Raw genomic sequence first — 105,212 nt, forward strand, 5'->3', positions numbered from 1 at the left:
CGCTCGGCGTCCGCCGAGTCGGTGGTGATCGTTTCGGTGTCCACCGAGCCGACGCTAGCGGCGTCTGCCGTTGACCCGCTGGGCGATGCGGTGTTGTCACTGGTTCCCATGACTACCTCTCGTGCGATGTTGAACAGAGCGCTCTGGTCGTCCCGGAGGAGACCGGCGCGGTTGGCGTGGAAGATCGTGTGGTGGGCGATGACGGCCCGCAGGCCACGGGTGAGAACGCCGTGACCCGCGAGGCCGGCGAGGGCCACTCCCGCCTGCTCGAAGGCGGTGACCCATGCGTCGTGCCCGTGGAGCGTGCCGCCCGGGTGACAGAGGTCATGGGCCTCGGCGGTCATCAGCTTCCGCATAGCAGGAGCCAGCGTGGCGGCTCGTCCGGGCGGCAGCGGATCGGTAGTCGGCCGGAGTGCGGCCACCTGCGCCCAGACGTCACCCTGCTCGAACCAGTCGAGTCCGGCACCGCGAATCATGGCGCTGACCAGCAGGACGACGGTCTCCCGGCGCCCCAGGTGCCCCGGGCCGGGCTGGTAGGCCAGCAGATGGCGGCAGTCGTCGGCGAACAGTTGGTGGGCGGTCTCCATGGCCGTCGGTCCGCCGAACGCGTCGACCTCGGGTTCGTATATGCCGGGCCGCCAGGACGCGGCTGAGCGCTCGCCGACAAGGTCGTCCAGCAGTGACTGGATGACCGGGGACGGTTCGTCGGCGCGATACCGCAGGGGCCAGGGCTGTTTGTTCATGAACCACCAGCCGGTGAGCTGCCCGGCCGCCTCGGCGGTGGTCAGGGCAGGGGCGAGACATTCGGCGATGACGCGTTGGGCGCCTGATCGGTCGGCGAAGGTGATGTTGTGTTGCTGCCAGCGGTCGGAGGGCATGGAGGGGGTCCTTCGGTCGGTGGATCAGGCGACGAGCAGGCAGGCGTCCCAGGCGGAACGGGGTGGGACGGCAGTGCTGGGTGGGATGAGTGCCAGGGCTGTGCCGGCGGCGCCGTCGAGCAGGCCAGGATCTCCGCTGAATGCGGTGTCCGCCGAATGAATCGCCTCCAGGAGGGCGGGGATCGAGGCGCGGATGCGGCTTGCGGTCGAAGTGTTAGCGTCGTCGGCTGCCCGAGTGGCAACGTGGACAAGGCCCGCGAACCCATGACACAAACCCTTGTCCGTCGTGGCCTTGAGCTGGTCGACGTCGGTGAGGGCAGCGACGAGGGCGTTCTCCGCCTCGGTCTGGCGGTCGATGTCGCCGAGGATGATCGTGGCGAGCTGCTGGGCGCGGGCAAGGCCGGCGGTGCCGTAGCACCAAGAGGGTCGCTGGACTGGAGATGGGGCGCCGCAGCCGGTCCGCAGCTCGTCCCGGGTGATCCAGTACGGCCAAGCCTGACCGGCTTTCCAACGGTCCAGCCAGGTCAGGATGGTGCCCATCGCCGCGTGGTGCCCGTGGACGACGGTGCCGTGCCGGGCAGCCAGGGCCAAGAGGGCGAGCACTCCGCCGATGCCGTGGGCCATGCCGTTGTTGGCGTGTCCGCCGGGGAAGTGGTCGTCCGGGTTGCCCGAGGGCCCGGTGCCGGTCCACCAGCCGGGCAGGGTCTCGTCCTGGACCAGCGGTTCGGTGAGGCGTACGACGTAGTCGAGCACAGCACGCGTCGTGGCGCCGTCGGGAGCACGGCGCAGCAGGTAGGCGCCGTATCCCGTCAGCCCCCGGATCGCGTCGAACTCGGCGAGCTGCGGCAGACGCCCGGCGTCGATACGGCGGTGGGCAGCATCCAACCGGCGTCCGACGTCGATCGCGATCTGGTCGTCCATCGTGTTCAGCGCGCGTTGGTACGAGCAGGGAAGGTGGTCAGCCGCGCAGGCCAGCGCGTGGGCAAGGGCAGGCGTCCCGTAGAAGGGGTGGCTGTCGGGACCGCTGGTGAGCGGCTGGCGGGAGGCGGCGGCGAGCCAGTCATGAGCGCGCTGCCACGGCCCGAGGCCGCGTGCGGCTCGTTCGATGTGCAGGAGAGCGATGCCAGGAGGTCCGTAGGCCAGGTGCTGCCGGTACGAGGGGGAGAACCGCTGTACCTCGGGATCGGCGAGCCGGGACGCGACGGCGTCGACCAGGCCGAGAGCTGGGTGGGTGGTCATGCCGGCCTCCTCTCGGCACGCGCGGTCCAGGCAAGAGCGGCGGCGCGTGCCAGATAGAGGCACACCTCCTCCTCGGGGAAGTTCACCGCGATGTGCCGTACGAAGTGGACGTGCAGGAGTGACGTCAGGACATCGTCGATGGCGATTCCTTGGGTGTCCGGACCGGGCAGGTGCGGGCGGTAGGCGGCGAGTGCCGCGTCCCGGTCTGCCCATCCCGACACGATGGCCTCCCCGCCCGGCACTCCAAGCAATGCGGACCAGTCGTCGCGGGGATCGGCGATTCGTACGGCCTCGGTGAACACTGCGCGGGGCACTGGTGCGGGTGCCGTCGGCGGGATGTGGTCGATCAGCCACCGCATCCCGGCTTCGGTGCCGCCAAGGAAAGCGGAGGCGATGGAGACGGTGTGCGCCGCCACCAGGGCGCGTTGGCCGGGGCGCTGCCGCTGCGCGAGCTGCGCCACCACGGCGCGCGAGTCGGCGCGGAACACCTCCTCGGCGGCCTCCCACGCCGCCCCGGAACCCCAGCGGCCCATCTCTCGGTACGAGGTGGGGTATCGGAGGTCCGCCAGCAGTCCGGCGCGGCGCATCTCGTCGCCCCACTCGCTCACCGCACGGGCGGTCTCGGCAAAGGCTTCCGGATGGGGGAGGGCGATACGTACGCGGAGGTGCTGGGCCGGGTCACGGAAGCGGATGAACCACCAGGGTGGGTTGCCGAGCCACTTCAGTAGTCCGGGCAGGTACTGGGCGAGCAGGGTGTCCTGGCGGCGGGCGTCTCCGTACAGGGCAGCCAGGAGTACGGATGAGAAGGCAGGAGTCTGCATCTGCGCTGGTGAGAGGGCGCGAGCCGCGGTGGGAGCGGGCAGGGTCGGCCAGGCTGTCGGCCGTACCGCCTTGAGGAGCACCACGATCTCGTGAGCGCGCCCGTCGCACCAGCCGTACTCCTCCGGGGCTTCGATGAGTACGGCCGTGTGCACACGGTCGAGGTGCCGGCGGAGCAGCACACGGTGGCCGGCCTCGTCGAGGTCGAGGAAGAGGTGTCGGTCGCCTTCCACGAGGTACACCTGCCGCGGTAACCGCCGCCGGACCCGCCAATCGGTCAGAGCTGTATCCCACCGGGCGAAGCCGGACAGCTCCGACGCCTCCAACCGCCAGCGTGCCGGGGCCAGCACCGTACGTCCGTAGCGGAGTCGCGGCAGGAACGGCATCGCCGCAGCGGCACCCCAGTCAAAGACGGTGACCTGTGCGTACTGGGCGCGGGACAGCTCGGTGAGAAACCGCGCCAGCGGCGGGGTGTGCGTATACAGGTTGAGGGCGTTCATCCCGACGGCTTCGACCCGGTGGCCTCGCGCGGGGGCTGCCAGGTACATGCGGCGTCCGTCGCACGCGACCGCCAGGTCTTCGGGGGTGATTACACCGACGCCTGGGGCGCGGTGCTCCTGGAGGCTGATGACGGTGGGCAGGACCTGGGGTGCCCGGGTGACGTGAGCGCTTTCGGGGAGGAGCGGCGGGAAGGTGAGCTGCGCGGGCACGGTGTCGCTGTCCGCGGTGGGCAGATCGGCCAGTTCCGCGCTCAGCGCCTCGCGGTCTGCGGGCTCCAGCACGCTGAGGAAACGGCCCGTGGAGACGCCCGCGCCGCGTGCCACGCTCACGATCTCCAGCCGGAAGCGCCCGCGCCGCAGCTCCTCCAGGCCAGCCGAGTGCACCCGTACGCCCATCTCCAGATGCGGAGGCATCCGTGGCTCGTCCGGCCCCACATCAAGAGCGGCGATCAGTTCCTCGGTGAGGACGACTTCCTCGTGCCCTTCCAGCGCGGCCGTCTGCGCCAGGCGTACGAGGACGTCGTCCCGCGCGGAGATCCGAGGCCGACGCGCACCGCCCGGCGTGCCCGGGTAGCCGTCGGGGTAACTGACGCCGCTGTCCGCCACGACCTCCTTGAGCGGCACCATTGTGCCGATGCCGTACCGCTCGTAGAAACGCTGGTGGTACTCGCCCCACGCGACTGTTCCGTACGGCCGTGCACTCAACCGGGTCAGGACGAGCGCGGCCTGTTCTACCTCCCGGGCCACTGCCTCCGGCAGTACGAGCCGGGCGTTCAGCCGCAGGTCGAACGCGATGGGGTGGCGCTTCCCGCCCGGTACGAGCTCCCGCATCCGCACGGCGACTCTGTCCCGCTCATCCCGTGTGGCGCACTTCTCCAGGCCAGCCCTGATCGCGTGCAGCTCGGTCACCGTTTTCGAGATCGGAGCCACGGTTTCGGCGTGAACCGCGTCAAGCTGTTCGACGAGGTACTTGAGGGCGTCGGGCTCGGTGCTCGGCGCGTGGATGCTGGTGATCAGGATTTGCCGTCGGATCAGCTCTTCCAACAGTCGGTGAGTCTTCTCCGGTCCGGCCTCGGGGAACTCCGTCCGCAACTTGCTCAGGAGCGCTCTGGCCCTGATCGGAGCCTTGGCCGCGGCGAGTGCCACACGCACAGGTGCGGTGAGGGTGAGTGTCGCCTCGACCGCCCGGGTCCCGTCGCCTCGGTCATCGGACTGAAACGGCACGACGAGCCGGTCCCCACGTACGAATGCGGTGTTGTTGGCGATGACCGATAGCCGTTCGAGGAGTTCCGGGCACGACTCCAGCCGCTGTACGACGGCGGCCAACCATTCCGCTCCGGCCCGGCCGACGAGGACATGCCCCTCGGCCCAATCCGCGCGCGGCTGCGATTTCCACGTCGCGGTGGCCACCCCGGCGAACAGACCGAACGGAGTCGCCCGGTGCTGGACCCGCAGCAGATAGCGGACCACGGATTGAGCCGTGCGCCGAAGGTCCCGCGGAGCGGGACGCCGACTCGTGCACACTTCCTGCACCTGCGCGGCCAGGGACGGGCTGGAGTGCCGCAAGGACTCGGCGAAGTCCTCGTCTGCCCAGACCGCGCGAAGCCAGGCCACCTGGGTTGTCGCGCTACCGGGCTCGTCAAGCTCAGGGCATGGTGGAACCGACAACGACGGGCGGGAGACGGCGCGCACGAGGGCGGTTGCCCCGGCGCGGTACGCCGCGGTCGGGATGGCCATCGACTCCTCCACGGGTTGCGGAACGGGCGGCTGGTGCCGCCGCACGGAGGCGGCGGCACCAGGAGGGACCACAGGCAGGTCAGGCGACGTTGGTGGTGCAGGCGCCGCAGGTGGTGCCGCAGTTGTCGTCGGTCAGGTTGACCAGCCCCGCCGGGTCGGCGATCTCGACGAGGGAGACGTCCAGGTCGAAGCCGTCCGACGCTTCCGGCGCCTGGGGGCGGACCTGGGTGAGACTGGGGATGACGGTGTTGCGCGTCATGGTGAGTACCTCCTTGTTTCGTGGGTTCAGTGATGAATGCGACCGACGGGTCTTCGATCCGTCGGCCGTGAGCTGAAGCTCGGCCCAGACCTCCTTGCCCCATGGGCACCCGGATATTCAGTTCTTTGAATGCGTCGGCGACGATATCGGCGTTGCGCGCACCAGCGTTGAGCCCCTGCTGAATGAGGCCCATCGCTTGCTTTCCGTCGACCCCCAGGTCACGGAATTGAGTGCCGTATTCGCCGAAGACGTCGAGCAGGTCCTCGGCCTTGTTCGCGCCGTTCTGTGTTCCCTTGACGAGAATGTCGAACGCTTCCTCGGCGTTCGCCGCCATTCCCGTTTTGAGCATCTGGCCGACGGCGGCCGAGGTCGGGGCCGACTTCCTCGCCCATGATCTGTGCGACCTGGGAGAGGCGCCCGCCTACCTTTTCGAGTTCCTTCTGTGTGGCGTCGGCCGGTACGAGGCCCTGCTGCCAAAGGCTCTTGAGTGCCTCGTTCGCGTCGGCGACCGAGTCCGTGTACCCCTGGCTGTAGAGGTTGCCCGCGGCCTTGCCGAGCCGCTTTGCCTGCTCGGGGGAGGTGCCGAGTTGAGCGGCAAGAAGGCTGTTGTCCTTCTGCTGCTGCATGGCCTCGCCGATACCGGCGACCACTGCGGCGCCGACGCCGGCGCCGACTGCGGCCCACCCGAACGAGGTGAGCGTGTCGCGCAGCCGGCCGCCGGCGTCCTGCGCGCCGTCCTCGGCTCCGTCGGCGACGCCGTCGCCGAGCCGCTGCCCGGCGGACTCACCCGCGCGGGCGGCCTCGGCGGTGATCTCCTCCGCGGCGGCGACGACGCTCGCCTGCATCCGGGCGAGGCCGGACTCGGCGGCGGAGTCGTCGACGTCGATCGTGGCGAGCAACTCGGCGACGGTGAGCGCCACAGGCGATCACCCCCCCGGCGGTGCTCTAACCGGCAGGCTGACCGGTGATGGCGGCGATCTCGGCGGGGTCGGTGACCTCGCGGGGGGTGCGCGACCACGCGCGGGTGAACCGGGCCTCGGCCGACAGACCGGCGACGAGGGCGAGGAACCGGCGGGTCGACAGGGCGGCGAGCTGCTCGGCGGTGAGGTGGTACTCGCGGGCGAGATCGGCCTCAAGGGCGTTCCAGTGAGTTAGGACCGCGCGCCAGAACGCGCCGGCCTCTTCCCCCTCTTCTTCGTGTTCTTCGTGCTCGCCCGGCGCTCCGCCCTGTTGGCCGGGGCTTTTCCCGCCTTGCCGGCCTCGCCCTGGTCGTAGAGTTCGGCCGCGCGCCGCATGCTGACGCTGCCGGGCTTGCGGATGTTGGCGGCGGACCAGATCAGCACGACCCCGAGCTGCCGGTCGGTCATGCCCTGCTTGGCCCACTCGTCGAGGGTGCCCTCACCGAACAGCGTCGCGAGCATGGCGCGGACGTCGTCGGGGTCCGAGCTGTGCTGTACGCGCTCCATTTGGAGTGTGAAGAGCAGCGGCAGGGAGTCGGGCAGCATGTGCTCGCGCCCGTACAGGGTGAGCGCGGCGCGCGGCTGGTCGGGGACCTGCTCGGCGAAGAACGCGTCAAAGTCGGCGGTCTCGACGAGTGGCTGCTCGGTGGCCTCGCTCACGCGTCACCCCCCGACTTGCCCGACGTCGCGGCGAGGGCGTTACCGCCGGCGACCGCGGCCGAGGTGGGCGCCCCGCACCGCGTGATCGTCGCCGACCACGAGGTCTTGTCGTTGGTCTCGCCGCCCTGCTCGCCAGGGGTGACCGTGGAATCCCAGACGACCCATGTCGTCTGCGACTTGTGGCGCAAGCGCACGGCGTTGCGCGAGTCGATGCCGAGCCGGTACGCCCATACGGTGTCGACGTACGCCTGCCCGACGTCCTGCTTGCCGGTGGCCTTGTCGATGCGGTACTGCCCCTCGATCGCGAGCGTGGCGCCCCGCTGCATGACGTCCTGTTCGAAATAGCCGTCGCTGTCGAACGCGACGGTCTCGGCGGTCTCTTCGTTCTCGCCGGGGTTGTGGGTGAAGCTCGTCAGACCGGCGATGGGCAGCCATGTCTCGGTTGCCGCGGTGGTGTCGCGGACCTCGAACAGCCACCCTCGGGCGTCGATAGGCCGGGAGGTCGCGGCCATGGTGAACCCTCCTATTCGGGTCGGTGAGTGGTGGGGTTGGCCACGTCGAGGCGGACGTTCACCGTGTGCTCGTGCCGGCCCGAGGCGTCGGTGCCGATCGGCGCGGGGGCCTGCGCGACCGCGAGCACCAGCCATGTGCCGTCGGGCAGTTCGAGGCCGGCGAGTCCGTGCAGCGCGCCGTGCAGGGCCTCGGTGCGGCGGCGGGAGACGCACGGGTCTGCCGTGCCACGCACGCGTACCTGTAGCGAGCGGGTGTCGTAGCCGTTGCGTGCGTCTTGGTCGCCCGAGCCGTACAGCCACAGCCCGACTGCTTCGCCCGGCTCCGGGGGCAGGGTCTCGATGAACGTGTCGCCGGTCGTGCCGGTCGGGTCGTAGGCGAGCAGGTCGAGGTCGTCGAGGTAGCGGGCGACGCCGTCGAGCAGGTCAGCCACGAAGCGCCCGCCGGACCTGTGCGGCGATCAACGCGCCGATGGTGCCGGCCTCGCGGTTGGCCGGGTCTTCGAGGAACTTCGCCTTCCTCCCGGGGCTGTGCCGGGCGGTGAGGTCCTCGTGCACGCGTGCGGCGTACGGGGTGTCGTAGGTGACGCCGGCGACGAGGTCCTGCTCGTCGACGGTGGCGGCGCCGGAGCGTTCGAGGGTGCCCTCGGCGATCGGGACCTCTTTGCGGGACTCGGCGAGCAGGTGCTCAGCGCCGAGCAGCAGTCCGCGCACGGCGCCCGCCCGCGCGCGGCCGAGGACCTGCTCGCCGTTCCAGCGGACGCGGGCTCGGGGGCGGAGACTCATTCGCAACTCACCTCCGTACAGGCCGGGACCGGCAGACCAGGGGCGGTGTGGCGGGCGACGGTGAGCGCGGTCGCGGTGCGTCCGTCGGGCAGGGTGACGCGTGAGCCGGGCGGACAGTCGAGGTCGGGGGCGGCGATGAACGTCGCTGCGGCGCTGACCTCGCGTCCGTCCGGGGCACGCACCAGGCGCGGGGTGGCGTCCACCAGGGCGGGGACGTCCTCGGCCGCGGGGCCGTACCGCGGGCCGTACGCGGAGTCTGCGAGGTAGGGCTCGATACGGATGCGGTGGCGCAGCAGGACCGAGGGAACGCGGCTCACCATGGCATCACGCATCCAGGGGTGAGTCCGGCGCGGCGCAGGATGCGGTCGGCGCGCGGGGCGAGTTCGACGCCGGTCGTCGCCGAGGTGCGCGAGCTGCGGCCGGACAGGGAGACGGGGCCGATCGAGACCGAGTCCCACTGTCCGGCTGCGCCGGTCCCGTCGTCGCCGGCGGCGAGTTGGTACTCGACCTGTGCACAGGTGGCGTCGCGCAACGCCGCCTGAATCTCGGTGTCGAGCGGGTCGCCATCATCGTCGACCGGGTAGACGGCGGTGAGCAGGGCGGAGTCGATGTCCTCGCCGGCCCGCGCGAGCAGCCGCTCGGCGTCGGCGGGGGCCGGCTGGCCGGTCCATGCGGCGAGCTACTCGGGGGTCGCGTAGGGCAGCCGCGCCACGATCACCCCCTCGGCTTACCGCGGGCAGCGGAACGGCCCGCCGAAGTGGTGTCCGGCGGGCCGTTCTGGTCGGCGGCGGGGTTGTCACCCGGCGGCGGTTCGTCGTCGAGCGGCTCGACGGTGTAGCCGGCCCCCTGGCAGTACCCGACGATCGCCGGGTCGCTGGTGGTGGCGGTGCCGTCGACGAGCGGGATGCCGCCGGGGCCGGGGCCGGTGTAGTCGTCGCGGGGTGCGGTGATGCGGTACGTGGTCGTCATGGGTGCCTCACACGCTCTTGATGTTGCGGAAGACGGCGGCGGCCTTGGTCGCCTTCAACACGGGAGCGACCGGCCCGAGTTCGATCTCGCCGAGCTTGACGGCGCCGGCGGTGCTGAAGTCGGGGAGGTAGGTGTTCACCAGCGGGGCGCCACCGCCGACGCTCGCCCCGTGGAATCCGTCGAGGCCGTAGCGGACGGCGTACAGGTCACCGAGGCCGGTGATGTTGCCGCCGCTGCCGGCGCCGTCCGTGTCGCGGGTGACAAGGCCGATGACGTCGGCGTTGCTGCCGGCCTTGGCCTTGAGGTCGACGAGCGGGATGCCGTTGTACGCCACGACCGGGCGGCCGAACGCGTCCGTGGTCTTGTCGATCTGGTCCGTCCACGCGGCGATCGTCTTGAACAGCGCGAGCGTCTTGCGGTTGCCGTAGATGACATCCGGGGTGTCGTCGAGCAGGGCGAGCCAACTGTCGATGTGCCGCTGTGCGGCGAGCGCGGTCGCCTTGTCGTTGATCGCCGTCCAGTCGACGTAACCGGCCGCAACGCCGTTGGCGAGCGGCAGGTACTCGGTCGAGGTGCCGGTGAGGATCTTGGACAGGCCGTCGAATCCGGTGCTGTCGACGGCGGTGTCACCGTTGATCACGGCGTCGGCGAACTTCGCGCGTGCGGCCTTGATCTTCTGCGTCATGTTCAGCGTGACGGCGCCGGACGCGGCCGGACCGACACGGGCGATGACGCGGTCGACCCGGAAGCTACCGCCGAGCGGGACGAGGTCGACGGTGTAGCGCTGGGTCGTGACCTCGGCCGGGGTGTACTCGGTGTTGAGCTGACGGAACGAGGCGTCGGCCTGCGTGATCAGGCGCCGGTACCCGTAGGTGAGAGTGTCGCCGCCGGTGGGCGACACGACGTTGTCGAACGTCATCCGGTTGAGGATGTCCGAGGACTTGGCGAACTCGTCGATCACGTTGACGTCGACGTCGTCCTGCGCGTTGTTCTTCGCCTCGGCAAGGGTGGTGGGCAAAGGGTTCTCCTGGGGGTCAGGCGCCGCTCAGTCGGGCGGCGACGGCGTCGTGCAGGGTGGCCGCGCGCCGCTCGCCAGCCGGGGCGCCGTTGAACTCTCCGCCCCCGCGCGCGGGGCCCGCGGGCGTGGCGCGGTACAGGTCGGGGTCGGCCTCTACGGCGGACTTGATCGCGGCGACAAGCTGCTCGCCGAACTTGGCGTCGGCGGGGTCGAGTTGCGCGAGCGCGTCGGCGAATGCACGGCTGTTCAGCAGCCGGTCGGCGCGGGCGCCCTGCTCGCCGGCCGCCTTGTAGGCGGCGAGTTCGACGCGGGCCGCGCGCAGTTCGGTGGCGACCTGGTCGAGCTGCTTGTCGCGGTCGGCGACGGCGGCGGCGAGTTTGCTCGGGTCCTGCTCGGCCTCGGCGTCGGGGTTGAGTGCCTTGTTCACGGAGTCGAGCGCGGCGCGCAGCTCGTCGCGTTCGGTGGCGGCCTGCTCGGCTCGGGTCGTGCCCTCGGCAAGCTGCTGCGCGGTGCCCGGGTCCGGGGTGGCCGGGGCGACGGCCGGGTCGCCAGCTGGCGGGGTGACCGGGTCTCCGGCCGGGGCCGGGTCGCCGCCCTCGCCCGAGCCGCCCTTGATGGGCCAGATCGGGCGTCCGTCACGGCGGAAGCCGAGGGCAGCGTCCCCTGTGTGTGGGTGCAGAGGAAGAGTGGAGATGCTCATCTAGTCAGCTCCTGTCAGAGGGGCGAGGTACGTTCGGCCCGTGCGAGACGCATTGGGGCAAGAGGCAGAGGCCAACTGGCTGCGGTTCGAGAAGCGGATCGTTGAAGAAGCGCGCAGGATGTATCCGGGGGCGCAGGTACAGCACAACGCCCATGTCCGGGGGCGAATCAGCGGGAAGCTGCGGCAGATAGACGTACTGGTGACGGCTCGCGTCGGGCCGCACGAGATCATGGTCGTCATCGAGTGCAAGTGGCGTCGGCGCCCGGCGGATGTCGGTGTGGTCGACTCGCTCGTCGGCAAGCTGCAAGACGTTGGCGCAGACCGAGGTGTGCTATTCGCAAATCGCCTACCGACCGAGGCTGCCCTCAACCGGATGCGGAACGCGGTCCAACCGCGGCTTGACGGCTACGTCTTTGAACTCGAACCGCGTCTTTCATGGAACGAGGCACATGCGATTGTGAGCGAGCACGAATGGTTTGCCTTCGACGAGGAACCGCTCGACCCGAAGGCAGAGGCCCTGCTGAAGGAAGCCATGGAACGACTGCGACTTGGTTGATCTAGCTGCTGAGCTGACGCGCCCTTGCGTAACCCCGGACCCATGCCGAGCGGCGCAGGTCGCCGCGCGGGTAGGGGCACGAGGTCACGGGTGCGGCATTGCGGACGGCCTCGATTCCGGCGAGTAGCGCCCGGACGAGATCGCCTCGGATTCCCACGTGCACCCCCTAGAGCCGGTTGTTCTGGGTGTTGCGGGAGGCACGGGCGGTTTCGGCGGCGCTGCTGCGTACGCCGGTCACCATCTCCTCGTACTCCGCGAGCGTGATGCGGGGGTGGTCCTCCCACCAGCGTTTGAGGTCCTCAGACGCGCGGGCATAGGCCACGTGCGCGGGTCCGCTGAACAGGGAAATCGGATCGATGCCCGCAGCCTGCGCGGCTTTGGTAAGCATGTAGCCGTTCGTGGCGTCCTCGGCCGCGAGTCGTTGCGCCCACACGTGCTCGCGGTACATCTCGCGAATCTGCTCGCGGGTGTAGGCGGTGCGCATCTGCATGTCGGCGTACTCGCGCTCGGCGATCCACCGTTCGGTTGCGGACATGCCCGCGTACCAGTCCACGGAAAGGCCGTTCCACGCGTCCGCATCGGCTGCCGGGGCGAGGACCTCGTCGAGGGCGGCCCGGTCGGCGAGCTGCCCCTCGACGCTGAACGTCCCTTGTGCGTCCGGGAGTTCGACGGGCGGGTACCGGCTGTCGAGTTCGTCGGCGATGCGTACAGCGTCGTCGGGGACGGCGTAGCGCACGGCCCACCCGAGCACGTCGTCGCCGACGGCGGACAGGTCGCCGGCCAGGCGCCCGCCGGGGAACACCTCGGCGAGCAGCCGCCGCCGGTTCATCTCGGCGCCGATGGCGGGCCGGTCGTCGGGGACGTTGCGGGCGCGGTCGGCGAGTTCGTGCTCGGACATGCCGACGAGGTCACGCCGGGCGCCGGGCAGGGCTGCGTCGACGTCGCGGCGGTCCATCTCCGCCATGACACGCAGCATGTCGTCGTCGCCCAGGTGCAGGGAGACGCGGGCGAGTTCGTCCTCGCTGAACTCGGCGAGGCTGTCGGCGAGGCGCCCGTTCGGACGGATGCGGTCGAGCAGGTCCCGCTCGTCTCGCCGGTCGGCCTCGTCGGCGATCCGGCCGCGGTCGCGATCGTCGAGCACTCCGGGGCGGATGGCGGCGCCGAGCTGCTCGTCGCTCATCTCGGGCAGCGTCCGCTCGTCGCCCGCGCGGACGCGCGCGGCCTCGAACGGGTCCGTACCCGGACCGGTCGGGGTGCCGGCACGGCCGGCGGTGCCACCAGATGGGGGGAGGTTGCCGGCGCCGAGCTGCTCGCGCTCGCGCCGGCGGATGAGTTCGGGGTGCGCGGCGAGGTGGTCGCGCATCTTGCCCTGCCACTGCCGCACGCGGCCCTCGGCCGCGCGCTTGCCCTCGGGTGTCGGTGAGGCGGCGGCCCCCTTCTTCCACTGCCTGATACGGCGCTCGATCGCGCGCTGCCGTTGGGATGCCTCGTATCCGTCGGGGTCCTCGGACTGCTCGACCGGCGCCCGTGTTACGCCGGGCAGGTAAGCACTGAGGGAGTGGCGGCAGTTGGGGTGTTGGAAGCCCCGTTGCCGAGCCTCGTCGACGCTGCCGAAGACGTGCACGCGAACGGTCTCGCCGTCGGCGGTGGCGTGCTCGGCCTCGACCGTGCGCGCTCCGGCGGGTCCGTCGAGGGACAGCACCTTGCCCTCGAACGGGGCGCAGAGCGGGCACTCGTGCGGGGCGTTGGAGACGATCACGAGGTCGAGGCCGACAGCGCGCAGCCGGTCGCCGTGCGCATCGACCGCAGCTCGGCCGACCGCCGTCCTCGTCGCCATTTCGGCGTAAGAGGTCATCTGCCACGCTCGACCGCCATTGTCGACGAACGTCCGCAGCCCGCGGTCGGCGAACCGTTCCATGGCGCGCTGCGTCGCCTGTCGGCGGGTGTCGATGCCGAGCAGCGGCGTGCCGGCTACCTCGGCGATCACCTGCCGGTATCCGTCCTCAACCCCGCGCAGAATCCCGCGATGCGTCTGGGTGACGAGGTCGACGGTTTCGTCGGCGATCCGGTCGACCGCGCGCGTGCTCGGGGTCGACTCGGCGATGCGCCGTGCGTCGACGTCGTGCAGGGCGCCGAGTTCGGCGAGGCCAGCGCGGACGCCGACGTCGTACGCCTCGGCGACGGCGTCGAAGACTTGCAACTGCATGGCGGAGCCGAGCGCGTCGACGACAGCCTGCGCGGCGCGGCGCAGGGGCTGAATGTCGCGCAACTTGCTGACGGCCCACCCCGGAGCGTCGAACCCGTCGGCCAACTGCCGGGCGACGATGCCGAGCAGCCACTGCTCGGCATCGTCGTAGAGGTCGCGCACACCGGCGGACAGGTCCTCGACAAGGCCGGGATGGATAGGCATGGCGGCGACCTCGCACAGTGAGGTAATCTCTCAGAAGAGCCAGATTTGGAAATCTGAGGGATGGGTATGGCTATTCACATCCGCGTGGCCTTGTCCGACGTTCGGGTCGAGACACGAACTGTTGGCGAGGACGTGCACATCGACATCTCTCCGGCCGACGGTGAGGAATCGGCGATGGAGACGACGCCGGGGGGCCTTGCTCCCTTGATCCAGGCGGGCCGGTTGGAAGCAGGGGAAACGCTCTACTGGTCGCGCCCCCGGCTCGGAGTGCGCCACACGGCGACCGTGCTGGCGAACGGGTGGCTTCAGTTCGAGGGCAAGCCCTACCGCACGCCTTCCGGTGCGGCGGTCGCGGCGACAGGCGGATCGCAGGCTGATGGGTGGACGGCGTGGCGCCGAGAAAGGGACAAGGTGATCATCGGGTCACTTCGCTAGTGACGAACGGGTGGGGGGATGGTCCAGCCATCCCCCCACCCCCGTAGTGAGACCTAGGCCAGCGCGCCAGACTGAATGGGATCAGGCACCGCTTGGCCGGTCTCGGTGAGGATGCGGTCGACCTCGGCCTGCACTGCGGTGTCGTCCCAATCCGGGTGCAGCCAGCGCACCTTGGTGTCGGTACTGACTGCCTGCGCCTGCTGGAGCAGGGACAGCGTCTGTGCGGTGCTGGTCGGGTCCTCGCTCACGGCGTCGCCAAAAGTGATCCGGGGGCGCTCGGGTACAAGGCCGGGCGTGAACAGCACTCGGTCGAGCCGCAGCATGACGAACAGGATGTGCGTGAGCGCTGGTCGCCAGTAACGGGACTTCTTGTCACGGGTGATCATCGACCGGCGTTCGCGCGCGGTGACCTCCGTCGCGGTGGCGGCGGCCTGGTCGCCGAACCCGAACGTCTGCGCGGAGTAACCGGCGGAGCGCACAGCCTGCTGCACGATTGAGTCGGCCGTCGACTGGTGCTCGGCGACCCTGATAGCGAACTGCGACAGGGTGATGCCCGAGCCCTCGGTCGGCGGGATGTTCAGCGACTGCCAGACTTCCCGGTCGTCGTCGAACGAGGCGCCCCTGCCGGGGCCGTGGTCGCGCAGGTACCCGTCGGGGACGATCAGCCGCGCCCTGCCGAGGCGGATGTCGCGCAGCCAACTCGACCAAGTCTCGTCGAGTGCATCCATGAGGTCGTACAGCGGGGCGGCGTAGTCGGAGCGGCCGAACGGGCTGCCCCGGTGGCGCCGGTTGGGCTTGATGTTGGGGACGTAGGCGGCGGTCAGTTCGGTGATGCCGGTCTCGATCGCGTCGCCCTCGGGGCCGAGGGAGTCGGCGAGGGCGGCGACCTCGGGGTGCTCGGTGAGCGGCACGCGGGTGCCGAGCCGGTCCGTGCTCCCCTGGTAGAGACCGTGCAGGACACGCCCCGGCTCGTGTCGTTCGAGGTGGCGCCATACGGTGCCGCCGTCCGAGGCGAGTTCGCGCCAGAACGTGACGGCGGTGAGTTGTCCCCAACGGAAGTCCGGTACGGCGGCGTCGGCGTGCACGGCGGTGAGCAGCGGGCGCGGCGCAAGGGAGGTGTCCCACGTTGCCCGTAGGTACACCCCGCCCAGGGCGGCGGCGACCTCTGCCGCTTCGAGCAGGGTGTTCGCGATGCCGCCCGCCTCGGCGAGTTCGGCGAGCCGGTCCTGCGTGCCGGTGTCGTCGACGGTGAACGTCGGCGGCTCGGAGTACAGCAGGTCGGCGCTCGTGGTGGCGATGTCGCCGGCGAGCGGGATGTGCACCCGTCCGTCGTGCTTGCCGTCCTGCCGGTGCCGGGCACGCGCCCACAGTCGGCGCCGTCCGTCCTCCCGGCGCTGCTGGCCCCGGTAGACCTCGGCGAGCCGGTTTCGGTCGCCGGAGTACCACGCCGCATCGAGCCGCATCTCGCCATACATTTGCGCGAGTTGGCGCGGCGGCCACGGGGCGCCGTTGTCAGGCAGCGGCACAGCTCACCCCCCGTCGGCGTCGCGAGCGGGCGCGCGCCGCGGCCCGGCAAGTACGGCACTTGCGGGTGCCGTTGCGGGCTACGTAGGTGTTGGCCACGGTGAACCGGTGGCCACGCAGACAACGGATCTGCCGGGCACGGGCAGCGGCGAACGAAACGCCGCGCAGCACGTTGATTCGCTGCGTAACCGCTTCGAGGTGATCGGGGTTGACGCACCCGCGGTTGCGGCACAGGTGGTCGATCACGAGCCTGTCGGGAATCGGCCCGTGCACGGCCTCGTACGCGACCCGGTGCGCGTACCGGCGCTCGCCGGCCACGGAGAAACGGGCGTACCCGTTGGGCATGAGGTAGCCGGTCCACTGCCAGCAACCGCCGGGCGCGGCAGTGACGTAAGCGAGGAAACGGTCGGCCCACTCGCGCGGCATGGCACCCCCCTCGGAATGACAGAGCCCCGGGCGCCGAGCGGCGGCCGGGGCGGAGGGCGGACAGGGGTTATGCGGTGAGCGAGAGAAGGTGGTGCCACTCGTGGGTGGTGGAGTGCACGGCGTAGCGCAGCGCGTCGACCGAGTGATCGTTCGCCTTGACCGGCTGGTCTTCCCCGCGGGCTGCGGCCTCTTCCGACCATGCGTAGCCGGGCAGTTCGTCGAGCAGGCCGGCGCACGAGCGATGGATGCGCAGCAGGCCGGCGTCGAGCGCGTTCGAGACGGATCGGATGCCGTCGAGCACGGTGTTATCGGCCCGCGCGATGCCGGGGTGTCCGTCTGCCCAGAGCTGCGCCGAGTACGAGGCGGCGCTCGGGTCGATGAACGTCCACTCGGGCACGATGTCGAGGCCGGCGAGCCACTCGCGCACGGCGGCGCTGTACTGCGCGTCGGTCATCTGCCGACGCCGGGCGCGGGAGTCGTACCGCCACTCGGCCGCCGCGTACAGGCGGTCGTCGTCGCCGAGGCCGAGCAGCACCGCCGAGAACGGGTTCGTCGTGCCGTAGTCGATGCCGAGCCAGTACCGGCGCATCGCGGGCAGGTCGTCGACGACGTGCGCGGCCTCGTCGTACATGTCGAAGATCGCGCCCTCGGCGACCACCCAAGCGCCGTCGATCATCCGTCGGCGCCACAGGCCGGTGTACTCCGCTGACAGGGCGGCGACGTACGCCGGCGCCAAGCTCGGGTTATCGGCGAGGCGGAAGTGCCAGGCAGCGAGGTCGAGGTCGCCCGACCGGTCGAGATACTGCTGCTTGAGCCAGTGCCTAGGCGAGTCCGGGTTCGTGGTGCACAGCAGCCGCGCGCCGGGCACAGAGAGCCGTGCGAGCAACTGCACGAAGAACGCTTCCGGAACGAGCGTCGCCTCGTCGACGTACGCCAGGCACGCTGTCGCACCGCGCAGTCGGCCCTCGGCGCGCGCGTCGGCCGCGCCGATCAGGTGGACCGTACGGCCCAGGATGCTCGCCACGGTTGCGCCGCGGGTGTGCCGGACCTCGGCCGCGACGTCCGAGCCGAACAGCTCGGGGTCCTGCAACGGCTCGATGATGTTGCGCTCGATGGTCTGCAACGACCGGCCGCACAGCAGGATCAAGCCCGTTGCCGGGGCACGCCGAATCGACATCAGGAAGGCGAGCAGGCTCGCAATCGTCTTGCCCGACCGCACGCTGCCGTGCCACACGGAGATTCGGGCGGTGAACGACTCGCGCACCGATCGCAGTTGCTTGTCGGACAGGGGAGGGCTGCGGGCATCACTCTCCCTCGCGATCACCCCCGGCCGGTCCGAGCAGGGCGTCGGCGAGGCGGTCGAGCATCGAGCCCCCGGCGCTTCCGGTGCCGGTTTGACGGGCGAGTTCGGAGACCCGGGCGTGCACCTCGGTGAGCGCACGAGCAGCGGTGGCGTGGTCGCGGGCGTCGCGGGCGGACTCGGCGGCAGTGGTTTTGGTGACCTGCCCGAGGGCGCCGTCGAGGGCCTCGTCGGCGAGCAGCTCGCGGCGTGCGGCGGCGTCGGCCCGCCGTGCCTCGGTGGCCGCAGCGACTCGGGCGCCCCCGCTGAACGTGAGCCCCTCCAACCCTGCGATCTTGCTCACGGTGGCGGCGCTGCGCCCGATGGCGCGGGCGATGGCGTTGCGCGAATTGCCCTCGGAGTGCAGGCGACGAACCTGCTCGTGGTCCCGCTCGGTGATCGGCTCGGCCACGGCGTCACCTCCGGCAGGCATGTGAACGCCCCGCCGCTTGGGGAAACGGCGGGGCGTCGAGGCTGTTGGTCAGTCCACCTGTTGGGCGACGGCGCTCACGACCTTCTCGGCGAGGAGAGGGGGAACACAGTTGCCAAGCTGGGCTTGTACCGCGCTGCGCTTCCCTACGAACTGGAATTCATCAGGGAACGTGAACAGCCGCTTCATCTCAGGCACGCGAAGGCGTCGGTTTTCCCAGTGGAACGGGCCGATGTAGGGCCCCGGCTGTGCCTGGATTGTGGGGGAAGGGCGGTTGGGGTCGAGCTTGAGCAGGAAAGACCAGTATTTGGAACGCCACTTGAACTCGGGGTTCTTGTGGCCTCGCTCTTCCGTGTAATGCAGGTAGTTCTCTCCCGGGGGGATGTCCGGCAGCAGATGCCCGTACTTCCCTCCGACGACCTCACCGGGCTCGGGTTCGGTCACGAGTCCCTCAAGTGCCTGGCCCACATTTACATGAGGCTGCTCTTCGGTCCCTGTTGCCCGACGCTCCCACTTGCCCCCATGGGTCGCCTCCGGATGCAGTGGAACGGTCTTGCCCTTCGGCACCCCGATCACGAAGAGCCTCGGCCGGGACTGCGGAACGCCGTAGTCGGCGGCGTTCAGCACCTTCGTCTCGTAGACGTACCCTGCCTCTTCAATCTCCCGAAGCAGTCGTTCGTATGCAGGGCGCGATGCTTTGTTGTTAAACGTCAGTGCGTAGACATTCTCCAGCACAAAGGCGCGCGGCTTAGCTTCGCGAAGAACGCGAGTGTAGGACTGCAAAAGAGAGGCGCCGGGGTCGAGTCCCTTGCGCTTGTACTCCAGCCAGAAACCCGACTTCGAGAAGGGGGTGCAGGGAGGGCCGCCGACCAGCAAATCGGGCCGCTCGCTGCCCTTTAGTCCGGCTGCGCTCAGAAGGTCTTTGGTCGAAACCTCAAGAATGTCCTTCTGGATCACTTCGGATTGCAGGTGGGTGAAGTTCTTCTCCATCGTGGCCACGGCGTCGGCGTTGTGCTCAACGGCAGCACGTACCTCGTAGCCGGCTGCTTCGACACCGAGGTCGAGACCGCCGGCGCCGGAGAACAATGAGATTGCGATGCCATGACTTGTCACAGGGGACAGAGTGCCAGACGCGACTGACATCGCGGAATGAGACCCGCAAATGTAGACGGACTGTGGCGGGCTGCGGGCGCTGAGTACCGTCCTGGGGTCAGGTGTGCGAGCCTGGTCGCCATCAGGTTGGGACGATCACGGAGTGCGGAACAACATGGCGCAAGGCGGGGGCAAGAAGGTCCTGAGCGTTCACGCGGGCCAGGCTCAAGAGCGGTTCCTAGAGGCGCTCGCTCTGGCGCAGGGGGACGAGGAACTTCCTGGCGAGTGGATCACACGTACCCGCAAGGTCGGTCAGGGCAGCAGTGCCACCAACACGCCGTTGCTTGGGACTGCCCTCCTGGCGAAGGCAACTAACAAGGACGTCAACGCCCTTGCCCTTCAGACCAAGGTGCACCGCGGCTACTCGGCACGCGGCGTTGCCAAGAACGTTCTTGTACCCATGTGCGTCGAGCACGAGATCGACCTGCGGACCACCGGCGCCGAGCCGCTCAACAACCAGCCCTTCTTCGCCAAGCCCCAGGTCATAAAGGAGCTGATCCCTGAGAGCAAGCAGCCTGCCAGGGCGGAACTTGAGTACCTGATCGACTGCCTTGAGGCGGCGGACTACCTCGAAGGCGAGAGCGCGGTGCTCGCACTTGCTGCCTTCCTCCGGGTGCGGATCGAGGATGGGAACAAGGCCACCGTTCTTGAACTGGAGGCAGGGGCCTTGACGCTGCCTGTCCTGAGTGCGCTCGCGAGGGACTTCATCAACGTTAACCGCGAGGGAGGCCGACGAGGTCAGGCACTGGTTGCCGCGTGCCTCGATCTGGTGCACCCGGGCATGGTGTACGCCGACGCCATCAACGATCCGAGCCGGAAGGTTCCGGGGGATGTAGCCATCGAGGTCCCGAGTGAGGCGGACGGTCCGGTTCAGGAGAGCGTCCTCACAGAACTGGCGAAGCCGCTGTCTGCCGCGGACAGGACCGTCGTCCTCAGCGCCGAGGCAAAGCAGAAGGCAGTCACACAGAGCGAAATCCTTCAGTTCGTCGAGCGTCTGGCAGCGGCAGGCATCGGGAAGGGGCTGTACGTCGCAGTAGACCCCAGCCAAGCCGACCTCGGCGCCGACAAGCTCGCCCAGAAGGCACAGGAACGCAATGGTGTGCTCTTGGAGGTCGTCACGGACCCTGAGCGGCTCCTGACTAACGCCGTTCAGTGGTCCGCTCTGCCGCTTGACCAGTGCCTCAAGTCGTTTCCGCAGCTTCTCGTGCAGCGGCTGAGGGACTTCCACTGCGGCAAGGACAGCCAGCAGGAGTGGGCGGACATGCTCGCCGCGGCGACCGCTGGCCACGACGCAACCTGAGTCAGCCCGCTCGACACCTCTTGCACATCGAGACGTGCGTATGCCCCGCCGAGGGGGGAGTCGGCGGGGCGTACAAGTCAGGACGCTTCCGGGCACGCCGGAGGCGCCACCCACATTAGATCACGGAACGGTAACGGCGCAAGTGGCCCCCGCTGGGGGTGTGCAGGCGCAGACCTCTACGGGGCACGGCGGGATAACGTTGTTACCGCATCGCTTGTGATGCAACAACGCAAGCCTCAGAAGAGGCCGGCATGCCGCGCCGCCAGTAGTCCGGCGAGTGCCGCGGCGACCGTCAGGGCTGCGAACGTGAGCGCGCCCACCAGGACGACGAGGCGCAAAGTTCCGTCGCCGCTTTGAAGTGCTTCCCGAATTAGTCGAATCCAATTGCGGCGCATTTGCGGCCCACCTTTTCGTCTCAAAGTTTCACTGTGGAGTACAGATTAAAATTTTACTTAGCCAAACTAAATAAAATTTGGCCGTGCGACCCCAAATGCATGCTTGCGGACCCGGAACATGCCGAGTGGCCCCATACGTTCCCATAGGGGTTGGTTCGCCTCAAGTGTGCCCGCGTTCCACGGAGCTCGCTGCCCTCTCTTCGCCACGTTATGCAAATGTGACTGTGGCCCCGAGGTTTCCTCGGGGCCACAACCTGCCGTGGTGCCGCGCCAGTTACTGAGGCTTCGCAGTACCGAGTGCCATGACCAAGGCAGCGAGGTCGCCCCATCCCCATACGCGCCGCCCTCGCTCGTTGAGGGGCACGGGTGCGGCGCACTCCGAACCGACCGAGCACGTGACAGTCGGCGGCTCGTCTGGGGCGCTGTGCAGGGTGAGTTCGCCGCCGCACCACGGGCACCGTTGATCCGGTACGGGGGTGCTGCGCCGGTCGAGGCCGAGCGTCCGCAGCAGCCGGCCCTCGGCGACGCGCGCCGTGCGCCGGGCCTCGTGCAGCAGGTGCGGGGGCAGCGGTTCGAACGGCGGGGCGGTGGGGGTGCCGTCGAGCTGCTGCTCGGGCCCGGTGTCCTCGTCGAGCACGCGCCCCTCGATCCACACGGAAGCGAAGTGCAGCCCGTGCGCCCGCGATCCGGCCGTGCGCCGTGCGTCGGTCGCACCCGGCTGCTGGAACTCCCATCGGCGGGGGTCGCCGGTCTCGGCGCGCTGGACGGCCGCGGCGAGGGTGTCGGCGAGGTCGAACAGCATCCGCTCGACGGCGAGGCCGGTGTCGAGCGCGGTCATGTTGAGCGGGGCGGGGTGCTCGCGCAGGACCAGGGGCGCGCGGTCGGCGACGAGCTGCTCGTCGTCCGCTGCGCGCAGGGTGTGCGCGAGCTGCCGGGGCGGCCACACGTCGGCGGGCGGGGTCTCGATGGCGAGCAGCAGCTCGCCCCACAACTCCCGTACGGTGCGCAGCGCGTCGACGGTCTCGCGTCGGGCAATGGCGTCGGACGTCATCTGTGGTGGTGCTCCCTCGGGGTGGTCAGTCGGTGGTGTCGTCGAGTGCCTGCTTGGGCGTGATCCCGCCCTCGCACAGGCGCCGGATCGTGTCGGCGACGTGCCACCCGTCGCCCGGCAGGTAGTCGCCGAGGGCGCCGGCGAGCTTGGCCGCGGTGGCGAGCCGCTCGGCGAGGGCGTCGCGGTCGGCCTCGGTCTCGGTGATGCACGCCTCGGCGGCCTCGATCCGCTTGTGCAGCCGGAGCGCCGCCGCCTGCTGTCCGCCGGCGCTGCGCCGGTGGGTGTCGTTCTCGGCGACCTCGGCCTCGACGTCGGCGCGGAGCTGTGCGCAGTCCTCGGGCAGCAGCACGCCCCGGTCGGCGCGGGCGAGGACGAGGCGGAAGCGGTCGCGGCGGGCGTCGCGCTCGGTCTCGCGTGCCTGGCTGCGGCCTCGGCGGGAGTCGGTACGGGTACGGGTGTTCATCGTGCGGTCTCTCCGTTCGGACGTGCGCGGCGGGGAAGCAGGCGGGCGACGAGGCGCCGAGCGCGCCGGGCCTCCCGCGCGCGAGGCGCGACCGGTCGCGCGGCCGGGGTGGTGGTGATCTGCCATCCATCGGCGGCGAGGCGGTCGAGCAGCTCGGACGCTGTGAGCGTGGCGCGGTGCGGCGGCAGTTCGAGGGCGTCGGTCAGATGGGCGGCGATCGCGGCTCGGACGGCGGGCGGGGTCATGGGCGCACTCCTCCGGCGGTGTGTCGGGCGCGTGTCTCGCGCGGTGCGGGCGGGGTGGACATGAGGCGGGCGAGGCGGTCGTGCTCGTCGTCCTGGTCGGCTGCGAGAGCGGCCTCTGTCCGGCAGGGGTGCGGAGTCGAACGAGTGCCTCGGCCCTTGCCCCGTCGGCGGTAGCCGGTCCGGCACGGCTGGTCGGGCTCGGCTCCGCACCGCGTGCACTTGTGCCGGTAGGCGTCGGGCTGTCCGGCGGCGACGGCGGCCTCGCGGGCGGCGTGAGTCGGCCGGTACCCGGCGAGCTGCGCGGCGACCTCGGCTGGCATGTACCGGCGCGGGCCGTGGCCGACCCCGGAGACCAGGGCGGCGAGACGTTTCTGCCCAGCGGCGTCGATCTCGGCGCGGTACTGGGCGGGCGGGGTGTGGCCGGTGGCGACCGCAGCTCGGGTGCCGAGCAGTTCCTCGCGCCATGCCGCCGGGTCGTCGGGGTCGGCGGCCGGCACGGGGTCGGTGTGCCGGTTCATCAGCTCGGCGCGGTGCGGCGCTCATGCGGCGAGCACGCCGTGCGGCTCGACCGGGCGGAACTGCGCCGAGCGGTCGGCGCCCCGCTGCTCGTAGTATCGGCGTACGGCCTGCGAGGCGTCCCAACCGGTGTCCGGCAGGGTCGCCGGGACGTCGGCGAGGGCGGCAGTCCAGTCGGCAATGGTGCGGGCGGACTGCTGCGGGTCGGCGAGGGAACGGCGCACTCGGGAGTCGAGGCGGCCGGCGTAGGCGAGCAGGGCGGCGATGTGGTTGTCGATCACTGGGTGCCCTCCTTCTGGGCGTGCAGCAGGGCGAGGCCGGCGGCGAGGTTGTCCGTATACGCGGCGGGGGCCGCGGCCGGACCAAGGCGGGCGGCGGGGGAGCGGTCGAGGTCGCCCCACACGCGCAGCCAGTAGCGGGCGGACTTCGGCTCGGCGCCCGGATTCGTGCGGGCGGCGGCGCGCGCGACGAGGGACTCGATGCCGTGCGCCTGGACGAGGCGCCACACGTCGCGCTGCTCGCCGAGGCCGATCGACCAGCGGATCGGAACGCCGGCCGCGGCGAGCGCGTCGTCGAGCGGACGCAGCTCAGGTATCAGCGCGGACCGGGTCGCGCGCGACTGCTGCTGTTCTGCTTGGTGCTTGCGTTCATATGCGTTCTGGGGCCCGGATTCCGGACCGGTGGGGGTCCGGTTTCCGTACCCCTCCGGTCCGGTTTCCGTACCCCCAGGGGTCCGGTTCTCGGACCGGTCCGGATTGTGTACCGGTCCGGATTCCGGACCACCGAAACGGGTCTCTTCGGGCGTCGCGCGGACGTGTCCGACGGCGCGCGGGAGGTGGTAGACCGTCTCGCCCCGAGGTCCCTTGGAGCCCTCGACGACACGCAGTTCGTCGCCGTCGAGCAGCTTGTCGACTGCGGCCACGACGGACGAGCGGGCGGCGTTCGTCCGCTGCACGAGCATCGTCGTACCGGCGTAGGCGGTGCAGGCGTCATCGGGGCACTTGTCGGCGATGGCGAGCAACACCATGCGGGCGGTGCCCTTGGCCGTGGACCTGGTCCACACCCAATCCATGGCGTCGAGGCTCAACCGTCCTTCTCCTAAATGGTGTTGGTGATCCGGGTGGTTCAGGCCGTCCGGCGAGGGTGGCAGGAGTGTGGGAGGGGCACCGGAAGCCGGTCAGGTAGCGGCGCACGCCGTCGACGGCGCGGCAGTGCCGGCGCTCGGTGCCGATCCAGTGGCCGCAGATCACGCCGCCACAGGCAGGCTGTCGAGCCGGTCGAGCAGTAGCCGCAGCGCGGCCGCCGCCTGCTGCCAGACGACCCCGTTGCCGAGGGCCTTGAGCTGCGCGGCACGGGACAGACCGGGAACGCCGGTCACGTGGTGCTCGGGCAACCCCATGAGCCACTCGACGAATTGCGGGCTCAATCGGTCGTGTTCGTCCACAGGCTGTGGAGCCGGACGCGTCAGTGCCTCCCAACGCTCGACCGCTGCGGCGTACGGCCCCCAGTGAGTACGGCCGCGCTCCGGCCGCGGTTGGTTTGTGATGAGCGACGTCATGACGTTGGACAGGTACGCCTGATGACCGTCTGCGATCCGCTCCTCGGCTGTCGCGTAGTTGGAACCGTGATCACTGGCTGTCGGGGTCGGCAACAACCGTGCGGCGGCGTTCGCCAGGGTCGGACTGCCATCGCCGAACTTCTGATTCGGGCTCGCTTTTTCGCCGTCCGAGGCCCGCGGGGTCGGCAAGAGGGAGACCGCGGTGCGCAGGTCCGGGCCGCCTTCGCCGTGGGACCCCGAGCCGTTGGTGTCCGAGGTGCGCGGGGTCGGCAGCAGGCGGACAGCGAGGCCGAGCGGCATCCCCATGTCACCCATGCCGGGGTGGCGAGCCTTCATCCGCTCACGCCGTGCTCGCCACGCTGCGGGGTCGATCGCGTCCTGCACGAACGTCGCTGTCGGCGTCGGCAGCAGGACGCGCCGCGATGAACACCCGCTCACGGCGGTGGGCAGTGCCGACCTCCGACGCGCGTACGCAACACCATTCCGCGTCGTACCCGAGGCGGGCCAGGTCGCCGAGTACGGCACCGAGTGCTCGCAAAGGAGGCTCAGCGCTTCCGTCTCCCACACACCACGGGCAGGGTTCCACGCTGCTATGCGCCGTCGCCGAGAGGAGGCCGCGGACATTCTCGATCACCACCAATCGGGGTTGTAGGGCTTGGATCGCTCGGGCGACGTGCAGCCACAGGCCGGACCGGGTTCCCTCGGCGATGCCGGCGCGGCGGCCGGCGAGGCTGACGTCTTGGCAGGGGAATCCGGCTGTCAGGACGTCGACGGGCTCGACCTGGTCGAAGTCGACGGCGGACAGGTCGCCGAGGTTCGGTACGTCCGGCCAGTGATGGGCGAGGATCGCGGCGGCGTTCGGGTCGATCTCGCAGTGCCAGACCACCGAGCCGCCGAGCACTTCCCGCACGCCCAGGTCGAGACCGCCGTAGCCAGAGCACAGGGAACCGATCCGCGGTCCTTCCATCACTCGCCGCCTGTCGCGGGCGGCTCGGCAGCCTCGGGCCATCCGGCGAACTCCGTCGGCACGTCCTCGACCGTCGGCTGCTCGTCTGGCTGCGGTACGACCTCACCCGGGATGTAGTCGCCGGGCGTGTCTAGCCCCTCGGGCGAGGGGTCACGGCGCACCGTCTCGTCGTGCGCCACAGCGCGCGCGAGTTCGGCGGACTTCGGCAACAGCTTGAAGAGCTGCCGTACCGTCGTCTTGCGGGCCATGGCGTCGTGGTCCGTCGCCCACGGTCCGAAGTCCTTGGCCTTGCTGCGCTTGCGAATCGCCTCGACGTCGTCGACGTCCAGCACCACGAGCGCGTTGCCGCCGTTCGCGAGGCGGGCCACGGCGTAGTAGTGCGTCGGCGCTCCCTTGGTACTACCGCGGGTCGGCTTGTGCTTGAGGACGGGGGCGAGGCCGTACTCGTACTCGAACTCGTCGCCCTCGAACACCGTGTGCGTGTCGAGGCCGGCGGCGAGCGGGTGCTGCCAGAACAGTTTGATCATGCCCTGATAGCCGATGACGAGCTGTACCTCGTACGCCCGGACCTTCTTGTTCCAGAACGGCAGCAGGTACGCCTCGCCGGACACTCCGCCGGGTTCGAGGCCGAGCGCCGAGCAGGTCATCAGGGCGCCAGCGAACGACTCCTGCGTGCACTCGGCGAGGTGCTCGACGCGCCGCAGCTCGGTAAGCGCGATGCGGGCGATACGGTCGGCACCCCCGACATGGGCGGGCAGGGCGCGGTCGATCTCGGGGCGCAGTTGCTGCACGAACTGCACGAGGGTGGGCTGCTGTTGGGGGCGGTGGGCAGGGGCGGCACTACGACCGGCGCGCTTGCTGGCGACGCGCTCGGCGAGGTTGGTGCTCACGCTGCGGCAGGCTCCTTGGGTACAACGAGGCGTCGGGCACGATGGGCCCGGAACTCGTCGGGGTGCTCGGCGGCGAGGCGCTTCGTATCGAGCGCTTCGACGCGGTGCGTGTACTTCGTAGCGAGGTCGGGGTGCGCGACGGCGAACCGCTTCGTGGCGAGCGGGCCGTTCTGCTTCCAGGTGAACGCGACGGCGCCCTGCGTCTTGACGATCTCGGCCTCGCCGGCAACAGCCTTCAACCGGTTGTCGACGTCGCGCAGTTCGTCGGCGACGCGTTCCTCGCGCGCCTTGAGTTCGCGTCGACGTTCCAGCAGCGGCAGGACCTCGGCCGGGCCGGCGACCGTCACGGCGTCGGCCTTGACGTCTTAGAGGTGGCCGAGCAGTTCCTCGGTCGCCTCGGACCCGTCGACCGCGGGCGGCCGTCGGTCGAGCACGCCCTGCCAGAACTCCGCGAGCAGAGCGACGAGGTGCTCGACAAGGCCCTCGTCGCGCTCGACGCGGTGAATGATCAGCCGGTTACCGCCGAGCAGGGCGGCGACATGCGCGTGCTGGTAGCCGGTCACGGCGAGATACCAGTGCGTTTGCAGCGCCGGACCGTCCGGCACGCCGAGCAGCCACTCGTCGAGCTGGAAGGCGGACCGGGTCTTGATCTCCAGCAGGCTGGACGGCGTCAACTCGCCCTCGTCGAGCACGAACCGGTCAACGTTCGCGAGCATCCAACGGCGCTCGACGTGGGCGAGGGTGCCGGGACCCTCGACGACACGCAGCCCGGACCGCTCGGCGAAGACGCGGGCGATCGTCGGCTCGTGCGCCAGTCCCCAGAACGCGGCCTCTTCGAGGTCCGGGTTCCGCGGGCGGTCGAGCGGCAGCTCGCCGGTCTTGTCGAGGTAGACCTCAAGCGGGGATGTGTGCTTGTCCATCCCGAGGACGCCGGCGACTTCCGAGCCTCCGATGCCCGTACGACGAACCTTGAGCCACTGCTCGCGGTCGAGGCCGGGTGGAGCGACGACAACGCTCGTGGGCGTCACCGCCGTTGGCAGGGCGGCAGTCACTGCTTGCCCCCGACATAACGCGCGTAGACGCGGTGGACGACGTCGCCGTTCTTCTCTACGACCGTCCGGGCGACCGCCTCGAACGAACCGGCTGGCTCGTACGCCGGCAGGCGCGCGCTCCGGATGGCCTGAGCGGCTGACGCGGCGCGCATGGACGTGGTCGGCGTACGGACGACTCCCCACTCTTTGGGGTGCTGGCGCAGGCTGCTCGCGATTCGAGCGTGCTTGGTGTTGCGCTGCTTTGGCGGCGGGCCGACGAACTCGACAGGGCTCACGTGCTTATCTCTCCTCACACTGCGACTCGGCGCGCTCTGCGGCTGTGGGGCGAGGGCGTGTCGAACGGCGGCGGGCTGCCTGGAAACCGTCGACTCTGTGAAATCGCTGTGCGCGATCACTCTTCCCTCGTTGTCCCACATTTCGAACAGTCGGGGCCCTAGAGTGCCTGTGGCACTTGATCCCTGCTGTTGCAGTATTCGAACACTGCACCGTAAGAGTCTGGTGAGACGCACGTCAACGAACTTTGGCCACTGCGATTCCGTGTGATGGCTGCTTGGATGAGAACTGTTCGAATTCTGCAACGGAGTGGGAGTGAGAGCGTGTCGCAGACCGACACGGACGAGCGTTGGCCTTACGGCACCCCCTTCGGGGACCTCTTGCGCGCAGCCAAGGAGGAGGCGGGCCTCTCGTACCGCAAGCTCGCCGAGCGCGCCGTCGACCCGGCGACGCAGACAAGAGTCGGGTACAGCACCCTGCACCGAATCGCTCATGACCAGCCGATACACATGCTGCCGGGGGTTGCCGGCGCCATCTCAAGAGCCATAGGGGGTGACGAGCGCAAAGTGCGCCTTGCGGCGGCGATGCAGTATTGCGGGGCCGTGGCCGGTGACCCGCTCGGCGCGAGCGGCGACGAGGCGACCGTCGTCGTCGTTCCTGCGCCGGGCATGGGGGCTCAGGACATGCCCAGGGTCGAGGCCCTGCTCAGGAGGTACGCGGCCGGCGATCTCCCGCCGGAACTAACCGATGACGCTTAGGCGTTGACAAGTGTGTGGGTTCTCTGGTCACTCCGTGGAGTTTGTGCGTGACCTGCGGTGTACTGCGGAGTAGGCTGATCCGGGCTCTTGACTCGGGCATATGTTCGAGTCATGGGCTAGTGATGCCATGAGGGGGGCAACAGTTGATCCGCGTGACCCGCACTCAACTCGACACAGGGGCGATCGCAGTCGTTCGTGCGACCGGCGACGAGCTGACGATCGACATGGACCGACGCCAGATCACTCCCGCGGGTGCGGCCGGCCTCGAACAGGCTCTGAACGGACTTGCCGCCCCCCGTGCCGACGGTGACAACTCCGAGGACTAGAGCCAAAGCTGAACAGCGACGAGGGCCACGCGGCGGATGCTGCGCGGCCCTCTCTGTGTTCGATGGTGGCCCCACGGGAGCGGCCACACCTCAACCCCGGTTCGCATCCCTCGGCCAGCCACAAAAGGCGCTGACCGAGGGGCTGTTCGGTGTGGCCGATGTGTGGCCGGACTGCCTCGGACTTGCTGTCAGTGCCTGAACCTCACCGGAATGCCGTACCTCTCTGACCTGCACGTTTCGGCATTCCCTGACAGGTGCTGAACCCCCCTGTCAGGGCCGCTCTCGGGCTCGTAATGCGTAGGTCTCGGGTTCGAATCCCGAAGGCGGCTCCACTGAAACCCCAGGTCATGTATCCCTTGGCCTGGGGTTTTCTTCGTCAACGGGCGCATCCGCGCTCATGCCGTTGCAGCTCCCGAGGGCCTTCGCCCACGCTGGGGCGATGAGTGGAGAGATCACTTACGCATGGCGCGACCTCATCACCGACGAGGAGATGGTCGATCTCGTCCGGTCCCACGGCGGGCGGCCCGCGGTCGGGTGGTGGGACAAGATCCAGGAGTACAGCCTCGGTTGGGTCGGGGCGCGCGACGGGGGCGGGGAGCTCGTCGGGTTCGTGAATGTGGCGTGGGACGGGGGAGATCACGCGTTCTTGATCGATACGAAGACGCGGGGGACGTGCCAGCGGCGCGGTGTCGGGACCGCGGTCGTGCGGCTGGCGGCGGAGCGGGCGCGGGCGGCGGGGTGTGAGTGGCTGCACGTGGACTTCGATGAGGGGATGGGGGAGTTCTACTTCGACGCCTGTGGTTTCCGGTCGACGGAGGCGGGGCTGATTCATCTGCCTTCGTTGAGGTGAGCGCAGGGACGCGACGGGGGACTCGGTAGGGGCGGGTCGGCTGATCGGGTGGGGGATGGGGGTCGCCTGATTGGGCCCGGGGGTGCTGGGCCGCTGGGGTGAAGAACCCGATTTCGGGCGCTGTGTTCCCGGAAACGTGCCTGATCAGGCCGATCCAATACGCGGAGCATTCGCACGTTACCCACCTGGTCCGGCGGCGGGGAAAGGTTTCGGCCGGCTTCGTCCGGCTGGGCCCGGCCCTCGCCCGGCTGGGCACTCACGGAGCGAGGAGACCCCCGTCCATATGCTCAGGAGACCCTGGCTGACGGCGTTGGGCACCGCAGTAGCCCTCGTCACTTCAGCCTCTCCCGCCGCTGCCTCTTTCGCCGCGGCCCAGCCGCGGCAGTCGGCTCCGGCTCAGTCCGCGGGCCCGGGCGTCAGCGTCCGGGCTCCGTTGTCGTGTGCGGGCGACATCATGCTGTCCGCCGGGACCCCGACGACGCAGCTCTACCAGGGGGTGACGAGTCCGGGGGAGATCACGTTCATGCCCGTGGGCACCGCCTCCCAGGACTACAACGCCATCGGTGTCAACCCGGACGACAACTACATCTACGCGGTCCAGCGGGGGGACAACCCCAATCTGCTGCGGATCGACGACGACGGTGCGGCAACCATCCTCGGGACCACCGGACTGCCGACGGGCGCGGGGAACTACGCGGCGGGCGCGTTCGACGACGCGGGGAACTACTACGTCGCCAACGGCTACAACAACCTGCTCTACCGGGTCGACGTGACCGCGAGGACGGCGACCGAGGTCACCCTGAGCGAGACCCTGGGCGGGGTCATCGACTTCGCGTACAGCGAGGGCTACCTGTGGGGCGCCAACCGTCAGGGCGGGGTCTCCCGCATCGACCCGACGACCGGGACGGTCACCACCTACGCGGGCGTCCTGCCGGTGGCGGACTACGGCGGCACGTACACCTACGGCAACGGTGACCTGGGCTTCTTCAGCAATGCGGGCACCATCACCCGGCTCCAGATCGCCAACCCCGACGCCCCGACCTTCACCCAGCTCTCCACGCAGCAGGCGCCGGCCAGCTCCGTCTCCGTGGACGCCACCTCCTGTTTCCAGATGCCGGTGGACCTGGCGGTGACGAAGGAGGGGCCCGCGACGGTGTCCGCCGGCGGGAGCGTGTCGTACACGATCAGGCTCACGAACAACGGGCCCAACCCGTCGTCCGGCTGGACCCTGACGGACGACATCCCGGCCGGGTTGGAGAACGCGGCCACCACGACGGCCGGGTGCAGCATCACCAACGGCATGCTGTCCTGCACGGGCGGTGCGCTGGCGGTGGACGACAGCGTGGAGATCACCCTCACCGGCACGGCCGCGGTGGGCGCCACCTCCATCGAGAACACGGCGAAGGTGTTCGGCAACGACCCGGACCCCGACCCGGACAACAACGAGGACACGACCACCACGACCGTGGATCCGTCGGTGGACCTCGGGGTGACGAAGGAAGGGCCGGCGACCGCCGTCGCGGGCGAGGACGTCTCGTACACCATCACGGTGACGAACAACGGACCGTCGAACTCCACCGGTTGGACGGTGACGGACACGATCCCGGCCACGCTGCGGAACGCCGCGACGACCACTCCCGGGTGTTCCGTCAGCGGCGCCACCCTGACCTGTGAGGGCGGCGCGCTGGCCGTGGGCGACAGCGCCACCATCACGCTGACCGGTACGGCGGCGTCGAACGCGACGCGGATCGTGAATCCGGCGACGGTGGAGGGCAACGAGCCCGATCCGAACCCGGACAACAACGAGGACACGGTGACCACGACGCTGGAGCGTCGGGTCGACCTCGCGGTTACCAAGACGGGGCCGGCGACCGTGGCCGCGGGCGGGAACGTCTCGTACACCATCACGGTGACGAACAACGGGCCGTCGGACTCCACGGGGTGGGGGTTGAACGACCCGATTCCGGCCGGGTTGGAGAACGCGGCCACGACCACGCCCGGCTGCTCGATCGGCGGCGAGGGGCTCACCTGCATCGGCGGTCCGCTGGCGGTGGGCGACAGCGTGGAGATCACCCTCACGGGCACGGCCGCACCGGGTGCCACGAGCATCGTGAACACGGCCGTCGTGGAGGGCAACGACCCCGACCCGGTCCCGGACAACAACGAGGACACGACCACGACGACGGTGACCGCGTCCGTGGACCTGGCCCTCACCAAGACGGGGCCGGCGACCGTCACCGCGGGCGGGGACGTCTCGTACACGATCACCGTGACGAACAACGGTCCTTCGAACGCGACCGGTTGGACGGTGACGGACGCGATCCCGGCCGGGCTGGCGGACGCCGCGACGTCCACCGCCGGGTGTGCGATCGCGGGCGGGACGCTGACCTGCGAGGGCGGCGCGCTGGCCGTGGGCGACAGCGCCAGCATCGTGTTGACCGGTACGGCCGGGGCGAACGCGACGCGGATCGTGAACACCGCGGTCGTGGACGGCAACGAGCCCGACCCGGACCCGGACAACAACGAGGACACCACGACCACCACGGTGAATCCGTCGGTCGACCTCGCCGTGACGAAGGTCGGACCGGCGGAGGCGGCCCCCGGCGGACACGTCGCGTACCGGATCACGGTGACGAACAACGGGCCGGGCGACTCGTCCGGTTGGACGCTGACCGACACCGTGCCGGGCGGGCTGGAGGACGCCGCCACGACCACCGCCGGGTGCACGATCGCGAGCCGCACCCTCACCTGCGAGGGCGGGCCGCTCGCCGAGGGCGACAGCGCTGCCGTCGTGCTCACCGGGACGGCGGCCGAAGGCGCCACGACCATCGTCAACACGGTGACGGTGGAGGGCAACGAGCCCGACCCGGACCCGGACAACAACGAGGACACCACCACCACCGAGGTGACGGGCGAGCCCGGGCTGACCATCACGAAGGAGCAGAACGGGCCCGCGGTGGTGATGCCCGGCGACACGGTGGAGTACACCATCACCGTCACCAACACCGGTGACACCGCCTACACCGCCGCGAACCCGGCCACGCTCACCGACGACCTGACCGAACTCCTCGACGACGCCGCCTACAACGACGACGCCGAAGCCAGCCGGGGCACCGTCTCCTACGACGAACCCGACCTCACCTGGCGCGGCGCCCTCGAACCCGGGCAGTCCGCGACGATCACCTTCTCCGTCACCACGGACGTCCGGACCTTCGGCGACCTCAAGCTCCACAACACCGTCGTCTCCACCACCCCGGGCAACAACTGCGCCCGCGGCAGCGACGACAAGCGCTGCACCGCCGACGGCAAGATCACGCCCAAGGACAAGAAGTAAGGGCAAGAAGCAAGAACGAGAGACAGAAGGAGCAGGGGCGAGAAGCAGGGAGGAAAGCCACCCGACGTCGTCCCCAGCAGTGCCCGGCAGCCACCCAGGTGCCGGGCACTGGTCGTTCGGGCGTTGATCGCAGCGCCTTCGGTCAGCGCCTGCTGCCACATCACCGCGCGATAGGTGGACAGTACGGGCCGTGCAACGAGGTCCATGACTCAAACCTCCTGCCACAAAAGGGACTTGAGTCGCCTCCCGCCTCGCATGTGACCCCGGTCACACCGCGATCGCAAGGCCGATCACCCCGTTGTGAACACCCGGAGTGAATGGTCTACTCCAGTGCGCGTTCACGATGGGCGCGCCGACCCGGGTTCGCGAGAGCGCGCGGGGACTCGGGACGTGAAGAACCGACACGGTGCACGACCGACGAGAGAGGCGAACCCGTGAAGTTCCTGAACCGACTCGGTGACACCCTGCTGAGCCGACTGGTCCCCGAGACCGAGGCGTGGGCGGCCGAAGACCCGTGCTTCGGCCGCTGTTCCGGAGGATGCCAGACCTCCTACACGCAGTCCCAGTGCATAGCCAACCGGCTGCACAAGCGGTGCTGCTACGTGGGCGGCAGCGCTTGCCCCGCCCCGTACTGCGGCCCGTGGAAGAACTGTGGCGTCATGACCTGTTGATCGGCCCTCCCGCCCGTTGACTGACGTCTGAATGGAACGGAGGAGGGCCCGTGTTCCGCCTGATGCAGCGTCATCTGACGCGCCACTGGGCCCGGTCCGTGGCCCTCCTCGCCGGGATCCTGGTGGCGGTGTCGTCGTTCGTGGTGCTGACGGCGACCACGGAGTCCAGCCGGCTGACCGTCACCGGCATCATCGCCAAGAACCGCGGAGCCTACGACGTCCTCGTGCGGCCCGAGGGCGCGGTGCAGGAGTTGGAGAAGGGCGAGGGGTTGATCCGGCCCAACTCGCTGTCGGACGTGTACGGCGGGATCACCCTGGAGCAGGCCGCCGCCGTACGAAACGCGCCGGGGGTGGACGTCGCGGCGCCGCTCGCCGTGCTCGGGCACCAGGCGGACCGGAGCGGGGTGGTGATCGACCTCGCGGACCTCGTGCCGAAGGGGACCCGCGGGACGTTCGACCTGAACCGGGTCTGGCGGTACGACCGCGGGCTGTCGACCGTGCAGGAGAAGCCGACCACCGTCTTCATCACGCCGTACCCGCTGGAGGCCCGGCCGGGGCCGCAGGTGTCGCAGGGCACGTCGGGGGGCAACGCCACCGTGGTGCACACCGACCGCTACTTCGAGGTGCTGCCCTCGGGCGAACGCCGCGAGGTGTGCCGGGGCACCGTGCGTCAGACGGCGGGCGCCATCCGGTTCGTCGAGTCCGTCAAGTGCCTGACCTGGGCCGGGATCGTCGACATCGACCCGCCCGAAGGGATCGAGCCGGCGCCGTACGGGCCGTCGACGAAGGTGTACACCGACTTCCCCGTGTCGTACCTCGTCGCGGGCGTGGACCCGAAGGCGGAGGCCGCACTCTTCGGACTCGACGACGCGGTGACCGAAGGGCAGTACCTGACCTCGGAGAAGCCCGTCCGGCAGGCGACCAGCCGGGCCGACGGGCCGGCGTCGGTGATGCCGACGCTCCGCTCCGAACGCACCGTCGGCGACCTCAAGCTGGGGCTGACCCTCACCGCCCGCGGCGCGGACCGCCCCCTGCTGGACGAGGAGTACGACGCCGCGGCCCGCTACCAGCGCCATCCCGTCGGCGAGGTCAGCCAGAGCGGCTCCGGCTTCTTCGACGTCACCGGGCCCGTCACCCACGACCGGGCCGCCGACGGAACCCTGCGGCCCCGCACCGTCGAGCGCCCCGACAAGGTCAGCACGGTCCTGCCGCTCGACGGCCGGGACCTCTGGTTCCGCAAGCTCCGGCCGCAGGACACGGACGGGTGGACGGGGGAGGACGTCTTCCCCAAGGCCGTCGGCACCTTCGACCCCCGGCGGCTGCCCGAGTTCGACTCCGCCGCCCGACTGCCGCTCGGCACGTACGGGGAGCCGGCGCTGTCCGGCGCCGACGAGCGCTCCCGGAAGCTGCTGAAGGGCGGGGCGCTGCGGCCGGCGTCGTCGCCCACCGCGTACATCCAGCAACCCCCGCTCGTGCTCGTCTCGATGGAGTCGGTGCGCTGGCTCGCCGACCAGGGATACCTCTCCCACCAGCAGACCCTCGCGCCGGTCTCCGCGATCCGGGTGAAGGTCGCCGGGGTGACCGGCGCCGACGCGGTCTCCCGGGAGCGGGTGCGGGTGGCCGCCGAGGAGATCCGCAAGCGCACCGGGCTGCACGTGGACGTCGTCCTCGGCTCCTCGCCCGAGGCGCGCACCGTCGTGCTGCCCGCCGGTGGGAACGGGCGGCCCGAGCTGCGGCTCACCGAGTGGTGGAGCAAGAAGAACGTCGCCGCCCGGATCATCGAGGCGTCCGACGCCAAGTCCCTGCTCCTGCTGGTCCTGGTGCTGGTGGTGTGCACGCTGTTCGTCGCCAACGCGGCGGCGGCGTCGGTGCGTTCGCGTCGCGCGGAGTTGGGGCTGCTCGCCGCCGTGGGCTGGCGCCGGCGGCAGTTGTTCACCGTCGTCCTCGGGGAACTGCTGCTGCTGGGGACCGTCGCGGGGGTGCTCGGGACGGCCGTGGCCTGGGTGACGGGCCTCGCCCTCGACATCGACGTACCGGTGGTGCGGGCGCTGCTCGCCGTGCCGGTCGCCTTGGTCGTGGCGCTGGTCAGCGGGGCGGTGCCCGCCTGGCTCGCCGCGCGTGTCCAGCCCGTCACCGCGCTGCGGCCGGCCGTCACCACCGGGCGGCGGGCCCGGATGTTCGCCGGCGTGGCGGGCATGGCGCTGGCCGGTGCCGTACGCGCCCGGGGCCGTAGCCTGCTGGGCGCCGCGGCCGTCGCCACCGCAGCCGCCGCGACCCTGCTGCTGCTCGCCGCGACCTCCACCTTCCGCGGGACGCTCGCCGGCTCGCTGCTGGGGGAGACCGTCTCGGTGCAGGTGCGCTCCACCGACGTCGCCGCGGTCGTGACGATGGTGCTGCTGTCCGCGGTGGCCGTGGGCGACGTGATGTACCTCGGGGTGCAGGACCGCGCGTCCGAGTTCGCCCTGCTGCGGGCGGTCGGCTGGGGCGAGGGCGTGACGACCCGACTGGTGTTGTTGGAAGGGGCGTTCATCGGGCTGCTGGGCTCGACGGCCGGGGCAGTGCTCGGCGGGGCCGCCGCCTTGTGGCTGGCGCCGGCCGGCGGCGCGGGCGCGCTGCTCGTGCCGGCCGTCGGGGTCGTCGCCGCGGGCACGGCGCTGTCCGCGGCGGCCGGCCTGGTTCCCGTACTGGTGCAGCGGCGCAGGTCCACTGCGCGGCTGCTGGCGGAGGAGTGACGATCGTGACGTACGCGGTGCTCACGGCACGGCTCGCGCTCGCCGGGGTCCTCCTGGTGTCCGCGGTCGCCAAGGCGCGGTCCTTCCAGGAGAGCCGGGACATGCTGGACGGGCTCCTGCGGCGCGTCGGCCCCGACGCCCGTCGGCTGGCCCGGCCCGCGGCGCTCGCCCTGATCGCGGCGGAGGGCGTCACCGGGCTCGCGCTGCTCGGTCCCGTGCAGACGGTACGACCCGGGCTCGTCGCCGCCGCCGTGCTCACCGCGGGGTTCACCGCCGTCGCCGCCTGGGCCACCGTCTCCCGCACCGAGGTGTCGTGCGCCTGCTTCGGCCGCCCCACCGCACGGCTGGGCCGACGGCACGTCGTGCGCAACGCGCCCCTGCTGGGCCTTGCCGTCCTGGGGCTGGTGGGCGTCGGCGCGGCCTCGGACGCGTCGCCGGAGCTGCCCGCCGTCGTCCTGTGCGTCGTGACGGCGGCGGTGATCACCCTGGTGACCGCCTTCTTCGACGACGTCGTCGACCTCATGGTCGGCCCCTGACTCCCACCCCTGCCTCTCATCTGACGTCCGATCCCACCTCACGAAAGGGAAGTGGCATGGTCTATCTGTCCCTGGGACTGCTCCTGCTGGGAGTCGTCACCGCGCTGAACCTGGTGCTGGTCCTCGCCGTCATCCGCCGGCTGCGCCGCCACGAGGAGGAGCGCAAGATCCGGACCAGCAGGTACGAGAACCTGACGTCGGGCCCTCCGACGGGCGAACCGCTGCCCGCGTTCACCGCCGTCGCCGTCGACGGGACGCAGGTGACCTCGGACGGCCTCGCGGGCCGGGAAGCGGCGCTGACGTTCCTGTCCACCGACTGCGCCGTCTGCGTCACCGCGGCCGGTGACCTGCCCGAGTTCGCCCGGCGCACCGGGATGGACGCCGCGCAGATCGTCGTGGTGATCGCCGGCAGCGACGACGCGGTGGCCGTGGAGATGACCGCGCCGCTGGCGGGGGTCGCGACCGTGGTGCGGGAGGAGTCCGCAGGGCCGCTGTCCACGCGGTACGAGGTCCAGGGCACGCCCACCACGGTCCTGGTCGACCCGGACGGCACCGTCACCTACGCCGAGGCCGGCACCAACCCGGTGCTGGACCGCCTGCCGGCGTGAGCGGAAGCCGGGGGGAGGCCGGGGTGGACCGGCTCGGCGGCGTGCGCGGCTTCGCCACCGGCGCGGGCGCCGCGCTGGAGCTGACCTGGCGCGCCGGCCCGGTCACCTTCGTCTGCCAGGTCCTGCTGACCGTGGCGCAGGGGCTGCTGCCCGCCGCGGCGACGCTCCTGACGAAGTGGCTCTTCGACGCGCTCCAGTACGGCGAAGGCGCGACGGGCCCCTCCCCCATGGCGCTCGCGGCGGGCATCGGCACGGTCGCCGCGCTGACGGTCGTCCTGCCGTTCGTGTCGACGTACACCGAGGTCCGGCTGCAACGCGGCATCGGGCACCTTGCCCAACGGCGCCTGTACGGCAAGGTCAACGAGTTCGTCGGGATGGGGCGCTTCGAGGACCCCGCGTTCCTGGACCGGCTGCGGCTGGCCCAGGACTCGACGATGAGCGCGCCCGGTCAGATCACCACCGCCGTGTTCGGCCTGGTCCAACAGGCCATCACCATCACGGGGATGGTCGCGGTGCTCTCCGCGATCTCCCCGTGGCTGACGGTCGTGACGATCGCGGCGGCGGTGCCGGCGCTGCTGGTCCAGATCTCCCTCACCCGCAGGCAGGCCGCGCTGACGTGGGAGATCAGCCCGCGCAACCGGCGCCAGCTCTTCTACCAGGAGCTGATGTTGAACGTCTCCGCGGTCAAGGAGGTGCGGCTGTTCGGCGCCGGCGGGTTCCTGCTGGGGCGGATGGACGCCGAGACGCGGGACATCAACGCGGCGGAGGAGCGGCACGACCGACGGGTGCTCGCGCTCCAGTCGCCGCCCGCGGTGCTCGGCGCGCTCATCGCCGCGGGCGGGCTGGCGTGGACGGTCCACGGCGCGCTGGCGGGGCGGTTCGGCGTCGGGGACGTGTCGGCGTACCTCGCCGCGTCCGCCGGGGTGCAGGGGGCGCTGTCCGTCACCATCAGCCACGTCAGCGGCGGCTACCACAGTCTGTTGACGTTCCGGCACTACGTGGAGGTCAACCGGCTCCCCACGGACCTGCCGGTGCGCCCCGACCCGCTGCCCGTGGCGCCGCTCGCGGACCGCATCGAGTTCGACGACGTCTGGTTCCGCTACCGCGACGACGGGCCCTGGGTGCTGCGCGGGGTGAGCCTGACGATCGCGCGCGGCGAGTCCATCGCCCTCGTCGGACTCAACGGCGCCGGCAAGTCCACCCTGGTCAAACTCGCCTGCCGGCTGTACGACCCGACGCGGGGCACCGTGCGCTGGGACGGCACGGACGTCCGCGACCTGGACCCGGCGCAGCTGCGGGACCGGATCAGCGCGGTGTTCCAGGACCGGGTGGCGTACGACCTGTCGGCGACGGACAACATCGGCATCGGGGACCTGCGCCACCGCGACGACCCCGAGCGGATCGTCGACGCGGCCCGTCGCGCCGACGCCCACGGCTTCCTCAGCGAACTTCCCCGCGGCTACGACACGTTGCTGTCCCGCACCTTCCCCGAGCCGGACGACGAGGAGACCGGGAAGCCGTCGGCGGGGGTGGCCCTGTCCGGCGGGCAGTGGCAGCGGCTCGCCCTGGCCCGCGCGCTGCTGCGGGAGGGCCGGGACCTGCTCGTCCTCGACGAGCCGAGCGCGGGCCTCGACGCGGCGGCGGAGCAGCAGCTGCACGAGCGGCTGCGGGCGCACCGCGCGGGCACGACCAGTCTGCTGATCTCCCACCGGCTGGGCACCGTGCGCCGGGCCGATCGCATCGTGGTGCTCGCGGACGGGAAGATCGGCGAGTGCGGCAGCCACGGCGAACTCGTGGCCCTCGGCGGCGAGTACGCGCGGCTCTTCGCGCTCCAGGCATCGGGATACATCGAGGACGAGGAGGTGGCGGTGTGAGCGACCCCGAAGGCGGGGGAGGCCCCGCGGCGGAGGTGCCGGGCCCGTTGGTGGAGGTGCGCGGGCTGGTCAAGACGTACGCCGCCGAATCCGGCGCCCCCGTGCACGCCTGCGCCGACGTGGACCTGCGGATCGACGAGGGCGAGACGGTCGCCCTGACCGGCCCGTCGGGCTCCGGCAAGTCCACCCTGCTGTACCTGCTGGGGGCGCTGGAGCAGCCCGACGCGGGCACGATCGACGTGGCCGGGCAGCGCGTCACCGCGATGAAGCGCGCGGAGCTCGCCGCGTACCGGCGGCGGGTGGGCTTCGTCTTCCAACGCTTCCACCTGCTGCCGGCGCTCACCGCGCTGGACAACGTCATCGCGCCCGTGCTGCCGTACCGGGTCGACTTCGACCGCCGGGCCAAGGCGCGCGAACTGCTGGCCTCGGTGGGGCTCGCCGGCCGGGAGGAGTCCCTGCCCGCGAAGCTGTCCGGTGGGCAGCAGCAGCGGGTGGCCGTCGCCCGCGCGCTGATCGGCGACCCCCGGCTGATCCTCGCGGACGAGCCGACGGGCAACCTGGACTCCGCGTCCGGGACGGAGGTCCTCGAACTGCTCGTCGGGCTGCGGGACCGGCTCGGGACGACCGTGGTGCTGGCCACCCACGACCGGGACGTGGTCGCCCGCTGCGACCGGGTGGTCCAGCTGCGGGACGGGCGGGTCGTATGAGGCGCCCCGCGGTCCTCGGCCTGGCCCTGACGTGTACGGGCGTGGCGCTCGTCGCGTGGCGGGTGCGCCGGCGCTACGTCACGGTGACCGTGCGCGGCCCGAGCATGGAGCCCGCCCTGACCCACGGCGACCGGGTGCTGATCCGCCGCGGGGCGCGCGGGTTGCGCCGCGGCGACATCGTGGTGGTCGCCCAGCCCGACCTGGAGACCTCGTGGCGCCAGCGGCCCCCGGTGACCGGGGACCTGGCTGCCACGGAGTGGTTCATCAAACGGGCGGTGGCGCTCGCGGGCGACCCGTTCGAGGGCGCGCCGGTGCCGCCGGGCCATCTCGCGGCGGTCGGCGACGGCCCGTACAGCGACGACTCCCGCAACCACGGCCCGTGCCCGGTGCACCAGGTCCTGGGCGTGGTGGTCCGCCGGCTGGCGCGGTAGGGGCGCGGGCGGCCGGGGTGTGGGGGTGCGCCCCGTGCGACCACGGGTGCCACCCTGCGGCCCCAGGACCTCGCCGTCTTCCTGCGGGGGTCATGTCCACTGCGGCCTGGTGGTGGGCTTGTCGCGCAGTTCCTCCCCCTGTGCCCTGCGGGCACGGGGGCGCCCCCACCTACGCCCAGAGGGCGTGGGGGGACCCCCAGCGCCCCTGTTTCGCTTCCCCAGTCACTTGTCTGCGGGCTGGAGGCGGAGGTCTTCAGGGGCGCTGGGGAACTGCGCGACAAGCCACCACCGGGCTCCGGAGACCAATGCGCCCGCAGGGGCACGGCGGTGGTGTCCAGGGGGCGCGGGACTGCGCGAGCAACCGCAGGTGGGCTGGCAACGGCGCAGCCGGGAGGGGCGGCGTGCCCGGTCCGCACGCCGCCCCTTGGACCTCTAGCGGGTCACTTGCCGAGGTACGCGTCGTGGACGTCCACCGTCGAGCGGTTGCCCTGCTTGTCCACGATCACGGCGCGCAGCGCGATGCCCTTGCCCGCGTCCGGGGTGCGGACCATGGCCTTGCCCTGCTTCACGGGCAGCTTCTGCCAGCTCTGGCCGCCGTCGTACGAGGCGTACGCCGTCAGGGACTTGAGGTTCCCGCCGGCCGCGGCGCCCTGCACGGTCAGCGGGACCTGCTGGACCTGCCGCGCGGGGGCGGTGCCGTCGAGGGCGACGGTCGCGCCGAACCGTGCCGTGGAGGCCGGCAGTTGCGTCTCCGTCGCCGTCTGCTGCGAGCGGAACTCCCAGCTCGTGTCGATGCGCGTGGAGGTCTTCGACACGGCGGGGTCGCGCGTCACCGACGTCGACAGCTTGTACTTGGCGTCGTCGGCGGGCACGGCGAACGGGGCCCGGTCCAGTGCGTCGGTGTTCTCCCCGACCTGCACACCGTTGCGCAGGAGCGTGGTCCGCACCGACTTGTGGAGCGAGCGACCGGGGTGACCCTTGCCGTCGGAGAAGAGGCGTACGTCGCCGTAGATCTCGTTCCCCTTGCGGAACAGGCCGTACGGGGCGCCCAGCACGGGGCTGGTCACCGCGGTGTTGAACTCCTCGCGGTAGGTCTGCCCGCCGCGGTACTCCTTGGGCTCCTGGGGCGCGAACGAGGTTTCGGTGATCCAGCTCTCCGGGGTGGAGACGACCTGCTGGAAGCCCATGTCCCAGCGCGCCCGGTCCAGCGTCGACAGGTGCAGCGTCCGCTCCTCGGGCAGCGGCCGGGCCGGTGAGCCGTACGAGAAGGGCGACGACGGCACGCCGGGGAGGGTGGCCGTGGGGAAGAGCGCGCCGCTCTTGCCCGGGGCGGAGGCGCCGAGGCCGACCTTCACGGTGGCCAGGTCGCCCGCGGTGAGGTGCCGCACGTAGCCGGTGGGGAAGCGGTCCCCGCTGCTGCCCGTCGTCACGCCGTAGTCCGTCGCGCCGTTGGTCCACGTCCCCGACCACAGGTGGGAGGCGCGACCGGTGACCGGCGGGCCGATGTGCGCGAGGCGCAGGTCGGAGAAGGACTCCAGCCCGAAGAACGCCCTGCGGTCGTACTCGCCCTTCTGGTACGACAGGGTCGCGGAGACCCTGTCCAGCGTCGCGGCGGCGTCCGGCACGGTGATGTCCACCGGCTTCGCCGCCCGCGCGTCGAGGGTCACCGTCTGCGGGCCCGTGAGCTTCAGCTCCGGCTGGACCAGCAGGTTGCTCGCCCGGGACGGAGCGGAGTCGCCGATGAAGGCGCTGAGGTAGTACGTGCCCTTCGGCAGCCGGACCTTGTTCGTGGGCGAGGTCTCGTCGAGGTGCGCGCTCTTGTCCCACAGGCTCGGTTCGACGCCGTCCACGCTGGTCGAGTAGCCCGTGGCGGGCTGGCCGTCCCGGCCCGTGTGCTGGAACGTCACCTCGTACGACTCGACCTCGCGCTCGACCACGGCCGGGGTGCGCACGCTCTGTCCGTCGCCGGCTGCCAGGACCTGGACGGAGTACAGGCCGTCGAGGGTGCCGCCGGGCCGGGTGTCCGCGGTCAGGTCCACGGAGGCGGTGCCGCCCGCGGGGACGGTCACCTTGTCGGCGCCGAGGGCGAAGAACCCGGCCGGCGCGGGCTGGCCCTTGGGGTCGCGGGCGTCGAGCGTGAGGGCGAGCGTGACCGGTTTGTCGCCCGTGTTGCGGTAGGTGATCTTCTTCGTCTGGAGCGGATCGTCGGCGTGCGGCCACTGGGCCTTGGCGAAGCCGATGGCGGAGGGCTCGGAGAACACGCTCTGCTTCAGGGCCGCGTCGACCTGGATGCGGCCCGCGCCCCCCTCGAAGACGCCGTACGCGCCCTGCTTGGCGGAGCCGGTGAGGGCGCCCTTGAGTTCGGCGTACGTCCACCCCGGGTGCCGCTGCTTGAGGATGGCGGCGGCGCCGGCGACGTGCGGGGTCGCCATCGAGGTGCCGTCCATCGACATGTAGCCGTCGGGGTTCTGGCCGTACCGCTCGGCGAGGAGGCTGCCGGGGGCGGCGGCGGCGGTGGTGGCCACGCCGGGCGCGGTGACGTCGGGCTTGACGGCCCCGTCGCCGACGCGGGGACCGCGGCTGGAGAAGTCGGCCAGCGCGTCGGCGTCGTCGACCGCGCCGACGGTGAGCGCGGCGTCGGCACTGCCGGGGGAGCCCACCGAGGACGCCCGGGGGCCGCTGTTGCCCGCGGAGACGGCGAAGAGGACGCCCTTGCTGGCGGAGAGCGTGTTGACGGCCGCTTCCAGCGGGTCGATCCCGGGTGCGTCCTCGCTGCCGAGGCTGACGTTCACGACGTCGGCGCCCTGGGCGACGGCCCACTCCATGCCCGCCAGGACCTCGGAGTCGCTGCCCCAGCCGAAGTCGTCGAGCACCTTGCCGTTGAGCAGTTGGGCGCCGGGGGCGACGCCCTTGTGGGCGCCGCCGGACTTGGCGCCGCTGCCGGCGGCGGTGGAGGCGACGTGGGTGCCGTGCCCGTTGCGGTCCTTGGCGTCGGCGGTCTGCGTGAAGTTCTGCTCGGCCACCACCTTGCCCGCGAGGTCCGGGTGCGTGGTGTCGATGCCGGTGTCGAGCACGGCGATCTTGACGCCCTTGCCGTCGTGCCCGCCCGCCCACGCCTTGGGCGCGCCGACCTGCGGCACGCTCTTGTCCAGGCTCGCCTTGCGGCCGGCGTCCAGCCAGATGCGGCTGACGCCGGGGGAGGCGACGGTGGCGTCCCGGGAGGCGGTCGTGTCCCGGGAGTACGTCAGCGCGGACCACAGCGCCCCGGCGTCCTTCGCGGGGGTCTGGACGGCCTCCGCGTTCAGCGACCTGAGGGCCTTGCGGACGGTGCTGCCGTCCGCCGCGCGCACCTCCTTGCGGGCGGCTGCGGCGGCGCCGTCGTACTGGACGATCACCTTGACGCCGCCGCGCTGCGCGGCGACGGTCTCGGGCCGCGTCAGCTCGGTCAGGTCGAACAGCCGCCGGTCGAGCTTGCCGGTGGCGAGCAGGCGCTCCGCGTCGGCGGGCACCACGAGGGTGCGTCCGCCCGCGGTGCGCATCCGCACGGGGACGTTCTGACGGCCCCAACCGGGCTCGACGCGGACGGGCTTGCCCTTGGCGTCGAGGAGCACCCGGTCGCCGGTGATCAGCGTGACGTCCTTCAGGGGGCCGTCGGGCCTGCTCGCGTGGACGGCGTCGTCGCCGGGGGGCGCGGCGCCGGCCGGGGCGGCCACGCCGGTGGCGAGGGCCGCGACCGCGGTGGCGAGGGCGAGGGCCGCCGTACGGCGGTGGTGCGGCCGTGCGGACGGATCACGATTCGTCCGTGCGGACGGTCGGGGGGATCTGTACAAAGGTCTTCTCCTGGTAGAGAGCCGTGCGCTGGCCCGGGCCGCCACGTCCTTGCGGACCAGGGGTTGTGGCTGCCGCTCCCGGGCTCACCAAAGCTGAGGAACGGTGCCCGGGCCGACGCTCGTACCGCATTGCTGCGGTGCTTGCGATCAGCAGTCCACCGGCCCGCGAGTTGTTCAGCAGCCCCGTTCCGTACGGCTAAACAACGGCCATCGGTGTGTCTGGTGGGGCTCTTGTGGTGATGGGAGGTGGCTTTCTAGCGTGGACGGTGCCTTGATCACAGAAACGGGGGCGGTGTGGGGAGACCGGAGAAGGCGCTCGACCCGGAGGCGGGACCGGTGGCGCGCTTCGCCCACGGACTGCGGGCGCTGCGCCAGGAGGCCGGCGGACTCTCGTACCGGGAACTGGCCCGGCGCACCGGCTACTCGGTGACGGCGCTCTCCCAGGCCGCCGCCGGGGAGAAGTTGCCGACGCTGCCCGTCGCGCTGGCGTACGTCGACGCGTGCGGCGGCGACGCGCAGGAGTGGGAGGACCGCTGGCGCACCGCCGAGGAGGAACACCTCTCCTGCGGCGCGCGCGACGAGGGCGCCCCGCCGCCGTACCGGGGCCTCGCCCGGTTCGAACCCGAGGACGAAGCCCTCTTCTTCGGCCGCGGACGGCTCACCGACGAACTGGTGGAACTGGTCTCGGCGTACCGCTTCACCGTCGTCTTCGGCCCGTCCGGCAGCGGCAAGTCGTCCTTGCTGCGCGCCGGGTTGATCCCGCGGCTGCGCACCTCGTCCGCCGCCCCGGCCGCCCTGCGGATCTTCACGCCCGGCGAGCACCCGATGCGCACCCGCGGCGACCTGCTCGTGCCCGTGGCCGGGGAGGGCGAGACGTGGCTGGTCGTCGACCAGTTCGAGGAGGTGTTCACGCTCTGCTCGGACGCGGGGGAGCGGGCCGAGTTCCTCACCGCCCTGCTCGCGGCGCGGCTGGACGACAGCGGGCTGCGCGTGGTCCTGGGCGTACGCGCCGACTTCTACGGGCACTGCCTCGCACATCCCGAGCTGGCCGTCGCCGTCAAGGAAGCCGCCCTGCCCGTGGGCCCGTTGAACCCGGCGGAGCTGCGCGAGGCGGTCGTGAAGCCCGCTGCTGCCGCCGGGCTCGTCGTCGAACGCGCCCTGACCGCCCGCCTGGCGGAGGAGGTCGCCGGCGAGCCCGGCAGCCTGCCGCTGCTGTCGCACGCCCTGCTGGAGACCTGGCGCCGGCGGCGGGGCCGCACCCTGACCCTGGAGGGCCACCGCGCCGCGGGCGGGCTGCACGGCGCCATCGTGCAGACCGCCGAGGACCTGTACGCGCAGCTCACCCCCGACCAGGCCGACGAGGCCCGCCGCATCCTGCTCAGCCTGATCACCCCGGGCGACGGCGTCCCGGACACCCGCCGCCCCGTCGAACGCCCCGAACTCGTCCCCGACGGACCGGACTCCGATGCCCACACGGTCCTCGACCGGCTGGCCCGCGCCCGGCTCGTCACCCTCGACCGGGACACCGTCGACCTGGCCCACGAAGCGCTGATCACCGCCTGGCCGCGGCTGCGCGGCTGGATCGACGAGAGCCGCGAACGGCTGCGCCGTCACCGGCGCCTGGCGCAGGCGGCCCACAACTGGCGCGCTCGACAGCGCGACAGCGGAGCGCTGCTGCGCGGCGGCGAGTTGGCCGAGGCCAAGCTCACCTTCGCCGCGCCCCGGCATCGGCGGGAGCTGACCCAGCAGGAGCGGGAGTTCCTGCGGGCCAGCAGCACGGCCCGCACCCGGTCCCGATGGGCGCGCCGCGCGGTGTTCTCCACGCTGGCGGTGCTCGTCGTGCTCGCCGTGGTGGCGGTGGACACGGCCTGGCGCGAGGGGCGCACCAGCCAGCGCCAGCGCGAGGAGTCGGCCGCCCGGCGGCTGGCCTCGCTGGCGCAGGGCGTACGGGCGGCCGATCCGGTCCTGGCGATGCAACTGGGGCTGACCGCGTGGAACCTCAAGCAGACGACGGAGACCCGCTCCGCGCTGCTGGGCGCGGTCACGCAGCCGGAGACGGACACGTACGACGTGCCGGACGGGACCGAGGCGGTGACGATCGACCGCTCGCCGTCCCTCCGCCTCAGCACGGACGGGCGCACGGCCGTCATCACCGACGAATCCGGTGTACGGGCGTGGGACGTCACCACGCACAAGGCGCTCGGACCGCTGATCCCGCTCACCTCCTTCACCTGGATGGCGAGGAGCGCTCCGGACGGGCGAACGGCGGTCATGGGGAGCTGGGACGAGAAGGCGAGGAGGTTCGACGTCCGGACGTGGGACCTGATGACGGGCGAGGCGACCGGCGCGCCGCTGCGGACGGCCAGCTGGGGCGCCGACTACGCCCCCGACAGCCGCACCCTCGTGGAAGCGGAGGTCGTCGGCGGCGGGGGCAGATTCGGGCTCCGGGACCTGCGTACGGGGCGGACGCTGTTCGAGCGGTCGACGGGGACCGATCCGCAATGGGCCGTGAGCAGGGACGTCCGGTTCCTGGCGCTGTGCCCCGAGAGGGCCGACGGGGACAAGAGAGGGGAGAAGGCTCCCCTCGAAATCTGGGACGTCCGCGAACGCCGCAAGCTGCCCAGGACGTGGCGCGGCGCTTGCGCCGCGGAACCTCCCCAGTTCACCGGGGACGGCACGACGCTCATGCTGCGGACCCCCGACGGGCTGCGCTTGTGGGACCCGACCACCGGGCGGGAGGGCACCCGGATCCGGCACGCGGGCCTGACCGAGGCGGTGACGAGCCCCGACGGGCGGTTCGCCGTGGCCGCGGACAGCCGCGAGATCCTGCTCTGGCGGCTGTCGTCGCCCAAGAAGCCGGTGTTCCGCTTCCCGCTCGCCAACGAGCTCGTCAGCGAGTTGAGGGTCGACACGGCGGCCGGGGTGATCCGCTACGTGACCAAACGCCACCGCATGGACACCGTCGTGCGCACCGTCTCCTACGGGTCCGCGATGAGTTCCGCATGGAGCCGGGAGCCCACCGGCAAGGGCGTGTTCAGCCGGGACGGCCGCACGCTCGCGGTCGAACGCCGCCGGGGCAGCACGTCCCACTTCGAGGCGTACGGCGTCCCGGACGGCCGTCGGACGGCCCGCACCCCCGGGTTCCGGTGCGCGAAGGCCGAGCCCGCCCAGGACGACATGGACTGCCACACCCTGCTCGCGCTCAGCCCCGACGGCCGGACCCTCGTGCACGGCCGGACGACCCTGTACGGGAACGAGGAGCTCAAGGAGTACCGGAGCCCGCACCTCTGGGACGTACGGAACGACGCGCCCGCCCGTCCGCTGGTGGAGTCCCGACCGCCGCACTCGGCGTCGCTGCCCATGACCGGGCTCGGCTTCACCGCGGACGGACGGTCCCTGCTCGTCACCCGGTACGGCATGGACGCCGTCGACGTCTGGGACCTGGTCCGGCGCCAGCGCACCCGGCCCGAGACACAGTCCAAGTCCCGCGCCACGACGCCCGGCGCCTTCATCGAACACCCCAACAGGCTCGTGGCGCGCCCCGACGACCGCTTGGTCGTCACCCCCCGGGTCCTCTTCACCCTGCCGTCGGGCCTGAGGGCCGCGCGCAGCCCCAACCTGGACGACGTCAGCGCGTTCGCCTTCAGCCCCGCCGGGGACCGCCTGGCGGCCGGGGATAGTTCGGGCGGGGTGACCTTGTGGGACGGGGACGTCGCCAAGCGGCGCGGGGCCCTGGTCGGCACGCAGAACGCCGCGCGGCGGGGCACGGTCGAAGCCGTCACGGCGCTGGCCTTCTCGCCCGACGGCGGGACGTTGGCGGTCGCGGGCGACAGCGGCACGCTCCAGCTCTGGGACGTGGCGTCGGGTCAGCCGCTGGGTGCGCCGCTGCCGACGCCGGGCGACCGCGTCGTGGCGGTGGCCTTCGCCTCCGACGGCCGCACGGTGCACAGCGTGGGCGCGTACAGCGGCATCCAGTCCCACGCGATCGACCCCGGGCGCCTGACGGCGTCCGTGTGCCGGCGCGCGGGGGGCGGGCTGTCGCGGGACGACTGGCGGACGTACCTGCCCGACGTCCCGTACCGGCAGGTCTGTTGACCGCTCAGCTCAGCGGCACGGCCTTCGCCGGGTCCGTGTGCCAGCTGCTGACGAGCGGCTCGTTCACCTCGACGCCGTCGACGGGGAGGGAGACCGGGTTCGGGTCGCCCGTGGAGACGGAGACGATCATCGAGGAGAACTCGACGCCGTTGTTGGCGTTGACGGACTTCGGGGTGACGCCCGCGTACGCGGTCTTGGTGCCGCTCAGGGTGATCGGCCGGCCGGCCGACTGCTCGGCGGGGCCGGCCTCGATCCCACCGGAGCCGAAGGCGACGACCGGGATGCCCGCGGGCAGGACGCAGGTGATCCCGCTCTTGGCCCGGACGCTGATCTCGTCGTACCCGCCGGCCTGGGACTTCGGCGTGACCTTCCAGCTCAGGTCGTTGGTGCCGCACGCCTGGCCGTAGCCGTCCTTGCCGCCGGCGCCCTGCTGCGTCGCGCCGTCCTTGCCGTCGTCCTTGTTGCTGTCCTTGCCTCCCGCGTCCGACTGCGCGCCGCCGTCCTTGCCGCCGCCCTGGTCCGCGGCGGGCGCCGAGCCGGTGTCCCCGGCCTCCTGGGTCTTCTGCTGCGTGCCGGCGGCCTTGGGCGGGGTGGAGTCCGCGGAGTCGTCGCTCTGGCAGGCGGTGGTGAGCAGCCCGACGGTCAGGACGGAGGCGAGGGCGATGGCGCTGCGCAGGGACTTCTTCACGGGGAGGCACGTCCTTCTGACTCGTGGGTGGGATCTCGACGCGGTGCTCTCCCCGTAGCCCTGCGGGCACGGGTGGAGGTGTCCCCACGTGGAGCGGTGGGGGAGGACCCCCGGCGTTGTCGCCGTTGCCCTTGAGCATGCCGTCCCGATGCGCCGTGCGACCGGTATCGCACCTGGTCATGACGTGGCTGTGAAGCCGCTGTGACACGGTCACACGGTGTTCACAGGGCCGTCCTCGTCGTGGATGAGGGCCTTCGCCAGCGTCCGCCACTGCGCGGGGAGGGAGGCGTCGGGGCCCGCCGGCTGGACGACGAGGACGACCTGGTCGGCGCCCGCTTCCAGGTGGCGGCCCACGCGGGCGGCGACCGCGTCGACGTCGCCCCAGGCCACCAGCGCGTCCAGCATCCGGTCGCTCGTCGTGGCGACGTCCTCGTCGGTGAACCCCATCCGGCGCAGGTTCTGCGGGTAGCCGCCGACCTGGGTCAGGAAGCTGATCGGTTCACGGGCCGCCTGACGCGCCCGCTGCGGGTCCTCCTCCAGGACGACGTACTCCATGACGATCAGCTTCGCCCCCGCGCCGAGGACCTGTCGGGCCTGCGCGGTGTACTCCGGGGTGACCAGCAGCGGCAGCGCGCCGGCCGCGCGGTCGCGGGACAGCTCCAGCATGCGCGGGCCCAGGGCCGACAGCACGCGGGAGCCGGCCGGGACGGGCGGGTCGGCGGCGTCCAGGCTGTCGAGGTAGGCGTTCATCGTGTGCAGCGGACGGGCGCCGTGCGCGCCGCCGAGACCGGTGATCAACCGTCCGGGGTCGGTGGCCTCGACGTCGTGGCGCAGGGCGACGACGTCCTCGGGCGCGTACACCTGCGCGGGGACGATCGCGCTGCCCACGGGGACCGTCCTGGTCGCCCGGACGACGTCCCGCAGCGGGTCCAGGGTCGCCAACTGGCCGCCGGCGATCCAGAGCGCCGAGTAGCCGAGGTCCTCCAGCAGGGCGGCGTCGTCGAGATGGCTGCCGTCGGCCCGTACGTCCAGGGTCACGCCGATGGGGCCGAGGCCGTCCAGGGCGAGTGTCATGGGGGTGCCGCCTTCCGTTCCGCGAGGGGTCCGTGTCGTACGGCCGCGACGCTATTTCCTGAACCTGACTTGAGGTCAACGGCGGGCTGACGCGGTGCGGCGGTCTCCCGTAGGGGCGCCGCTGCGTGCCGTACACGGGCCACCCGATGCCCCGTTTCGGCCGGTGTGCGCTGTTACGATCCTGGGACCTCCCTCGCCCGTGGCGGGTCCGGCCCGCGGTCGGGGTCGCCGCCGATCCGGAGGGCCCGTGCCCCGCATCCGTCTGCCCCGCGTCCGCCGTCAGCGCTCGACCCGCTCCCCGGACACCGTCGAGCCGCCGGGCACCGGTGAACTGCTGGTCGGCGTGGTCGTGGTGACGCTGCTGGTGATGGCCCTCGGCTCGGTGGCCAACTCGGTGGTGTGGCTCGTCGGGTTCATGGTGTTCCTGCCGGGTGCGGCGTCGGCGCTGTGCACCGTCCGACAGACCGTCATGGTCTGCGTGTGGACCATGCTCGTGGTCGCCGCCGTGGCGGTCGTGTGGGCCGACGGCGCCGCGGCGGCGGTCGACCGCGCGCTGATCCTGGTGCTCACCGTGTGCCTGGGCGTGGCCTCCGTGTACGCCTGCCACCGGCGCATCCGGCGGGAGCACGAGATGCTGCGGCTGCGTTCGGTGGCCGGCGCGATGCAGCGGCAGATCCTGGCGCCCCTGCCGTTCGGCACCGCGGACGTGCTCGTCGACGGCGTGTACGAGCCCTTGCAGGAGGACCGGCTCGTCGGCGGCGACGTCTACGACGTCGTGGAGTCGCCCTGGGGGACCCGGGTGCTGATCGGCGACGTGCAGGGCAAGGGGCTGCCGGCGGTCGGGGCCGCGTTCGCCGTCATCGGCGCGTTTCGCGCGGCGGCGCGGCGGGAGCGGGAGCTGACCGCGGTCGTGGACTTCCTGGACGCCTCCGTCACCTGGCACAACGTCCGCGCCGAACGGGCCGGGGACGACGAGCGGTTCGTCACCGCGCTCGTCGTCGACATCGGCGCGCAGGGCGATGCGCGGGCCGTCAACTGCGGGCACGTGCCGCCGTACCTGCTGCACGGCGGCGCCGTGACCGAGCCGCGGCTCACCTCCGGCGTCCCGCTCGGGCTCACCGCGCTCACGGACGAGCCGGTGACGGTGGACTCGTTCGCCTTCCCGGCGGGTGCGGTGCTGTTGCTGAGCACCGACGGCCTCATGGAGACGCGCGCCGCGGACGGCACGTTCTACCCCGTCGAAGAGGACCTCGCCCGCCGGGTCCACCTGCCCCCCGACCTGCTGCCGCGCGCGCTGTGCGACGACGCGCGCGCGTTCGCGGGCGGCGGTGGCCAACAAGACGACGTAGCCGTGCTCACGGTCCACCGCGCGCCCCGCTCGGACTGACCACCCGCGCCGTTTCCCTGCGCGAACGACCCCGACCGGGCCGCAGGTAACGAGTTGAGGGAAGCGACGCAGGGGCGCTGGGGGTCCCCCCACGCCCTCCGGGCGTAGGGGGCGGAACTGCGCGACAAGCCCCCACCGGGCCGCGGAGGGCAACGCTGCCGCAGGGAAACGGCAGTGGTCCGCCGCGCGGGTCAGGTGCGTGGTGTCAGCGTCGACAGGGTCATCGCCGTCAGGTCCGCCTCCAGCGCCCCCGCGTCCGGCATCGCCAACGCCCGGAAGTTGCGCGTCGCCAGCAGCGACAGGAGCCACCACGCGGCCGAGTCCGCGTTGAGGCCGGGGCGGACGCCGCCCGCGTCCTGGCCCTCGCGCAGGACGCGGGACAGGTCGTCGGCAAAGCGGCGCAGCGAGCGCCGCGCGGCCTCGCCGACGTCCGGGTCCGCGGAGAGCGACGCGGCGTCGGCGAAGAGGAAGCCGAGGGACCCGGGGCGGTGGAAGCGCGCGACGTGCTCCGGGTCGAGGAACTGTGCCAGCGCCTTCGGCACGCTGCCGCCGTCCCGTACGGCCCGGGTCAGGTCGGCGCCGACGGTCGTCACGGCGTCCTCCAGCACCGCCGCGTACAACGCCGCCTTGCTCCCGAAGTGGTGGAAGACGACCGGTTCGCTGACTCCGCCGCGGGCGGCGACGGCGGACGTCCTGCCGCGCTGGTAGCCGGTCTCGGCGAACACCTCGGTCGCGGCGCGCAGGATCGACGCCCGTCGCTGGTCGGCGGTCAGACGCCTGCGCCGGGGCGCTTCGGGCGGGCCGGGCGCGGCGGACGGTGGTGTGCCGGAGTTCACGCGGCTCAGCGTAGCCGCGCCTTGCCCACCATTACTTAGTCGTGACTAAGATGGCTGTTCTTAGTCGCCACTAAGTTAGGGGATCCCGTGGTTCTCCAGCACCTCCTGCACGGCCGTCACGACCCCGCGGCACCCGGTGCGATCGGCCGGGCCCGCGCCTACGCCGCCCTGACCTCCGTCGCCTTCCTCGGACTCCGACGCCGTACGTACGGACGGCTGGTGCGCATCGGCGGGGCGCAGCCGGGGGACCGGGTGCTCGACGTCGGCTGCGGCACCGGATACCTCACCCGTCTGCTCGCCCGGGCCGTCGCCCCGGGCGGTACCGCCACCGGCCTCGACCCGGCGCCCGCGATGGTCGACTACGCGCGCCGACACGTCCGCGCGCCCGGCTGCACCTTCACCGAGGGCCTCGCGGAGGAGCTGCCGTACGAGGACGGCGCCTTCGACCTCGTCATCACCAGCCTCGCCTTCCACCACGTCCCCGAGGGCCGCCGGGAACGCGCGCTGACGGAGATGCACCGGGTCCTGCGGCCCGGCGGCCGGCTCGTGATCGCCGACTTCCGCCCGCCGCGCCGTGGCCCCGGCCGCCATCTGGTGGGCGCCACGGTCGGCGCCGTGATGCGGGACAACCGCGTCGACCTCCTCGCCGCCCTGATCCTCGCGGCGGGCTTCCACGACCAGGACGCGGGCCGGCTGCCCCCGCTGCTGCACTGGGAGAGCGCGACGAAGCCGGCCAGGGAAGCCCCGTGAAGCGCCGCCACCGGCACGCCGTCGCCCTGGCCCCGGTGGTCGTCGCCGGAATCGGCTGGCACCTGTGGCACGGCGGCGGCGACACCGGACTCGTCGTGGCCGCCGCGGTGCTCGGGGCCCACCTCGTCGCCGCGGCGCTCGGCTACTGGCTGCTGCGCCGCCGCAGGCCCGCGCCCCTGCGCGAGCACGCCGACGCCGTGCACCCCGTGCACGACAGGGCGGCCGAGCGCCCCGCGTACGAGGGGATGGCCGAACACCCCGAGGTCAGTCCGTGGCCTCCGCCGACCACGGACGGTCCAGGCAGCAGCGGACGAAGTCCTGCACGACGGGACCGCTGTCGCGGGCCCAGGCCACGCCGACCTGACTGGGACTGACGCCGGTGACGGGGCGGTAGACGACGCCGGGGCGGGCGTAGAAGCGGGCGGCGGACGCCGGCGCGAGGGCGACGCCGTACCCGTTGGCGATGGCGCTGAGCCAGGCGTCCGGCTGGTCGGTGACCGCGCCGATGCGGACCGGGCGGCCCTCGCGTTCGTCCGCGGCCAGCCAGAGGTCCCGCCACCAGTCGGTCTCCTGCGGTGCGGCCACGAACGGCTCGTCCCACAGGTCCCGGAAGCGGATCACGTCCCGCTCGGCCAGGGGGTGCCCTTCGGGGAGCGCCACCCAGCGGGGCTCGGTGAACAGCACCGCCGTCCGCAGGGCGTCCTGGCCGGGGAAGGGCAGTCGCAACAGGGCGACGTCGACGTCGCCTTCGGTGAGCCCCGCGCTCGGGTGCGACCAGGTGGCCTGCCGCATGTCCACCCGCCAGCCGGGCCGGCGCCGGGTGAACTCCGCGATGATCCGCGGGGTCGCCTCGTTGGCGGCGCTGGCCAGGAAGCCGACCCGCAGCACCCGGCCCGCCTCGCTGGCGGCGCCCTTCGTCTCCCGCGCCGCCCGGTCCCAGTCGGCCAGGAGGGCGGGCACCCGCTCGGCCAGGGCCCGGCCCGCTGCCGTCAGGGCCATGCCCGTACGGGACCGGGTGAACAGCCGCACCCCGAGCTGCGTCTCCAACTGTTTGACCTGCTTGGTGAGCGCCGGCTGGGAGACGAACAGCCGCTCCGCGGCGCGGGTGAGGGTGCCCTCCTCCGCCACGGCGACGAAGGAGCGCAGCAGCCGGGTGTCCACATCCATGCTTCCAGGTTATAGATGCAGGTATTGGACGCCACGGAAGCACTCGGGAAGCCTTGTCGACGAGAGCGCACCGGCCCTGCCGGACGCACGACGCGCTCGACCCGGAGCACATGGAGAGACGAGGCAGGCACATGTCCACCGCCTACGTGATCATCACCGTCATCACGGTCCTGGCCAACGTCGGAAACGTCGTCATGGACTTCGCCAACCCCAAGTCCGTCCAGGCCAACGCGGCCGAAGTGAGGGTCCCCGCGAACTGGATACCCTGGCTCGCCGCGCTCAAGGGCGCCGGAGCAGCCGGTCTCCTCGTCGGGCTCCTGGGCGCCCCGGCGGTCGGCCTCGCCGCCGCGACGGGACTCGTCCTGTTCTTCGTCGGTGCCGTCGCCGCGCACGTCCGGTTCGGCGTGTTCCACAACATCGCCTTCGCCGGCAGCTACCTCGCCCTGGCCGTCGCGACCCTCGCCCTCACCGTCGCGCGCTGAAAGCGAACTCCTCACAGGTTCCACTGGTCGAGGAGCACGTCCGCCAGGTCCGGACCGCCGGCGGGGGCGCCGGGGCCCTCCAGGGCCTGTTCCGTCCAGATGACCTTGCCCCAGCTCGTGTAGCGGGTGCCCCAGCGCACCGCGAGCTGGGCCACCAGGAACAGCCCGCGACCGCCCTCGTCGGTGATCGCCGCCCGCCGCATGTGCGGTGCCGTGTTGCTGCCGTCGAAGACCTCGCAGATCAGCGAGGAGCTGTGGATCATCCGCACGGTGATCGGCTGCGCCGCGTAGCGCACGGCGTTCGTGATCAGCTCGCTGAGGATCAACTCGGTGGTGAAGACGATGTCGTCGAGGCCCCAGGCGCGGAGCCGGGCGGCGCACTCCGCCCGTACGGCACCGACCGCGGCGGTCTCGGACGGTACGCGCCACTCGGCGATCCGCTCCGGTGCCAGCCGGTGGGTGCGGGCCACCAACAGGGCGACGTCGTCGCGCGGTTGCGCCCCCGGCAGCGCCGCCAGCACCGCGCGGCACGTCTCCTCCGGGTCCAGCTCCGCCCGGTCCGCGACGGCGTCCCGCAGCAGGCCGAGACCGACGTCGATGTCCCGGTCGGGGCGTTCGACCAGGCCGTCCGTGTACAGCACGATCCGCGAGCCCTCGGGCAGATGGATCCGGGCCGTCTCCACCGGCAGCCCGCTGCCGGTGCCCAGCGGGGGCGAGACGGGGACGTCCGGGACGTGGGTGCTGCCGTCGGGGTGGATCACCACGGGCGGCGGGTGGCCGGCGCGGGCCATGACGCAGTCGCCGGTGATCGGGTCGTAGATCGCGTACAGACAGGTCGCACCGGTCACGTTGGGACCCTTGTCGGCCGGGGTGCGCTCCTGGTCCATCCGGTCCACCAGCTCGTCGAGGTGGCCCAGGATGTCGTCCGGCGGCAGGTCGAGCGCGGAGAAGTTGTGCACCGCGGTCCGCAGCCGCCCCATCGTCGCCGCCGCGTGCAGCCCGTGGCCGACCACGTCGCCCACGACGAGCGCGACCCGGGCGCCGGGCAGCGGGATGACGTCGAACCAGTCCCCGCCGACCCCGGCCTGCGCGGGCAGATAGCGGTACGCCACCTCCACCGACTCCTGGGCCGGGAGGTAACGCGGCATCAGGCTGTGCTGGAGCGTGACGGCCATGGTGTGCTCGCGGGTGTAGCGGCGGGCGTTGTCGAGGGAGACCGCCGCGCGGGCCGCGACCTCCTCGGCGAGCGCCAGGTCCTCCTCGTCGAACGGGGCGGACCGGCCGGCGCGCCAGAAGCAGACCGCGCCCAGCAGCGTGCCGCGCGCGGTGAGCGGCGCGGAGATCAGCGAGTGCACCCCGTACTCGACGAGCCGCCGGGCGCCCTTCGGGTCCTGCGCCCGCCACGCGCTGTCGGCGCGCAGATCGGGCTGGAGGACGGTGCGGCCGGTGGCCATGCCGCGGGCCTGCGGGGTCGTGGCGTCGAAGACGACGGGCGTGCCCTCCGGGTAGAAGGGGGCCTCGTCGTCCACCCCGGCGGTGACGGTCCGGCGCACCTCGCCGTGCGTGCCGTGGATCTCCTCGCCGCGCAGCACGGCGTCCGCGAGGTCGACGGTGACGAAGTCGGCGAACCGGCCGACGGTCGTCTCCGCCAGCTCCCGCGCGGTCCGCCGCACGTCCAGCGTGGTGCCGATGTGCATGCCGGCCTCGTACACGACCTGGAGGCGCCCCTGCGCGGCCTCGGCGCGGCCCGACACCGCCAGCAGCTCGGTGGTGTCCCGTACGGTCGCGACCCGGCCGCCCGGCCCGTTGGCGCGCGCGGCGGAGCCCTTGCCGGCCCCCTCGGTGGGGCGCTGGCTGACCGCCAGCGTGCGGTCCCGCACCTCGTACAGCTCGTCGGTCGCCTCCCGGCCCGAGACCAGCAGGTCCGCGATGCCCGGCGGCAGCTCCAGCTCGGCCACCTCCCGCCCCTCGGCGTCCTCGGGCAGGTCCAGCAGCCGGCGGGCCTCGTCGTTGGCGAGCCGCAACCGGCCGTCGCGGGCGACGATGAGGACGCCCTCGCGCACGGAGTGCAGCACCGCGTCGTGGTGTTCGTACAACCGGGTGATCTCGGTGGGCCCGAGCCCGTGCGTCTGCCGCAGCAGCCGCCGGCTGAGGAGCGCGGCCCCGCCGGTGCTCAGCAGCACCGCGCCGCCGGCCGCGCCCAGCACCGCGGGCAGCTGCTCGCGGGCGGCGGACTGGATCCGGGCGACGGTCACCCCGGCCCCGACCGCCCCGACGATCGTGCCGTCCGGCCCGCGGACCGGTACGTACGCCCGCACCTGAGGCCCCAGGGTGCCCACCCGGTCCTCGACGACGGTCTCCCCGGCGAGCAGGGGGGCCAGGTCGGCGGTGGACTGCTTGCCGATCCGGTCGGGCAACGGATGGGTGAGCCGGGTCCCCTCGCGGTTGAGCACGACGAGGAAGTCCACCTCGGCGCCCTTGCGCGCCTCCTCCGCCCTCGGCTGGAGCACGGCGGTCGGATCCGGCGAGAGGATCGCGGCGGCGGTCCCCGGCGCGTGCGCGAACCCCTCGGCGAGCGCGAGCGAACGGCTCCCGGCCTCCTGGTTGCTCTCCTGCCGGGACATGACCAGCAGCAGGACGACCGCCCCGGCGGCGAGCAGGAGCACCACGACGAGCTGGAGCACGAACATCTGCCCCACGACACTCCGCAGCCCGAACACGGACCGGGCCCCACCACCATCCGCTCCGGAGGAGCGCTCGGTACCCGTCATGCACCTTTTCTACCTGGATGACACGTCCCACCGCTCCCGCTGTGTTCTTGTCGGGGGCGGACGGCGGTTCGCCCGTTTGGCGGGGTGACGCGGGTGCCTCGCGCTGGTGGCCTGGCCCAGGAGGTTTTCGGATACGGCTCCCACGCCGTCGTCGGCCAGGACGCCGCCGTCCCCCTCCGTTCCACGACCTCTTCGCCGAGATCCACCGTGAGCCCGTCCGCTGGGACCCCCACCCTGCCTGGCGAGTGCTCACGGTGACGCTGAACGTCGAACCCGCCCACCCCGTGCCCGACGGCACCCGCATGGTCCGGCTCTGGGACCAGGACGTGAGTTCGTCGTTGAGAGACTCCCGCCATGGGATCTTGGGGAACGTTGGGACCGGCGCTGCTGTCGCTGCTGGGTGTCGTGCTCGGTGCCGGGGGGACGCTGTTCGGGCAGTACCTCGTCTCGCGGGCGAGTGATCGACAGCTCGCCGTGCAGGAGGCCGCCGTGCACCGGGCGGAGATCAGGACCGCGGTCCTGAAGTTCCTCGCCCTCGCGTCGCAGGTGGAGAAGGCGGCGCTCGCGCGCTCGGGCGGCACCGAAGCGGGGCCGCTCGACCAGCTCGGGCGCCCTGCGAGGGGCCGCGTATCGCTACGCGGCCTGCCTCGCGGAGGCGGCCGGGGGCCAGTTGGCCGACGGGGACGCGCTGCGCGGGCCGCAGGCGGAGTTCTTCGACGCGGCGTACGACGACATGTGGCCCGGGCACCGGCGCGGGGCCGGGGAGCCCGCGGGGCCCCGGTGACCCGCCGTGGCCGCGGCCCGTGCTCAGTGCGGGCCGAGGACGGCCTGCATCTCCTGCTGGATGATCTGTTGGAACGGCACGTCGTCGTAGTTGCCGAGGACGACGCCGACCCAGCCCGTGTACGGGTAGATGTTCCAGCTCGCGACGGTGCCGGGGTTGACGCCGGCGCGGCCCCTCACCCACTGGCCGTTGATGATGCTGACCGGCATCGTGTACGTCGCGAACGACGCGTCGCCGGGGGCCGCTGCCGCAGCGGCCAGGCCGCCGCCCTGCGGTGCGAGCGGGAGCTTGGGCGCGGTGGCGACCTCGGCGTAGGGCCGGTCCAGCAGGGTGCCGTCGGTGAGGGCGTGCGCGAAGCGGATCAGGTCGGGCGCGGTGGCGAAGCCGGCGTCGCCGGGGGGATCGATGAAGGAGCGGCCGGGGTTCTTGCCGAGCTGGTGCGGGTCCGGGCTGCCCTTGTCGAGGTTGCGGACCGCGTCGACCCGGGTGCCGTCGGCCTGTCGCATGTAGGAGTGGGCGATGTGCGGATCGGTGAGCCACTGCGGCCGGGTGTAGAAGCCCGTACCGCTCATGCCGCACCGTCGGAAGACGTGTTCCTGCACGTAGTCCCAGTACGTCAGGCCGGTCACGGCCTCCACGATCAAAGCGGGGATGGCGACCTCCGCGCCGGCGTGGTCGGTCGGGGTGCCGGGCGCGGACACCAGCTTGGACTGCCGGGCCCACCGCCCGTAGAACTCGCGCACCTCCTCCCGGCTCTGGAAGACGCGTTGCAGGTCCTCGGGCGGGGTCCGGAGGCCGGAGACGCCGGAGAGGAGGTGGTGGATGGTCACCCGCTCGGCGATGTCCTTGTCGAAGCCGGTCAGATGGGTGCCGACGGTGTCCCACAGCCGCAGCTTGCCCTGTTGGGCCAGCTGGAGGACGGCCAGCGCGCCGAACGGCTTGCCCGCGGAGGACAGGTTGAAGGCGATGCCCTCGTGGTTGCGGATCCCCTTCTCCTTGTCGGCCAGGCCGTAGCTGCGCGACAGCACGGTCCGGCCCCGGTGCGACAGCATCACGACCCCGGAGAACTTGTCCTCGGCGGCCAGCTTGGCCACGTACCGGTCGTAGGCGCCACCGGGCCGGGTCGCAGGAGGGACGGCGTCGGCGTCGGTGTCAGCACCGGCATCGGCATCGGTGGACGTCGGGGCGGCGTGTCCGGCCCCGGCGCCGATCAACTGTGCTCCGCCGACCGCCATGCCGGCGATTCCGAGGCCACCCCATCCCAACAGCCGCCGTCGGCCGGCATCACGTACGGAATCCGAGTCCACGTTCACGCTCCTCTGCTCGTCAACGAACCTGAGAGTGCGGCGAGTTGGCCGCGACTCCACTCAAGAGGGCGGGCCGTTACGGTGGTGTGAGCGACGTGGCAGGCGGTGTCCACGCGACGAGTTGGGAAGGAGAGCCGGGCCGGAGCCGGCTGGAGCAACACGTACGAGACACGCACGAGACACGTACGAGAACACGGCGGGGGATCTCTTGGTCGTCATCCAGTTCATCTCGCAGTTCGTCGCCATCGGCGGACTCGTCTACCTCGTCCTCGCGCTGCTGGAGCAGCGCAAGTTCTCCGCCGTCAACGCCGCGCGGGCGGTCGCCATCTCCGAGCTGGCGGACCGGGAGCCGGGGCAGGGGATCAGGTGCGCGGTCCAGGGCGCTGCCGAGCCGGGGTCGGCGGGGCTGCTGACGGCTCCGCTGTCCGGACAGCCGTGCGTGTGGTTCCTGATCACGGTCAGGGAGAAGTGGCGCACGGTCGAAAAGGACGAAGGGCGCGAAGTCTCCACGCGCCACGACAAGCTGCGGCGCACCGTCGATTCGCCGCCGCAGTTCTGCGTGCGCGACGCCACCGGGCCCGCCGTGGTGAACTTCGCTGGCACGGCCGTCGACGAGCCCGAGCAGAGCTACGTACGGACCCTGTCGGCCACGGAGTCACCGGACCCGGAACTGCCGGCGGTGCAGGTCGAGGTCGACAGGGAGAAGCGCGACCACACGATCACCTGGCGCGAGGTCATCGTGCCGCCCGGGCGGACCGTGTACGTGGTGGGCAGGGGATCGCGGCACCTGGAGACCGGCCACGTCGTCATGGGCAAGCCGGACCGGGGTCCGTTCATCGTGTCCACGCTCCCGGGCGCACAGTTCAGGGAGCGGACCTTGCAACGGATGAAGAGCCGTTACCTCAGGGGTGTTTCGCTGTTCGTCGTCGGCGCCGCCGTGTTCGCCGCCATCGAGGTGCTGGTCAACCCGACGTCGTGACGATCCCGGTACTCCGGGGCTCGGGCCCCGGACTCAGGGCGCGTCCGTGGGCGCCTCGGTGCGGCGGACCGTCTCCTGGTACCAGCGGCCCCACGTGTCGAGCTGGTCCATGATGGCGTCGAGGCGGTGGCCGACGTCGGTGAGGGTGTACTCCACGCGCGGCGGGACTTCCCGGTACACCGTGCGCGTGACGAGGCCGTCCGCCTCCAGCTCCCGGAGCTGGCGGGTCAGCATGCGCTGGGTGATGGTCGGGAGCGCGCGCCGGATCTCGCCGAAGCGCAGGGTGCCCGGGACGAGCTGCTTGAGGATGGCGAGCTTCCAGCGGCCCCCGAGCACCTCCATGGCGGACTCGACCGCGCAGTACTCCGGGTTCTCCTTGGTGGTGGTTCGCACGGCTGACCTCCATTGGTATACAGAACGGCGGTAGGGGACAGAAAAGACCGTACTTGCAGCATGCGTGGGTACCCACTGGACTGAGCGTATGCCGAACAGTCAAGCGCCCGCAGCGGGAAGCCCACCAGCGGAGACCGACCGGCCGACCTTCTCGTCACGGCGCCGGTGGGTGGTGCTGGTCGTGGTCGCGGGCAGCCTCTTCCTGGCCGGGATCGACCTCACCGTGCTGCACGTCGCCATGCCGAGCGTCAGTCAGGATCTCCAGCCCAGCGCCGCGCAGGTGCTGTGGATCGTCGACGTGTACTCCCTGGCGCTCGCCGCCATGCTGGTGACGTGCGGCACCCTGGGTGACCGGATCGGGCGGCGCCGGATGGTGCTCAGCGGTCTCCTCGCCTTCGGGCTGTCCTCGCTGGCCTGCGCCTTCGCGGCGAACACCGCGCAGTTGATCGCCGCGCGCGCGGCCCTGGGCGTCAGCTCGGCGATGATCATGGCGTCCACGGTGGCGATCATCCGGGTCACCTTCGTCGACAACCGCGAGCGGGCCCTCGCGATCGGCGTGTGGACCTCCGCCCACAGCGTCGGCGCGACGCTCGGGCCGCTGATCGGCGGGCTGGTCTCCGACCGGTGGGGTTGGGGGGCCGTCTTCCTGGTGAACGTGCCCGTCGTCGCCGTCCTCCTCGCCGTGGGCGCGCGCGTCATCCCGGAGTCGAAGAACCCGGTGCCCCGGCGCTGGGACCTGCTCAGCGTGGTGCTCTCCGTCGTCGGTCTGGCCGGCGTCGTGTACGCCCTCAAGCAGGCCGGCGAACACGCGGCGATCACCGTCTCCTTCCTCGTCGCCGCGCTCGGCGGCGCGGCCCTGCTGTACGTCTTCGTGCGCCGCCAAAGCCGTCTGGCGGAACCCCTGTTGGACTTCTCCCTCTTCTCCGAGCGGCGCTTCTCCACCGCCACCCTCTGCGTGATCGGCTGCTTCGGCAGCTACGTCGCCCTGCTGTTCTTCCTCACCCAGTGGCTCCAGCAGGTGGGCGGGTACGAGCCGCTGCACGCCGGACTCGCCCTGATGCCGCTGGCCGCGGCCAACGCCGTCGGCGCCGTCACCGCGCCCTCGCTGGCCGCCCGGTGGGGCAACCGCGTGATGCTCACCGCCGCGCTGCTGCTGTTCGCCCTCGCGTACGCGGTCATCGCCACCCTCGGTGACCCGGGCCGGTACGGAATCCTGCTCCCCGCACTGCTCGCCGCCGGGTTCGGCGCGGGCATCGTGATGACGCTGGGTGCCGACGTCATCATGAGCGCGGCCCAGCCCGAACGCTCGGGCGAGGCCGCCGCGATCCAGGAGACCTCGTTCGAACTCGGCGCGGGCCTCGGCGTCGCCGTCTTCGGCAGCGTCGTGACCCTCGTGTACGGCACCGTGATGCCGACGGTGCCCGGGCTCGGCCCCGATCAGCAGGAGACCGTGGGAGAGTCGTTCACCGCGGCCCAGGAACTCATGGCGCACCTGCCGTCGACGACCGCGGACGCCGTGCTGGAGGCGGCCCGCCACGCCTACGACCGCGGCTTCGCCACGGTGGCGTCGATCGCGACGGTCGGACTGGTCGTCACGGCGACCTTGGCGGCCGTGCTGCTGCGCCCGCGCGAGGGCGACGGGGCCTGACGCGGCGCGGGGCGGTAGCCACCTTTTTGTGGGTACTTGGCGGCGGGCGAACGGCGGGGGAACCTAGTGGTGCAAGGCCACGGGGCCGGGCGGTCCGAGCGGGGCCCGTGGGACGAGCCGCGCGACCGGGACGCCCGGCGCGATCGGGAACGGAGGAGGTGCGATGTGTCAGGAAGCCGCGTGTTCGTCGGCGGACTGCTGGGCGGCGAGGACGTCCAGGCGGCGATAGCCCCAGTCCGAGACGGGAGCGAGGGCCACGGACAGGTCCCTGCCGAACTCCGTCAACGAGTACACCGTCTTGAGCGGCAGGACGTCGTGCACCTCGCGGTGCACCAGGCCGTCGGTCTCCATCTCGCGTAGCGCCTGAGTCAGCACCTTCTCGGAGAGCCCCGGCAGCTTCCGGCGCAGCTCGCCCGGTCGGCGAGGACCGGATTCGAGCAGCCAGAGCAGGGCCGTCTTCCACTTGCCGTCGATCACCGCGATCGCGGCGGTCACTCCGCACACCGTCGGGTCCTCCGCCCGCATCCGCGCCACAGCCACCACCCCTTCGTCGAGTTCATCGAGACCCTTCCATTCTGCACGGGAGCTGAAGCATGTCCGCACTCACTCACCACACCACCCAGCCCACCCGGACCACAGTCACGGTGATCGGTCTGGGCCCGATGGGACGGGCGCTGGCCGCCGCCTTCCTGAAGGCCGGGGTGACCACCACGGTCTGGAACCGCACGCCGGGCCGGGACGGGGACCTCGTCGCCAGCGGCGCGGTGAGCGCCGGGTCCGTCGAAGAGGCCGTCACCGCGAGTGACCTGATCGTGGTGTGCGTGGTCGACTACAACGCCACGGACGCCATCCTGCGGCGCCCCGAGGTCGAGGCCGCGCTCAAGGGCCGCACCCTGGTCAACCTGTCGGCCGACATCCCCGACCGCTCCCGCGAGGCCGGGCGGTGGGCCGCCGAGCACGGCGTGCGCTACCTCGACGGCGCGATCATGACGCCGACCACGACGATCGGCACGCCGCACGGCGTGTTCCTCTACAGCGGTCCGCAGGACCTGTACGACGAGCACAAGTCCGTCCTGGACGAGCTGAGCGGCTCCCACAGCTTCCTCGGGGAGGACGTCGGCCGGGCCGCCGCGTTCGACCTCGCGCTGCTGGACATCTGGTGGACCTCGATGACCGGCTACATGCACGCCCTGACCATCGCCCGGGCCGAGGGCATCAGCGCGCAGGAGCTGGCGCCGTTCGCCAAGGGCATCGCGGCGATCCTGCCGCCGTCCTTCGACGAGGCCGCGGTCGAGATCGACAACGACGACTACATCGCCAAGGTCAACCCGATCACGTCGTCGGCGTCGACGATGGCCCACATCATCCACGCCTCCGAGGCCCGCGGCATCGACGCGAGCGTCATGCGCGCCGCGGAGGGCCTGACCCGCCGGGCGATCGGCCTGGGTCACGGCGGCGACGAGCTGACGCGCCTGTCGGAGGTGATGGGGCGCCACCTCTGACGGTCCGCGCGACGAGGGGCGGGCCGCCACCGGCCCGTCCCCGGTGGACCGTGACGCGTCAGAACCGCGATGCGTCAGAGCGCCGGGTACGTGGTGGTCGGCCTGCGCGGCCTCACATCCGGGACCGCAGCACGTCGACCTCACAGCCCGGCGCGAACGCGTCGAAGCCGTGCTCGACCAGCCAGCGAACCCCCAGCAGGCTCCGCAACGACCACCACGCGCGGATCACGTCGAGGTCGACGTCGGTGCCGTAGCCGGCGAGGAGGTCGTCGAGGTGCTCCTCGTGGCCGAGCGTCAAGGTGGCGAGGTCGAACAGGGCTTCCCCCCGGCCCGCCTCGGACCAGTCGATGACGCCCGTGACCTCGTCGCCGTCGACGAAGACGTGCGCGATCTGGAGGTCGCCGTGGATGAACGCCGGGGTGGACGGCCCGATCGCGGCCTCGGCGATCCGGCGGTTGCGGGCGACCAGGTCGGCGGGGAGGATCTCGTTCGCCACGAGCAGCGCGCACTCGCGGTCGAGTTCCGCCGTCCACTCGTCGGGACTCCGGCGACGCCGGCCGGGCCACGGCGGCAACGGCGCCTCGTGCAACTCCCGGACGGCGGCGCCCACCGCGGCCCACGCCGCCGACGACCCGTTCGCCGGCCCGCCGAGGCGCCCGAGCGCCGTCCCCGGGACCGCGGCGATCGCGAGCACGGGCGGCTTGCGCCACAGGACTTGCGGGGTGGGGACCGGTGCCAGGTCCATCGCCTCGACCTCGACGTCGACGCGCGCCTGATCGGCGTCGACCTTCAGGAACACGTCGCCGACGCGCAGCGTCGCGCGCTCGGAGTGGGCGACGACGACCTCGACCTCATCCATGGGCGTGCAGTATCCCGGGGACGCCGCCCGAAGTCGCCGGGTTTTCCCGTGTGGTGACCGCACCCGCCCGCGCCCCGCGGACCGGCGGCATCGACCCCTGCCGGCCCTGGTGGAACACTGCCCCGTGGGCATCCAGGAGCGCGAACGCAAGATGCACCGGCCGCTGCGGCGGGCCGGCCTTGAGGTGATCCCGGACGCCGTGCCGGACGGCACGATGCCGTTCGTCTTCGGAAACGGCCCGGAAGACGTCTGCGGTGGCTTCTCCCACCGGTACGAGACCCCGCGGCTCGTCGAGCGTCTCAACGAGGACTGGTACGACCTAGGGCGTGTCTTACGGATCTTGCTGGGCTCGCGTGCCCTGGTGCCGCGCCTCGCCGCGTTCTCGTCGGTCACCGACGCTCCGCGTCGACTCCCTCCTCCGCCTTGCGATCCACGGCACCAGACCCCGCTCCCTCACCCAGCCTGATCCATAAGACACGCCCTGGCGGTCTCCTCGGGCCTTCTCGACCAGCGGCGCGAGTTCCTCGTCCAGCTCCCGGAGGCCACCCGTACGCACCGGGCCTTCTTGCAGGACCTGCACGGGGGCGGCCGGCCCGTGCCGATGGGCTGGACCAGGGTCCGGCTCCTGGAGCGTTGGGACGTGATGGGCCGCGGCGCGGCGTCGGCGTTCCTCGGCATCCGGTCGGGCCATCCGGGCTTCGGCATGCTGGCGCTCGACAGCAGCGTGTACATCAGGTGCTCGACGGGAGAGAGGGGCGTCGACGTTGTGGCGGTGCGCCACCCGGACCGCTCGGAGAGCGTCCTGCGGCAGTTGGAGTGGTTCGCGTCCTGGCGGGGCACCCCCTCTTCCGACCGCGCGTTGCAGGACCGGATCGCGGTCTGGCTCGCGAGCCGTGCGCCGGGCGCGGTGGGCCCGACCGACCAACGACCGTGCGGCGCCGGGGCCGAGCCCGCAGCGTCGTCGCCGTTCCGGTCGGGTGCGTGACCGCCCGACCGGGCCTCGGCGCGGGCGGCACCGCTCGTGTCACGTCGTCCGGTGGGCGTCCACCTCTATCTCGATCTTCATCCGTGGATCGGCCAGCCCGCACACCAGCATCGTCGCCGCTGGCCGCACCTCGCCGAAGTGCCGGCGCAGCACGGGCCAGCAGGGCTCGAAGTCCGCGCGGTCCGGCAGGAGGTAGCGGACACGGACGACGTCGGTCAGGCTGGCGCCGGCCTCGGCGAGGGCGGTGGTGATGTTGCGCAGGCACTGCTCGGCCTGTGCCACGACGTCGTCGGAGATGGTCATCGTCGCGTAGTCGAATCCGGTCGTCCCGGACACGTGCACCCGGGTGCCGTCGACGACGGCGCGGGCGTAGCCGATCTGCTCTTCGAAGGGGGAGCCGCTGAGGACGGCGCGGCGGACACCGGCCGGAACTGCCTTGGGGCGCTTGGCGGAGGGGGCGGGGGCGCCGAAGTCCACGTCCGCGGCGGGCAGGACGCGCACGCTGCGGCCCGGGAAGGTCATGCCGCGGTAGATCTCGTTGTGATGCGCGATCGACCGCGCCGGCGCCACGTACGTCCCGCTGTCGGGACGCACGGAGGTGGTGTGGCCATCGGCGACGAGCAGCAGGTCGTAGCCGTGGCTCAGGGCCTGCCGGGCGGTGCTCTCCACGCATATCTCCGTCGCGAAGCCGGTGACGACGACTTCGGTGACGCCGAGGCCGCGGAGGATCCGGTCGAGGTCGGTGCGGAGGAAGCCGTCGGCGGTGGTCTTGTGGACCAGCAGGTCCATCGGGTCCTGCGGGTCCGGGGCGAGGTCGGGGACGACGCGCCAGCCGTCCGTGCCCGGCTCCGCGTCCGCACCCTGGTCCTGGATCGTGATGATCGGGGCTCCGGCGGCCTTGGCGCGACGCCGGAGGCCGGCGATGACGGCGACGGTCTCGGCGCCGCGGAAGGCGATGGGCAGGAGGCCCTGCTGCATGTCGATGACGAGGAGTGCGGATCCGTGTGACATGCGTCCACCGTAGGACGGACCGGAATTCCCCGCTTGAGCCTGTGGATAACTCCGCCCCCGCGCCCGGGCGTTTCAGGAACCGGCCCGGTCCGACCGGTTCTCCCGGACCGGCCACTGTCCCGAGTGGCCGGCGGGAAGCGCGAGATCGCGGCGTACGGATTCGTAGTACCGGGCCCGCGCCGCCCGTTGCGCGGGCGGCAGCGCCGCCCACCGCTCGGGGTCGTGCGTTGCCCCGCGCAGGAACGCCTCCATGTCCATCACCACCGTGACCCACTCCCGCGCGCTCGCCACGACCTCCTGCGCACCCAGCATCAGCAGCGCCTCCCCCGACGCGTCCCGGGCGTTGGCGGCTTCGGCGAACAGCGGTTCGGCGTCGGCGGGGGCGAGCGGATGGGGATGGGAGTCGCACCCGAAGTGCGCGGCGAGGCGGTACGCGAGGGTGACGGAGCGCTTCAGGTCCCGCGCGTAGTCGGCGTACAGCGCGAGCCGCCGCTCCTCCCAACGGACCTCCTGCTCGCGCTGGAAGCGGGCCCGGTCGCCGCGGGTGATGGCGAGGTACGAACCGATGGCACCCACGACGACGCCTATGAGCGCGGGGAGTTGCTGCACGAACGCGGACATGCGCCTCACGCTACGGGGTGATCCCTTCGCCTGCTCCGGAGCGTCAGCCACAGCCGTACGGCCGACAGCGCCGCGCCCGCCGCGGAGGCGACGTACAGCGCGAGCGTCGCGTCCGGGACCCAGGACCACGCCTGGGTCAGCGGCATGGCGCGGGCCAGCGCCGCCAAGGCGACCAGGGGCAGGGCGCCCAGCAGGCACCACAGGGCGGTGGGGAGCCAGCGGTGGCGGTGGGCGGGGCGGCGAAGGAGCAGCAGGGCGCGGGTGGTGGCCGCCAGGAGGAGCACCGCCAGGGACGTGGTCGTCCACACCGTGAGGTGGTGGACCGTCGCCGACGGGGAGTCCGCGTCCGGGCGGGGCGCACCGGCCAGCATGCGGGCCGCGCCGAAGCCGACCTGCATGATCGCGTCGTCCTGGAGCAGGCCGTACAGGTTCTGTTGGAGGACCAGCGCGACGCCCTTCTCCGGCAGCAGGAAGACCATCGCCGAGTAGCCGGGGCTGCCGCCGGTGTGCCAGACGGCCTGGCCGAGGGGGGCGTCCAGGCCGCCGACGCGCCAGCCCAGGCCGTACCCGCTGCCGTCCTTGCTCTCCTGGCGCATCAGGCGCACCGACTCGGGGGTGAGGACGGGGGCTGCGGCGCGGAGTTGGAAAGCGGCGAAGGCCGCCAGGTCGTGGAGGTCGCCGCCGGCGTAGCCGTACGCCGCGCCGTGGTCGTCGACGCCGTCGGCGGTCGCGGCGGGTATGCCCCACAGGAGTTGGTGACCGGGGGCGAGTCGGCGCGAGCGGGCCGAGTCCCGGTCGGCGATCGCTTCGGGCAGGCCGGCCGGGGCGAGCACCGTGCGGCGCAGCTCGTCGGCGAAGGGCCGTCCGGTGGCGGCTTCGACGACCGCGGCCAGCAGGAGGTAGTTCGCGCTGGAGTAGGCGTACGCGGTGCCGGGCGGGCCGAGCGGCGTGACGTCGTCGAGGGCGCCGACGCGGTCCCGGGGGCGGGGGCAGTCCGCGTCCAGGCAGTCGGTGACCTTGAGCGTGGCGGAGTTGGGGATGCCCGCGGTCTGCGCGAGCAGATGGCGCACCGTGACGTGGGAGGCGTGCTTCGCACCGCCGAAGCGGAAGCGCGGCAGGTGGTCGACCACGGGGTCGTCCAGACCGAGTCGGCCCTCCTCGACCAGGGCCAGCACCGCGGTCGCGGCGATCGGCTTGGCGACCGAGCCCCAGAGGAAGGGTGTGTCGGCGGTGACGCGGTCGCCGCGGCCGTCCGTGCCCCAGGAGCGCTGGTGGAGGGGGCCGTCGGGGCCGACGACCGCGTACGAGAGGCCGGGGGTGTCGGTCGCCGCCATGCGGTCGCGGACGTACGCGTCGAGTTCGGCGTACGGGCTGGTTGACGGCGATTCAAGAGGCGTGGCCGCCGCGGCGGCCGGCGGCGGGACGGCGAGCAGGAGGAACAACAGCGGCAGCACGGCCGCGGCGGCGCGGCGGTGCGCATGCGCAAGCGGGTGGCGGTGGTCGGGCATGGCGGTCCTCAGGATCGAGGCGGACACGGATAACCATATGGCCATACGGTTTTTACCGTACGCTGGTACGGTTATCAAGTGCCAAGGACCGCCGACCACGACGAACGCCGACGTCAGATCGCCGCCGCCGTCTGCGAATTGATCTCAGAGAACGGGCTCGACGCCGTCACCGTCGCCCGCACCGCCCGGACCGCCGGCATGTCCGTCGGGCTGGTGCAGCACTACTTCCGCACCAAGGACGAGATGCTGCTGCACGCCTTCACGACGGTGAGCGCGCGCATCCGCGGGAGGGCGGAGGAACGCATCCGCACCGGGACGCGGCACCAGCGGCCCATCGCCGCGATCATGGTGGAGGTGCTGACGGAGTTCATCCCGCTGGACGACACCCGGCGCGCGGAGTACCGCGTCGCCCGGGCGTTCGCCGGGCGCGCGCTCGACGCGCCCGCGCTCGCCGCGGTGGACGTCGAGACCGCGCGCCGGATCCGCGAGGACCTCGCCCGCGCGGTGCACAACGGCAAGGAGTGCGGCGAGGTCGAGCCGGACCTCGACCCCGGCCCGGCGGCGCTGCGGCTGGCCGCCGTGACGGAGGGACTGGCGCTCCAGGTGTACCGCGAGCCCCCCACCGCGACGGGGGACACCGCGGCGCTCGTCTCCTCGATCGTCACCGCGGAACTGGCCGCGGTCTTCACCGGCGAGTGCCGGCAGTACGCCCGCGGGGGCGGGGGCGGCAAGTAGCGCCGGCCCCGCCCCCGGTGCGCGGTTCGGACCGGTCGTCAGTCGTGTTCGTGGCTGGAGGACGTGTCCTCGGGCGGCTTCTGGCGACCGCCGTCGTGGCCCGACAGGACGACCGCCAGCAGCGCGGCGACCACGCCGGCCGCGGCCAGCCGGCCCGTCAGCCGTACGCCCCACAGCGACTTGGACGACGCCTGCGCCACCGGCGGCAGCTTCTCCGAGCGGCGCGCCGGGCGCACCAGGCGGAGCAGGAGCAGCAGGCCCACGGGGATCTGGAGCAGCCAGATCGTGGTGCGGAACCAGCCGTCGTACCAGACGTTCGTGCCGTACAGCAGGGTGTGCCAGACGCTCAGCACGTAGACGACGATCACGAAGCGGTGCATCACCCGCCAGGTCTTGGGCCCCATGCGGTGGCGCACGTAGAACAGCAGGCCCAGCGGGATCGCCAGGTACAGCGCCGCCTGGCCGACGGGGATGGCGACGCGGCCGGTGCCGGTCTGGTAGCCGCCGGGGACGAACGTCTCGACGAAGGCGGTCCAGGTCGCCGCGGGCCAGGTGTCGTCGTCGAAGCGGATGAGTTCCGCGGCGAACAGCAGCGCGTGGGCCGCGATCAGGATGATGGTGTTGAGGCTGGTGGTGCGGTGCAGGCGCTCCAGTCGGGTGCCGGAGATCCGCAGCCAGGGGATGCGGCGGCCGGAGAGCAGCAGTCCGATCATGACCGTGCCCCAGGCCCACAGCAGCGCCGACCAGCCGAACGCCTGGCTCAGGAAGTACAGCCAGAAGGCTTCGGGGTCGTCGGCCATGAAGGGCATCACCGTGGCCGTGTCGGAAGCCCGCGACTTGATCCGGGTCCAGATGAGGGCGAACAGGGCGCCCGTGATCACCAGGGCGATCAGTCCGTCGAGCCAACTCGCCCGTAGGTCCGAGCGGAGCGTTATCCGCGGGGCTCGGGTGGGCTGGGACGCGGGCGCGGTCCGCTCCGTAGGGGGATGCATCGAGGTCGCTCCTCCGCGATCCGATGTGCACGTGTGGGGGGAAGGCCAGGGGAGTCAGGGCGTCAGGAGGTCGGTGCGCCGGGCGGGTGGGTCGGGACGGGTGATCCGTGGGGGGATCGTGTGCTTGCTCAAGTGGTCGGGGGCGGGGGCGGGAAAGTTCCCGGCACCTTCACGTGACGTGGGTCACCGCCGCCCTCCGTGGCGGTAAACCGCCCAATGAGCGGACATCTGATGATCGAGTGGCTCTCCCAGAGCCACAGGTCGCGCTGGCACGATGAGCCGCATGAGAGCCGGATCCGCACTCCGCCTCGTGCACACCGCGGTGCTCACCGCCGTGTGCGCCGTGGCGTCCGGGTTCGGGCACGACCTCGCGTCGGGCGACTCGCCCCCCGGATTCGCGTACGGCCTCGCCCTGCCGCCGCTCGCCGCCCTCGCGTGGCGATTGACTCGAAAGGAACGTTCCGCCGGAGCCGTCGTCGGCGCCGGCGCCGCCGCGCAGGTCGGTCTCCATCTGCTCTTCGCGGCCGTCGGTCACGGCACCGCCCCCGCGCCGGGCGTCGGTGTGCCGCACCACATCGGTCCGCACCCGGGCATGCGCTCCGCCCCCGTCGCCGCGCTGGACCGGGCGCTCGACCCCGGGCTCCTCACCTCCGGCATGACCTTCGCGCACCTGCTCGCGGGCGCCGTCTGCGGCTGGTGGCTGTGGCGCGGGGAGCGGGCGCTCGCCCAACTGGCCCGGCTGGGGCGGGCCGCGCCGCTGCCGCAGCACGTGCGACAGCGGCTGCGGCTGGTCCGTACGGCGCTCTTCGGAGGGTGCGCCGGGCCGCCGTGCGTCGTGCGCCTCGTCACCGCGCCCCGCCCGCCGCCGGGCCCGCCCGCGTCCCTCACCCCGCTGAGGGCCGTGACCCGGCGCGGGCCGCCCGTCCGTCCGTTCTTGACCTCTCCTGGGAAAAGTTCGGATGTGAAGGGTGTTTTGTCATGCCTCATTCGCTATATCCGCATGCCGTGCGACCCGGTCGGAACGATGCGTCGCGACGCAGCCGGAACGACCGGAACGACGCGGAGATCACCGGCTGGGCCCTGGCTGCGGGGGGCGGCGACCGCCGGGCCACGGAGCTGTTCGTGGAAGCCACCTACGAGGACGTACGCCGCTTCCTCGTCCATCTGACCACCGACGTGCCGGGGGCGGACGACCTCGCGCAGGAGACGTACCTGCGCGCGCTCACCAGCCTCAGCGGCTTCGCCGGGCGCTCGTGCGCACGGACCTGGCTGCTGGCGATCGCCCGCCGGGTCGTCGTCGACGGGATCCGCCGGGCCGCGGCCCGCCCCCGGATCGCGGACACCGCGGACGACTGGGTCGGGGCCGCCGACCGGGCCGGCTCGGGACGGCTGCACCTGCCGGGCTTCGACGAGTCCGTGGCGTTCATGGACGCGGTGGCGGCGCTGGAGCAGGGGCGGCGGCAGGCGTTCGTGCTGACCCGGCTGCTGGGCCTGTCGTACGGGGAAGCCGCGGAGGTCTTGGGCTGCCCCGTCGGCACCATAAGATCCCGGGTCGCCCGGGCGCGCCGCGAACTCGCGGCGGTCTGGCTCGACGAGCGAGCGGGGCCGAGGGACGTGGCGGAGGGGGGCGCGGGCGTGCTCGTCGCGGCGTAGCGCGTCCCGCGGGGCCGCGCTGACGGGTGGTCCCCTGCGGTCCCCTTGGGGCCCGCAGGGGCTCTGCGCGACCTGACGGGCGCGCCGTGCCGCTGCGGGAGCGTTGGTCCCTGCGGCGCAGCGGGTGCTGTTCGCGCAGTTCCCCGCACCCCTGAGACGTACCGCCGTTTTCCTGTGGGTGTGTTGGCTGCTGCGGGCCGGTGGTGGGCCTGTCGCGCAGTTCCCCGCGCCCCTAAATGCCCACGCCCTGCGGGCGCAGGGGGCGGAACTGCGCGGGGCTACGGCGGGTATGTCAGGCGGCGCGCGGGAGCTACGGGTGGAGGGCGTCGCCCTCCCGGGGCTGCGGGGGCGCGGGGTTGCGCGCAGGAGCAGCGGTAGGAGGGCCGCTTGGGCGGCGGCGAGCAGTCAGAAGTGGGGCGCGCCGAACCGACGGATCACGTGCGGTCAGGGCGCCGTCAGGGGGCGTACGGTCGTCGCCGCGCTCCACGCCCGGTGCTGCGCCAACTCCGCCGTGGGCCCCTCCGCCAGCACCATGCCGGTGCAGCCGCGCTGGTCGTCGACGGCGGCGACGGCGTCCCCGGGCGCCCGCACCGGGTACCACTCCACCCGGCCGGGGAACGCCGCAAGGCCCTCAAGCCCCCGCCACCCCGTGAGGACCCCGGGCCGGTCCGCGTACACCAGGACGAACGCGACCGCGGGGCCCTCGCGCCCCGCGGTCGCCGGTGCGTCCAGGAGCGCGGGCCGGACCCCGAGGGTGATGTCCACCAGCGCCTCGTACACCGCGTTGCCGTAGGAGCGGCACAGCGCCTCGCCGATCAGCGCGCCGCCGATGCGCCGGTTGACCTCGACGAGTTCGGGGCCGTGCACGGTGAGGACGAACTCCACGTGTGCGAAGCCCTGGTCGTGGTCGGCGACGGCCAGCACCTCCGCCACCCAGGCGGCGATCCGCTCGCCCTCGTGCGGCGGCAGCGCGACGGGGAAGGCCGCGGCCTCCTCCCGTACGGCCGGGGTGCGGGAGGTCTGCCGGCTCGTCACGCCCAGCAGCCGCGTCTCGCCCTTCCACGTCAGCGTCTCCGCGCTGTACAGCGGGCCGGCGAGGAACGGTTCGGCGAACAACGTCCCCTTCATTCCGGTGGTGGCCGCCGCGTCGAGCGCGGCGCGGCGCTCCGCCTCGTCGTGCACGATCCACACGGCGCGGGACGACGTGCCGGCCGAGTCCTTGAGGACCGCGGGCAGTTCGACCGTGGCGGGGTCGTCGGACGCGGTGCCCCGGCTGAGGCCGGCGCGGTACAGCTTGCGGCGTACGAGCGACTTGTCCCGCAGCCCGCGCACCGCGGCCGGGTCGGGGCCCGGCAGCGCGAACTCCGAGGCGAGGTCGGCGGCCGGGACGCTCCACGTGTCAGTGGTGTTGACCAGCCCGGCGAGGTCGGGCACGGCGGCCAGCGCGCGCCGCACGGCGTCGAGGTCGGTGGTGTCGACGTCCACCACGGTAAGGGCGTCGGGGGCGACGGCGGCCAGCTCGTGCCGGTAGACCGCGCGGTCACCGGTGAAGAGGTGGAGCGCGTGGCCGGCTGCGGACGCGGCGCGGGCGAGGCGGTCCAGGCCGAAGGAGAGGGCTTCGAGGGCGACGATCGTCATGGGACGTTCCTGGTGCTCGTAGTGCCAGTAGGGCCGGTGGCGCCAGTAGTGCCGGTGGTGGCGGTGGTGCCAGTAGTGCTGGTGGCGGTGGTGCTTGTGGATCCGGCGGTACGTGAGGGGGCGACGGGGACGCGGGCCGCGGGCGGCGCCGGGCGGGCCTCCCACTCCATCACCGCCCACGGCGGCGCCAGCTCGCCGAGGTCCGCGATCCGCTGCGGACGCAGGGTCCGCGGATCCAGCGCCTCGGCGTGCCGGGCGAACACCCGCTCCGCGTACCGGTGTCCGGTGTCGGCGCCCAGCACCAGGTGCGTCGTCCCCGTGGGGCCCTGCTCGGCCTCCCAGCGCGCGACGAGGTGCGCGGCACCGGTCGACAGGCCCGCGAAGACGGCGTGCCGGCGCAGCAGTTCCACCGCGCCCGCCATGGCGTGCCGGAAGTCCAGCCAGTGCAGGGTGTCGTACAGCTCGTGCCGTACGTTCCCGAACGGGATGGAGCTGCCGATGCCGGCGATGATGGCCTCCGGGTCGCTGAACCGCTCGCTGCCGAAGGTGACGCTCCCGAAGGGCTGGACGCCCACCAGCCGCACCTGCCGGCCGCCGGCACGCAGCGCCCGGGTCAGCCCGCCGGTGGAGGAGCCGGTGCCGACCGCGCCGACGACGGTGAGCGGGCCCGGCGGCAGCGCGGCGGTGACGAGGTCGGCGAACTCCTGGTAGCCGGCGTAGTGGACCGGGTCGTGGTACTGCCGCATCCAGTGCACGTCGGGGCGGCTGTGCAGCAGCTCCCGCACCCGGCGCACCCGCCGCTCCTGGTCGAGCCGCAGGTCGTGGGAGGGCGGCATCTGCTCCACCGTCGCGCCCAGCACGTCGAGTTGGGCCCGCATCGTGGCGTCCACGGTGGTGGAGGCGACGATGTGGCAGTGCAGTCCGTAGCGGTGGCAGGCCATGGCGAGCGCGAGGGCGTAGATGCCGCTGGAGCTGTCGACCACGGTCTGACCGGGCGCGACGCGGCCGGACTCCAGCAGGGTGCGCACGGCGCCCAGCGCCGCGTACACCTTCATCGTCTCGAAGCGGGCGAGGACGACCGAGTCGGCGAGGCGGACGAAGGCGGGGTCCTTGAGGGCGTCGGTGATGTGCTCGTGCACGGTGGCGCGCGCCGCGGCGAGCTCGGGTGTCACGGGTGAGGGCATGGTGAGGGGGGTCTCCTCAAGCAGGGTGGGGGAGGGGCCCGACAGGCCCTAGGCGGCGGGCGTGCGGCCCACGACGACCAGGCGGCGGGCGTGCTGGTCGTACGGACCGCCGTCGAAGTCCCCGTACGTCGCCACGGAGTCGAAGCCGGCCGCGCGGAAGAGGTCGTGGAGTTCGGCGGCGCTGTAGAGGAAGGAGTGGATGGCGGCGGTGCGGGCGTTCTCGCCGCGCACCAGCGTCCAGTCGGTGCGCAGCCGCCGCCAGCTGTCGAGGACGGTGTCGCGCTGGACGACGTACGAGCCGTCGGGGAGGTCGACGACCTGGGGGCGGCCGATCCAGCCGGCCAGCACCTCCTTGCCCATGACGTCGACGACGAGCCGGCCGCCGGGCGCGAGGCTGCGCCGGGCGTTGCGCAGGACCTGGAGGTTGTCGGCGGGGTCGGCGAAGTAGCCGAAGGAGGTGAAGACGTTGAGGACGACGTCGTACGCGCCGGGGCGCACGTGGTGGAGCATGTCGGCGCGCAGCAGTTCGGCGGTGACGCCGGCGTCGGCGCAGGCGGTGCGGGCCCGGGCCAGCATCGGCTCGCTCAGGTCGACGCCGGTGACGTGGTGGCCGCGACGGGCGAGCGGGACGACGAAGAGGCCGGGGCCGCAGCACAGGTCGAGGACGCGCGAGCCGGGCGGGAAGTCGAGCAGGGCGGCGTCGGCGACGAGCGCGGCGACGGAGTCGGCCCGGGCGGCGGAGAACATCGTGGGCGCGAAGTCCACCCAGAGCGTGTCGTCCGCGTACCACTCGGGCGGGGCCTGGGCCGCTGCCCGGGCCTCTTCGTGGTCCTGGACCTCGGCCCGGCCTTGGGGGTGGGGCACCACGTCGACCTCCTGGGAACCGTACGTCTGCGTCCTCGTCCGTCCCTGCAGTGGTCGTACCGTAACGCCGGGGAGTTCCCCGCGTGCCCTGCGAACCGCGCTCCGGCGGTCCTTCGGTGGTCCCTCCGGGGGTCCCTTCAGTGGTCCTTTCGGCGGTCCCTTCAGGGGCCGAAGGCCCGCAGCGTCGCGTCGACGAGGGAGTCGGCGTACGCGGGCGTCAGCGGGCCGCTGCGGTGCAGCCACCGCTGGAAGAGGGGCGCGTAGAGCACTTCGAGGGCGAGGTCGAGGTCGGCGTCGGGGTGGAGCTGGCCGGCTCCTTGGGCGCTGCGCAGGCGCGTCTTCTTCGCCTCCTCCAGCGGCCGGGCCAGTTTCTCGCGGTACTCGGCCGCCAGCTCGGCGTCGGCTGCGACCTCGGTGTTGAGGGCTCGGATCAGCTTGTCGAAGGCGGGGTCGGTGAACTCCTCGACGGTGGCGCGCATGACGAGCTTGAGGTCGGCTTCCAGGTCGCCCGTGTCCGGCAGCGCGACGGACCCGGCGTCCGCGCCCTCGCTCAGCGCCAGGAGGGCGGCGAAGACGACCGCGCTCTTCGAGGGCCACCGCCGGTAGATCGTCTGCTTGCCGACGCCGGCGCGGGCGGCGATGGCCTCGACCGTGACCTTCTCGTACGGCTCCTCGGCGACCAGCGCGCGGGTGGCCGCGAGGATCGCCTGCCGGGAACGCTCCCTGCGCCGGGAGTGGTCCGGCCCCTTCTCGTTGGACATGCGCTCACCCTAGTGGAAGAAAAACGAGACGCACCGTTTCGCTAAGTCCCGGCGATGCCTTAGGCTTCCAAAGAAACGAGACGCATCGTCTCGTTTTCTGAGGTGGCCCATGGTGGCTGGAAGTGAGGCGCAGTGTCGAAGTCGAGGATCTGGTTCATCACCGGCGCGTCCCGCGGCCTGGGCAGGGCCTTCGCCGAGGCCGCCCTGGCGGCCGGCGACCGGGTGGTGGCCGCGGCCCGCAACGTCGAGCCCCTGGAGGAACTCGCCGATCAGCACCCCGGTCGGCTCGTGCCGCTCGCGCTGGACGTCGCCGACCGCGGGGCCGTGTTCGACGGGGTGGAGCGGGCGGCAGCCGCGTTCGGCGGGCTCGACGTCGTCGTCAACAATGCCGGCGGAATGCTCTACGGCATGGTGGAGGAGGCCACGGAGGAGCAGATCAGGGCGCATCTGGACGTGAACTTCTTCGGTGCCGTGTGGGTGGCGCAGGCGGTCCTTCCCCATCTGCGGGCCCGAGGCGGGGGACGGCTCCTCCAGGTCACCTCGATGGGCAGCGGCGGCGGCATGGCCACCGTCGGCTTCTACGGCGCGGGGAAGGCCGCGCTGGACTCGGTCAGCGAGGCCCTGGCGATGGAGGCCGAGGGGTACGGCGTCAAGGTCACCATCGTCCAGATGGGCGGCTACAACACCGGCCTGTTCACCACCGGCACCACGAACACGGACCCCCTGCCGGAGTACGCGGCGCTGCGGACCCGGATGGAGGAGATGTGGGGCGACGCCGTGGCCCCGGAGCCGGCCACCGCCGCGCCGGCCGTCATGGAACTGGTCGCACTGCCGGACCCGCCCCGGCGGTTGATCGTCGGCAGCCAGTCCTTCGACCACGTCCTGGAAATGGGCCGGGCGCAGACGGACGCGTACCGATCCTGGGAACACCTGAGCCGCCTCGCCCCGGGGTAACCGACGCGGGGCCCCTGCGCGGGTGGGCTGGTCTCCGCGGCCAGCCACCCGCCGGGTTGTGGGCGCCCTCGTTGCGTACCCCTTACGGCGCCGTCGCGCCCGCCAAGGCAGTGCCCCTACCGCAGGGGCGGGCGCTCCGGGGCGACCCGGGCGTTGTCGGCCGCCGCGCGGCCCTCCGTCCAGCCGGCCTCGTCGCTGACGCCGCGCACCCGGGTCGAGGTGGTGCGCGGGAACATCGCCTCGGTCGTGGCGGCCACCGCGACCTCGCGCGTGGCGAGCACGGGCAGCAGGTCCTCCGGGGCGGCGACGGCCGCGGCGGTGGACGTCAGGCGCTCGCCGACGCGGGCGGCGTAGGCGGTCAGGAAGGACTGCCGGAACGTCTTGGTGCGCTTGCGGCCCCCGGCGCGCTGCGCGGCCTCGGCGCGGGTCATCGCCGCGTTCCCCTGGACCAGGAGCGAGGTGTAGAGCACCTCGACGGAGTCCAGGTCGGACGCGAAGCCGACGACCGTGGAGAAGCCGAAGTCCTCGCTCCACACGGCCCGGCAGCGGTTGGCCTCCGCGACGGCGTCGAGCAGGATCGCCTTCGCCGTCTCGTACGGCGCGTCGACGCCGATGCGGCAGGCCGCGGGGCCGGCCGTGGTCGCGGACGGCCCGGTGAGGGTGTCGGGGTCGACGCTGTGCCGGGCCGCCAGCTCCTGCGCCTTCGCGCTGAGGGCCTCGGCCTCCTCGGGGTAGTCGGTGGCCTCCGCCTTGGCGAGCAGTGCGCGTATCCGGGTCAGGGTGCGGCTCTCGCCCGCGGGGAGCGGCCCGCGCGGGACGGCGGCCGGGGAGCCGCCGGGGACCGGGTCGACGGGCTCGATCGAGGGCAGGTGCAGCAGCAGGCGGTACAGCTCCAGTACGGCCGTGGCGTACGAGAAGCGGTCGGGCGCCCGCCACGGCGGCACCGCGTCCGGCGCCAGCTCGGCGAGTTGGGCCGCCCAGCGGGCCGGGAGCGCCGCGGGCGGGTAGCGGTCGGCCTCGGACCTGATGAGGGCGGCGACGGCGCGGACGTGGTGGTCTTCGAGGTCGCGGCGGACCAGCCGCACGACGTCCGCGGGCTGCCAGCCGCGTTCCCACGCGCCGCGCAGGAAGCCCTCGCCGCGGCGGGTCAGCTCGGCGTCGACCGCTTCGTCGGCGGGGTCGGCGGCGAGGCGGGAGGCGGCCGTGTCGAGCGCTGCGTCCACGCCCTTGCGCGGGGCGCGGGCGTACAGGGCGGTCGCGAAGGCCGCGTCGACGGCGGAGGGCGGTGGGGTCTGCTGGCTCATGGGTGTCAGGGGTACGTACGGTACGGGCGGGTCAGGTGGTGCGTACGGACTGCTTCGCGCGCTCGTACGCGGGGAGCACGGCTTCGTGCTCCGCGTCGTCCATGGCGTCCACGGCGATGACGACGACGCCGCTGGGCGTGCCGACCGCGAGCGCGCGTTCCTTCTCGGTCTCCTCGGTGACGGCGCTGGTGCCGAGGTAGGTCACTTCGACGGCCGGCAGGGCGCCGGCCTTCACCTCACGGTAGACGACCTGCTCGCGCTTCTCGTCGGGGACGTCGGCGACGAAGGCTTCGAGGGCGGCGCGCGGGTCCTCGCCCGGCAGGGAGCCGGTCCACACGCGCAGGAAGCCGGTGGCGCCGCTGGGGCGGGCGTCGAGTTCGCAGGCCAGGGTGACCGTGCCCTGGACGCCGATCGCCGCCCCGGCCTCGCCCTCCAGCTTGACGGGCGCCACCTTCCAGTCGGCGGGGGCGTCGAGGGTCACGGGGAGGGGGCAGGGGCCGCCCTTGGCGCCCACGCTGTGGACGGGGCCGGTCGCGGCGGCGGATTCCGTGCCCGAGGCAGAAGAGGGGGCGGCCTTGCCCGACGGCTCGGCTTCGGTGCCGCAGCCGCTGAGCAGGGCGAAGGCGAGGGGCAGTGTGGCGAGCCCGCCGATTCTTCGCGCGGTCCCGTTCGCGTACGTCATGAAAACCCCCTGGATCCGTCCACTGGCAGGAGGTGATCCTAGGTCCAGACAGGACCTAAGCGGGTCGACGGGGGCCGCGGAGAGCAGGAGGCTGCAAGGTGGGCGAGCACAAGGACCGGATGCTGGCGGGCGACTGGTACCTGCCCGGCGATCCGGACTCCATCGAGGACATCAAGCGCCGCATCGAGCTGTGCGCCCGGTACAACGCGATCCCCTGGGGGTCGCGCGAGGAGCGGGCGGCGATCCTCAAGGAGCTGTTCGGTTCGGTGGGCGAGAACGTGCGGATCCGGCCGCCGTTCGAGTGCGACTACGGCACGTACATCACCATGGGCGACAACGTCTTTGTGAACGTGAACGCGGTCTTCCTGGACGCCGCGCCGATCACCATCGGCTCGGACGTCCAGATCGGTCCCAACGTGCAACTGGTGACGCCGAATCACGAGCTGGACCACGAGCGCCGTCGGGCGGGCTGGGAGCGGGGCGAGCCGATCACGATCGGGGACAACGTCTGGCTCGGCAGCGGGGTCGTCGTCTGCCCGGGCGTGACGATCGGGGAGAACACGGTCGTGGGCGCCGGGTCGGTGGTCGTGAAGGACCTGCCGGCGGGGGTGCTGGCGGTGGGGAACCCGGCGCGGGTGGTGCGCGAACTGCCCTGAGAGCGCTGCGTTCGGGGCGATGTCAGACCCGGGTGCGAGACTCGGCGCATGGCTGAACGGTGGGCCGTGGCGGCGGTGGAAGGGGGCGGGGCACGGCTCGTCCCCCTCCGCCCCGACGGGCTGCCCGCGGGGCCCGTCGTCGAGGAGCCCGACCTCGCCGCCGCGGTGCGCTCGCGCCCCGAGGTCGGCCGCTGGGTGTGGCGGTCGACGGCCGAGGCGTATCCCCGGCTGCTCGCGGCCGGCGTCCGCGTCGAGCGGTGTTACGACGTCGAGGCGGCGGAAGCGCTGCTGCTGGGGCACGAGGGGCGGCTGGGGGAGCCCCGCTCGGCCGCGGCGGCGCTCGCCCGGCTGCACCGCCAGCCGGTGCCGCCCGATCCGCCGCAGCGGGCCGCCGAGCCCGGGGCGCAGTCCTCGCTCTTCGAGCCGGAGCCGGTGGCCGTGCCGCTGGAGTCACTGCTGGAGGTGTACGCGGAGCAGCAGCGAAGACACGGGGCCGCCGAGCACCCCGGGCGGATGCGGCTGCTGACGGCCGCCGAGTCCGCCGGGATGCTGGTGGCCGCGGAGCTGCACCGCGCGGGGCTGCCGTGGCGGGCGGACGTGCACCGCGGCGTGCTGGACGAGCTGTTGGGCGAGCGGTACGCGGGCGGCGGCGAGCCGCGGCGCCTGGCGGAGCTGGCGGACGAGGTGTCGGCGGCGTTCGGGCGGCGGGTGCGGCCGGACCTGCCGGCGGAGGTGGTGAAGGCGTTCGCGGCGGCGGGCGTCCGGGTGCGGTCGACCCGCCGGTGGGAGCTGGAGGAGGTCGACCACCCCGCGGTGGCGCCCCTGCTCGCGTACAAGAAGCTGTACCGGATCTGGGTGGCGCACGGCTGGAGCTGGTTGCAGGACTGGGTGCGCGACGGCCGGTTCCGCCCGGAGTACCTCCCCGGCGGCACGGTCTCCGGCCGCTGGACGACGAACGGCGGCGGCGCGCTCCAGATCCCCAAGGTGATCCGGCGCGCGGTCGTCGCCGACGAGGGCTGGCGGCTGGTGGTCGCCGACGTGGACCAGATGGAGCCCCGGGTGCTGGCGGCGATCTCCCGCGACCCGGGCCTGATGGAGGTCGCCGGACACCCCGGCGACCTGTACACGACCCTGTCCGACCGGGCGTTCTCCGGCGACCGCGAGCAGGCGAAGCTGGCGCTGCTCGGCGCGGTGTACGGCCAGACGTCCGGAGACGGCCTGAAGAACCTGGCGGCGCTGCGGCGGCGCTTCCCCGCGGCGGTGGCGTACGTGGACGACGCGGCCCGCGCCGGCGAGGAAGGCCGCCTGGTGCGCACGTGGCTGGGCCGGACGAGCCCGCCGGCGGCGGGGGCGGGGGACGACGACGGCGAGGCGGGCCTTCCGCAGGAGGCCCCGGCCGACCCGGCCGGCGCGGGCACCGGCGCCTCGGAGAGCGGTTTCGTCCCCGGCTACGCCTCGACGAACGCGCGGGCGCGGGGCCGCTTCACCCGTAACTTCGTCGTCCAGGGCAGCGCCGCGGACTGGGCGCTGCTGCTCCTCGCGGCGCTGCGCGGCGCGACGGCGTCGATGCGGGCGGAGCTGGTCTTCTTCCAGCACGACGAGGTCATCGTGCACTGCCCCGAGGACGAGACGGACGCGGTCACCCGCGCGATCGCCGCATCGGCGGAGCTGGCGGGCCGGGTCGCCTTCGGCGACACCCCGGTGCGGTTTCCCCTGACGACGGCGGTGGTGCGGTGTTACGCGGACGCGAAATGAGGAGGCGGTGCGGGTGCGGGTGCTCCGCGTGCGGGTGATGGTTCCGCCGTCGTGCTGCGGGTGCGTTGGTCTCTGCGGCCCGGAACTGCGCGGGCAGGTCCCACCGGGCTGAGGGCGGCACGAGTGCTGAGCCGGCACGGCGGGGTCGCGCCCGCTGACACGCAGGCAAGGGCACACGCATCGCTCCGGCTCACGGAGTGACGATCGGGAAGTCCGGGTCGCCCGGGTCGAGGAGGGCGGCGAGGGTGGCGAGGACGGAGCGGTCGCCGTCGATGCGGATGCCGGCGCCGTCCAGCCGGTCCGGCGTCAACGGGCCGGCGACCAGGGCGGGGAGGGCCGTGGTGGTGGTCGTCAGGGTGACGTCGGCGTCGCCGCGCTGGGGCGCCGCGGTGTGGGTGAGCACGCCGTTGGCGAGGCGGAGGCGGTACCGGGCGTCGGTGCCGGGGGCGGCATCGGTCAGCCGGACGTCGATGGTGAAGTCCTCGTCCCACGCCTTCGGGCCGTCGATCTGGACGGCGAGGGCGTCGAAGAGCTTCGGCAGGCTGAGGTTGGCGATGATGTCGGCGGACGCGGCGACGGTCGGAGTGCCGAACCGCCCGTCGCGCAGTTCGGTCGCGCCCGACAGGTAGAAGTTGCGCCAGGTGCCGTTCTCGGCTCCGTAGCCGAGCTGTTCGTACGTGTCGGCGAGCAGTTCGCGCGCCGCGGCGTGGTCGGGGTCGGCGAACACGACGTGGCCGAGCACTTCGGCCGCCCAGCGGAAGTCGCCGGCGTCGAACGAGCCGCGGGCCTTGGTGACGACCGCGTCGGCGCCGCCCATGAACTCGACGTACCGCTTCCCGGCCGCGACCGGCGGGTGCTGCCACAGGTGCGCGGGGTTGCCGTCGAACCAGCCCATGTAGCGCTGGTAGATCGCCTTGATGTTGTGGCTGGCCGAGCCGTAGTAGCCGTGGGTGCTCCAGGCGTTCTCCAGCGCGGGCGGCAGCCTGAGGTGTTCCGCGATCTCGGCTCCGGTCCAGCCCTTGTTGATCAGGCGCACGGTCTGGTCGTGGAGGTACGCGTACAGGTCGCGCTGGACGCTGAGGAACCGTACGACGCGGTCCCGGCCCCAGGTCGGCCAGTGGTGTGACGCGAAGGCGACGTCCGTCACGTCGCCGAAGAGGTCGATCGCCTCGGTGAGGTAGCCCGCCCAGCCGTGCGGGTCGCGGACCACCGCGCCGCGCAGGGTCAGCAGGTTGTGCAGCGTGTGGGTGGCGTCCTCGGCGGTGCACAGCGCCCGCAGGTCGGGGAAGTGGATGAGCATTTCCGCCGGCGCCTCGGAGTCGGGCGCCATCTGGAACACCATGCGCACGCCGTCGACGACCTCCTCCTGACCGGTCGTGGTGACGTCCACGGTCGGCGGGACGAGGGTGACCGTGCCGGTCGACGTCGTCTGCCCGAGGCCGGCGCCGAGCTGGCCGCGGGGGCCGCGGGCGAGGGACGCGCCGTACATGTAGGCCGCGCGGCGGCCCATGGCGGTGCCCGCGTACACGTTCTCGGAGACCGCGTGTGCCAGGAAGCCCTCCGGCGCGAGCACCGGCACCCGGCCCGCGGCCACGTCCTCCGCGGTGGTGACGCCCTTGACGCCGCCGAAGTGGTCGACGTGCGAGTGCGTGTAGACGACGCCGGTGACGGGGCGGTCGCCGCGGTGCTCGCGGTAGAGCGCGAGGGCCGCCGCCGCGGTCTCCACGGAGATGAGGGGGTCGATGACGACGACCCCCTTCTCGCCCTCGACGAACGTCACGTTCGACAGGTCGAAGCCGCGGACCTGGTAGATGCCGTCGACGACTTCGTAGAGGCCCTGCTGGGCGACGAGCCGGGACTGGCGCCACAGGCTCGGGTTCACGGTGTCGGGGGCGTCGCCGCTCAGGAAGGCGTACGAGTCGCCGTCCCAGACCGGGGAGCCGTCGTCAGCGGTGACGACGTTCGGCGTGCGGCGGGCGATCAGGCCCCGTGCGGCGTCCTCGAAGTCCTGGGTGTCGGAGAAGGGCAGTCGGTCCTGGAGGTCGGCCTGCTGGTGCACGATCGCCGGCCGGGCCCCGTTGGGCGTGGATGACATGGCTCCACACTTCCATTTCCTGGGATCTTGCGCATTTTGCACCCATGCCTCATGCGCCTTGTGGACCCCGTGCACCCCGTGGACCCCGTGCACCCCGTGGGCGTCACTCGAAGGTCAGCACCTCGCTGACCGGTCGCCGGTGGGTCGACGGGCCCATGGGCCCGTACCCCAGACGGATCACCATGTGCACGTGCCCCATCGCCGTCGCCGGGTCCCGCACCGCCCACCGCAGGTCGCTCCACTCCAGCGCCTGCGAGGCCACCGACGTCGCCAGGCCGTCCAGCGTCGCCTCCAGCAGCACGCGCTCCATCGCCTGCCCTGCCCGCAGCCAGTCCACGGGGCGGTCGAACGCCGTGCCCAGCAACGCCAGTTGCGGCGACTCCTCGAAGACCGCCCACTCCCGTACGTACGTGTCGTCCGGTGACTCGAAGTCCCGCACCGGCGCGCCTCCCGAGCGGCTGCGCGGCCCGAAGGCGTACCGCGGGACGCCCTCCTCGCCGACGTCCTCCCGGCCCGGGCCCTCGGTCCAGCGCGCCGTTTCCTCGCGGTGCGCCGGCTCGGCCTGTTCGCGGTTCATCGCCTCGCCGCTGAGTTCGAGGATGGTCCTGCGGTGGAAGGCGTCGGGGAAGGCGAGCCGGGCGCCCTCCAGGAGTGCGGCCCGGCGCACCACGTCGAGCAGGGACTCCTCGATCCGCTCGTCGCGGAAGGGCGCGCGGCTGGTGTGGCGGCGCCGGAGCGCGGGGTGGAGCTCGGCGAGTTCGTCGTACGACTCGGGGGGCCGGCGCACCAGCTCCACCTCGGCCAGCAGATCGGGGTCCGCGGGGTCCGGCAGCAGTCGGGTGACCGGGTCCCAGCCCGCGTGCACCGCGGCCACCCGCAGGTTGAAGACGGCCGCGGCGCAGCCGATGTGGAGGGCCCGGCCCTCGGGGTCGGCCTGCGGCATCGCGCGGCTGCGGTCGGCCCGCATCCGGAAGGTGCGGGTCGCCGGGGTGAAGCGGAAGCTCCAGGGCTGGGCGTTGTGCATGGACGGGGCCAGGGTCGCGTCCTCGATCAGGGACGTGATCAGGGCGGTGTCCAGCGGGCGCGCCTCGGGCAGTGCGGTGGGGGTGGGGTGCACGGGCCGGCTGCTTCCTCTGGGGGGTGGGTCTGTCCCTTCAGGGTTCCGGTTGCCCCGCCTACAAAGGAGGGCCAAAAGTCTGATATCACCTTTAAACATAAGAAAAATATCTTTTACTGCTTTTTGCTGGTGAGGTCCGGTGGCCGGGACGGGCGGGGACGGCGGTCCCCGGGGAGACTGGTCGGTGAGGGGGCTACGCAGCCCTCGGCCTTCGGCCCCGTGAGGAGGTGCTCGATGGCAGCCGGGGACGTCGGCATCGGCAACGACGACGGCAAGGACAACGGCCACGGCCACGGCAAGGACACCGACAACAGCCGGGGGAGCGGTGACACGGGCCGGGTGCGCGAGGGCGTCATCCGCCTGCTGAACAGCCCGGACTCGCAGAGCCTGCTGATCACCGCGCTGGAGCTGGGCCTGGCCGGCATCGGCGCGTACGGAGGGTCCGTCTTCGTCGCCGACGAGGACGGCTGGCTCCGGCTCGCCGGCTACCGCAGCACCAACGAGGAGGTCATCCGGCGCTTCCCGGTGATCGCCCCGGACTCCTCGCTGCCGCTCGCCGTCGCCGTGCGCGAGAAGCGGCCCGTCCACGGCGTCTCGGACGACCTGGTCGAGCGCTATCCGGACCTGGCCGGGCTCCAGGAGAAGGTGCACTTCGTGGTGATGCCGCTGCTGGTCGACGACCGCTGTCTGGGCGGGCTGGTCGTCCAGTACGACCGGCCGGGAGCGCTGACGCCCGAGGACCACCGGCTGCTGACCATGATCACGGAGGTGTGTGCGCACCGGCTGGAGCACCTGCTGATGCAGGAGGGCGCGGAGCGGGCCGCCGCGGCGGCCGGCGGGGACGCCCCCGCGTCGGCGCCGGCGGTCGGGGACGCGCCCGCCGGCACGGCCGACCTCCAGGAGTTCCAGCGCCGTAGCCAGAGCCGTCGCACCCGGCTGGAGCTGGCCATGTCCCGCGGCAACATCGGCTCCTTCGAGTGGGACGTCTCCTCCGGCATCGTCGTCGCCGACGAGCGCACCATCCGTCTCTTCGGCTTCGACCCCGACCGCTTCGACTCCCTCGTCACCACCTTCCTGACCGCCGTCCACCCCGACGACCTCGACAAGCTCCTCGCCACCGTGGAGAAGAGCAAGCGGGAGGGCGAGCACCACGCCGTCCACCGGGTCGTGTGGCCGGACGGCTCGATCCACTGGTTGGAGTCCAAGGGCAGCATCGAGTACGCGCCCGACGGCGAGCCGGCCCTGATGGTCGGCGTCGTCTGGGACTGCACCGCGCAGCGCGAGCGGGTGTCGCGCCGCGAGGCCCGCCGGGAGTTCGTCCTCAAGGTCACGAACTCCTTCGCCTCCGCGCTCTCCACCAGGGACGTGCTCGACACCATGACGGAGACGGTCCTGCCGGAACTCGGCGCGACCGCCCTCGCCCTCCACATCGAGCACGAGGGCCGGCTGCTGCTCGCCGGCGCCGTGGGCTACCCCGAGACCACCATGAGCCGGCTGCGGGTGATCGGCACGGTGGCGAACAACCCGATGGCGGAGGCGCTGCGCGCGGGCCATCCGCTGTTCTTCGGCTCCCGCGAGGAGTACCTGGAGCGCTTCCCCGATCCGCGGCTGCGGCCCACCGAGTGCCACGGCGCGTTCGTCTTCCTGCCGCTGGCCTCGGCGGACGGCACGGTCGGCACCTGTCTCATCTCGTACGAGCAGCCGCGGCAGTTCACCCACGACGACCAGATCATCACCGCCGCGATCGCGGGCATCCTCACCCAGTCGCTGGCCCGCTCCCGGCTGTCGGACCTCTTCCGGCGGCGGATGACCGAGCTCCAGGAGCTGATGATGCCGCGGGCGCTGCCCCGGCTCCCCGGCTTCGAGATCGCCGCCCGCTACCTGCCGGCCGCCGAGGGCATGCAGGTCGGCGGCGACTGGTTCGACCTGCTGCCGCGCGAGGACGGCGGTGCCTCGCTGGTCATCGGCGACGTCGAGGGCCACAGCGCGCAGGCGGCCGGGGTGATGGGGCAGCTGCGCACGGCCCTGCGGGCGCACGCGTACGACGGCTACCGGGCCGAGCACCTGATGGCCCGTGGCAACCACACCCTGTGGGGCCTGGACACCGACCGCTTCGCGACCTGCTGCATCGTGGACGTCTCGCCGCGCGCCGGCCACCTCCAGGTCGTCCGGGCCGGCCATCCGAGCCCGCTCCAGGCCGAACCGGACGGCACCGTCCACGAGTTGCCGTCACCCGGCGCGCTGCCGCTCGGTTACGCGCCCACCGACCGCTACCCCGTCTTCCACGGGCAGCTCCAGCCGGGCGCCGCGCTGCTGCTGTACACCGACGGCCTGGTGGACACCCCGGACCGGCCGTACGAGCAGGCCGTGGCGGAGGTGTCGGCCGCGCTGTCGCAGTGGATGACCCGACCGCAGCACGGCGGCACGGACCGGCAGGGCGACCTGGAGGCGCTGGCCGACGCCCTGGTGTCGAGCGGCCGGGCGGCGAACGGCTCGACGCACCCCGGGTACGACGACGTGGCGGTGTTGCTGGTGCGACGCACGTCGTGGGAGTCGGGCCCGGTGCGGATGGTGGGCTGAGCACCGCACGAAGTGCCGCCCGTCCGCGCCGCGTTCCCTATCGCACACCCTCCCCCGTCCCCGGGCGGAAACGCCCTTTTCCCCCGTACGGCCGCCGGCGGGCGAGCAGGGTGGCGGGTGCCGGGTGTACGCACTAGCGAGACGGGGTGGCTCGTATGACTCACCAGAAAGCCGGAGCGACACGGATCACGGAAGCCGTGGGGGGAGCGGGAGGGGGACCCGCGGGGGACTCCGAGCAGCACGACGAGAAGCAGCCGGAGCGGTCCAAACAGCCCGAGAACCAGGACGAGAAGCGCCACCAGCAACCCCAGCAGCACAAGGGGCACAAGGGGAAGCAGTCCCACCGATCCCAGCAGTCGGCTGAGAAGGGCCGCGCACCCGACTCCGAGGAGGAGGTTTCGGAGTCCGAACGGCTCCTCTTCGGCGGCCCCCTGCGCTACGAGGCGGGCTGGAGCACCCACGACGGCTCGTTCCTGGCGCTCGGCCTGCGCGCGATGGTCGCCCGACTGCCGGGGCTGGTCGCCACCACCATCCGACTGGCCCACCGCGCCGACCCGCGCGCCCTGCGCCAGGTAGCCGGCGCGGAGTTGGGCAGCGGCATCGCGCAGGCCGTCGGCCTCGTCGCGGTCAACGGGGTCCTCGTCCACCTGCTGGCCGGCGGCTCGACCGGGGACCGGCTGCACGCGGCGCTGCCCGCGCTGGTCGTCGTCGCGTTCGCCGGGCTCGTCGGCGCGCTGCTGCGGTCGGTGTCCACGGCCGGGACGGGCCGGCTGGAGCCCAAGGTGTTCCGGGTGGCGACCGAGGAGTACCTGGAGCGGGTCGCACGCGTCGAGTTGGCGGCGGTGGAGGACGAGCAGTTCCACAAGCTGCTGGACTCGGCGCAGTGGGGCGCGGAGTCGGCCCGCCGGATGATCCGCTTCTGTACGTCGGTGGTGAACGCCGGCATCTCGCTGGTCGCGGCGGCCGGGGTGCTCACGATCCTGCACCCGGCGCTGCTGCCGCTGCTCGCGCTGATGACGCTGCCCAGCGCGTGGAGTTCGCTGACGATCGCCCGCCGCCGGTACGTCTCCTTCCACACCTGGGTGCAGCACGCGCGCGCCGGCCAGCTCCTCGGCCGGCTCCTCATCGACGCCCAGGCGGCGCCGGAGGTGCGGGTGCACAACATCGGCCCGTTCCTGCTCAAGCACTTCCGGATGATGGCCGAGACGGGCGAGCGGGAGCAGACCCGGCTGGCCGGCCTCGCCGCCCGTACCGGACTGATCGCCTCCGGCTGGACCGGGCTGGCCACCGCCGCCACGTACGCCACCCTCGGCGCACTGCTGTGGACCGGGACGATGGACCTGGCGGTCGCCGGCACCGCGGTCATCGCCATCCGCACCGGCTCGTCCAACCTGGACGCGCTCGTCGTCCAGCTGAACTACCTCTACGAGGAGAGCCTGTTCGTCTCCGACCTCGGCACGCTGTGCGCGGAGGCGGACCGCCGGCTGATCCCCGCGACGGGCCGGCCGCTCCCCGCCGAGGTGCGCGCCGTCCGCTTCGAGGACGTCACCTTCACGTACCCCGGCGACCACGGCACGCCCGCGCTCCAGGGCGTGAACGTCACCATCCCCACCGGCCGCATCATCGCCCTCGTCGGCAACAACGGCAGCGGCAAGTCCACGCTCGCGAAGCTGCTGTGCGGTCTGTACGCGCCCGACGCGGGCCGGGTGATGTGGGACGACGTGGACGCGGCGGAGGCGGACCGGGCCGAGCTGTTCGACCGGGTCGCGGTGGTGGCGCAGGACTTCTTCCGCTGGCCCTTCACCGCCCGGGTGAACGTCGCCATCGGCCGCCCCGACGCGCCCTGCGACGACGACCTGTTGGACGCGGCGGCGGCGTACGCGGGGGCGGACGAGACCGTGACGTCCCTCCCGCGCGGCTGGGACACCCTGCTGGCCCGCGGCTACCGCGGCGGCCACCAGATCTCCGGCGGCCAGTGGCAGCGCCTCGGCATCGCCCGCGCCCGTCACCGCGACGCCCGGATCATGGTCGTGGACGAGCCGACGAGCGCGCTGGACGCGGAGGCGGAGCAGCGGATCTTCGACCAGATCCGGGCGCTGGCGGCGGAGGGCCAGACGGTGGTGCTCATCACCCACCGGCTGCACAGCGTCCGGCACGCCGACGAGATCTACGTGCTGGAAGGCGGCCGGGTCGTGGAGAACGGCTCCTTCGCGGAGCTGATGGCGCAGGGGTCGGAGGGCACGTTCCGCCGGATGTACCTGGTGCAGTCGCGCCAGTACGCGTACGAGGAGGAGACCACGGCGACGCCCGCGGAGCCCCCTGCTAGTACAGTGTTCTAGAGAGTGGAACATTGGCCGAGAGGGTGGAGGACCGATGGCGATCGACGAGGTCATGGCCGAGTTGGAGCGCGCCTGGAACGCGGCCGACGGCGCCGCGTGGGCGGAGCAGTTCGAGGAGGACGCGGACTACGTGGACGCGCTCGGACGGATCCAGAAGGGCCGGGCCGTCATCGCGGCCGAGCACCAGAAGATCCTCGACACCGTCTACCGGGGCAGCCGGCTGCGGATGCGGCTGCTCTCCAGTCGCGCACTGGGCGACGGCGTGGAGCTGGTGCACAGCGCGACGACGCTGGACGTGCCGGCCGGTCCGCGCGCCGGGCAGTGGCACTCCGTCCAGACGCAGCTCTTCCGCGACGGGCGCGTGCTGGCCTTCCACAACACCCTGCGGACGGACGTGGCCGACTTCTCGGAGCGGGACGAGGAGTACGCGCGACTCTCCCCGTTGGACTGGCAGGCGCAGAAGCGGGCCTAGGCCAGGGCCTCAGGCTTGGGCTTGGGCTTGTGTGCGGAGAAGGTGAGGCCGTCGCTCACGCGCAGCGTGATGTCGACGTACCCCAGTGTCTGGAGCCGGACGAGGAACGCGGCCGGCTCCAGCGGGTTGTAGACGTCGCCCTCGTGGAACTCGTGCAGCTCGTGGCTGGGCAGGCTGTCCGCGCCGACGAGCACGCCGCCCGGTCGCAGGACCCGCAGGACCTCCGCGAGCAGCTGGTTCTGGAGGGCGACCGTCGGCACGTGGTGGAGCATCGTGAAGGACGCCGCCGAGTCGAACGACGCGTCGGGGAACTCCAGCGAGACCCCGCTGCCCTGCCGGATCTCGACGTTCGTGCCCGCGTAGCGCTCGGTCAGCAGCGCCGCGGCCTCGGCTTCGAGTTCGACGGCCACCAGGCGTTCGACCCTGGTGCGCAGCCATTCGGTGGCCGCGCCGGGGCCGGGCCCGACTTCGAGCAGCTCCCGCCCAAGGTCGGCGCGGGCGACGGCGACCGGCAGCACGTCGCCCTGGAGGAAGGCGGCCCACTCGGGGGTGGCGCACAGCTCGTGGTTCTTGTTCATGACGACCACGCTAGGGAGCGGCGCGGCCGTCTTGAAGGCCGTACGCTTCCACGTCATGTCGCGAGACGGACACGGTGAAAACGGCGGGGCGCCGGTGGTCATCGGGACGTTCCCGATGCCCGCGGGCACCCGGTTCGGCCGGCACACCCACACCGTGCACCAGCTGGCGTGGGCCTCCCGCGGCACCCTCACGGTGCACGCGCGGGGCCGCACCTGGGTGCTGCCGACGACCCGGGCGCTGTGGATCCCCGCCGAGGTGCCGCACGAGGTGGTCTCGGCGAGCCACACCACGATGACGTCGCTCTATCTGAACGCGGCGCCTCCCGTGCCGGGGCCGTGGACCGCGCCGCAGCCGGTCGAGGTCACCCCGCTGATAGCCGAGCTGATCCACTACGTTAACGGTGCTCCCACGGACGGCTCTCGGCGCGCCGACGCCGACAGCCTCGCGCACGGCCGGGCACTCCTGCTCGGCCTGCTCGAACCGGTGCCGGTGACCACCCTCGACACCCCGCTGCCGACCGATCCGCGCGCGGCCGAAGTCGCCCGGGCGCTCCTCGACGACCCGGCGTCCGCCCGTACGCTCGCCGCCTGGGGCCGGTGCGTCGGCGCCTCCGGCCGTACGCTCGCCCGGCTCTTCCTCGCCGAGACCGGCATGCCGTTCGGCCGCTGGCGCACGCTGGCCCGGCTGAACGCGTCCCTGCCGGCGCTGGCCGCGGGCGAGCCGCTGCACCGGGTGGCGTCGGCGGTCGGCTACGAGACGGTGAGCGCGTTCGTCGCCGCCTTCCGGCGCGAGACCGGCGTCACCCCGGGCCGCTACTTCACGTCGGCGCGGAACGCCCGCCGGTAGGCGCCCGGCGTGGTGCCGAGGGCGTTCAGGAACCGTCGGCGGAGGTTGGTGGCCGAGGACAGCCCGACGCGCCGGGCGACGGCGTCCAACGGCAGGTCGGAGCCCTCCAGCAGCTCCCGGGCCGCGGCGATCCGCTGCCCCAGGAGCCACTGCCCCGGGCTGGTGCCGAGCTGCTCCGCGAACCGGCGCGCGAGCGTGCGCTGCGACACCCCCGCGTGCGCGGCCATCGCATCCAGGTCCACGGCCTCGCCGAGCCGTTCGGCGGCCCACTCCAGCAGCGGCGCGAGCGAGCCGTCGAACCGCCCGGGGTCCGCCGGCGCCGCGTACTGGAGCTGCCCGCCCTCGCGGTGCGGCGGCATCACCATGTTCCGTGCGACGTGCGCGGCGTACCGGGCGCCCTGGTCCTCCCGTACGAGGTGCAGGCACAGGTCGACGCCGGCGGCGGAGCCCGCGCTGGTGGCCACGTCACCGTGGTCCACGTACAGCATGTCCGGATCGAGCCGTACGGCCGGGAAGCACGCGGCGAAGTCCGCCGCGCGATCCCAGTGGATGGTGGCCCGCCGCCCGTCCAACAGCCCGGCGTGCGCGAGCACGAAGGCGCCGGAGCAGATGCTGACGATGCGCGCGCCGCGCCCGTGCGCCCGGCGCAGGGCCCGCACGAGCGGGTCCGACGGCGGCTCGGTGGTGGGCAGCCAGCCCGGGACGACGACGGTGTCCGCGCGGTCCAGCGCCTCCAGCCCGGCCGTCACGAACATGTCGTACCCGGCGCAGGTGGGGACCGGCCCGGGGTGCTCGGTGCACACCTCGAAGGCGTACCGGACCGGGAGTCCGGGCCGTACGGTCCCGAACACCTCGGCGGTGCAGGCGAGTTCGAAGGTCGACTGGGGCGGGTGGACGAGGGCGGCGACGCGGTGCACGGCAAGAAAGTACCCCAGGATGTCATTTCTGACACTCGGAGGGACGGCCGGCGGGCGGCAGGCTGATCTCCATGACGACGACCGACCAGCCCGAACACGCAAGGGCCGACGAGACAGCACCCACCACGAGGGCGGGCGGAACCGGCCCGGACACGCCCGGATACGTGTGGTCCACCGTCCAGGACGCACCCGTGCACGAACTCTTCCCCGGCATCCGCCAGCGCCCGCTGTGGCGCGGCGAGCGCGGCGCGTCGGCGCAGGTGCTGGAGATGGACCCCGACAGCCGCTGGGAGGGCATCGACGTCCACGACCCCGGCCCCGAGGAGGTCTACGTCGTCTCCGGCGTCTTCAACGACGGCCACCGCGACTACCCCGCGGGCTCCTTCATCCACGCCCCCGCCGGCTCCTCGCACGTCCCGCAGACGACGACGGGCTGCACGCTGTTCGTCTTCTACCCCGAGGGCTGACGGCGCCCACCTGTCACAAAGCCCCGGGCTGCGTCGTCACGGAGGTGTAGCCACCTGACGAAGGAGCACACCATGGACGCACGACTGGACCTCCTCACCGCCCCCGGCGCCGACAAGGTCCTCAAGCAGCTCATGTCCGCGGGCCGTTCGATGAAGGAGACCTCACCCCTGCCGCCCGCACTGCAGGAACTGGTGGCGCTGCGCATCAGCCAGATCAACGGCTGCGCCACCTGCGTCGACATCCACACCAAGGAAGCCACCGCCGCCGGCGAGACCCCGCTGCGGCTGCACCTGGTCGCGACGTGGCGCGAGGCCACAGTCTTCACCGAGCCGGAACGCGCCGCGCTGGAACTGGCGGAGCAGGGCACCCGCATCGCGGACGCCCCCGTCGGCGTCAGCGACCCCATCTGGTCCCGCGCCGCCGAACACTTCGACGAGGCGGAACTGACCAGCCTGGTGCTCACGATCGCGTTCATGAACGCGGCGAACCGGATGAACGTCATCACCCGGCGCCCGGCGGGCGATTACGTGGCCGGGCAACTGGGCTGAACGCCGGCCGGGACGGGTCACCGTGGCCTGGGCCCACCACGGTGACCCGGCTCGCCGCCGACGTGCCGCGCTCCGCACCATCACGGTGTGACCGACATCGTCGAGACGGCCTGGCGCGCGACCCTGACCACTGCGGACCGGCATTCGTCGGTACCGCGGACGAACTCGCCGCTGACGAGAAGGCACGCGGCAGCGATCGCTCACGGAACCCGTGAGCGCTTCCGCCAGATCGAGGTCCGGGCTCCTGGACGACTGCCCCGCGACTGACGGCGCACACGCCGCCCCGAACGACCACCCGCTCACCCCAGCTCGCGCACCATCACCACGTACACGTCCCCGCTGTCCTGCGACCGCGCCTCGCTGACCTTCCGGTACCCCCACGCCCGGTACGCCGCCGTCGCCTCCTCGGCGTCCCGGTGGACGTCGACCAGCACCCGTTCCGTACCGACGCCGTCCAGCAGGGTCTCGTGCAGGGCGCGGGCGACGCCCCGGCCGCGCCACGGTGCGCGGACGGCGAGTTCCAGGAGGCCGAAGGTGCGGTGGCCGTCCTCGCGGCGGACGTCGGGCGGGACCGGGGTGGTCAGGTGGTCCCACCAGTCCGTGTCGGGGGGCAGCGGGCGGCCGTAGGCCATGCCGACCGGCTCGCCGCCCGCGGTACGGGCGAGTGCGGCGCGGAACGCGGGGTCGCGGGCCTGGGTGCGGAAGCGCCGGAAGGCGGCGGCGACGTCGTCCGGGCCCTCGCCGTACGGCGGTTCCGCGAACGCCTCCGCGTACACCAGGCTGAACGCCTCCTCCAGCCGCGCCGCGCCCGGCCCGTCCAGGCGCTCGACGGTGACGGGTCCCTCGTGCGTCGTGTGCCGTGTGCGATGCATGGGACCAGGATGAGGCCGCGGGGCGCGCCGTGTCAGGGCGTGGGCTCGCGTCGATGCTTCGGCTCAGCGCCTGACGCGGTTGCGGACGGCGAGGACCGCCAGGCCCAGGAGGACCGGCTCGGTCAGGCGGGACGCCATTTCGATGTAGCTGCCGGCGGTGGTCAGGTCCTGGCCGGAGGAGCGGAACACCACCGAGTCGAGCGTGACCCCCAGGGCCTTCTCGAAGCGTTCGCCGGTGGACCTGTTCCCGGTGGGGAATCCGTGGCTTCCTGTTTCTTCGCGCTGTGCCAGAACGGGTTCTGGTCCTACCGGCGTTCCCTCGCCGGCGGTGCCGGGTCGTCCTTCGAAGTCGGGGTTCGGCTGCTCGGGTGGAGGGTCTCGTCCTACGCTGGGCTTCTTGTCCGGTGACGCGTGGGGGTGTTGATCGTGTTGGTCGAGGGACTGATCGCGGTGGCTGCGGCTGGTGGCGGGGCGATCGTGCAGGCGGCGGGTACGGATGCGTGGGCCGGGATCCGCAGCGGTGTCGCGCGGATCTTCGGTCGCGGTGACTCGGGGCGGGAGCAGGCCGAGCTTGAGCGGCTCGACCAGACCCGCGCCGAGCTGGAGTCGGCCGGTGACGGTGCCACGTCCGAGCGGGTGCAGACCGTGCTGGTCACCCGCTGGCAGACCCGGCTGGAGATGCTGCTTGAGCAACTTCCGGACGAGGAGCGGCAGCAGGTGGCCGCGGAGTTGCAGGCCCTCGTCCAGCAGGCGCAGGCCCAGGCCCCGGTGCAGAACACGCACAACGACTTCAGCAACGCGACGTTCACCGACAGCCAGGTCCTCGGCAGCGGGACGCAGAACAACACGTTCAACCGGTAGCGGCACGGGCAGCGGGTGCGATGGCGAGCAACAAGTCCGGCAAGCGCAAGAGCGGCGGGAAGAAGAGCAAGCGCCCCGGACAGGGGCAACGCACCGGCAGCAGCTTCGCCGGTGGGTCGTTCGAGCGCAGTCAGGTGGTCGGCAGCGGGACGCAGAACAACACGAGCATCAACCTGCAGGCGTACGCGGCGGTGCCGACCGCACTGAACACCCTGCCCGGGCTGCCGCAGGAATTCACCGGCCGCGACGACGAGATCGCCAAGATCCTCTCCCTCTTCGACCCGGGGACGACGGCTTCGGGCGCGGCGGTGGGCTCGGTCGCGGGGCTGCCGGGCGTGGGCAAGACCACGCTCGCCCACGCCGTGGGTCACGCCGCGCTCGACAAGGGCTGGTTCACGGGCGTGCGGACGGTGAACCTGCGCGGCTACGACCCGACCCCCATCCCGCCCGAGGACGCACTGGAGGCCCTGCTGCGGGGCCTCGGCGTCGCGGCCAAGCACATCCCGCCCACGCAGGACGAGCGGGAAGGGCTCTACCGGTCCCAACTCGACGCTCTGGGAAGGGCGGGGGAGCGGATCCTGATCGTGGCGGACAACGCCTCGACGTCCAACCAGGTGCGCCCGCTGCTCCCGGCCCGCCACCACGCGGTGCTGGTGACCTCCCGCCACACCCTGCCCGGGCTCGGCGCCCGCCTGTTCAACCTCCACCCCCTCCAACCGGACGCCGCCGTCGACCTCCTGGGCCAACGGCTGGCGGTCGCGGATCCTGACGACCGGCGCGTCGAGGACGAGCCCGCTGCCGCGGAGGAACTCGCCGCGCTCTGCGGCTACCTGCCCCTGGCGCTCCAGATCGCCGCCGCGCTCCTCGCCGACGACCCCGACCAGCCGCTCTCCGAACGGGTGCGGATGCTCACCGACGCCGGCAGCCGCCTCGGCGGCCTCGACGACGGCGAACGGAACCTGCGCGCCGTCTTCGACGAATGCCTCACCCGGCTCACCCACCAACAGGCCGACCTCTACCGGCTCCTGGGACTCCACGTCGGCCCCGACATCTCCACCCCCGCCGTCGCGGCCCTCACGGACCAGCCCGCCGACAAAGTCACCCTCCTCCTGCGACAGCTCGTCCAGGCACGCCTGCTCATCCAGAACAGCCAGGCACGCGACCGCTGGTTCATGCACGACCTCCTGCGCGTCCACGCACAGGAGCAGGCCCGCACGATGATGGACAGCGGACGTGCCTCCCGCCGACGCTACGAACAGTCCCGCACCCGCCTCACCGGCCACTACGTCCGACACGCCGAAGCAGCCGACACCCACCTGCGCCCCCCGGGCCACACCGTGTCGACGCTGTTCCCCGGACGGGACCAGGCGCTCGCATGGTTCGACGCCGAACGCGAGAACCTCCTCGCCACCACCCACACGCACGCCCGAACCCAGATCGCTCTGGACCTCGGATTCGCCCTCGGCCCGTACTTGGACCGGCGACGGCATCTCCAAGATCTGGTCACTGCCCGCGCTCATGCCCTCGCGGCCTGCCAGGCGCTCGGCGACACGACCAATCAAGCCAGCGCCTGGAACAACCTGGGCACCGCGCTCAAGGAGCTGAAGCGGTACACCGAAGCGCACGACGCCCACCGCACCGCGCTCAGCCTGTTCCAGCAGAGCGGCGACACCCACGGTCAGGCCGGCGCCTGGAACAACCTCGGCAACGCGCTCAAGGAGCTGAAGCGGCACACCGAAGCGCACGACGCCTGCCGCACCGCGCTCAGCCTGTTCCAGCAGAGCGGCGACACCCATGGCCAGGCCACTGCCTGGAACAACCTGGGCACCGCGCTCAAGGAGCTGAAGCGGGGCACCGAGGCGCTTGACGCCCACCAGACCGCCCTCCAGCTCTACCAGCAGAGCGGCGACACCCACGGTCAGGCCGGCGCCTGGAACAACCTGGGCACCGCGCTCAAGGAGCTGAAGCGGCACACCGAAGCGCACGACGCCTGCCGCACCGCGCTCAGCCTGTTCCAGCAGAGCGGCGACACCCATGGCCAGGCCACTGCCTGGAACAACCTCGGCAACGCGCTCAAGGAGCTGAAGCGGCACACCGAGGCACGCGATGCCCACCAGACCGCCCTCCAGCTCCACCAGCAGAGCGGCGACACCCACGGCCAGGCCTTCGCCTGGAACGGCCTCGGCAACGCGCTCGGGAAGCTGAACCACTACACCGAGGCGCTTGACGCCCACCAGACCGCCCTCCAGCTCCACCAGCAGAGTGGCGACACCCACGGCCAAGCCATGGCCTGGAACAACCTCGGCACCGCCTATCGGGGGCTGGAGCGCCATGCGGAAGCGATCGCGGCAGGCGAGAAGGCAGCCGCGATGCTGGCCCAAGAAGAGGACTGGGCACGCACCGGGGAAGCCTGGGGCGAACTCGCCACCACCCTGAAGGCATCCGGTGCCGAACCGTCCCGCGTCCGGGACGCATGGGAGCAGTCCGCCACCGCCTACACCCGCGCCGGCGACGACGAAGCCGCAGCAGCATCCCGTTCCAACGTCGAGGGCCCAGACGCCACGGAGTAAGTGGGCAGCAGAGCACCGGACTTCTCTCAGCCGGGCCCGCCCTTCGTGGTCGGTGGCGTGCCCAGCGCCGCGAGGGACACCGCGTCCGGTCCGAAGCGGGCTCGTGCCCGGTCCGCTGCCGCTTCCAGGCGGTGGGCGCGGTCGTCTTCGGGGTCGAGGGTGAGTTGGTGGGTGGCGTGGTCCGCGGGGGCGATCGCTTCCGCGCGTAGCGTCACGCCGCGTACCCGTGCGCGTTGCAGGGCGAGGGAGGCGTACATGCGGGTCGCTTCCGTTGCCAACGCGCGGGAGTGGGCGGTGGGTTCGGGCAGGGTGCGGGTGCGGGTCGTCGTCGTGCGGTCGGCGTACGTGATGGTCAACACGAGTACGCCCGTGACCTGGCGTTCGCGTCGCAGGCGCCAGCCGATTTCCTCCGCGCAGCCCAGGAGGGCCCGGTGGTGTTGTTCGGGGTCGAGTTCGTCGCGGCCGAACGCGCGGACCGCGGCCACCGACCGCGGCGGCGCCGTCGCGGACACCCGTCCCGCATCGACGCCCCGCGCCGCGTCCGCGAGCGCCCGTGCCGCCGGTGTGCCGAGGATGCGGCCGAGCGTCACGGTCGGTACGCGTTGCACGTCGCCGACGGTGTGCAGGCCGTACGGGGCCAGGGTGCGCACGGTCGCGGGGCCGACGCCGGGCAGGACTCCGACCGGTAGCGGCGCGAGGTACGCGGCCACTTCCGCCGGGGCCGTCGGGGTGCAGCGGATCGCGCCCGGCGGACCGGACTGCGCGGCGATCCGGGCCAGCAGCGGGTTGGGGCCGACCCCCACGGTGCAGTCGATCCCGTACACCGCGGCCACCCGCAGCCGCACCAGCGCCGCCAAGTCCCGTGCGTCGCGCCCGAAGTAGCGGCGGGCGCCCGCGACGTCCGCGTACGCCGCGTCCGGTGGGAGGGCCTGGACGATCGGGGTGATGCCGCCGAGCAGACCGATCAGCCGGCGGTACACCGCCTCCGTACCGGGGTACTCGAAGCGGCCGTCGTGGTCCTGGAAGTCTCGTACGGCGAAGTGGACGTAGAGGATCACGGCGACCTACCCCGCACTTCCGCGGCTCGCGTGGTGCAGCGTCCGGCCGCCCACGAGGGGGACGCCGGGCGGGCGCAGGTCCGCCCAGGCGTGCATGACGTAACCGGTGGGCTCGGTGAGGGTCCGGCCCTGCTCCTCCCGGCCGGCCCTCGGCGCGTACGGCCTGGCCAGCCGGTCCGCCACCGCACCCGCACCGCCGTCGCGGTACAGGTCGATCAACTCGCCCAGGTCCCACGCCGCGACCCCGGTGACGCTCAGGCTGTGCGGCTTGCCCCGCGGGCGGGCGACCGTGCCGCGCACCAGCAGCAGCGCGCTGTGGAAGACCGTCGAGGCGCAGCGGTCGTGGCTGTCCTCGAAGAAGGCCAGGTCGGACAGGCCGGTGGGGTCGTCGAGCGTGGCGAAGATGACCCGGCGCCCGCCGCGGATCGGCGGGGTCTGCGTGGCCGTCTTCACCCCGGCGACCAGCACCGTCGTCCCGTGCGGCAGCTCCCCGATCCGGGCGGCCGGGGTCACGCCGATGTCCGCGAGCAGCGGGCGGTGGTCGTCGAGGAGGTGGCGGGTGACGTCCATGTCGAGGACGTCGAGTTCCGCGGCGAGCTGGTCCCAGTCGTCCATCGCGGGCAGCCCGCCGTCATCCCGTACGGCTCCGGTGCCCTCGTCCCGTACGGTCCCGGTCCCGCCCTCGTCCCGGACGGCTCCGGCTCCGACGCCGTCGTCCCGTACGACCCCGTCCTCGTCACCCGCCGCGGCCACCTCGACCGCCTCACCCGCCCCACCCAGCGGGAGTTGTCCCTCACCCACCGACTCCCGCCCGTGCCGGTGCAGTTCGGCGATCTCCAGCAGCGCCTCGCGCCGCCCGACCCCGCCGGCGACCCCGTCCAACGCGCCCACCCGCGCCAGCCGTTCGGCCACCGGTCGGCTCGGGCGGGCGCGCTGCCAGAAGTCCGTCAGGGAGACGTACGGGCGTCCCGCCTCGATCCGCCCGGTCTCCGCCTCGCTGATGCCGCGGACGTGCGCGAGCCCCAGCCGGACGCCCCACTTCTCCGCCCCGCCCTCAGACACCAGTTCGATCACGGATGCCCCGCGGGACGCATTGACGTCCGGCAGCAGCACCGGCACCCCGCGCCGCCGCGCGTCCGCGACGAAGACCCGCTTGTGGTACATCCCGGGGTCGTGGGTGAGCAGCCCCGCGTAGAACGCCGCCGCCCGGTGGGTCTTGAGCCAGGCCGACTGGTACGTGGGACGGGCGAACGCCGCGCCGTGCCCCTTGCAGAAGCCGTACGCGCCGAACCCCTCCAGCACGGTCCACACCTCCCGCACCACCTGCGTCGAGTAGCCGCGGCGCCGCGCGCGGTCGGCGAACCAGGCGCGCAGCCGGCCCTGTCGGTCCCGGTCGGAGAGCGCGCGCCGGGCCTCGTCCGCCTGGCCGAGGTCGCAGCCCGTCATCCGTTCCATGATCCGGATGACCTGCTCGTGGAAGACGACCTGGCCGCCGGTTTCGGCGAGGATCTCCCGCAGGTCGTCGTGCGGGTAGCGGACCGGGACGCGGCCGTCGCGGACCGCGATCAGCGGGTCGATCATGTTCGCGGCCACCGGCCCCGGCCGGAAGAGGCTGATGTCCAGGGTGATGTCGTCGATGGTCCGGGGCCGCAGTCGCCGCACCAGGTCGCGCTGGCCCGGTGACTCGATCTGGAAGCAGCCCATGGTCTGGGAGGAGCCGATGAGTTCGTACGTCGCCGGGTCGTCCAGCGGCACCTGCGCGGGGTCGTCGACGTCGAGCCGTTCGCCGGTGACGCGTTCGACCTCGGCGACCGCGTGCGCCAGCGTCGACTGCATCCGCACGCCGATCAGGTCCGCCTTGATGTGCCCGGTGTCCTCCACGTCCTCCTTGTCGAACTGCGCCATCGCGATGCCGTCGAGGGTGGTGGGCACGACGGGGGTGCGGTCCAGCAGCCCGCCGTCCGAGATCAGCAGGCCGCAGGGGTGCATGGCGGTGCCGTGCGGCAGCCCGTCCAGCGCCTCCACCAGCGCCCACAGCCGGCCGTGGTCCTCGCCCGCGACCCCGCGCAGCTCCGGCAGCTCCCGCAGGGAGGCCCGCACGTCCTTCGCGCGGATCTGCGGGAACGCCTTCGCCAGCCGGCGCGCCTCGTCGGGGTCGATGCCGCGGGCGCGGGCGACGGCCTCGATCGCGCCGCGCGCGCGATACGTCTCGTACACGGCGAGGGTCGCGACCCGATCGCTGCCAAAACGTTTCAGCACGGCTTGGTAGACCTCCACGCGCCGGGCGCTCTCCACGTCCAGGTCGATGTCGGGCATGGCGGTGCGGTACGCGGAGAGGAAGCGCTCCATGACGAGCCCGTGCTCGACGGGGTCGACCGGGCTCATCCCCAGCAGGTGCACCACCAGCGAGCCCACGCCGGAGCCGCGCGCCGCGATCCGTACGCCCATGTCCTGCACCAGCCGGACGATCTCCGCCATGGTGAGGAAGTAGCCGGCGAGGCCGAGGCCCGCGATGATCCGCAGCTCCTTCTCCAGCCGGTCCCAGCGCTCGCCGTCCCGGTGGTGGCCGCGGTGCATCATGGCGCCGGCGCAGCGGGCCGCCAGCTCCCGGTCCGCGGACTCCCGGGTGGCGCCGATCAGGTGCGGCTCGGGCAGGTGGAGCCGGCCGAGGCCGAAGGCGTCGCCGGGGTCGACGACGCAGGCGTCCGCCGTCTCCTCCGTCGCGGCGAGCAGCGCGCGGGCGCGGCGGGCCACCGAAGCCGCGCCCGCCGCGTCGGCGACGCGCTCGGCGATCCGCTCCATGCCGCCGGCGTCCTTGAGCCAGCGCTCCCCGCCGTCGAGCGAGGCGCCGTCGCGGACGTCGACGGGCACCAGCAGCCGCGCCGAGTCGAGGATGTCCGCGACCTCGCCCTGGCCGGGGTCGGCGTACCGGACGGCGTTGGTGAGGACGGCGGTGACGCCCTGCTCGTCGGCGAGGGAGAGCATCCGGGCGGCGAGCCGCAGGGAGCCGGGGCCGGCGCCGGGGCGGTCGTGGCAGGACACCTCCAGGCGCAGGGCGGCGCCGAACCGCTCGCGCCAGGGCTCCAGCAGCCGTACGGCGCGGTCCGGGCGGCCCTGTGCGAGGGCGCGGCCGACCTCGGAGTCCGCGCCGAGCAGCACGAACAGCCCGCCGTCGCCACCCTCGGCAGCGGCGTCGGCGGCCCGGTCGAGGTCGTCCCAGCCGACCCCGCCGTCCGCGGACGCGGAGACGAGCCGGCAGAGGGCGGCCCAGCCCGGTGCGGTACGGGCCAGGAAGACGGCGCGCTGGGCGGGCTCGGTGACGAAGACGCCGCCCTTGGCGGGGGTGCGGGGATGCGTGATCCCGGCCGGTGCGCCGCCCGCGCCGGGGCGGGGGACGGCGGGCGCCCCGAGGTCGCTGCCGAACAGCGGCCGGATCCCGACCGCGGCGCACGCCTTGGCGTGCCGGACCGCGCCCGCGAGGCTGTCCCGATCGGTCAGCGCGAGCGCGTCGAGACCGCGCTCGGCGGCGCGCAGGGCGAGATCGCGGACGTGGCTGGCCCCGTACCGCAGGGAGAACCCGGAGGCGGTGCGGAGATGCGTAAACGACATGCGCACCTCCTCTCACCAGCCACAACGCTCCCTCCGGCCGACGGCCCCACGTGACTTCCCGACCTCACGATAGACCACTATCGAAGAAATGTTCGAAATTGAGGGGAGGGTCACCGAGCGGAGAGACGTATCCGACATTTCGAACATATAGCACTGGGTCGTGTGGTGTGAGCGGGTGGCCGCCATGCGGTGACCCGCGCAGTTCCTCCCCGCCCTGCGTCACCTGGACACACCCGCCGTTTCCCTGCGGGAGCGTTGGTCTCACCGGCCAGCAGGCAGCGCGACAACACGGCGCGTCGCACGGCGAAACCGCTGCTTTCAGGGGCGTCGAGGGTGCCCGAGCGTCGGCGGGACGTCCGCCGCCGTCGGCAGCCACGCCCACGCCCCCGCCCCCGTCGCCGCTCGCGCCGCCAGCTCCCGCAGCTGCGCCCGCCCGGCCTCGCGCGCGTACCGGACCAGCCGCGGCAGCTCGGGGTGCGGGTTCCCGGTGTGCCACACCAACGACCAGGGATAGACGGGGGCGGGCGGGGTCAGCGGGATGCGGTGCAGCCGCTGGTGGTTGCGCCACACCACCCGCGTGCGGTCCCCGACGAAGGTCAGCCGCGCGCCGGCCCCGTCGATCGCGCCGGACCGGTCGACCGCGCCGGACCGGTCGACCGCGCCGGACCGGTCGATGGTGTCGAGCAGTGCGTCGATGCCGAAGTCCGGCCCGGACGTGTCGACGGCGAGCGCGAAGTCCCGCGCCAGCTCGCGGTAGAAGGCGCCCCACTCGCGGCTCTCGGGCAGGCCCGGCATCCACACCGGGTGCGGGGCGAGGTCCGCCAGCGCAAGGCCGTGCGCGCCGGCCAGCGGGTGCCGCCCACCGACCACCACCTCCAGCTCCTCCAGGCACACGAGCGCGCTCGCCAGCCGCCCGTCCCACTCCGCCGCGGGCCTGCGCAGATATGCGAAGGCCGCGTCCACCTCGCCGTCCAGCAGCGCCCGTACGGCCGACTCCGCGCCGTCCAGGGTCACGACCTCCAGCGGGGTGTCCGGGTGCGCGCGGTGGAAGTCGCGCAGCACCTCCGTCGAGGCGAGCAGGTTCCGCAGCACGTCGACCCGGAGCGGGCGGCCCTCGTGCCGTACGGACTCGACGGCCCGGCGCACCGCGGCGAGCACGGCGCGCGCGTGCGGCAGGAAGGCGCGCCCTTCGGCGGTCAGCTCGGCGCCGGTGGGGACGCGGGCGAACAGCGCGACGCCGAGGGTCGCCTCCAGCGCCGCGACGCGCTTCGACACCGCCTGCTGGGTGATGCCGAGCCGGGCGGCGGCGTGCCGGAACTGCCCCTCCTCCGCCACCGCGACGAAGGTGCGCACGGCTTCCAGGTTCATCCCCTCGCCCCTCAACTCCATCCCCCGAAGCTACCGCGACAACCCGCGGTTGTCGGAAGGGCCGTTCCGTTGTTTGATCGCCCGCGCCGCCCCCGATTTGAATGGGCGAATGCCCCCGACGAAGCCGCCCTTCACGCATCTGCACGTGCACACGCAGTATTCGCTGCTGGATGGTGCGGCGCGGTTGAAGGACATGTTCGCCGCGTGCAATGAGAT

At 72.4% G+C, this 105,212-nt stretch carries 98 protein-coding genes and 2 pseudogenes (1 of these 100 only partly in view); 38 read left to right on the forward strand and 62 right to left on the reverse strand.

What is annotated here, in order from left to right; genetic code table 11:
• From fxlM to AB0E05_RS18395, 14 genes and pseudogenes are all read right to left on the reverse strand, one after another.
• On the reverse strand, positions 1–878 hold the 5' portion of the coding sequence (gene fxlM, locus AB0E05_RS18330) for a methyltransferase, FxLD system (RefSeq protein ID WP_361964520.1). The gene continues 1,204 nt to the left of window position 1, outside the view; only the first 878 of its 2,082 coding nucleotides appear in the window; it begins with the start codon at positions 876–878; its stop codon lies off the left edge, out of view.
• A 24-nt stretch (positions 879–902) separates the two neighbouring features.
• On the reverse strand, positions 903–2,117 hold the full coding sequence (locus AB0E05_RS18335) for a lanthionine synthetase C family protein (protein ID WP_361964522.1): 1,215 nt from the start codon (positions 2,115–2,117) through the stop codon (positions 903–905).
• The gene (locus tag AB0E05_RS18340; RefSeq protein ID WP_361964525.1) at positions 2,114–5,050 is read right to left on the reverse strand and encodes a lantibiotic dehydratase; all 2,937 of its coding nucleotides are present in this window, start codon (positions 5,048–5,050) and stop codon (positions 2,114–2,116) included. The genes AB0E05_RS18335 and AB0E05_RS18340 overlap by 4 nt, the downstream gene beginning before the upstream one ends.
• Positions 5,051–5,252: 202 nt before the next feature.
• The gene (locus tag AB0E05_RS18345) at positions 5,253–5,432 is read right to left on the reverse strand and encodes an FxLD family lanthipeptide (protein ID WP_361964527.1); all 180 of its coding nucleotides are present in this window, start codon (positions 5,430–5,432) and stop codon (positions 5,253–5,255) included.
• 166 nt (positions 5,433–5,598) lie between these two features.
• Positions 5,599–5,781: pseudogene (locus tag AB0E05_RS18350) on the reverse strand (phage tail tape measure protein); the annotation flags it as partial.
• An 802-nt stretch (positions 5,782–6,583) separates the two neighbouring features.
• Positions 6,584–7,051, reverse strand: coding sequence for a hypothetical protein (locus tag AB0E05_RS18355; protein ID WP_361964529.1), 468 nt, complete (start codon positions 7,049–7,051; stop codon positions 6,584–6,586).
• Entirely contained in the window at positions 7,048–7,563 is a 516-nt protein-coding gene (locus AB0E05_RS18360; RefSeq protein ID WP_361964531.1) for a hypothetical protein, read from the reverse strand. Before AB0E05_RS18360 ends, AB0E05_RS18355 begins: the two co-directional genes overlap by 4 nt.
• Positions 7,564–7,574: 11 nt before the next feature.
• A complete protein-coding gene (locus AB0E05_RS18365; RefSeq protein WP_361964533.1) occupies positions 7,575–7,994 on the reverse strand; it encodes a minor capsid protein in 420 nt (139 codons plus the stop codon).
• Positions 7,987–8,346 (reverse strand): hypothetical protein, encoded by a 360-nt coding sequence (locus AB0E05_RS18370; protein ID WP_361964535.1) that lies wholly within the window; start codon positions 8,344–8,346, stop codon positions 7,987–7,989. The genes AB0E05_RS18365 and AB0E05_RS18370 overlap by 8 nt, the downstream gene beginning before the upstream one ends.
• A complete protein-coding gene (locus AB0E05_RS18375) occupies positions 8,343–8,666 on the reverse strand; it encodes a hypothetical protein (protein WP_361964537.1) in 324 nt (107 codons plus the stop codon). Before AB0E05_RS18375 ends, AB0E05_RS18370 begins: the two co-directional genes overlap by 4 nt.
• Positions 8,660–8,878: a hypothetical protein gene (locus AB0E05_RS18380; RefSeq protein ID WP_361964539.1), complete on the reverse strand. Its 219-nt coding sequence runs from the start codon at positions 8,876–8,878 to the stop codon at positions 8,660–8,662. Before AB0E05_RS18380 ends, AB0E05_RS18375 begins: the two co-directional genes overlap by 7 nt.
• A gap of 182 nt (positions 8,879–9,060) precedes the next feature.
• Complete coding sequence (locus AB0E05_RS18385) at positions 9,061–9,315, reverse strand: hypothetical protein (RefSeq protein ID WP_361964541.1); 255 nt, start codon at positions 9,313–9,315, stop codon at positions 9,061–9,063.
• 7 nt (positions 9,316–9,322) lie between these two features.
• Positions 9,323–10,333, reverse strand: coding sequence for a major capsid protein (locus AB0E05_RS18390; protein ID WP_361964543.1), 1,011 nt, complete (start codon positions 10,331–10,333; stop codon positions 9,323–9,325).
• A gap of 16 nt (positions 10,334–10,349) precedes the next feature.
• Positions 10,350–11,033, reverse strand: a complete 684-nt coding sequence (locus AB0E05_RS18395) for a hypothetical protein (protein ID WP_361964545.1) — start codon at positions 11,031–11,033, stop codon at positions 10,350–10,352.
• Between the two features lie 40 nt (positions 11,034–11,073).
• On the opposite strand from AB0E05_RS18395, the gene AB0E05_RS18400 reads away from it, so the two are divergent.
• Positions 11,074–11,589, forward strand: coding sequence for a restriction endonuclease (locus tag AB0E05_RS18400; protein ID WP_361964547.1), 516 nt, complete (start codon positions 11,074–11,076; stop codon positions 11,587–11,589).
• Position 11,590: 1 nt separating this feature from the next.
• Here AB0E05_RS18400 and AB0E05_RS18405 read toward each other — a convergent pair whose 3' ends face one another.
• Both AB0E05_RS18405 and AB0E05_RS18410 read right to left on the reverse strand, forming a co-directional pair.
• A complete protein-coding gene (locus tag AB0E05_RS18405) occupies positions 11,591–11,752 on the reverse strand; it encodes an Rmf/CrpP fold protein (protein ID WP_361964549.1) in 162 nt (53 codons plus the stop codon).
• Positions 11,753–11,755: 3 nt separating this feature from the next.
• Entirely contained in the window at positions 11,756–13,999 is a 2,244-nt protein-coding gene (locus tag AB0E05_RS18410) for a phage minor capsid protein (RefSeq protein WP_361964551.1), read from the reverse strand.
• Positions 14,000–14,065: 66 nt separating this feature from the next.
• Between AB0E05_RS18410 and AB0E05_RS18415 the strand changes: the two genes are divergently transcribed.
• On the forward strand, positions 14,066–14,434 hold the full coding sequence (locus AB0E05_RS18415) for a hypothetical protein (RefSeq protein ID WP_361964553.1): 369 nt from the start codon (positions 14,066–14,068) through the stop codon (positions 14,432–14,434).
• A gap of 53 nt (positions 14,435–14,487) precedes the next feature.
• Here the strand turns inward: AB0E05_RS18415 and AB0E05_RS18420 are convergent, their stop codons facing one another.
• The 5 genes from AB0E05_RS18420 to AB0E05_RS18440 form a co-directional block, all read right to left on the reverse strand.
• Positions 14,488–15,909 carry a phage portal protein gene (locus AB0E05_RS18420; protein WP_361964555.1) on the reverse strand — a complete coding sequence of 474 codons (1,422 nt, stop codon included), beginning with the start codon at positions 15,907–15,909 and terminating at the stop codon, positions 14,488–14,490.
• 37 nt (positions 15,910–15,946) lie between these two features.
• A complete protein-coding gene (locus tag AB0E05_RS18425; protein ID WP_361964557.1) occupies positions 15,947–16,384 on the reverse strand; it encodes an HNH endonuclease signature motif containing protein in 438 nt (145 codons plus the stop codon).
• Between the two features lie 67 nt (positions 16,385–16,451).
• Complete coding sequence (locus tag AB0E05_RS18430) at positions 16,452–17,648, reverse strand: PBSX family phage terminase large subunit (RefSeq protein WP_361964559.1); 1,197 nt, start codon at positions 17,646–17,648, stop codon at positions 16,452–16,454.
• Between the two features lie 40 nt (positions 17,649–17,688).
• The gene (locus tag AB0E05_RS18435) at positions 17,689–18,135 is read right to left on the reverse strand and encodes a helix-turn-helix domain-containing protein (protein WP_361964561.1); all 447 of its coding nucleotides are present in this window, start codon (positions 18,133–18,135) and stop codon (positions 17,689–17,691) included.
• Between the two features lie 69 nt (positions 18,136–18,204).
• Positions 18,205–19,266: a DNA cytosine methyltransferase gene (locus tag AB0E05_RS18440; protein ID WP_361964563.1), complete on the reverse strand. Its 1,062-nt coding sequence runs from the start codon at positions 19,264–19,266 to the stop codon at positions 18,205–18,207.
• Positions 19,267–19,408: 142 nt separating this feature from the next.
• Here AB0E05_RS18440 and AB0E05_RS18445 point away from each other — a divergent pair, with 142 nt between their 5' ends.
• The gene (locus AB0E05_RS18445) at positions 19,409–20,605 is read left to right on the forward strand and encodes a restriction endonuclease, SacI family (RefSeq protein WP_361964565.1); all 1,197 of its coding nucleotides are present in this window, start codon (positions 19,409–19,411) and stop codon (positions 20,603–20,605) included.
• A 669-nt stretch (positions 20,606–21,274) separates the two neighbouring features.
• Here the strand turns inward: AB0E05_RS18445 and AB0E05_RS18450 are convergent.
• The 12 genes from AB0E05_RS18450 to AB0E05_RS18505 all read right to left on the reverse strand — a co-directional run bounded on the left by AB0E05_RS18450 (position 21,275) and on the right by AB0E05_RS18505 (position 28,017).
• Positions 21,275–22,051, reverse strand: coding sequence for a hypothetical protein (locus tag AB0E05_RS18450; RefSeq protein ID WP_361964567.1), 777 nt, complete (start codon positions 22,049–22,051; stop codon positions 21,275–21,277).
• Between the two features lie 25 nt (positions 22,052–22,076).
• Complete coding sequence (locus tag AB0E05_RS18455) at positions 22,077–22,514, reverse strand: hypothetical protein (protein WP_361964569.1); 438 nt, start codon at positions 22,512–22,514, stop codon at positions 22,077–22,079.
• Complete coding sequence (locus AB0E05_RS18460) at positions 22,511–22,759, reverse strand: hypothetical protein (RefSeq protein WP_361964571.1); 249 nt, start codon at positions 22,757–22,759, stop codon at positions 22,511–22,513. Before AB0E05_RS18460 ends, AB0E05_RS18455 begins: the two co-directional genes overlap by 4 nt.
• Positions 22,756–23,277, reverse strand: a complete 522-nt coding sequence (locus AB0E05_RS18465) for a hypothetical protein (protein WP_361964573.1) — start codon at positions 23,275–23,277, stop codon at positions 22,756–22,758. The genes AB0E05_RS18460 and AB0E05_RS18465 overlap by 4 nt, the downstream gene beginning before the upstream one ends.
• A 21-nt stretch (positions 23,278–23,298) precedes the next feature.
• On the reverse strand, positions 23,299–23,556 hold the full coding sequence (locus AB0E05_RS18470; protein ID WP_361964575.1) for a hypothetical protein: 258 nt from the start codon (positions 23,554–23,556) through the stop codon (positions 23,299–23,301).
• On the reverse strand, positions 23,553–24,362 hold the full coding sequence (locus tag AB0E05_RS18475; protein ID WP_361964577.1) for a hypothetical protein: 810 nt from the start codon (positions 24,360–24,362) through the stop codon (positions 23,553–23,555). The genes AB0E05_RS18470 and AB0E05_RS18475 overlap by 4 nt, the downstream gene beginning before the upstream one ends.
• Positions 24,363–24,521: 159 nt before the next feature.
• On the reverse strand, positions 24,522–25,217 hold the full coding sequence (locus AB0E05_RS18480) for a hypothetical protein (protein WP_361964579.1): 696 nt from the start codon (positions 25,215–25,217) through the stop codon (positions 24,522–24,524).
• Complete coding sequence (locus AB0E05_RS18485; protein WP_361964581.1) at positions 25,174–25,800, reverse strand: DNA cytosine methyltransferase; 627 nt, start codon at positions 25,798–25,800, stop codon at positions 25,174–25,176. The genes AB0E05_RS18480 and AB0E05_RS18485 overlap by 44 nt, the downstream gene beginning before the upstream one ends.
• Positions 25,800–26,690: a recombinase RecT gene (locus AB0E05_RS18490; RefSeq protein ID WP_361964583.1), complete on the reverse strand. Its 891-nt coding sequence runs from the start codon at positions 26,688–26,690 to the stop codon at positions 25,800–25,802. The genes AB0E05_RS18485 and AB0E05_RS18490 overlap by 1 nt, the downstream gene beginning before the upstream one ends.
• Complete coding sequence (locus AB0E05_RS18495) at positions 26,687–27,037, reverse strand: hypothetical protein (RefSeq protein ID WP_361964585.1); 351 nt, start codon at positions 27,035–27,037, stop codon at positions 26,687–26,689. Before AB0E05_RS18495 ends, AB0E05_RS18490 begins: the two co-directional genes overlap by 4 nt.
• 18 nt (positions 27,038–27,055) lie before the next feature.
• A complete protein-coding gene (locus AB0E05_RS18500) occupies positions 27,056–27,718 on the reverse strand; it encodes a lambda-exonuclease family protein (RefSeq protein ID WP_361964587.1) in 663 nt (220 codons plus the stop codon).
• A 20-nt stretch (positions 27,719–27,738) separates the two neighbouring features.
• Positions 27,739–28,017: a hypothetical protein gene (locus AB0E05_RS18505; protein WP_361964589.1), complete on the reverse strand. Its 279-nt coding sequence runs from the start codon at positions 28,015–28,017 to the stop codon at positions 27,739–27,741.
• 321 nt (positions 28,018–28,338) lie between these two features.
• Between AB0E05_RS18505 and AB0E05_RS18510 the strand changes: the two genes are divergently transcribed.
• The 11 genes from AB0E05_RS18510 to AB0E05_RS18560 all read left to right on the forward strand — a co-directional run bounded on the left by AB0E05_RS18510 (position 28,339) and on the right by AB0E05_RS18560 (position 40,842).
• Entirely contained in the window at positions 28,339–28,773 is a 435-nt protein-coding gene (locus AB0E05_RS18510; protein WP_361964591.1) for a hypothetical protein, read from the forward strand.
• 152 nt (positions 28,774–28,925) lie between these two features.
• Positions 28,926–29,099 carry a hypothetical protein gene (locus tag AB0E05_RS18515; protein WP_361964593.1) on the forward strand — a complete coding sequence of 58 codons (174 nt, stop codon included), beginning with the start codon at positions 28,926–28,928 and terminating at the stop codon, positions 29,097–29,099.
• A 439-nt stretch (positions 29,100–29,538) separates the two neighbouring features.
• Entirely contained in the window at positions 29,539–29,949 is a 411-nt protein-coding gene (locus tag AB0E05_RS18520) for a GNAT family N-acetyltransferase (protein ID WP_361964595.1), read from the forward strand.
• A 454-nt stretch (positions 29,950–30,403) separates the two neighbouring features.
• The gene (locus tag AB0E05_RS18525; RefSeq protein WP_361964597.1) at positions 30,404–33,283 is read left to right on the forward strand and encodes a hypothetical protein; all 2,880 of its coding nucleotides are present in this window, start codon (positions 30,404–30,406) and stop codon (positions 33,281–33,283) included.
• A gap of 434 nt (positions 33,284–33,717) precedes the next feature.
• Positions 33,718–33,954 (forward strand): hypothetical protein, encoded by a 237-nt coding sequence (locus AB0E05_RS18530; protein WP_361964600.1) that lies wholly within the window; start codon positions 33,718–33,720, stop codon positions 33,952–33,954.
• Positions 33,955–34,004: 50 nt separating this feature from the next.
• Positions 34,005–36,686: an ABC transporter permease gene (locus AB0E05_RS18535; protein ID WP_361964602.1), complete on the forward strand. Its 2,682-nt coding sequence runs from the start codon at positions 34,005–34,007 to the stop codon at positions 36,684–36,686.
• A 5-nt stretch (positions 36,687–36,691) separates the two neighbouring features.
• Positions 36,692–37,222, forward strand: coding sequence for a MauE/DoxX family redox-associated membrane protein (locus AB0E05_RS18540; protein WP_361964605.1), 531 nt, complete (start codon positions 36,692–36,694; stop codon positions 37,220–37,222).
• Positions 37,223–37,278: 56 nt separating this feature from the next.
• Positions 37,279–37,830, forward strand: coding sequence for a TlpA disulfide reductase family protein (locus AB0E05_RS18545; protein WP_361964607.1), 552 nt, complete (start codon positions 37,279–37,281; stop codon positions 37,828–37,830).
• Complete coding sequence (locus tag AB0E05_RS18550; RefSeq protein WP_361964609.1) at positions 37,827–39,704, forward strand: ABC transporter ATP-binding protein; 1,878 nt, start codon at positions 37,827–37,829, stop codon at positions 39,702–39,704. The genes AB0E05_RS18545 and AB0E05_RS18550 overlap by 4 nt, the downstream gene beginning before the upstream one ends.
• Positions 39,701–40,411, forward strand: a complete 711-nt coding sequence (locus AB0E05_RS18555; RefSeq protein WP_361964611.1) for an ABC transporter ATP-binding protein — start codon at positions 39,701–39,703, stop codon at positions 40,409–40,411. Before AB0E05_RS18550 ends, AB0E05_RS18555 begins: the two co-directional genes overlap by 4 nt.
• A complete protein-coding gene (locus AB0E05_RS18560) occupies positions 40,408–40,842 on the forward strand; it encodes a S26 family signal peptidase (protein WP_361964613.1) in 435 nt (144 codons plus the stop codon). The genes AB0E05_RS18555 and AB0E05_RS18560 overlap by 4 nt, the downstream gene beginning before the upstream one ends.
• Positions 40,843–41,282: 440 nt before the next feature.
• Here the strand turns inward: AB0E05_RS18560 and AB0E05_RS18565 are convergent, their stop codons facing one another.
• A complete protein-coding gene (locus tag AB0E05_RS18565; protein WP_361964615.1) occupies positions 41,283–44,672 on the reverse strand; it encodes a S8 family serine peptidase in 3,390 nt (1,129 codons plus the stop codon).
• Positions 44,673–44,966: 294 nt separating this feature from the next.
• Here AB0E05_RS18565 and AB0E05_RS18570 point away from each other — a divergent pair, with 294 nt between their 5' ends.
• Positions 44,967–48,767, forward strand: coding sequence for a helix-turn-helix domain-containing protein (locus AB0E05_RS18570; protein WP_361964617.1), 3,801 nt, complete (start codon positions 44,967–44,969; stop codon positions 48,765–48,767).
• 4 nt (positions 48,768–48,771) lie between these two features.
• Here the strand turns inward: AB0E05_RS18570 and AB0E05_RS18575 are convergent, their stop codons facing one another.
• Complete coding sequence (locus tag AB0E05_RS18575; RefSeq protein WP_361964619.1) at positions 48,772–49,455, reverse strand: DUF4232 domain-containing protein; 684 nt, start codon at positions 49,453–49,455, stop codon at positions 48,772–48,774.
• A 210-nt stretch (positions 49,456–49,665) separates the two neighbouring features.
• The gene (locus AB0E05_RS18580) at positions 49,666–50,529 is read right to left on the reverse strand and encodes a TIGR03620 family F420-dependent LLM class oxidoreductase (RefSeq protein ID WP_361964621.1); all 864 of its coding nucleotides are present in this window, start codon (positions 50,527–50,529) and stop codon (positions 49,666–49,668) included.
• A 262-nt stretch (positions 50,530–50,791) separates the two neighbouring features.
• Here AB0E05_RS18580 and AB0E05_RS18585 point away from each other — a divergent pair, with 262 nt between their 5' ends.
• Entirely contained in the window at positions 50,792–51,916 is a 1,125-nt protein-coding gene (locus AB0E05_RS18585; RefSeq protein ID WP_361964720.1) for a PP2C family protein-serine/threonine phosphatase, read from the forward strand.
• Between the two features lie 191 nt (positions 51,917–52,107).
• Here the strand turns inward: AB0E05_RS18585 and AB0E05_RS18590 are convergent, their stop codons facing one another.
• Entirely contained in the window at positions 52,108–52,752 is a 645-nt protein-coding gene (locus AB0E05_RS18590; protein ID WP_361964623.1) for a TetR/AcrR family transcriptional regulator, read from the reverse strand.
• Between the two features lie 87 nt (positions 52,753–52,839).
• Here AB0E05_RS18590 and AB0E05_RS18595 point away from each other — a divergent pair, with 87 nt between their 5' ends.
• Positions 52,840–53,502, forward strand: a complete 663-nt coding sequence (locus AB0E05_RS18595; RefSeq protein ID WP_361964625.1) for a methyltransferase domain-containing protein — start codon at positions 52,840–52,842, stop codon at positions 53,500–53,502.
• Complete coding sequence (locus tag AB0E05_RS18600; protein ID WP_361964627.1) at positions 53,499–53,876, forward strand: hypothetical protein; 378 nt, start codon at positions 53,499–53,501, stop codon at positions 53,874–53,876. The genes AB0E05_RS18595 and AB0E05_RS18600 overlap by 4 nt, the downstream gene beginning before the upstream one ends.
• Here the strand turns inward: AB0E05_RS18600 and AB0E05_RS18605 are convergent.
• Positions 53,767–54,669, reverse strand: coding sequence for a LysR family transcriptional regulator (locus tag AB0E05_RS18605; protein ID WP_361964629.1), 903 nt, complete (start codon positions 54,667–54,669; stop codon positions 53,767–53,769). The two genes, AB0E05_RS18600 and AB0E05_RS18605, sit on opposite strands and share 110 nt — an antisense overlap.
• Before the next feature lie 131 nt (positions 54,670–54,800).
• Between AB0E05_RS18605 and AB0E05_RS18610 the strand changes: the two genes are divergently transcribed.
• Complete coding sequence (locus AB0E05_RS18610; protein WP_361964631.1) at positions 54,801–55,151, forward strand: DoxX family protein; 351 nt, start codon at positions 54,801–54,803, stop codon at positions 55,149–55,151.
• Positions 55,152–55,162: 11 nt separating this feature from the next.
• On the opposite strand, the gene AB0E05_RS18615 is transcribed toward AB0E05_RS18610, so the two are convergent.
• The gene (locus tag AB0E05_RS18615) at positions 55,163–57,922 is read right to left on the reverse strand and encodes a SpoIIE family protein phosphatase (RefSeq protein ID WP_361964633.1); all 2,760 of its coding nucleotides are present in this window, start codon (positions 57,920–57,922) and stop codon (positions 55,163–55,165) included.
• Positions 57,923–58,729: 807 nt separating this feature from the next.
• Positions 58,730–60,013: a serine hydrolase domain-containing protein gene (locus tag AB0E05_RS18620; protein ID WP_361964635.1), complete on the reverse strand. Its 1,284-nt coding sequence runs from the start codon at positions 60,011–60,013 to the stop codon at positions 58,730–58,732.
• A gap of 208 nt (positions 60,014–60,221) precedes the next feature.
• Here AB0E05_RS18620 and AB0E05_RS18625 point away from each other — a divergent pair, with 208 nt between their 5' ends.
• Positions 60,222–60,992: a GIDE domain-containing protein gene (locus tag AB0E05_RS18625; RefSeq protein WP_361964637.1), complete on the forward strand. Its 771-nt coding sequence runs from the start codon at positions 60,222–60,224 to the stop codon at positions 60,990–60,992.
• Positions 60,993–61,025: 33 nt separating this feature from the next.
• Here AB0E05_RS18625 and AB0E05_RS18630 read toward each other — a convergent pair whose 3' ends face one another.
• Positions 61,026–61,385 carry a helix-turn-helix domain-containing protein gene (locus tag AB0E05_RS18630; RefSeq protein ID WP_361964639.1) on the reverse strand — a complete coding sequence of 120 codons (360 nt, stop codon included), beginning with the start codon at positions 61,383–61,385 and terminating at the stop codon, positions 61,026–61,028.
• Between the two features lie 88 nt (positions 61,386–61,473).
• Between AB0E05_RS18630 and AB0E05_RS18635 the strand changes: the two genes are divergently transcribed.
• A complete protein-coding gene (locus tag AB0E05_RS18635; protein ID WP_361964641.1) occupies positions 61,474–63,033 on the forward strand; it encodes an MFS transporter in 1,560 nt (519 codons plus the stop codon).
• A gap of 168 nt (positions 63,034–63,201) precedes the next feature.
• Here the strand turns inward: AB0E05_RS18635 and AB0E05_RS18640 are convergent, their stop codons facing one another.
• The gene (locus AB0E05_RS18640) at positions 63,202–63,567 is read right to left on the reverse strand and encodes a helix-turn-helix domain-containing protein (RefSeq protein WP_361964643.1); all 366 of its coding nucleotides are present in this window, start codon (positions 63,565–63,567) and stop codon (positions 63,202–63,204) included.
• A gap of 59 nt (positions 63,568–63,626) precedes the next feature.
• Here AB0E05_RS18640 and AB0E05_RS18645 point away from each other — a divergent pair, with 59 nt between their 5' ends.
• The gene (locus AB0E05_RS18645) at positions 63,627–64,535 is read left to right on the forward strand and encodes an NAD(P)-binding domain-containing protein (protein WP_361964645.1); all 909 of its coding nucleotides are present in this window, start codon (positions 63,627–63,629) and stop codon (positions 64,533–64,535) included.
• 112 nt (positions 64,536–64,647) lie between these two features.
• Here AB0E05_RS18645 and AB0E05_RS18650 read toward each other — a convergent pair whose 3' ends face one another.
• Entirely contained in the window at positions 64,648–65,394 is a 747-nt protein-coding gene (locus tag AB0E05_RS18650) for a phosphotransferase (RefSeq protein WP_361964647.1), read from the reverse strand.
• Positions 65,395–65,518: 124 nt separating this feature from the next.
• Between AB0E05_RS18650 and AB0E05_RS18655 the strand changes: the two genes are divergently transcribed.
• Together AB0E05_RS18655 and AB0E05_RS18660 are read left to right on the forward strand one after the other, a co-directional pair.
• Positions 65,519–65,860, forward strand: coding sequence for a hypothetical protein (locus AB0E05_RS18655; RefSeq protein ID WP_361964649.1), 342 nt, complete (start codon positions 65,519–65,521; stop codon positions 65,858–65,860).
• Between the two features lie 99 nt (positions 65,861–65,959).
• The gene (locus AB0E05_RS18660) at positions 65,960–66,379 is read left to right on the forward strand and encodes a hypothetical protein (RefSeq protein WP_361964651.1); all 420 of its coding nucleotides are present in this window, start codon (positions 65,960–65,962) and stop codon (positions 66,377–66,379) included.
• A gap of 39 nt (positions 66,380–66,418) precedes the next feature.
• Here the strand turns inward: AB0E05_RS18660 and AB0E05_RS18665 are convergent, their stop codons facing one another.
• From AB0E05_RS18665 to AB0E05_RS18675, 3 genes are all read right to left on the reverse strand, one after another.
• Complete coding sequence (locus AB0E05_RS18665) at positions 66,419–67,390, reverse strand: isochorismatase family protein (RefSeq protein ID WP_361964653.1); 972 nt, start codon at positions 67,388–67,390, stop codon at positions 66,419–66,421.
• Positions 67,391–67,462: 72 nt separating this feature from the next.
• Positions 67,463–68,011 carry a hypothetical protein gene (locus tag AB0E05_RS18670; protein ID WP_361964655.1) on the reverse strand — a complete coding sequence of 183 codons (549 nt, stop codon included), beginning with the start codon at positions 68,009–68,011 and terminating at the stop codon, positions 67,463–67,465.
• Between the two features lie 5 nt (positions 68,012–68,016).
• Complete coding sequence (locus tag AB0E05_RS18675) at positions 68,017–69,519, reverse strand: serine hydrolase domain-containing protein (RefSeq protein WP_361964657.1); 1,503 nt, start codon at positions 69,517–69,519, stop codon at positions 68,017–68,019.
• Between the two features lie 78 nt (positions 69,520–69,597).
• Between AB0E05_RS18675 and AB0E05_RS18680 the strand changes: the two genes are divergently transcribed.
• Complete coding sequence (locus AB0E05_RS18680) at positions 69,598–70,254, forward strand: TetR/AcrR family transcriptional regulator (RefSeq protein WP_361964659.1); 657 nt, start codon at positions 69,598–69,600, stop codon at positions 70,252–70,254.
• Between the two features lie 38 nt (positions 70,255–70,292).
• Here AB0E05_RS18680 and AB0E05_RS18685 read toward each other — a convergent pair whose 3' ends face one another.
• Complete coding sequence (locus AB0E05_RS18685) at positions 70,293–71,246, reverse strand: ferric reductase-like transmembrane domain-containing protein (RefSeq protein WP_361964661.1); 954 nt, start codon at positions 71,244–71,246, stop codon at positions 70,293–70,295.
• Positions 71,247–71,529: 283 nt separating this feature from the next.
• Here AB0E05_RS18685 and AB0E05_RS18690 point away from each other — a divergent pair, with 283 nt between their 5' ends.
• Together AB0E05_RS18690 and AB0E05_RS18695 are read left to right on the forward strand one after the other, a co-directional pair.
• The gene (locus AB0E05_RS18690; RefSeq protein ID WP_361964728.1) at positions 71,530–72,414 is read left to right on the forward strand and encodes a hypothetical protein; all 885 of its coding nucleotides are present in this window, start codon (positions 71,530–71,532) and stop codon (positions 72,412–72,414) included.
• Entirely contained in the window at positions 72,312–72,899 is a 588-nt protein-coding gene (locus tag AB0E05_RS18695) for a sigma-70 family RNA polymerase sigma factor (protein ID WP_361964722.1), read from the forward strand. The genes AB0E05_RS18690 and AB0E05_RS18695 overlap by 103 nt, the downstream gene beginning before the upstream one ends.
• Positions 72,900–73,343: 444 nt before the next feature.
• On the opposite strand, the gene AB0E05_RS18700 is transcribed toward AB0E05_RS18695, so the two are convergent.
• The 4 genes from AB0E05_RS18700 to AB0E05_RS18715 form a co-directional block, all read right to left on the reverse strand.
• On the reverse strand, positions 73,344–74,537 hold the full coding sequence (locus tag AB0E05_RS18700) for an ATP-grasp domain-containing protein (protein WP_361964664.1): 1,194 nt from the start codon (positions 74,535–74,537) through the stop codon (positions 73,344–73,346).
• Entirely contained in the window at positions 74,534–75,721 is a 1,188-nt protein-coding gene (locus AB0E05_RS18705) for a pyridoxal-phosphate dependent enzyme (RefSeq protein ID WP_361964666.1), read from the reverse strand. The genes AB0E05_RS18700 and AB0E05_RS18705 overlap by 4 nt, the downstream gene beginning before the upstream one ends.
• Before the next feature lie 48 nt (positions 75,722–75,769).
• Positions 75,770–76,468, reverse strand: coding sequence for a class I SAM-dependent methyltransferase (locus AB0E05_RS18710; protein WP_361964724.1), 699 nt, complete (start codon positions 76,466–76,468; stop codon positions 75,770–75,772).
• 278 nt (positions 76,469–76,746) lie between these two features.
• Complete coding sequence (locus AB0E05_RS18715; protein ID WP_361964668.1) at positions 76,747–77,346, reverse strand: TetR/AcrR family transcriptional regulator; 600 nt, start codon at positions 77,344–77,346, stop codon at positions 76,747–76,749.
• A 132-nt stretch (positions 77,347–77,478) separates the two neighbouring features.
• Between AB0E05_RS18715 and AB0E05_RS18720 the strand changes: the two genes are divergently transcribed.
• Complete coding sequence (locus AB0E05_RS18720; RefSeq protein WP_361964670.1) at positions 77,479–78,300, forward strand: SDR family NAD(P)-dependent oxidoreductase; 822 nt, start codon at positions 77,479–77,481, stop codon at positions 78,298–78,300.
• Between the two features lie 116 nt (positions 78,301–78,416).
• Here AB0E05_RS18720 and AB0E05_RS18725 read toward each other — a convergent pair whose 3' ends face one another.
• Positions 78,417–79,604, reverse strand: coding sequence for a DUF2786 domain-containing protein (locus AB0E05_RS18725; RefSeq protein WP_361964672.1), 1,188 nt, complete (start codon positions 79,602–79,604; stop codon positions 78,417–78,419).
• 31 nt (positions 79,605–79,635) lie between these two features.
• Positions 79,636–80,286 carry a lipoprotein gene (locus AB0E05_RS18730; protein ID WP_361964674.1) on the reverse strand — a complete coding sequence of 217 codons (651 nt, stop codon included), beginning with the start codon at positions 80,284–80,286 and terminating at the stop codon, positions 79,636–79,638.
• Positions 80,287–80,384: 98 nt separating this feature from the next.
• Here AB0E05_RS18730 and AB0E05_RS18735 point away from each other — a divergent pair, with 98 nt between their 5' ends.
• Complete coding sequence (locus AB0E05_RS18735) at positions 80,385–80,942, forward strand: sugar O-acetyltransferase (RefSeq protein ID WP_361964676.1); 558 nt, start codon at positions 80,385–80,387, stop codon at positions 80,940–80,942.
• Positions 80,943–80,990: 48 nt separating this feature from the next.
• On the forward strand, positions 80,991–82,697 hold the full coding sequence (locus tag AB0E05_RS18740) for a bifunctional 3'-5' exonuclease/DNA polymerase (protein WP_361964678.1): 1,707 nt from the start codon (positions 80,991–80,993) through the stop codon (positions 82,695–82,697).
• A 190-nt stretch (positions 82,698–82,887) separates the two neighbouring features.
• On the opposite strand, the gene AB0E05_RS18745 is transcribed toward AB0E05_RS18740, so the two are convergent.
• Positions 82,888–84,792 carry an alkyl sulfatase dimerization domain-containing protein gene (locus AB0E05_RS18745; protein WP_361964680.1) on the reverse strand — a complete coding sequence of 635 codons (1,905 nt, stop codon included), beginning with the start codon at positions 84,790–84,792 and terminating at the stop codon, positions 82,888–82,890.
• A 103-nt stretch (positions 84,793–84,895) separates the two neighbouring features.
• A complete protein-coding gene (locus AB0E05_RS18750) occupies positions 84,896–85,909 on the reverse strand; it encodes a nitroreductase (protein WP_361964682.1) in 1,014 nt (337 codons plus the stop codon).
• 234 nt (positions 85,910–86,143) lie between these two features.
• Here AB0E05_RS18750 and AB0E05_RS18755 point away from each other — a divergent pair, with 234 nt between their 5' ends.
• The 3 genes from AB0E05_RS18755 to AB0E05_RS18765 all read left to right on the forward strand — a co-directional run bounded on the left by AB0E05_RS18755 (position 86,144) and on the right by AB0E05_RS18765 (position 91,300).
• Positions 86,144–88,489: a SpoIIE family protein phosphatase gene (locus AB0E05_RS18755; protein WP_361964684.1), complete on the forward strand. Its 2,346-nt coding sequence runs from the start codon at positions 86,144–86,146 to the stop codon at positions 88,487–88,489.
• A 494-nt stretch (positions 88,490–88,983) separates the two neighbouring features.
• Positions 88,984–90,828 (forward strand): ABC transporter ATP-binding protein, encoded by a 1,845-nt coding sequence (locus tag AB0E05_RS18760; protein ID WP_361964726.1) that lies wholly within the window; start codon positions 88,984–88,986, stop codon positions 90,826–90,828.
• 34 nt (positions 90,829–90,862) lie between these two features.
• Positions 90,863–91,300, forward strand: coding sequence for an SgcJ/EcaC family oxidoreductase (locus AB0E05_RS18765; RefSeq protein WP_361964686.1), 438 nt, complete (start codon positions 90,863–90,865; stop codon positions 91,298–91,300).
• On the opposite strand, the gene AB0E05_RS18770 is transcribed toward AB0E05_RS18765, so the two are convergent.
• Positions 91,297–91,878 carry a class I SAM-dependent methyltransferase gene (locus AB0E05_RS18770; RefSeq protein ID WP_361964688.1) on the reverse strand — a complete coding sequence of 194 codons (582 nt, stop codon included), beginning with the start codon at positions 91,876–91,878 and terminating at the stop codon, positions 91,297–91,299. The two genes, AB0E05_RS18765 and AB0E05_RS18770, sit on opposite strands and share 4 nt — an antisense overlap.
• Positions 91,879–91,933: 55 nt before the next feature.
• Here AB0E05_RS18770 and AB0E05_RS18775 point away from each other — a divergent pair, with 55 nt between their 5' ends.
• Positions 91,934–92,725 carry a helix-turn-helix transcriptional regulator gene (locus AB0E05_RS18775; RefSeq protein ID WP_361964690.1) on the forward strand — a complete coding sequence of 264 codons (792 nt, stop codon included), beginning with the start codon at positions 91,934–91,936 and terminating at the stop codon, positions 92,723–92,725.
• On the opposite strand, the gene AB0E05_RS18780 is transcribed toward AB0E05_RS18775, so the two are convergent.
• On the reverse strand, positions 92,692–93,642 hold the full coding sequence (locus AB0E05_RS18780) for a helix-turn-helix domain-containing protein (RefSeq protein WP_361964692.1): 951 nt from the start codon (positions 93,640–93,642) through the stop codon (positions 92,692–92,694). The two genes, AB0E05_RS18775 and AB0E05_RS18780, sit on opposite strands and share 34 nt — an antisense overlap.
• A 71-nt stretch (positions 93,643–93,713) precedes the next feature.
• On the opposite strand from AB0E05_RS18780, the gene AB0E05_RS18785 reads away from it, so the two are divergent.
• Together AB0E05_RS18785 and AB0E05_RS18790 are read left to right on the forward strand one after the other, a co-directional pair.
• On the forward strand, positions 93,714–94,109 hold the full coding sequence (locus AB0E05_RS18785; protein WP_361964694.1) for a cupin domain-containing protein: 396 nt from the start codon (positions 93,714–93,716) through the stop codon (positions 94,107–94,109).
• Between the two features lie 72 nt (positions 94,110–94,181).
• Positions 94,182–94,658, forward strand: a complete 477-nt coding sequence (locus tag AB0E05_RS18790) for a carboxymuconolactone decarboxylase family protein (protein WP_361964696.1) — start codon at positions 94,182–94,184, stop codon at positions 94,656–94,658.
• A 299-nt stretch (positions 94,659–94,957) separates the two neighbouring features.
• On the opposite strand, the gene AB0E05_RS18795 is transcribed toward AB0E05_RS18790, so the two are convergent.
• Together AB0E05_RS18795 and AB0E05_RS18800 are read right to left on the reverse strand one after the other, a co-directional pair.
• Positions 94,958–95,530, reverse strand: a complete 573-nt coding sequence (locus tag AB0E05_RS18795; protein WP_361964698.1) for a GNAT family N-acetyltransferase — start codon at positions 95,528–95,530, stop codon at positions 94,958–94,960.
• A 63-nt stretch (positions 95,531–95,593) separates the two neighbouring features.
• A pseudogene (locus AB0E05_RS18800) lies at positions 95,594–95,776 on the reverse strand (hypothetical protein); the annotation flags it as partial.
• A gap of 180 nt (positions 95,777–95,956) precedes the next feature.
• Between AB0E05_RS18800 and AB0E05_RS18805 the strand changes: the two are divergent.
• Both AB0E05_RS18805 and AB0E05_RS18810 read left to right on the forward strand, forming a co-directional pair.
• Complete coding sequence (locus AB0E05_RS18805) at positions 95,957–96,391, forward strand: hypothetical protein (protein ID WP_361964730.1); 435 nt, start codon at positions 95,957–95,959, stop codon at positions 96,389–96,391.
• 20 nt (positions 96,392–96,411) lie between these two features.
• Complete coding sequence (locus AB0E05_RS18810; protein WP_361964700.1) at positions 96,412–98,961, forward strand: tetratricopeptide repeat protein; 2,550 nt, start codon at positions 96,412–96,414, stop codon at positions 98,959–98,961.
• A gap of 26 nt (positions 98,962–98,987) precedes the next feature.
• On the opposite strand, the gene AB0E05_RS18815 is transcribed toward AB0E05_RS18810, so the two are convergent.
• The 3 genes from AB0E05_RS18815 to AB0E05_RS18825 all read right to left on the reverse strand — a co-directional run bounded on the left by AB0E05_RS18815 (position 98,988) and on the right by AB0E05_RS18825 (position 105,017).
• Positions 98,988–100,019, reverse strand: coding sequence for a hypothetical protein (locus AB0E05_RS18815; RefSeq protein WP_361964702.1), 1,032 nt, complete (start codon positions 100,017–100,019; stop codon positions 98,988–98,990).
• A 6-nt stretch (positions 100,020–100,025) separates the two neighbouring features.
• Positions 100,026–103,628, reverse strand: coding sequence for a DNA polymerase III subunit alpha (dnaE, locus tag AB0E05_RS18820; protein WP_361964704.1), 3,603 nt, complete (start codon positions 103,626–103,628; stop codon positions 100,026–100,028).
• Positions 103,629–103,946: 318 nt separating this feature from the next.
• Positions 103,947–105,017, reverse strand: coding sequence for a LysR family transcriptional regulator (locus tag AB0E05_RS18825; RefSeq protein WP_361964706.1), 1,071 nt, complete (start codon positions 105,015–105,017; stop codon positions 103,947–103,949).
• Positions 105,018–105,212 lie beyond the last annotated feature (195 nt).

The sequence above is a fragment of the Streptomyces sp. NPDC048057 genome, assembly GCF_040653095.1.
Taxonomy (GTDB): domain Bacteria; phylum Actinomycetota; class Actinomycetes; order Streptomycetales; family Streptomycetaceae; genus Streptomyces.

What these genes read in the sequence shown, in the direction of transcription:
- AB0E05_RS18360 (WP_361964531.1), bottom strand. Translation starts at nt 7,563, where the DNA reads ATGGCCGCGACCTCCCGGCCTATCGACGCCCGAGGGTGGCTGTTCGAG.
- AB0E05_RS18745 (WP_361964680.1), bottom strand. Translation starts at nt 84,792, where the DNA reads ATGTCATCCACGCCCAACGGGGCCCGGCCGGCGATCGTGCACCAGCAG.
- AB0E05_RS18520 (WP_361964595.1), top strand. Translation starts at nt 29,539, where the DNA reads ATGAGTGGAGAGATCACTTACGCATGGCGCGACCTCATCACCGACGAG.
- AB0E05_RS18345 (WP_361964527.1), bottom strand. Translation starts at nt 5,432, where the DNA reads ATGACGCGCAACACCGTCATCCCCAGTCTCACCCAGGTCCGCCCCCAG.
- AB0E05_RS18665 (WP_361964653.1), bottom strand. Translation starts at nt 67,390, where the DNA reads ATGTCACACGGATCCGCACTCCTCGTCATCGACATGCAGCAGGGCCTC.
- AB0E05_RS18385 (WP_361964541.1), bottom strand. Translation starts at nt 9,315, where the DNA reads ATGACGACCACGTACCGCATCACCGCACCCCGCGACGACTACACCGGC.
- AB0E05_RS18465 (WP_361964573.1), bottom strand. Translation starts at nt 23,277, where the DNA reads ATGAACCGGCACACCGACCCCGTGCCGGCCGCCGACCCCGACGACCCG.
- AB0E05_RS18635 (WP_361964641.1), top strand. Translation starts at nt 61,474, where the DNA reads ATGCCGAACAGTCAAGCGCCCGCAGCGGGAAGCCCACCAGCGGAGACC.
- AB0E05_RS18710 (WP_361964724.1), bottom strand. Translation starts at nt 76,468, where the DNA reads ATGTTCTCCGCCGCCCGGGCCGACTCCGTCGCCGCGCTCGTCGCCGAC.
- AB0E05_RS18460 (WP_361964571.1), bottom strand. Translation starts at nt 22,759, where the DNA reads ATGACCCCGCCCGCCGTCCGAGCCGCGATCGCCGCCCATCTGACCGAC.
- AB0E05_RS18715 (WP_361964668.1), bottom strand. Translation starts at nt 77,346, where the DNA reads ATGTCCAACGAGAAGGGGCCGGACCACTCCCGGCGCAGGGAGCGTTCC.
- AB0E05_RS18560 (WP_361964613.1), top strand. Translation starts at nt 40,408, where the DNA reads ATGAGGCGCCCCGCGGTCCTCGGCCTGGCCCTGACGTGTACGGGCGTG.
- AB0E05_RS18765 (WP_361964686.1), top strand. Translation starts at nt 90,863, where the DNA reads ATGGCGATCGACGAGGTCATGGCCGAGTTGGAGCGCGCCTGGAACGCG.
- AB0E05_RS18730 (WP_361964674.1), bottom strand. Translation starts at nt 80,286, where the DNA reads ATGACGTACGCGAACGGGACCGCGCGAAGAATCGGCGGGCTCGCCACA.
- AB0E05_RS18605 (WP_361964629.1), bottom strand. Translation starts at nt 54,669, where the DNA reads ATGGATGTGGACACCCGGCTGCTGCGCTCCTTCGTCGCCGTGGCGGAG.
- AB0E05_RS18755 (WP_361964684.1), top strand. Translation starts at nt 86,144, where the DNA reads ATGGCAGCCGGGGACGTCGGCATCGGCAACGACGACGGCAAGGACAAC.
- AB0E05_RS18545 (WP_361964607.1), top strand. Translation starts at nt 37,279, where the DNA reads ATGGTCTATCTGTCCCTGGGACTGCTCCTGCTGGGAGTCGTCACCGCG.
- AB0E05_RS18740 (WP_361964678.1), top strand. Translation starts at nt 80,991, where the DNA reads ATGGCTGAACGGTGGGCCGTGGCGGCGGTGGAAGGGGGCGGGGCACGG.
- AB0E05_RS18450 (WP_361964567.1), bottom strand. Translation starts at nt 22,051, where the DNA reads ATGACGTCCGACGCCATTGCCCGACGCGAGACCGTCGACGCGCTGCGC.
- AB0E05_RS18485 (WP_361964581.1), bottom strand. Translation starts at nt 25,800, where the DNA reads ATGGAAGGACCGCGGATCGGTTCCCTGTGCTCTGGCTACGGCGGTCTC.
- AB0E05_RS18415 (WP_361964553.1), top strand. Translation starts at nt 14,066, where the DNA reads ATGGCTATTCACATCCGCGTGGCCTTGTCCGACGTTCGGGTCGAGACA.
- AB0E05_RS18410 (WP_361964551.1), bottom strand. Translation starts at nt 13,999, where the DNA reads ATGCCTATCCATCCCGGCCTTGTCGAGGACCTGTCCGCCGGTGTGCGC.
- AB0E05_RS18425 (WP_361964557.1), bottom strand. Translation starts at nt 16,384, where the DNA reads ATGCCGCGCGAGTGGGCCGACCGTTTCCTCGCTTACGTCACTGCCGCG.
- dnaE (WP_361964704.1), bottom strand. Translation starts at nt 103,628, where the DNA reads ATGTCGTTTACGCATCTCCGCACCGCCTCCGGGTTCTCCCTGCGGTAC.
- AB0E05_RS18705 (WP_361964666.1), bottom strand. Translation starts at nt 75,721, where the DNA reads ATGCCCTCACCCGTGACACCCGAGCTCGCCGCGGCGCGCGCCACCGTG.
- AB0E05_RS18370 (WP_361964535.1), bottom strand. Translation starts at nt 8,346, where the DNA reads ATGAGTCTCCGCCCCCGAGCCCGCGTCCGCTGGAACGGCGAGCAGGTC.
- AB0E05_RS18675 (WP_361964657.1), bottom strand. Translation starts at nt 69,519, where the DNA reads ATGCCCGACCACCGCCACCCGCTTGCGCATGCGCACCGCCGCGCCGCC.
- AB0E05_RS18395 (WP_361964545.1), bottom strand. Translation starts at nt 11,033, where the DNA reads ATGAGCATCTCCACTCTTCCTCTGCACCCACACACAGGGGACGCTGCC.
- AB0E05_RS18650 (WP_361964647.1), bottom strand. Translation starts at nt 65,394, where the DNA reads ATGGATGAGGTCGAGGTCGTCGTCGCCCACTCCGAGCGCGCGACGCTG.
- AB0E05_RS18825 (WP_361964706.1), bottom strand. Translation starts at nt 105,017, where the DNA reads ATGGAGTTGAGGGGCGAGGGGATGAACCTGGAAGCCGTGCGCACCTTC.
- AB0E05_RS18770 (WP_361964688.1), bottom strand. Translation starts at nt 91,878, where the DNA reads ATGAACAAGAACCACGAGCTGTGCGCCACCCCCGAGTGGGCCGCCTTC.
- AB0E05_RS18700 (WP_361964664.1), bottom strand. Translation starts at nt 74,537, where the DNA reads ATGACGATCGTCGCCCTCGAAGCCCTCTCCTTCGGCCTGGACCGCCTC.
- AB0E05_RS18685 (WP_361964661.1), bottom strand. Translation starts at nt 71,246, where the DNA reads ATGCATCCCCCTACGGAGCGGACCGCGCCCGCGTCCCAGCCCACCCGA.
- AB0E05_RS18335 (WP_361964522.1), bottom strand. Translation starts at nt 2,117, where the DNA reads ATGACCACCCACCCAGCTCTCGGCCTGGTCGACGCCGTCGCGTCCCGG.
- AB0E05_RS18775 (WP_361964690.1), top strand. Translation starts at nt 91,934, where the DNA reads ATGTCGCGAGACGGACACGGTGAAAACGGCGGGGCGCCGGTGGTCATC.
- AB0E05_RS18760 (WP_361964726.1), top strand. Translation starts at nt 88,984, where the DNA reads ATGGTCGCCCGACTGCCGGGGCTGGTCGCCACCACCATCCGACTGGCC.
- AB0E05_RS18455 (WP_361964569.1), bottom strand. Translation starts at nt 22,514, where the DNA reads ATGAACACCCGTACCCGTACCGACTCCCGCCGAGGCCGCAGCCAGGCA.
- AB0E05_RS18810 (WP_361964700.1), top strand. Translation starts at nt 96,412, where the DNA reads ATGGCGAGCAACAAGTCCGGCAAGCGCAAGAGCGGCGGGAAGAAGAGC.
- AB0E05_RS18645 (WP_361964645.1), top strand. Translation starts at nt 63,627, where the DNA reads ATGTCCGCACTCACTCACCACACCACCCAGCCCACCCGGACCACAGTC.
- AB0E05_RS18375 (WP_361964537.1), bottom strand. Translation starts at nt 8,666, where the DNA reads ATGGTGAGCCGCGTTCCCTCGGTCCTGCTGCGCCACCGCATCCGTATC.
- AB0E05_RS18670 (WP_361964655.1), bottom strand. Translation starts at nt 68,011, where the DNA reads ATGTCCGCGTTCGTGCAGCAACTCCCCGCGCTCATAGGCGTCGTCGTG.
- AB0E05_RS18420 (WP_361964555.1), bottom strand. Translation starts at nt 15,909, where the DNA reads ATGTATGGCGAGATGCGGCTCGATGCGGCGTGGTACTCCGGCGACCGA.
- AB0E05_RS18785 (WP_361964694.1), top strand. Translation starts at nt 93,714, where the DNA reads ATGACGACGACCGACCAGCCCGAACACGCAAGGGCCGACGAGACAGCA.
- AB0E05_RS18610 (WP_361964631.1), top strand. Translation starts at nt 54,801, where the DNA reads ATGTCCACCGCCTACGTGATCATCACCGTCATCACGGTCCTGGCCAAC.
- AB0E05_RS18580 (WP_361964621.1), bottom strand. Translation starts at nt 50,529, where the DNA reads ATGACACTCGCCCTGGACGGCCTCGGCCCCATCGGCGTGACCCTGGAC.
- AB0E05_RS18790 (WP_361964696.1), top strand. Translation starts at nt 94,182, where the DNA reads ATGGACGCACGACTGGACCTCCTCACCGCCCCCGGCGCCGACAAGGTC.
- AB0E05_RS18615 (WP_361964633.1), bottom strand. Translation starts at nt 57,922, where the DNA reads ATGACGGGTACCGAGCGCTCCTCCGGAGCGGATGGTGGTGGGGCCCGG.
- AB0E05_RS18525 (WP_361964597.1), top strand. Translation starts at nt 30,404, where the DNA reads ATGCTGTCCGCCGGGACCCCGACGACGCAGCTCTACCAGGGGGTGACG.
- AB0E05_RS18690 (WP_361964728.1), top strand. Translation starts at nt 71,530, where the DNA reads ATGAGAGCCGGATCCGCACTCCGCCTCGTGCACACCGCGGTGCTCACC.
- AB0E05_RS18725 (WP_361964672.1), bottom strand. Translation starts at nt 79,604, where the DNA reads ATGAGCCAGCAGACCCCACCGCCCTCCGCCGTCGACGCGGCCTTCGCG.
- AB0E05_RS18795 (WP_361964698.1), bottom strand. Translation starts at nt 95,530, where the DNA reads ATGCATCGCACACGGCACACGACGCACGAGGGACCCGTCACCGTCGAG.